The following is a 102,657-nucleotide window of genomic DNA, read 5'->3' as shown; positions in this document are numbered from 1 at the left end:
GTCTGAAAAGACTGGGGTTCTTTTGTTTATAGATACCACGTGTTCGCCCTGCGGGCTCGGTTCGTCGCCTTTCTTTGTTAATGTCCATTTCTATTATTATGGTGCAGTTTTTTTAACGAGATTTTTTTAATTAAATTAGTTTTTTAATAGTTTGAGAATTTTATTGACTTGTTTTCATGCTACTAGGATTGTAATGGTTATGTTACCGTTAAATTTATCTGTAGATTTTCCATAGTTAAGTTTTTTCGAAATCAAAAATGTACTTTTGTAACATTAAAATTTTTATTATGAAAAAAATATTTTTGTTTTGTGTCTTTATTCTTATGTCAAATTTGCAAGCGCAACAAAGACCCAAATTAGTAGTTGGTATCGTTGTGGATCAAATGAAAATGGAATATTTATATCGTTTTTCGGATGATTTTTCATCAAATGGATTTAAAAGATTAATGGATAAGGGGTACACTTTTCATAACATGCATTATAATTTTGTACCCACCTATACTGCCCCTGGTCATGCCAGTATTTTTACTGGAGCTACACCATCTACTCATGGCATTGTAGGGAATGATTGGTTTAATAAAGCGACAGGAAAGGATTTGTATTGCACTGACGATGCCTCTGTGAAAACAGTTGGGGATGGTTTAGAAAATGAGGGGGCTATGTCTCCAAAAAACCTTTTAAGCACTACTATCACTGATGAATTAAGAATGGCAACAAATTTTGAAGGCAAAGTAATCGGGTTGAGTATCAAAGATCGTGGTGCCATTTTACCAGCAGGTCACTTTGCCAATTGGGCTTTTTGGTACAGTAAAACAGGAGCCTTTATTTCAAGTACTTTTTATGGTTTAGCATTACCGGATTGGGTTACAGAATTCAATGAAGAAAAACGATATATGAATTATATCAATAGAGGCTGGGATTTATTTAAGCCGGTTGCTACTTATAATGAAAGTCTTGCAGATGATAATCCATATGAAGGAAAATTGGATAAAACTAAAAGACCTGTTTTTCCTTATGATTTGAAAGAAATTTATAAAGAAAAAGGGGCTGATATTTTACGTTCTACTCCTTTTGGCAATGATATTTTAGCTGACTTGGCGATGAAAGCTATAGAAAATGAATCCCTCGGAAAAGATGATATAACAGATTTTTTGACTGTTAGTTTCTCTTCTACTGATTATGTTGGTCACACTTTTGGGCCTCGTTCTATGGAGTTGCAAGATACTTATTTACGTTTAGATGAGACTATTGCTCAGTTTTTAACCTACTTAGATAAAACGGTTGGAAAAGATAATTATTTGCTTTTTTTGACTGCTGATCATGCAGGCGCCGAAAATCCAAATTATTTAAAAGATAATAAATACAATGTAAAAAATATACCTTCTAAAGATATTGTTGCAGCATTGAAAAAGTTTTCTAACGAAAGTTTCGGTGCTGATTTAGTTTTGGATTATTCTAATTTTAATCTGTTTTTTAATACAGAAATTATTAAGAATAAAGGATTGGATATGAATGTTGTAAAACAAAGTTTTAAGACGTTTTTGATGACACAGGAGCAAGTTAAAAGAGTGTATACTGAGGAAGAAATTTTAGCTTCTTCCGGAGATGATTATTTTTTGAGTTTTATTTCTAAGGGATATGATCCGAGACAAAATGGTGAAATTGTGGTGTTAGATAAGGCGGGTTACATGCAGTATCAAGCTACCGGAACTACGCACGGAACACTTAATAGCTATGATACTCATGTACCGTTGCTTTTTTATGGTTGGAAAGTTCCTAAAGGGGAGTTGCATGCTAAAAAGTATATTACGCAAATTGCTCCTACACTTTCACAAATGCTAAAAATTCCTTTTCCAAATGGTACGGAGTCTGAAGTGTTAGACACACTTTTAGATGACGATAAATAAACCTAAGTCGAGTTTAATAATAAAACGCCCGTCTTTACGATAAAGACGGGCGTTTTTTATTTTACAGGATTTTCAGAGTCTTGTTTATGCTAAAATTTATTTTGTGCATTGCCTTCAAAAGGATTTAGTACAGTTGCGCCAATTGCAAATAAAGAACCATTCTTGAAAAATTTCCGTCTATTCATTGTTTCTTTTTTTTGTAAGAATTCCAAATGTAAAGAAACTACTTCACGCAGTATGTTAAGGATTGATTATTTTTTTGGAATGAAACAGGTTTCAAATTGCTATGGGTTAATAATAAAAAAATCCCATTTGCATGGACAAATGGGATTCCTGTTTTAGACTGTCGCTGCTATGGGTAACGGAATCTGGTTTTTAAGTAAATCTTCAAAACTCTCGCGGGCACGGATTAAATGGCCTTCCCCATTTAGCCATAAAACCTCTGCTGGCTTGTATCTGGAGTTGTAATTTGATGCCATTGAGAAGCAGTAGGCTCCGGCGTTTCTAAAACATAAAATATCCCCTTCTTTGATTTCTGAAATCCTTCTGTTGTTTGCAAAAGTATCCGTTTCACAAATGTATCCTACTACGGAGTAAAAACGTTCTTTTCCTTTGGGGTTAGAGATGTTTTCGATATGATGTTGCGATCCGTACAACATTGGTCTGATAAGGTGATTAAAACCACTGTCTATTCCAGCAAAAACAGTCGAAGTGGTTTGTTTTACTACATTAACTTTAGCTAAAAAGAAGCCAGCCTCGCTAACTAAAAATTTGCCGGGCTCAAATATCAAGGTTAATTCTTTTCCATATTCAGTACAAAACGCATTGAATCTTTTGGATAGTTTTTTGCCTAATTCTTCGATGTCCGTTTCGATATCGTCTTTTTTATATGGCACTTTAAATCCACTTCCAAAGTCTAGGAATTCAAGATTTTTGAAGTTTTTAGCCGCATCAAATAATATTTCGGCAGCATATAAAAAGACTTCGATGTCTAAAATATCAGAACCAGTGTGCATGTGAATGCCTACAATATTCATTTTGGTGTTTTCTACAATACGAACAAGGTGTGGCAATTGATGAATCGAGATTCCAAATTTACTATCGATATGTCCTACAGAAATATTCGTATTTCCACCAGCCATTACGTGTGGATTGATTCGAATGCAAACAGGTACGTTAGGATGTTTAGTCCCAAATTGTTCTAATATTGATAAATTATCAATATTTATTTGAACTCCCATCGCGTTTACTTCTTCAATTTCTTCGAGAGAAACTCCGTTTGGAGTATAAAATATTTTTTCGGGTGCATAACCGGCATGAAGGCCTAATAGTACTTCTTGAATAGAAACGGTATCTAGACCAGCTCCCATATCCTTTAATAATTGGAGTATTGCAACATTTGACAATGCTTTCATGGCATAATTGATGCGTAACGTATCTACTTTAGAAAAAGCTTTAGTTAATCTATTGTATTGAGATTGTATTTTTTCGGCATCATAAACGTATATTGGACTGCCAAATTGTTCTGCTAATTGTAGTAAGTCTTTTGATTGCATGGTTATTAATTTTCAGCAAATTTATTACTCTTTATTTAGTCCTACAAGCTAATAACTGAATTCTAACAAATTATAACAAAAAGTTATAATTTGAACATCTATTGTTGATTTAAAAAAAAATAACCCTTGACAAATTTTTCTGTCAAGGGTTACAAAATGGTAGCAAGAATTATAAGTTGGGTAAATCACCATTTCCTTTGGTAGGTAAATTGGTATACCCCATCAAGTATTTATCAACTTCTCTGGCTGCCTCTCGACCTTCAGATATTGCCCATACAATTAAAGATTGTCCTCTTCGCATGTCACCTGCAGTAAATATATGAGGAACATTCGTTTGATAATTTGTTGCTTTATAATTGCTTCTCATATCAGTTTCTAATCCTAATTGATCACTTAATGTTTTTTCAGGACCCGTAAATCCCAGTGCCAATAAAGCTAAATCACATGGCCAAATTTTTTCTGAACCTTCTTTTTCTATCAATTCAGGTCTTTGTCCCGGTGTCATTTTCCAAGCCACTTCAACGGTTTTTAAACCTACAAGTTGGCCGCTTTCATTAGAAATGAATTCTTTGGTATTGATCAACCAGTTTCTATTACACCCTTCTTCATGTGAAGAGGACGTTTTTAATTGCAATGGCCAAAACGGCCAAGGGGTAGTTTCACTTCTTCCAACGGGTGGTTTAGGTAAAATCTCAAAATTAGTCACTGATTTAGCTCCGTGTCTGTTTGATGTTCCCACACAATCAGAACCAGTATCTCCGCCACCTATAACGATCACATCCTTACCGGTAGCCATTATTTGACCTGGAATTACTTCACCATATAGTGATTTAGTTTGTTGTGTCAAGAAAGTCATTGCCTGCACCACTCCTTGACTTTCTATTCCTTTGGTAGGTAAACTTCTTCTTTCTGTGGCGCCACCGCATAATACGATTGAATCAAAAGCATTCAATTCTTCAACACTATAGTTTACGCCAACATTTATATTCGTTTTAAAAGTGATTCCTTCAGCTTCTAAAACAGTAACACGTCTGTCGATAATTCCTTTTTCTAATTTGAAATTTGGAATTCCGTAACGTAGTAATCCACCAATGGCGTTGTCTCTTTCAAAAACGGTAACGGTGTGTCCTGCACGATTTAACTGTTGTGCTGCTGCTAATCCAGCAGGACCGGAGCCAATAACGGCGACTGTTTTTCCTGTTCTAACTTCTGGAGGTTGTGGTTTGATCCAACCTTCAGCAAAACCTCTTTCGATAATATTTTTTTCAATATTTTCAATTGCTACTGGCTCACTTATAATTCCTAAAACACATGACTTTTCACATGGAGCGGGGCATAAACGACCCGTAAATTCAGGAAAATTATTGGTTGATTGTAATATTTTCAAGGCACTTTCCCATTCTTCCTGATGCACCATATCGTTAAAATCAGGAATTAAATTTCCCAACGGACAGGCGCTGTGACAAAATGGAATCCCACAATCCATACACCTGGATCCTTGTTCTTTAATTTTATCTTTTTCTAACTGAATTGTAAACTCATTGTAATTTGATACACGCTCTTTAACTAGTATAGTGCTTTCATCCGTTCTAGTATATTCTTTAAATCCTCCTATCTTTCCCATAACTATAGTGCTAGTAGTTCTTCAATTTGTTTTTCTTCGGCTAATCTTTCTAATGCTTTTTTGTAATCAGTAGGCATCACTTTGACAAAATGGTTGCGTTGGTTTTCCCAATCTTCAAGGATTCTTTTTGCTAAAGGACTATTGGTGTACATAGAATGATTTTTTATCAAATGTTTTAATTTGGTAAAATCTTCTGCAACCAATGTTTCAAATGCGACCATTTCCATATTGCATAAGGTAGCATCGAATTTTTTATTTGGATCAAAAACATACGCAATACCACCGCTCATTCCAGCTGCAAAATTTCGTCCTGTTTTTCCTAATACGATTACAGTTCCTCCAGTCATGTATTCACAACCATGATCTCCAATTCCTTCCACAACAGCTGTTGCTCCAGAATTTCTCACGCAAAAACGTTCTCCAGCCATTCCGTTGATATAGGCTTCGCCGGTGATTGCTCCATAGAGCGCCACGTTACCAATGATAATATTCTCCTCTGGCTTGAATGTGGCAGCGGGTGGGACTTTGATAATTAGTTTTGCACCAGAAAGTCCTTTTCCTAAATAATCATTACAGTTTCCATGTATTTTAAAGGACAAGCCATTAGTTGCAAAAGCACCAAAACTTTGACCTGCTGAACCTGTGAAATCTACCAATATGGTATCATCTGGTAATCCTTGTGCACCATATATTTTTGAAATTTCATTACTCAATATAGCGCCAACGGAACGATCTGTATTTTTAATATCAAATGTAACTCTCGTTTTCTCTTTCCTGTAAATGGATGGAATAGCGGCTTTTATGATGTCAAAGTCAAGCACGTGTTCTAGTGCGTGATCTTGTGTTGTAGTATTGTGGTTTGGAACCTCTTTTGCTTTTTCAGGTTTGTACAAAATAGCCGATAAATCTAATCCGCTGGCTTTATAATGCTTGATGGCTTTATTGACATTTAATTTTTGAGATTGACCCACCATTTCCTTTAAGGTTCTGTATCCAAGTTGCGCCATGATTTCTCTTAACTCCTCAGCAATAAAATACATAAAGTTAATAATATGTTCCGGTGTTCCTTTGAAATTTTTTCTCAGTTCTGGATCTTGTGTCGCAATACCTACGGGGCAGGTGTTCAAGTGACAGGCTCTCATCATAATACAACCGGATGCGACTAAAGGAGCAGTCGCAAATCCAAATTCTTCAGCTCCAAGTAAAGCTGCAATAGCTACATCACGTCCTGTTTTCAATTGTCCGTCACATTCTAATACGACACGGCTTCTTAAATCATTCAAGATTAAGGTCTGTTGTGCTTCGGCAAGGCCAAGTTCCCATGGAATACCGGTGTGTTGTAGTGAAGTTAATGGTGCAGCTCCAGTTCCTCCATCGTATCCTGAAATCAAAATCACATCGGCTTTTGCTTTGGCAACACCGGCAGCGATCGTTCCAACGCCCACTTCTGAAACTAATTTTACATTAATTCTGGCTTCACGATTGGCATTTTTCAGATCAAAAATTAATTGGGATAAATCTTCAATAGAATAAATATCGTGGTGTGGCGGCGGTGAAATTAATCCAACATAAGGCGTAGAATTTCGTACTTCGGCAATCCAAGGCACTACTTTTTCGCCGGGTAATTGACCACCCTCTCCGGGCTTTGCCCCTTGAGCCATTTTTATTTGAATCTCTTTGGCATTCGTCAAATAGTTGATAGACACTCCAAATCTTCCGGAGGCAACTTGCTTGATAGCACTATTTCTAGAATCTCCATTTAAGTCTTTTTGGAATCGTTTTGGATCTTCTCCACCTTCTCCAGAGTTGCTTTTTCCACCAATTCTATTCATAGCAATTGCTAGATTTTCATGGGCTTCCTGACTGATTGAACCATAGGACATGGCTCCAGTTTTGAATTTTTTTACAATTTCGGTCCAAGGTTCGACTTCATCAATTGAAATAGGATCCAGATTATTGAACTCAAACAAACCTCTAATTGTCATTAGATTTTCACTTTGGTCATTAACCATATCAGAGTATTCCTTATAACTTTCAGGACTATTTAAACGTACCGCTTGTTGTAATTTAGAAATCGTTGTTGGATTAAACATGTGTTTTTCTCCTGATCTTCTCCATCTGTAAATTCCGCCAATTTCCAGAGGCAGTAAATTACTCACTTTCGAATTTGGAAAAGCTTTCTGGTATCTTTTTTTGATTTCTTTTTCGATTTCCATTAGACCAATTCCTTCAATTCTGGAAGGAGTGTAGGGAAAATATTTAGAAGTGAATGTTTTATTTAATCCCAAAATTTCAAATATCTGTGCTGCTCTGTACGAATGTAGCGTAGAGATACCAATTTTATTCATGATTTTCAGGATCCCTTTTGCAATCGCCTTATTGTAATTTTTAATGGCGTAATCTGCTTTAATACCAGTAATGAAACCTTCATTTACCTGGTTGTGAATAATTTCATTCACCATATAAGGATTGATTGCACTGGCACCATAACCAAATAATAAGGCAAAATGATGCGGCTCTCGTGGTTCTGCAGATTCAATGATGATTCCAAACTTAGAACGAGATTTCAGGATGTTCATCGAATGATGAATATAGGAACAAGCCAATAGCATTGGGATTGGAGCCATTTTTTCGCTTACTCCTCTATCCGAAATGATTACAATATTACACCCTTCAGAAACGGCTTTGAAAGTAGCTTGAACTGCTCTTTCTAAAGCGCGTTCTAAACCATTTACTCCTTTTTCGATGTCGTATAAAGTTGTAATTGTTACTGATTTGAAATCAGCATGATCAATATTTTTTACTTTATCTAAATCCTCATTTGAGATTACTGGATTTTGAATTTTTAGTTTCTTACAATGTTTTGGAACAATGTCAAATATGTTATAATCTCCCCCAATAGCCAGGCTAATATCAGTAATGATTTCTTCGCGAATACCATCTAATGGTGGATTGGTAACCTGAGCAAATAACTGTTTGAAATAGTTGTACAAAAGCTGTGGCTGATCTGACAAAACCGCTAAAGGAGTATCATTTCCCATAGAACTTAATGCCTCTGCCCCTTGGATTCCCATAGGATTTATGATGGTCTTTAAGTCTTCTAGTGTATATCCAAAGAGTCTTTGTCTGGTCTCAAAATCAATATTTTCTACAGGAATTTGATTATGAGTATACGGTATTTGAGATAATTGTACTAAATTTTCATCCAGCCATTGCTGATAAGGACGTTTTGTGACAATTGCATTTTTGATCTCGTCATCTTCTATAATCCGGCCTTCATTCATGTCCACGAGAAACATTTTTCCGGGTTCTAAACGACCATGTTGCACTACATCTTCGGGTTTAATATCAAGAACACCAATTTCTGAAGACATAATTACGAAACCACTTTTAGTCAATGTATAACGAGATGGACGCAATCCATTTCTATCTAACAAAGCACCAATAACATTACCATCAGTAAAAGGAATAGAGGCTGGGCCATCCCAAGGTTCCATGATGCAAGCATTGTATTCGTAAAAAGCTTTTTTATCGGCGGACATCGTCTGGTGTTTTTCCCACGCCTCAGGGACAACCATCATCATAGCTTCCGGCAAGGAGCGGCCCGTCATCAATAACAGTTCAATTACCATATCCATTGAAGCAGAATCTGATTTTCCTTCTAAAATGATTGGAAATAATTTTTTGATATCGTCACCAAAAACATCACTCTTCATCAATTCCTCACGAGCACGCATGCGACTAATATTACCACGTAGTGTATTGATCTCACCATTGTGGCACATGTAACGGAACGGTTGCGCTAATTCCCAAGATGGGAATGTGTTGGTAGAAAAACGTTGATGAACCAAAGCTAATCGGGTTACCAAATCGTCATCTAATAAATCCGTATAATACCTACTGATGTCTTCCGGCATCAATAATCCTTTATAGATGATTGTGGTGGTGGAACAACTGGAAAAATAGAACATGTGGCTTTCTGAAATCCTTGAATTTTGGATCGCATGTTCTGCAATTTTTCTCGCTGCAAATAATTTAGCATTAAATTGTTGTTCCGTTAGGTCTAAGCCTTTTTTACCCACAAACACTTGTTTCACGGTTGGTTCTTTCTCACCGGCAATTCGTCCTAAATTAGTGGCATCAACCGGTACGTCTCTCCATCCTAATATTTCTAAATTTTGATCGCGTATCGAAGTTTCGAAAGTCGTTTTACAAAAAACAACTTGGTTTTTACTTTTGGGCATAAAGACCATTCCTACGGCATATTGTTTTGTCTCGGGGATTTCAAAATCACAAACTTTCTTAAAAAAATCATGAGGGATATCAAATAATATTCCCGCTCCATCTCCCGTTCTGCCATCTGAACTCACCGCACCCCGATGTTCTAATTTGATTAGAATATCCAATGCTTTGTGTATAATATCATTTGATTTGATTCCATTTAGATTACAAATGAATCCTGCTCCGCAATTGTCGTGTTCAAATTCGGGCAAATAAAGGCCTTGTTCTTTAACTTTCATGCTTAATATTTTTTATACAAAATTAAAGATTTAGTAACATATAATAGGTGTAAAAGTTAAAAACGGCTTGTTTTTACAGTTATAGTAGAAAAAGGTTAAATAAAACATAATAATAGGATTTTAACGCATTCGATTTGATTTTTCTACAACGAGAAAACCAAATAGAAGCCGATGGATTGATAGTTTTGAAAGAAATATTTTACTGATCATTTTGCTTTTGAATTTATAACAAATTTGGAGTTAATCTTTATATTTTTTTATTTTGAAAGGAGTTGTAGTTTCGTTTGGACTATTGAAATTTAGACACCATTTAAATCAAAAAAAAAATAACAGTTACGTTTAATTTTGCTATTTTTGTGGCACTTTTATTCTGGAATAAATTCAGAATCCAGACAAATTCTATATTATGAACATACACGAATATCAAGGAAAAGAGATTTTAGCTAGTTACGGGGTTCGCATTCAACGCGGAATCGTTGCTAATAGTCCAGTAGAAGCGGTTGCTGCTGCTAAACAATTAACTACCGAAACTGGTACAAGTTGGTATGTTGTAAAAGCCCAAGTTCATGCAGGTGGACGCGGAAAAGGTGGTGGAGTTAAACTAGCAAAAAACTTACAACAAGTAGAAGAAATTGCAGAACAAATCATCGGAATGCAATTAGTTACACCACAAACTTCTGCGGAAGGTAAGAAAGTACATAAAGTTTTAATCGCTGAAGATGTTTATTATCCTGGTGAAAGTGAAACTTCTGAGTTTTATGTTTCTGTTTTATTGAATAGAGCTACAGGTCGTAACATGATTATGTATTCTACTGAAGGTGGAATGGATATTGAAGAAGTTGCGGAGCACACCCCACATTTAATTTTTACCGAAGAAGTGGATCCTTCTGTTGGACTGCAAGGTTTTCAAACCAGAAGAATTGCTTTTAACTTAGGTCTTTCTGGAAATGCTTTCAAAGAAATGGTTAAATTCATCGATTCTTTGTACAATGCGTACATAGGTTCTGATGCGTCGATGTTTGAAATCAATCCGGTTTTGAAAACATCTGACAATAAAATTATGGCTGTAGATGCTAAAGTAAATATCGATGATAATGCTTTATACAGACAAAAGAAATATGCTGATATGCGTGACGTTCGTGAGGAAAACCCAATCGAAGTGGAAGCAAAAGAAGTAGGTTTGAACTATGTAGATCTTGACGGTACAGTAGGATGTATGGTGAACGGAGCTGGTTTAGCGATGGCAACTATGGATTTAATTAAATATGCTGGTTTTGAACCTGCTAATTTCCTTGACGTAGGTGGAACTGCTGATGCAAAACGTGTTGAAACTGCTTTCCGTATTATCTTAAAAGATCCAAATGTAAAAGCTATTTTGATTAATATTTTTGGTGGAATCGTTCGTTGTGACCGTGTGGCGCAAGGAGTTGTTGATGCATACAAAAATATGGGAGATGCCATTAAAGTGCCTATCATTGTTCGTTTACAAGGTACCAATGCAGCTATTGCAAAAGAATTAATTGATAATTCAGGAATGCCAATTTTATCTGCTGTTGAATTTCAAGAAGCTGCAGATCAAGTAAAAGCTGCACTTTCTTAATTAGAAAATTGTTATATATTGAAAAATCCTGTTTGCTGCGGCAAACAGGATTTTTTTTGGATTAATTTTTAATTATTTTGACCGAACAAATCATAATAATAATCGAAAGTGCAAAGTTTTCTGGCTTATAACAATTATCTTTGTTTTTAATGTTTTTTAGTATTATGAAACTCCACATAAAAAATAATTTCACTTCTGAATTGCCGGCTGACCCCATTGAAATCAATACACCAAGACAGGTTCAGCAATCGGCATATTCGTATGTGTTGCCCAAAAAACCATCCAACCCATCACTAATTCATGCTTCTAATGAAGTGGCTCATGCCATTGGCATTTCTGATGAAGACCTACTTTCAGCTGATTTTTTGCACATTTTTTCAGGAAGCACCATTTATCCGGAAACAAATCCTTTTGCCTTGTGTTATGCCGGACATCAATTTGGGAATTGGGCCGGACAATTGGGAGATGGTCGCGCCATCAATCTCACCGAAGTTATTCGTGAAAATAAGATATATACTTTACAACTAAAAGGAGCAGGTCCAACTCCATATTCCAGAACTGCAGATGGTTTTGCGGTATTGCGTTCTTCCATACGGGAACATTTATGCGCTGAAGCCATGCATTATTTAGGTGTTCCCACAACACGTTCGCTATCGCTTATGCTTTCAGGCGATCAGGTATTGCGCGATGTAATGTATAATGGAAATCCTGCCTATGAAAAAGGCGCTATCGTTTGCAGAGTGGCTCCGTCATTTATCCGTTTTGGTAGTTTCGAAATGTTTGCTTCTCGAGAAGATCATGTTAATCTCAAATTACTGGCTGATTTTACGATCAAACATCATTTTCCTCACATTCAAGGGGAAGGTATCGAAAAATATCTCGCCTTTTTTCAGGAAGTAACCCGAACTACACTTAAAATGATTGTACACTGGCAACGCGTTGGTTTCGTTCATGGCGTTATGAATACTGATAATATGTCTATTCACGGGATCACGATTGATTATGGGCCTTACGGTTGGTTGGAAGATTATAATTCCGGCTGGACACCTAATACAACGGACAGTCAACATAAAAGATACCGTTTTGGCAATCAACCTGAAATTGCACTCTGGAATTTGTATCAATTGGCGAATGCGTTGTATCCTTTAATTCATGAGGCCAAACCACTTGAAACTATTTTGGACGCTTTTAGTACGGAATACGAAAAGGAGTATTTGGATATGATGCGAAATAAACTCGGTTTCCAAATTAAAAAAGAATCCGATATTGTTTTGATTCAGAGTTTGACCCAATTGCTGGAACGGGTAGAAACAGATATGACGATTTTCTTTAGAAATCTGAGTGATGTTACTAAAGCTGATCTTGCAATTACCGCTTTCGGTTCAATAAAAGACGCTTTTTACAATGAAAAGGATTTAAATGAAACGGTCTTGAAAGATTGGTACGATTGGTTGGAGAAATACAGCATTCGAATCAATGAAGAAATACTTTTGGATACAGAAAGAAAAAATCAAATGAATGCCGTGAACCCAAAATATGTATTGCGGAATTATATGGCACAATTGTGTATTGATGACGCGGATAAAGGAGATTATTCGTTGCTAAACGAATTATTCGAAATGCTTAAAAAGCCGTATGATGAACAACCAAATTTTCAAAAGTGGTTTGCCAAAAGACCCGATTGGGCCAGAGATAAAGTGGGGTGTTCTATGTTAAGCTGTAGTTCTTAAAAATGGTTTAAAAAATATTAAATTAGGTATGTCCTGTAGTTGCCAAACTACATCTTTTAAATAAAATTAAATATATTGGTATTCACAAAGCACAGTCATTTAATGTTTTTTTTAAAATCTATTTAACACCAATTACCTCTTGACCTCTTATTAAAATATTATTTTTATTTTCTAAATTTTCTTTGGTTTTTCCCAAAATGTTTATAATGTCAAATTTGGTGTCACTTTTTCTTAGATTGTAATGTGCTTCTGTATTGGTGACTTCAACCTCCAAAATATAGTTTCGGTCTACTTTGAAAGTATCAGTATTGTCTTTTATTAATGTTCCGTTTACCATATAAATGACATCATTACTTTTGATTTTTGTGAATTCAGATTTAATTTGGTCTAAACCTATAAAATCATATTTCTTGGGGTTTTTAGAAGCAATATAAAGTTGGCCATGATACAAAACAGCATTTATTGTAGTGTCTTTTTTGATTACATTCACAGATTCAATTTCATTTGGGTCAAAATATTCCATCATATTTACAGGCATTAAAATTGAATCAAAAAACATAGCTGTAAGGGCTATAAAATAAAACATACATAAGTAAGTAATATAAAAAAGGTCGAAAAACTCAATAAAATCAATACTTAACGATAAAAAAGGTCTAAAACACTCCAAAATTAAAAGGTGCATTTATCTACCGTTTACTACCATTGGACTACCATCGCTAGTATCATTTTTAAACGCTTTAAACGCCTTACTACTATTAACCCGGCCAAATATAGCTAAAACCCCCATTTTATTACTAAATGGGGGTTATTTTTTGCCGTTTAAATACTATTTAAACGCTTTAAAAGGATTGTTTAAACACTTTGTAAATGGACTCAATGAATAAATGTAAAAAAATCTAATTATTACTTTGCAGTTACAGTTGGGGTTACAGTTGGGGTTACAAATATTAGTAAATGTTAGTATATATAAGTAATCTTAAAACATAAAAACATTTAAAAAGTAACTAAAAAAGCGTTTAAGTGTGTACTTAATGCCTTAACTTTTTAGTGTACAGAAACAAAAAAAGCCCTATTTACAAGGGCTTACAAGGTTTTAGCCTGTGAAATCAGTTGAAAAAAATAATTAACTCATGGAATTGATCCTTATTGATGCTTTTATTAGTGCTAAGGCTTTTATGTTTTTAAGATGAACATCCTTTGCCTGATGATGGCTATTTTGCGAAACTATTTTTATAAAATCATCGCCTTTATCAGATTTGTGAATCCACTTTACCGTTACAAATTCCTCACCGTCCATATTGATTGATAATAGATACATTTCACCAAAGAAAATATTATCTATAGAGTTGTTGAGCTCTTTGTACATTACGATATCGCCACTCTTTAATAACGGATACATACTGTCGCCTGTGACATAAATTGCACCATCGCATTTTGGAAGATTTGGTATTGAAATAAAATCTACTGGTTTTGTTTTGCCGTTTTTATTCCTGAATAACTCTACCATTCCGGCTGTCGCCTCAATGTCATATAAAGGTACTCTTTGATCCTTTATTGATCTATCAGTTTTCAATTTATAGATCGTGCTAGGCTCGCCTATTTTAGATTTAGCCGGGTCTACGTAATCTGATAATAAATAATCGAAACTTATTTCGAATATCTCTCTAAGTTTTACCACGAATTCGAGTTTTGGCATCGTTTCCTTACGGTAATTACGAATATTAGCCTCACTTGTACCCATAACTTTAGCAAAGGCGGAATTGTTGCCTGCGTAGTGCTCGTTAGCTATGTCGTCAATTTTCTTATTTATAGAACTCATTTATAAAGCATTATAAAATACTTTCGAAAAAACTTTCGAATATATTTTTTTATTTCGAAACTTGTTTCGATATTTGTTCAGAATTTAAAACAAAGCTAACGAAAAAATGGAGCACTTTACAAAAGCACAAAGAAAAAAAATAAATAAGTCAGCTCTAGCGGTTAAACACGACTGTACTGCCACTTATATAACTCTTGTTTTAAAAGGCGAACGTGAGGATAAATCAGATTTAGCAAAAGCTATTCTATTGGACGCAAAAAATATGTTGGAAATTTTTGAACCTAACCAAGAATCATAATGTTTGAATACTATCAAAATAATATCCTTTGTGTACAAGCCTCTTGGATTGTAGAAAGCGGAATAATTAGCGAGCCTAATTATAAGCAACTATGTTCAAGAGGCCACCTCAAAAAAATGACGACAGGCGGTAATGGCCGTAAAGCACTAATACAATTTGACACCATGAGATCAGATATAAAAAATAAAGTAATTGAACTAGCCGGAGATCCTTACGCAAAGGTGACGACTATCACATTTACTGATTATATCCTTGACGATCAAAAAGCGTATGAATTTTTTAGAAACTATACGCTTGACAGCGGCGAGGCACTCCCAGAGAAAAACATTAAAGAGTATTGCTGTAACGCTTCAATCGCAAATGCAATCAATACTATCGTTAATTCAAAATTAGCACAACGAAAAGCATTAGCAGGTTCTAAAGTGAATGTTTGGGAACGCATTGCAGAGGTAGTTTCAGAATTGCCAAAACATACTTATCCGCACTCACTTCCAAGAAACCAAAGAATACTTAGAGACAAGGTTAAACAGTACTTAAACGATGGTTACGGGGTTTTTATACACAAAGCCTTTGGTTCTAAAAATGCGGAGAAAATTAACGATGATGCCAAGTCATTTGTTTTGGCTCGTTGGTGTGACCGTGTAAAACGTGTAGCAAATTATAACCAACTTTTGAAAGAATACAATACCGAAGCGGAAGAGCAAGAATGGAAAATGATTAAGTCAGAGCAATCGCTTATTAACTTCCTAACAGATCCTAAGATTGAGCCATTATGGTACGGGTACCGTTTTGGAGAATTGAAATTCAAAGAAAAGTTTACCATGTCATTCAAAACGGCTTTGCCATCCATGAGAGATTCACTTTGGTATTCAGATGGTACCAAAATAAATCTTTACTATCAGGATGCAAGCGGTAAAATGAAAACTATAAATGTGTACGAGGTTATGGATGCGTACAGCGAAGTATTCTTAGGATATCACATTTCAGAAAAGGAAGATTACGAGGCAGGTTACCAAGCTTTCAAAATGGCAATTCAAGTTTCAGAACACAGGCCTTACCAAATATCACTGGATAACGGTGCCGGTAACAAGAAGCTTCACTCAGGTGGTTTCTTTGATAAAATTAGCCATTTAGCCATTAAAACACAGCCTTATAATGGTAAATCGAAAACGATTGAGAGCGCATTCGGAAGATTCCAAACTCAGTTTCTAGCACAATTACCAAACTATTCTGGGCAAAATATCACATCGAAAAAAGTTTCGAGCCATGCTAACATGGAGTTTGTTCTTGCGAATACTGAAATGTTACCAACGTTTGCCCAACTAAAAGCACAATACGAGCAAAAGCGTACCGAATGGAATCAGGCACCGCACCCAAAAACAGGCTTACCACGTATTGAAATGTATTTTGACAGTGAAAACCCGGACTGCCCAAAAGTAACGCCGTTTCAAATGGTTGACTTCTTTTGGATTGAGAGAAACCTACCAATACAGTGCCACTCTAGCGGGATTAGCTTCAAAGAAAAAACAGTTCAATATGAATATGTAGTCTACCAAGAAAATTCAAGAGCCATAGACCAGGAATGGCATATTGAAAATGTGAGCCAAAAGTTTCACATCAAGTTTGACCCGGACGATATGAGTTTGATCTATCTCTATAAGAAAACGCCACTAGGATTAAAATTTGTGAGAGCTGCCGAAACGAAAGTAGAAATACACAGAGGACAGCAAGAGCAAGAAGATTGGGAGGCTCAATATTACAGAGACCAAATCGAAGCCACTAAGAAAATACGAATTGCAACGGAGGAAAAAGCGGAAGCGAACCTACAAAAACACAACATGACTGCCGAAAGTTACGGATTCAAAAACCCAAAACTAAAAGGTGTCAACTCCAAGAGAGTTAAAAAAGAAAAAACCGACATCGCTCAGTATCAAAAGAAATTAAGCGAAGCGGTTCTCACAGAGGATGATCAAGAGTTTGATTATACTCAATTAATGTAAAAACGGGTTGCAGCCCGAATTCACCAAAATTTTAAAAAACAAAAGTATGACAACTGATTTCAAAAAACAAGTACAAGAAAAACTAGCCCTTTTTATCAATCAAAAGGGAAGCCAAAACAAAGCCGCTAATTCATTAAATGATGTTTCTGCCGCTTTGCTTTCTCAAATTATGAATAACAACTGGGAAAGTATCTCAGATAAAATGTGGAGAACGGTTGCATCACAAATAGGACACAGTTCTAAAGAATGGGTTTTTGTTGAAACAACTGACTTTAAAATCATTTCAAAGTTCTTGACAGATGCACAACAAAACGCCAATGTTTTTGCCATGACCGGTGATGCAGGTTCCGGTAAGTCTAAGAGCTTTGACCTTTACGTGTCTGACAATAAAAACGCCTATTTATTGAGCTGTGCTGAGTACTGGAACCGTAAAGAGTTCCTGGTGCAACTTCTAACTTCAATGGGTGTTGATTATAGCGGTTTTACGGTTGCCGAAATGATGAACGAAATCGTAAAGAAACTGAAATCACAACAAAACCCGCTTATCATTTTGGATGAAGCGGACAAGCTTCCGGACACCGTGCTTTACTTCTTTATCACTTTATATAATAGACTGGAAGACCACTGCGGAATCATTCTTTGTGCAACAGATCACCTTTCAAAAAGAATAAGCAAGGGAATCAAACTCAACCGCAAAGGATACAAAGAAATCAACTCTCGTATCGGTCGAAAGTTCATAGAGCTTAAAGGAGTTAACTACAATGATGTTACCCAAATATGCATTGCAAACGGAGTAGAAAGCACAAAGGATATCAAGGAAATATTCAACGATTCAGAATGTGACCTAAGAAGAGTAAAACGAAAAATTCACGCTGTAAAAAACAGAGTTTAATGGCAGTAAAAAGAGCCGTTTCGGTTGACGAAATAACAAAAAAGAAGTTCAAAGAATTAGACTTACCGCCCGAATTTAAAAAGTTGTTAGGGACACCAGAATGCTCAGGGATTTGGATTATATGGGGTGAGAGCTTTAACGGTAAAACGGGTTTCAGTCTTCAATTAGCAAAAGCCCTAACGCTATCAGGAAAAGTTTTTTACAATACACTGGAAGAGGGCGCACGAAAGTCCATGCAAAATGCCATCGTAGCCCAGAACATGCAGGAAGTGAAAACCAGATTTACAATAGGCAACCGGGAAGGAATAGACGACTTGAAAGAGCGACTGAGGCGCAAGAAATCGCCAGACATTATTTTCATTGATTCATTGCAGTACACCGGACTCAATAAAAAGGAGTACAAACTTCTAAAGGAGGAGTTTCATAATAAGTTGTTCATTTTCATAAGCCATGCAGATGGTAAGAACCCGGAGGGATCACTTGCCAAGTTTGTGAAATATGATGCTGATGTCAAAATCAGAGTTGAAGGTTACCGGGCGATGTGTTTAAGTCGCCTTGGAGGAGATAAGGAACCCTATACCATTTGGGAGCAAGGAGCCGCCCAATTTGATTTAAAAATAAAATAGCCATGAGTACAAAAACAACAACCACCGCTCAAAAATTACAAATGACTGCTGAGGATTACGAAAACATGATTTTTGGATCATACGCAAGATGGTGCGAAAGCGTAACCATTAACGCTAGAGAATTTCAAAAAGTAATAGCAAACTCGGCAGTCAATAAATGGTATTTAATGGAATATGCAAAATGTGAGGAAAAGTTTGCCACCATGACACAGCGCTATGATGATAACATTCCAGTAAAGGATTATCAAACTTTTTATAACGACTGTACGTATGGCATGTTCAACATACGCCCAACAGCACTACTGCAGGAAATCAAAAAAACAAGAGCGGTGAGTTACCTCAAAGTTCACGGTGTAAAAATCCCAAGTCTAACATTCAATCAAAATTAACAATGACCCCACAGCATCGAAAAAATAAAATAGCAGAGCTAGAGCAATGGTTAAGAGACAATCCCAACCACGCCAACCGGATAATAATAGAAACGGATTTGCGCAAGCTAAAAGAACAACAACTAGGTAGAACCTACGAGCGTGACACCTTCGACATTAGAAACCATAATTTCCACAGCAAATGAGTAACGAAGACATATATCAACGATTAGAAGATTTACATAACGTACTCGTGTATTGCTCGGATTTGCAAAAACAAGGTCGCATTCATGTATTCAAAGTTGGGGAGCGCATCTGCATCAATCAAGAGCGTGGCGCACTGCTATCGCAATTAAGCCACGCCAACAACGAAACATTTAGCCACGAAGTCAGGGAGTATAAAATACCGGTTGCAATTGAGGCAAAAATCAAGTTTACCATCGAAAAAATACAGGCCACCGGATGGGCCGGTTTTTCCTCCGATATAATTTTAAAATAAATGGAAATCAATAATATAACATTAAAAGAAGCAATAATTATGAGTACAGCAACAATGGAAGCACCAAATTCAATCGCCAATGCAGGACAATTAGCAGCGTTTTCTGCGAAACAATTAAAAGAAGCTTTGGCAAAATTAGAGGCCAAAAAAGAAGATGACCGCAACGCTTACAAAGAACTTGTGGAGCAAACGGTACCGAAAGCCATTTTTAAACTATGCTTAGCCTCAGAAACATTATCGAATGCCAAAACAGAAGCGTTTCAGTACTTCGAAAATATCCTAAAACTTAAAGCGGAGGTTTACGGAATCAAAGAAAAACAGCAGTCCCACACGTTCTCCTTTGAAGGTGGCGAAGTGCAAATAGGCTACCGAATTACGGACGGTTGGGACGATACGGTAAACGCCGGTATTGCTAAAGTAGAAAAATACATTAGCTCGCTTGCAAAAGATACCGAAACCGCTGCTTTGGTTGATATGGTTTTTAACCTTTTGAAAAAAGACGCTAAAGGAAATCTGAAAGGCAGTCGAGTTTTAGAGCTGCAAAAATTAACTGCCAAATTCAGTGATGAAGAGTTTACCGATGGTGTTGACATCATAAGTAAATCATACAAGCCAGTGCGCTCCGTTTGGTTCGTTGAAGCGGCACTGATTGACGAAAACAAAAACAAAACGCCAATCCCTTTGTCCATGTCGGCGGTTGATTTTTCTAAAGGCTACAAGTTTGAGTTTTACAACGAAGTAATTGCAGAAACCAATGCACCAGAGTAATTCAGTAACGGCACTATTAGCAATCCTGCTAATAGTGCTCAACGGGAAAGCCATCGTTGAATATGTGTTATGGCTTCGATTTAAGATAAGAACCACCTTTAAACAATATGAAAACAGAAATAACCATAACGCCAATAATTGACCACGAAAGCTACGATTTGAACGGCCACGTGATTTATAAAGACAGTCTAGGAAACTGGTCTTGTAAAGCGGATTTGACCGCAAGGCAACATCAAGCTTTTCGGAATTATGAAAAGCTAATCATTAAAAACAAGAGGTTCAAAAAACACACAAAAGCAACTTATAAAGGATAAAAAAATGCAAAAAGAGATCGAAAAACATCAGGAAAAAATAGCCAAAATAGTTGGCGTATTTAAGGGAGGCTCATCTGTAGAAGATGGCAAGATTACAACTGGATTTACACATAATTTCAATTTAAAGCATAAGCAGTTGAGAAAACTAATGAAACTAGGAAAGGTAAATATGAAGCGCTCAGGTGCCGGAATTAGAATTACAATCGTTTCACAAAATTTTTCAGGTTAGTTAATTCGGTTTCCCGAGTGTCTTGGAGAATAAAAGCTAGCTGAAAGGGACAATAGGCTTTTTTAAATATTGATGCAGCCCGCCACCCGTTATGTCAAGGCACCATCAAAAGCAGGTTCGAATCCTGCCTCGGGAGCAAATTTAAAACAACAAAAAAATGAAAAAAGTAATAATTACTATCACAGCCACCATTTTATTATTAGGCTGTAAAAAATCAAACGTTGAGCTCGAAATTGAGCAATATGATTTGAGAAAGGCAAAACTCGGCTATTTAAAAGACTTAATGGACGTGAAGAAAGATTTAGATTATGATGAGCGGACTAGAATGATTGACTCACTCATTACAGAAGAAAAAACAAGAATAGATAATGACAGCAACTAAAGCATACGTGTACGAGGGACAGGGTTCCGCAATAGACGACTACAACGCACCCAAAAAGCAACTGCAAACCATTGTACAAGGTGGCAGAGGCCACGGCAAAAGCAACTGGGGTTTATTCGATAAAAATAACCAACAGCACAAAACAATCCTCTCACTACTCCGTCAAGCGCAATGGGTGGTACCCAATGGCAAATGGGGCGAAGTTCCAGACATCAACAGACTGAGCGATTTTCTTAAGAGTGATAAATCACCGGTTAAAATGCCATTAAAAGATATGAAACCGGAAGAGGTTTCGAAAATAATTGAAGCTTTCAAAGGCATCGTAAAATCAAAATATAAATAATGAAAAAGTTTTTAAACTCAATATTCTACAGCACTCAAAAAAAGTTAAACGGCGGTAAAAGATGCTGCCCAAATGAAACAACATGGAGATAATCAATAACCCTGTCGCATGGTTCTTTTTAGTTATAGTCTTACTAGGAGTTTTTATGTTGGGTAGGCTTTTAGGACAACCAGAACCAAAGAAAAAAAAGTGGACATCAAAGTATCCAAAATGTGACTGCTCCGATGTTAACCAGTGCACAAAATATTGCCATGCTAAATACTGCTTTTCAAAAGACTTTGCAGATGGAAAAGTATAGCATCACGGTCATTTGTCCTCATGACATCGCCGAAATAAAAGTACTAGAAAGTATAGCCACCTGCGAAAAAACAGTACTAATTTGCACTGAATGTGGCGATGAATTAGAAAAACCTAAAACGGACTGCGCATGAAAATAGCTAAAGTAATAACCGAATGTAACGAGTGTGAATTCTGCGTTATCGCAGATAACCGCCGAGAAAGCAAAAGCAGTTTTGCAATATGTATGTTTCCTGATGCTCCTCATTTTTTGATTGCCCAAAGTCAAACAGGGGATATTTCACAACACACACTAACAATACCTGATAACTGTCCGCTTGAGGATTATAAACCTACTGGAAAAGATGTATAAAATAGATCTAAAACTTATACCTACACACATTTTGGCACTGGCAACTGCCTTAGACTATTTAACAAATGTATATGGGAATTCTCGAAGTCAGAGAATAGTGCAAAGTGTTATGAATATAGTAATGACAAGAATTCATAAAAAACGGATTGAAATTCAAAACAGTTCAAATCTGTTTAGTCAAAAGAAAAAACTAAAAGTGTCATTAGAATACTTTGAGGCATCATATTTAGAGATTTATATGGGGATGATACTTGAAAACCCTATCACATTCCAACTGAGTGAATACGATAGAAACGCACTACTTTCTATTGTAAATGAGTTAAACCAAAAATTAGCCTAATGAGTTGGCCAAGAGACTTAAAGAACCGCCCAAATTATATTATTATAGATGATGTAGAAGAGGACAATCAAAAGACACCGGCGCAAATCGAAAAACTTAAAAAAAATCATTTGTTATTTATTGAACTGTATTTTCCACGTTACTCACAAAAATCAATATCAAACTTTCACAACCGACTTAAATCAAAAATTCGTATGAATAAAACAATCTACATCGCCGGGAAAGTAACCGGACTACCCGCAGAACCAACCGCACTCAAATTCAAAGAAGCACAGGACGAACTCGAGTCAAAAGGCTTTGATGTCATAAACCCAATTGAACTCATAGATAACCCAAAAGAAGACTGGGACGTGGCAATGAACAAATGCCTTGAAGCTTTGGAGTTTTGCGACGCTATTTATATGCTGCCGTGCTACACGGACAGCAAAGGCGCAATGATAGAACATAGAAAGGCTACCAAGTTAGGAATACAAATTTACTACGAACTGGAAACAATTATTTAATGGAGCAACTAACCACCTACCGAGCCAAAGGAAAAGAAATAGGATTAATATTCCTGTTTAAATACGATTTAAACGGCAATTTAAAGCTATTTGAAATCTGTGAGGGACAATTGAATGACGGACAAATGAAATGGTTGTTTTCTGCCAATTTTCCTGCCAACGAAAGTATTATTCAAAGCGTCTGGATGAAACAAGAAAAATACACCAAAGTATTTATAATTGAAAAGTCAGTAGCGGATTTATCCTTTGATGCAGGATGGTTACTCTACAACCACAAGCTCGCAAAGCAAGACGCTGAAAAGTCATTTAAAAAGATGAATGAACCCGAGAAAATTAAATTTTTTCTCTCCCTTGCTCCATACGAACGCTATTTGAAATCAAGCGGAATTGCAAAGTGTCACATGGCCACCTATATCAATAAACGATATTACGAGAACGAATACCCTGAAGCGGTACAAACAAAGAATTTTAACCCAATGCTCGCAGATTTAGCAAAACGCAAAACCGATAGAAGAACTTAAAGAAAAAAGCATAAAGAATAAAAAATATTGATAACAATTGTTTTTAAGTTGAAATAATTTATACATTTGTCATGCAAAAATACTCAGTAAGGAGCAATCCTTTACAATTCTTTAATTAACAATAAGCGACAGCCTCGCCACGATGTCCCTGCGGAAACTACGGGAAATCTATCCTTACGGGTATTTTTGCACATCTAAAGCGAGGCTTTCGTGTATCTAATATTTTCGATTATGCAAAAAGAAAATGTAAGACCAGTTCAGTCTATAAATGAGCCAACCGAAGTGATGACTTTCAATTTTAGTGAAAGTAAATCCGAAATTAGAAATGTGTTTGTAAATGGTGAACCTCATTTTATAGGTTCTGATGTTGCTAAAGCATTGGGTTACAAAAGACCATCTGATACAATCAGGCAACAATGTAGGTATGCTGTAAAATATAGTATACCGCATCCACAATCTAAAGAGAAACAATTAGAAGTATTGGTAATTCCCGAAAGTGATGTGTATCGCCTGATAATGAGTTCTACTTTACCCAGTGCACAAAAATTCGAGCGTTGGGTAATGGAGGAAGTTTTGCCAAGCATTCGCAAAAAAGGATTTTACGGAACCACTAAAAAACCAACTGATTTCATTGACGCCCGTGACGTTCCTTACACGCAGGTTCTTTTCAATGAAACTCCCGTACGCACGATTACACTCAAAGAGATTCCTTATTATTCTCTCAACGATTATCACGCTGCCATCAAGTCCAGAACTGGAGCCAATCAAGCCGCCAAGAAATTAAACAAAGTACAGCCTTTGGCCGTTAAAATATGGTTGTTTGGCAACACGCATCCTGCGTGGTTCACTACTTTACAAGGACTTCAACTTATCGCCTCCGGTTCTCGTGTATTCAATTCGTCTAATCAATTAGTATTATCATTATGAGAGCTACTAAATACTTCCGCAATAGTACTGATATGGCCGTTTTTGCTCAAGCATTTTGCAAGGAGCATAAAGACCATTGGATGATAAGAACCACGCTACGTTGTGACCACATCATCAACGAAAACCGCAAAGCAATTGTATTGGTAAATAAAGAAACCGTTGTACAACGACTTATTACTTGTAGAACGTGCAATGTTCACGGCAATAGCCTAGAACTGCACGCAAGAGCCGCACTAAACGAAGTTGAACCACCAAAAGAAAACTAAGATGAGAGCACAAATAGGATTTAAAGTAACTGACAATAAATTGGCGGTTATTACTCCAGAGCAAGAAATGGAGAATAAATTTGGCAAACCTCAAGAGCTTACTTTTGAGGAGGTATTAGAACTGAAAGGATATGAGCAAGGGCTACAATTACTTAAAGATTATTTTTGTAAATACAGTTACCCGTTGCTCAATGGAGAGCAAAGAGATGCGTTCTTTATGGATAAATTACGTAAAACTAGAGAGCGCTTTTTTGAGCCTATATAAACATAATGAAAGAAAACCGCTCATATTGGGCGGTTTTTACTATTTTTAACAATAACTTAAACAATGAAATCATGAAAAAAGTATTAATATTAGTAGCCTTATTAATTGTATCTATCGTACAAGCTCAGGATTACGCCTATATAACTTCTTTGAATAAAATAGCTAACGATAAAGAAGCTATAAAAATAGCGGAAGAAATCGCCTCACTGCAAACTAAAAAAGTGCGATTGTTGAAAGCTCAAGAGTTTGCGGAAGAGCGCCAGTTATTAGTTAGATTCGTACCCGCAGAAATGACAAATGACCAATACGATGCATTAGATCAATATGAGCAAACCGAATTTTTAACCGTAACTTTTCGCATTGATTACGTTGGTGAAAATAAAGATTTAGAAATACAGGGTGTCAAAACCTATAAATTCAAACAGATAAAAGGAACTTACCTGCAAATATTCCCTGTTTGGAAAAAGTATTACCGACCAGAGGTGGAACTAGAGCCAACGCTCACAGATTACAAAAATCAAAAATTTATTGACTTCCCTAAAAAATTGGACTTTTATATTCAAGAAGACATGGATAGATGGATTTTATTAAATCAATCTAGATCATAAAATCAAAAACCCACTTATTAGTGGGTTTTTTTATGCTTATAAGTTTCAATTTTAAACTATAAAACATCGTTTGCTTATAATATGTAAGTTAATTATATTTGTAACATGGCAAGAGATATTGAACTTCAAAATCAAAAGAAACAAGAAATCGTAGCTTATTACAATAAGTTGAGTTCTGTTATGGAGTTTGGTGTGAAAAAATATACAATTGCCTATTGTACTGCTGCAGCTGCGCAAAAATTCTTTTTACGCCCAAAAACGATTGAGACTTATATTTATCGTTAAATTTGAATATCGCCGTATAAATTACTTTGATTCCCTACCGGCGGAACTTCCTCCCTAATTACTTCCATTTCCATTTGCTCAAACTTCAAGTTTTCATATAACACACTTGCAGAATCGTCTGTCATGATTAACTCATACCGTTGAACGTACAAAATACCCGCTCCGCCCGTTTCTACGGGGTTAAAACCAGTACGGCGCATATTGCTGTAGTAATTGCCAAAAGTGGCGTGAAAACATGCGTTTATCTTAGTCAGTAAATCAAGAAAATCAAGGGCCTTTTGTTGCTTCTTGCTTCCTTTTGCTGTATCAGCAAATGTTTCATAAAATAAATACACATCAACTTGCAAACGCAGTTCTTGTATTTTTTCTCCTTGGTCCTCTGCAGATAAAACTCGGTACCCAAAAAATACTGCAGGTGATTTAAACGGATGCTCATCCGCCATAAAGGAAACTTGCTCACTCCATAAATCGCTATGCTTTATTTCCGGTACATTATCGGTAACTCTAGTTTGGTGCTCTAGGTATAAATTTTTTAAATCTTTCATATTTAAATAGGGTTTAACTGGCTTTGAATCGTTGTACAATCATTTTTTTAAACTTGGCATCAATCAGATTATTGAAGTAAACGGACTCACCCATGAATTGTCTTTTTGGGATATTCACAGTAAAACGCGTTTTCTTTGTCAAAGCCATTCCTTTGTATTTAGCCTGTCCGGTTTCTTTGTATTTGTACCAAAAAAACTTTCTCATTTTTGCCGTTACCGGAATGTTGATCGTGCCACCTTCATTGTGAATTTTTGCATATTTAGAATCTGAACTGGCAACCACACGTTTAGTGCTGCTACTTGATATTTTTACAGAATCCCGCAAAGCTCCAGTTTTAGTAAGTATTGCTCGGCCGCTATCGTTATCATTTTTCCGACCTTCCCACGGCACAATTGAACTGTCAAGGAAACCTTGTTTTTCAAAATTACCCATCACAAAGTTGATCATCTCAACTTCTGCAATAGTCTGGGCGTCAATAATTAATTGCTTGCCAATTTGTTGAAAATTTGGGATTTTGTCTAACATGTTGAATATTTATATATCTTTGTACTATAACATGAGGGCGCGGATCAGTAATGATGCAAGCCCTCTCCCTTTTTTACAGCATTGCCTCTAATGCTTTGTACTCTTTTTTTAGTATATTATCTCTCGTTAATTCCACGGCCTTACCATTTCGAATAAAGAAAACACGATCAATGTTTTTGCCTCTTGTAGCACTGAACTTATTACTCAATTGCTTTGTGATATCGGCTAGTTTTACTTTCTTCAGGTTATCTAAATTGAACACTACTGAATAGTGATTTTTACCAATACCCATTTGTGTTTTAGCCGCATCAAAACCATTTGTAATGCCTTTCACGGATTGGATGCTTTTTAAGTCTGAATTCAAACCATTGATTTCATATTCGGGGTTTTTACGGTCTTTTATAAACTCGCTGTGCGCTTTTATTTTGACACTAACACCCAATTCATCTACCAGTGTTTTTGCGTATTTATGATTGACTTCAATATCATAAGGATCTGCCCAGGTGGAAACTTCAAGCTTGGCTTTTTTATTAGTGTGTACTAAATTATAATCCGGTTCTGCGAGCTTCAAGTTCTCAAAGCTTGCCTTGATTTTCTTAGCATCGGCAGCAGGAAATATAAAGTAAGGATGTTCCTCTTCGTTAAATGTCATGTTGCTTTTGCCTACGTGTCCATGAAAGCCGGGCGTAGGTTCACCGGTTGCGGTTCCGGGTGTGGCCGGTTCATTTGTTTGAGTAACATAGCATCGACAACGCCACCCGTTTGGCGGGTACCATTTGTCCCAAAATGCATCATCGATAGGTTTAATTACATCGTGGAGCTGTCTATGCTCTTCACGAACTCGGTTGTCTTTTACCGTTTTGTATTTTAGGTTTGGATATAAAACTTTTTGATCGTTTATTTTTTGCCACTTCTCGGCCATTGCACCAGAACGATTTGCCGTTACAAACTCATTTTCGAGATATTGAACGTTGTACTCCTGGTTCACTTTTAAAGCTTCTTTTTTGAAGTCTGGAAACGATTTATTATTACCTAAAAAGTAATTTATTTTAGCAAGTTCCTGAAAGGTTTTCGCACCCGAAAAGCGATACAAGTTTTGCTTGAGCTGTAACTTGCTTTTGGCATTGGCAGTATAATCAACAAAGTTATCTCCGTAACCGGTTTTCATGGATCCTTTCAGGTCCCCTAAAATGGTAGTCAATAAATCTCCGTTTAGATCTGATGGTTTTAATTTTCCATCATGCAATTGCTTGGCGATAGTCTCAATTAGTTTAGTATAATTAGTAAGTTCTACCGCCTCATAAACACCGTGGTCATGGTCGCATACGTGACCATAAAATGCTACAGTCTCGTTCTGTAAAAAGCTACTGGCTGTAACTTTTGAGACTTTTTTTTTTGAGTTCTTTCAAGCGTTGCTAATTGAGTGTTTGGCTCTTGTTTTAATCCAATAATCGGAATGCCTGTTTTGTCAGTGATAAATTTAGTGTCCACCTCAAAACCTGCAGTAGATAGTTTACCCACCATTTCCACAATTTCTGCAGGTGTCATTTCTTTGGAATCGTCCCAATCGAAAGTGTAGTTTTTTAGCACTCCATAAACCGGGCTAATCAATTGCAAACGCCAAAGCAACTCCGCATTGATTAAATCCTTAATATCGGTTTTGTCGGCATCATGACGGTCATCAGACACATCCTGCATTACTTTCAAACTGCCATACGTTCCTTTGGCATTGGCATCGGTGGTACCATCTTGACCAAGTATTCTTTTGGTCATTTCAGAGTTCATGCGATCAATTAACTTATCGAATATCTCGTAAGAACTGGCACCAGAGGAATTCATTACCTCAATTTTCTCATTGCCTTTCAATACTGCCCAATGGTTACTTACCATATTAGCCATCATGTCTGCCAATTCATTCTCACGGCTTTCGCTATAACTGTCCGTTGTTACCCAACGTGGTGGAATGCCGTATTTCTCCACAAATTCTGCCCATGAAGCTTTGGCAAACTTCTTGGTCAAAGCATCGGGAGCAACATCTTTCAGTATTCCTAAATCCTTGTTTTTACCAATTTGGATATAATACGGTTTCAAAGGATCCTCTTTGTAAGAGTAGCCGGTTTCGTCACCGTTTTCTTTTACAATTAATCCTTTAAGCGGTAATATGTTTTCTTGCTCAATAGCATTTACATTATCAAGTCCCATTGTTTCCGGATTCAAGTCCCAAAGCTCCACAACCGTTGTACCTCTAAACTTAGCCATGATAGCATGGTAAATAAAAGAGTTAAACCACGGTTGCTCAAACAATTTACTAATTTCTGCATCGGATTTCCCTGAGGCATCAACGAGCTTAAACTTAGATTGCTTTATTTTCAAAACACGGCTTTCAATCACTGACGCCAAATGACTGTCTAATAAAATGCTGTCGCAAAGCTCAATGTAGGGCTTGCGATTCGCATTTTCGGCCAGTTGTGCCAAGGTCAAAGCATCCTTCCATTTCTTGATGGTTTGCACGCTTAGCGACTTGCTTTTTGGTAAGATGATATTGGATGGTCTGTTTTCGTAGGTTTTACCCACTTTTGCTCCTTGTGCCATAAATTATAAATAAAGGTCTTCGTTTTTACTATTGCCCCAAAGGACTTGTTTGCGCTCCACGGCTTTCAATGGAAGCTCCGGGCTTTCTATTCCATCCCTAACATCATTGAGCCATTTAATCGCCCAATTGTAGTTGTCTTTAAAATCCGTTGGAATCTTTCGAGCGGCGTTTCTTTTCACTACAAAATAATTAACCAAAGCGGTTAACACCTGTTTAACTATGGGTTTGTCCTCATAATCAGATTCAGAAAATACCACGGCAGTATCAAACCGGCTTCGCAGTTTACTTTTAATAAAAGCAATTTGTTGTAGCTCAATATTGTCCAGTGCGACCAAATCCTCCTGAACACTATCATCAATGTAGTTTTCAAAAAGTTGTGTTTTTAAGTCGTCTTCAGTTAAAAAAGATAGTGCCATTAATATACGTGTTTGCGTTCAACTCTTCCTGCCATTGGTCTACCCGGTGGCTTAGGTGGAATCCATTTTGATAAAAAAGTTATACATTGTTCGTCTGCATCCGGTGCATCATCGTGACCAGTGTAACCGGGTTCTATACCTAACAATAGCGCATTACCAACTATCGTATCGTTATGCGATTTCATTTTTTCATTATACCAAACCCTGTTATTTTGGTAGAAACTATACATGGAAATGATTCGAGCTTCTTTTTTTCCTTTCGGAATATTTACTTGAGTTAATCTTAAATCAATGCTTTTTTCCTCCTCTACTTTTTCAATTTCCTCCTTAACAGCATCATTCCAAAACTGGGACTCAAATCGCCAAAGTATTTTTGTGCCCTCTGGCAGCCATTTTTGATAATCTGCCATAAACTCAACAGCGGGCTTCATTTTTGATTTTTTCACATAACTCGTGATGTAGTAAAACTGTTTTTCTTTTAACCCCCAAATACGAACCGCATTATAATCGGCTTTTGGTTTGCCGGAATAGGCAATATCCCAATGCCCTACAATACATTCAAAGTGATCTATTCTGGGTAAAGCAGTCCATTGTATATCATCATTTGCCCAATATTTCCCCTCTGTATGTGGCTCCTGATTGTACTCCGATTGAGCCGCTAATATGTCATCGTCCTCAATTTCCTTATAGTAGTTCTTATCATACTTTTGATGCCAACGTGGTCTATGTGTAACGGAGTCGTACGCCTTGACATGATGAACCCGCCATTTTGGGTGCCTTTCTTGTAGCTTCTTTTGAATCATTATAGGTGCAAATGCATTATTTGCCTGCATAAATCTTCTTGTTTCACCATCCATAGTAGGAATCAATGAGCGCTCAATCCAAGTTACAAGTGTGTCCTGATTCTTTTCGTTACTGATGGTTTCCTTACTTTCAATATCATCCACACAAATGTAGTTTGGACGCAAAGGACCAACTCTTAAACCCCTACAGTTTTGCCCAATTCCTAAAGCTTGACCAATGAATTTACCATCTTTAGTTTGCCATAATTTTTCATCCCAACCTCCAAACTTTTTTTGCTCTCCAAAATCGGCAATGATTTGAGTATTATTTTCAAATTCAAGCCTTAAATCTTCCAGTAATTGAGTGGCTTTACTTGCGTTGGTTCCAATGATAACCATGTACACCTTTTCATCATTTAGCCAAAGCCAAAACGGCAATAAGGTATTGCACACAACGGACTTAGCCAACCCACGACCCCATTCACAAAAGCCTCGAAAGTTTTTATCTTTCTTAACCCATTTTGCGTATTCTATATGGAAATCGGGAGTTTCAAACGTAGCATAATGCGGAAAGTACCTTTGAACCATAAAAGGAAAATCTTTCTTTGCCCTTTCTATAGCGGCTTTTCTTTCCTCTTTTGATTCGTTTGGATTTCCTTTACCGTCAGATGCACGAATGAGTTTTATCTTCGCGAGTATCCTTTCCTTAGCTATTTTGTCAGCTACTTTCATTAGTCTGCGTCTAGAACTTTGTTTTCGACCGTGTGATTTATTTTGTTTGTATTAAAGTCATAAAAAAGACCCGTTATCACTTTTACGCGATACCGTTTTCCGTACAATTTTTTTTCTTTAATGATTTGCCCTATGTGAAATCCACACCCTTTTTTTAGAAGATGTGCACCAATTTGTAATTGCCATTCTTTGACTGAGGCTCTATTGAGCAATAAGTTTAATATGAGTTTAAACATAATTTAATTAGTATTTAAGGGCTAGTTCGTTTGTATGATTTTCAAAAAATTCTAGTAACACCAAATGATGTTTTGGTTCAATTTTAGCAATCATGTCGCTCATAATTAAATCCATTACATTGATATAAGTGTTGTACGGAATCCGGTGTTCTTTTTCAAAGCCGTCTTTGGTTTTGTTGAGTTTGGCAATAGCATCTACAAGCTTTGTTTTCTGGTCCTGTTTAGCTTCGGGATCGTTTTCCATTTCGACCAACTTCTCAGCATACGCATCAATCAGGTTATTGATATTCAACAAACCATTTTGAGCAGAACCCAGTAACGCATTCCTGCGTTCTTTCCACTTGAATTTCTCAACCCAATCGCCTACGGTTTTTTCACTGACTCCAACTAATTGGGCAATGTCCTTGGCAGTTCTTTTGCCCTTGATGTATAAATCCTCTGCGAGCTTTTGCTCTCTAATTTTTGCCATTGATGCTCTGATTATCTCACAAAATTGCATAATCATTAGGTAATCAACGGCGGTCAATTTCTAATATCGGGAATGCGCTCCTAGTCAACAGGAGTACACTCCTTATGATAGAATTATGATTTTTTTACCCTCTCTTTTTACCCAAATTTTGTCATCTCAATAATTCATTTATCCACATGAAAACAGTAATAATCTAAATGACGAACACATGTAAACATATATGCATTGTAGGTTCTGGTGGAGCCGGTGTAACTGCTGCGGCTTTTGCTGCAATAGCACACGACTATCCTCTTGTTATAACTGCTGAGGCAAAAGAAAACAAAGCCTATTTGAGTATTACAGGCGTAATCTATGAGTGGAATAATTCTGCTGAAGCAATCACCAGGAGAATAGATGAGTTTCTAGCGGAAGGAATTCAAGATGTACACGTTTATTTGAATGGTCCGGGTGGTGATGTTTTTCAAGCTGCCGAAATAGAAAACCAAATCCAAAGGTTTCCGGGTTCTAAAACAGGAACAGCGGGAGCACTTCTAGCATCTGCCTACACTAAAATTGCAATTTCATTAGACAGTTGCGAGCAAGCCGAAAACGGACAATTCATGTACCATAAGCCGTCTGGAAGATTAAGCGGCAATGAGGACGCAATTGCATCCGGTTTAAAGTTGCTTCAAAATATGTCTATTCAGTACAAAGAGGCCTACGCCGCTAAAACGGGAATTACAGCTGAAGTAATTGAAGCCAATTGGAAAACAGGTGATGTTTGGCTTTCCGCCAAAGAAGCCGTAGCGCAAAAGTTTATTACCGGCATTACTAAAAATGCTGCGATTACTAAAGAGACCAAAGCTTTGTTCAAAGCGTGCGGTTCTCCTAATATTCCAAGAATTACAAATCACACAAAACCTTTAAAAATTATGGATCAAAAAATCCTTGCTCTATCCTTAGGGCTTCCAGAGGACGCCTCTGAAGAAACAATCAAAGCAACGATTAAAGCAAATCGTGACGCAGCTGCGGAAGTGGTTGCCTTGAAAGCCGAAAAGGCAAACAAAGAAGGAATTGAAGCTAATGCCAAAATCGAAACTTTGATCAATGGCGCTATTACAGCTAAAAAAGTAAATGCCACGCAAGGCGAAAGCTTGAAAACATGGGCTAAGACTGACTTTTCAGGATGCGAAAGCTACATCAACGGGTTAACGGCTCTTGGTAAAGTATCAGCAGCTATTGTTCCGGGTTCTGATGGAAAAATAAAAGCTTTTGCGGACATGAGTGAAGCCGAACAACAAAGCTTATCAGCGGAAGATCCTGAGGCATTCAAAGCGGCTTATGTAGCCTCATTGGAAAAGTAAAAAAGAAAAAAATATAGACATACAAAATCAAGCTAAAGAGCCATGAGCATTAGCTTGATTTTTTTAAAAGTTAGTAAAACCCAATAATTAGAAACATGAAAAACAAATTTGGAATAATCTTCGGATTAGTATTAATGGTGGTAGCAGTAGCCACAGGCTTTGCAAAAGAGCACCCAAAAGGAGTTGCAATGGCAGCCGTAACCATCGTTGATGGTGATTTATTAAATGAATTGAACGAAAAGTTCATTTTGACAAAGTTCAGAAGTTTAGGCACGTGGTTGTCTGAAGTAACAAGTAAGGACAGCTGGGTTGGTAATAACGCCATCAAAATTCCAAAACGTAAAGGCGATAGCGCACCGATAGTATTGATCAACAATACTGTATATCCAATGGTGTCTAGCGGAAGAGACGATGAGAAAGTTGTTGTTTCCCTTAATAAATATTCTACCGAAAACAGACACGTAACACAAGACGAGCTTTATGCTATTGCGTACGATAAAGAGGGGGATATTAATATGGAGTTGAAAGAAGAGCTTGAAATCAAAGTAACTGAACATGCTTTATATTCTATTTCCCCGGTTTCTAATTCCGCAAGTACTCCGGTTCTTGAAACTACAGGAGCCGCCGATGGAACCCGTAAGAGATTGTCTAAAGCAGATGTAATCAGGTTGAAAGCCGCATTAGATGCAGGTTCTGTGCCAAAAACAGGCCGTATCTGGGTAATGAGCTCCACACATGCTAATGACTTATTATTAGAAGATGCCGCCTTTGAAAAAGGGTACCATAACAGAGTAGATGGAACTATTTCCATTAACTACTATGGTTTCAAAATTTACGAAGAGGTTTATACACCAACATACCATGCCACCACAAAAGCAAAATTGGCTTTTGATAGTGTAACTGCAGGTAGAACATCCTCTATTATTTTCCACAAATCAAGCTGTGTAAAAGCAAAAGGAACGGTTGAACGTTTCGCCAGAGATAAAAAAGCGGATCCAGAAAACAGAAAATCTGTAGTAGGATATGACTTGTACTTTGGATGTTTTGCAATCCAAGACCAAGGTTTAGCGGCAATCATTGATGGTGTAGTAGCATAAACTAATAATCCCCGTTTCGGCGGGGATATTAATACAAAAGTCCAATGAGGAATATAAAGTATATAGCCGTGCATTGCACCGCCACAGCCCAAACGGCAACTGTTGAAAATATTCAAAAATATTGGCGTGAACATCTTGGATGGCAAATGCCCGGCTACCACTTTATAATTAAAGCCAATGGAGAAATAGCTCACTTATTAGATATTGAAAAAGTATCGAATGGTGTAAAAGGGTTCAACTCTGAAACAATTAATATCTCTTATATAGGAGGTGTTGACTCTAAGAGCAATCCAAAAGACACTAGAACGCCTGAGCAAAAAGCAACTCTTTTAAAACTTTTAAGAGAGATGAAAACTAAATTTCCAAAAGCCATAATTCAAGGACATAGAGATTTTCCATATGTCGCTAAAGCCTGTCCGAGTTTTGATGCTAAAAACGAGTACAAAAATCTATAAGATGAAAAAAGCATTAATCTACTTTTCTATTTTTTCAATTCCGCTGTTGTCCATGACTTCCTGTAGTTCTAAAAAAGCAATCATTCAAAAAGAAATAACGAAAGATTCTATAGTGGAAACGGTACATGATACGGTTTTTTCAGTGGAGAAAGATAGCAGCTATTACAAAGCACTTTTAGAGTGCCAAAATGGTAATGTTGTCATTAAGAGAGTAACCGGAACAACCTCCGGACGCAAATTGAAACCTCCAAAAGTAGTTATCCAGGATAACATGTTACAAGTAGATTGTGAAGCGGAAGCCGAAAAACTTTTTGCCTTTTGGAAAAGTACTTTCATTAGGAACTACAAAGGAGTTACTGAGCCAGTTATTACGAATGAATTGACTTGGTCTCAAAAAATACAAATTTATATAGGGCGTACCGCTGTTGTATTGGTAGCTCTTTATCTCTTATTACTATTATTCAAATTCAAACAATTATAAAATGAATCCAGAAATAAAAAAAGCAGCTATTGCGGTATTTGAACAATACCCAACCGCAAAAGAGTTATTTATAACTCCTGATGAGCAAGCCTTCCTTAAGGAAGATAGAGCTCGTATGCACAATAAGGATTATCAAACGGTAAAACGTTCTGATGTTATTGAGGCACCAAAAGAAGGCTCTGCAGTTAAAAAAACCGCAGCTGAATTAATCGAGTTCATTCCAACGGTTGAAACTTTGGAAGAATTAGCCACCTTGGAAACTGGCGAAAAGAGAGCCACTGTTTTAGCAGCTATTGCCACTAGAAAAGAGGAGTTAACATCTAATCAAGACTAACGATGAGTTTTGACGGTGTAATAATAAACAAAGGACAAGGCGGATTAAACCGCACGGAAACGTCAACTGATGCTGTTATGGCATTGGTTTCGTTTGTCAATGATCCATTGACGAATGCGCCAAATGAAGTTATTGAGCTTACGAGCATTTTAGCTGCTGAAGCTTTGGGCTTTGATGCAGCGTATGATGCAAACGAAGCGATTTTACTTCACTATCATATTGCTGAATTTTTCAGGTTGGCACCAAACGGAACTTTGAAATTGATTGTAACTGAAATTGCCACGGCTAAAGCTTTCTTTGAAAGTGCGACCGCCAAAGCTTTGATTAGAGCTAACACGGATATTAAACGAATTGGATTTGTTTACAATGCCGATGGTGTTGCCTTAGATATGGCTGCTGAAATCAATGCGTGCCAATTATTTATAAACGAGTTGTTCCTGGACAAGATCTACTTAAACGGGATTTATCTTGAGGCAAGAAATGTTCCTAAAGATGCAATAAGCAGACGCACCCTTACTGCAGGGAAAGTAAGTTTAGTAATTGCTCAAGATCCTGCCATTGCATCACTTGATGCGGCCTATGCTCATTATGCTGCTGTCGGTTCTATTCTAGGAATGCGTGCCGCCAGAAAAGTAAATGAGAATTTAGGATCTGTTGATATCATCACAAAGCCAAACGAAAGAAAAGGCGAACAAACGTATCCATTAACGGATAGTTTGAGAGGCTTATGGCTTTCGGCAGCGTTGAGTGATGGGACACTGGTTTCTTCATTAACCAATGTGGAGAAAAATACATTGACAGCAAACGGGTATATCTATGCCGGAAGCTTTCAAGGCTTTGCAGGTGTTTACTTAAATGGTGAGCCTACTTGTATTGCAATCTCTTCAGACTATTCAACAGGTGAAAATAACGGGGTTTGGGACAAAGCAGCTCTAGGAATTAGAAACGCTCTTTTACCAAAGGTCCGTGGTTGGTTCCAACGTAACCCTACAACTGGAAAGTTGAAGGATACCGCAATTACTGATTTAGAAAACATTGGTAAAAAACCATTACAGGCTATGCTTGTGGCGGCAGAAATAAGCGGATTTGATTTGGTAATTCCTGCGGGACAAAACCCAAACGATCAAACGCCTTTATTGGTTAAAACGACGGTAACTCTAGGAGCAATCATTCACACTTTCGAGGTTGATTTATCATTAAACTAAAAAGATGGCAAAAGTAGTAACATTAATAAACGCCTTTGGGCGTATGGCTGGGTGGAACTCAGTAACCTTAAACCTTTTCGGAAGAGATGTAGAAGGAATAGCCGAAGTATCGTATGACGATACCATTGATAAAGAACTAATCTATGGAGCCGGTAAAATGCCGATAGGTGTTGGTGAAGGAGATTATAAGGCCAAGTTTGGTTTAAAACTCTACCAAGAAGAGGTTATCGCGATCATGGATTCGCTTCCTCCGGGAGTGCGTTTACAGGATATTATCGGTACGGATGTTATTGTACAGTACACGTATAACACTCGTATTTACAAGGACATTATTCGCAATGTAGAATTTACCAAAGTAGGTAAAGCAGTGAAAAAAGGAGATAAAACAGTGGAGCAAACTGTTGAATGTATTTGTACACACATAGACTGGAACGTATAAAATGGAAAGTAAAACTGCAGAACAAATCGAAACCATTGTAGATCCAATAGGATACTTAAATGATACCGAATTAAACGCTTTGAAAGCGCAAAAAGGTACGAAATACATTCATGAAGTTATCACCGTCGATGACGATGAGGAAACTCACGCTACTTATTTTTTGAAACCAAATCTTGATCAACTGCAAATGTTAGCGGATTACGCTAAGAGAAGCGAAGAAATGGACGGTTTAAAAATACTTTTCAATACGTGTAGAGTTGGCGGTTCTGAAGCTGTACTTACGGATGACGAAATGAAAGCATCAGCTTATAAAGCATTGGCACAACTTTTCAAAAGAAGGGAAGCCGTTGTAAAAAAGCGATAGAGGATGAGAAAATTTCATCCGATGACGAACATGATTTTTACAAAAGAGGTAACGCTCTAATACGAAGTTATTTTAATAGAGAGCCCAAAAAGCTCTCTATTAAAAAATGGGCTCAACTCTACCAAGAGGCAATGTATTTGAAAACATTGGATGCCGAAATACAAACTAACATTTTAGGTAAAATATTTGGCGGTAAACCCGCTACTGAGGAATAATGGCAGATCAACAAACAAATTGGATATTAGAACTTGTCGATAAAATCACGGCTCCTGTAAAGGAGATAACCGGAGGCATTGATAAGCTAGAAGATGCAATTACTCACGTTGATGAAAAATTAGAGAAAGTTGGTAATGATAGTGCCAAAGCATTTGACAAATCCAATACCTCTTTAAAAATGTTAGCCTTTCAGGCAAGCTCGGAAGCGATTACCAATTTAGGACAACCGTTATTGGATGGCGCAAAAGGAGCTTACGCTTATGATGCTTCACTAAAGGAATTATCCGCTATTACTGGTGTTGTTGGGGATGATTTAGATTTAATAGGGAGCAACGCTAGACAAAGTGCAATTGATTTTGGTGGTGATGCTTCTGAAAGTGTAAAGAGCTACACATTACTGCTTTCTAAGTTAGCTCCAGAAATAGCAGAAAACCCAGCTGCTTTAGCCGCAATGGGAAAGAGCGTTTCCTTATTAAGTGAAACAATGCACGGAGATTTAGTGGGCGCAACAAATGCGGCATCTAGCGTGATGAATCAATTTGGTGTTGATTTGAGCGACCCTGCTGAGGCGGCAAAAACAATGGATTCAATGTTGAATCAAATAGCGGCTTCTGCAAAAGTAGGTAATCAGGAAGTTGTTGATGTCGCTCAAGCCATTGACAATGTAGGTGCGGTAGCTAAAAATGCAAACGTTAGCTTTTCAGAAACAAATGCCGCATTGCAAGTTCTTGGGAAATATGGCAAAACGGCTTCTGAAGGTGGTATCGCTTTAAGAAATGTTATGATGACATTAAGTGAAAAGGATTTTTTGCCGCCAGATATACAAAAAAACTTAAAAGCCGCCGGAGTTAGTGTTGATGTTTTGGCTGACAAAAGTTTGACTTTTGAGCAACGCCTAGCCGAATTAAAAAAAATCTCAGGAAATGATGCCCTTTTAGGTAAGATGTTCGGTAAAGAGAATACCGTAGCAATTGTAGGCTTACTAAATGAGATGGAGTTGATGCATAAATATAATGGTGTTATTGTTTCCGACCAAACAGCTCTTGCTGATATGGCCGCTACAATGGGTACCAGTTACCAGGAGTCGAAAGATAGAATTGTTTCTTACTTCGATGACATCAAGTTGAGTATTTACGGAGCAACGGGTGAAATGTTGCCTTTTATGGATATTGGTTTACAGGGCATAATGGGAGTTGTAGACTTGGCTCCTGGACTAATGGCAATGAAAGGATTGTACGACATGCTTAAAGCTTCAACCGTTATTCAAACTATTGCGCAATGGGATTTGAATTTAGCTATGGAGGCTAACCCGATTGGCGCCGTAGTTCTCGCGATTACTGCATTGGTGGCAATAGTTTCTGCAATTGTAATTTATTATGATGAATGGGGAGCGGCTGCCACTTTTATACTTGGTCCATTAGGATGGATTGTGAATTTGGTTATGTCCTTTGTGAAACATTGGGATAGTATAACCGAGGCATTTTCTAAAGGAGGAGTTTTGGCGGGGTTTAAGCGAATTGGAGCCGTAATTTTTGACGCAATACTTTATCCATTGCAACAAATGTTGGGATTGATTGAAAAAATAACCGGCTACAAAATAGCGGGTGGTTTTGATTCAAAATCAATAGGCGAAATGCGGCACAAACTTTCGCTTGACGAAAATGACCCAAAAAAGGCTAAAGAAAAAGAGAAGCCAATTAGTGCCGCAGAGCAAGAACGATTACGACTTTTAAAATTAAAAGAAGAAGGCGGAAAGTTTCCTCCAATTGTGCCAAGCTCTATTGGAGCGGATAAATCAGGAGGCGCAAGTTCAACTGGAGGTAAAATTATTACCATGACGTTGAATGTTTATAATACCTATAAAGTGGCAAAAGAAGATTTATCCAATTTTGAAAGAATAACCGAGCATGTTGTGGGTAGAATTAACGACACAATGAAAGATGCCTTAATAGCTGCAGGATCATGATAGAGTTTAATGTACCACCGTTAGCGGGTTTATTTTTAGATGCTTTTGGCGTTAAGGTAGGCGGTATTTATAGACCGGAGGCCTCAACCGGTAAAGCGGATGATCCTTCGGGTTTGTTTACCGGTATTGAGATTATTGAAGATATAAATGATGCCTATGAAATGAGCGCTCTTGGAACTCCGATATTATGGCCTATACTTTTTTCAAAAAGTGATTTAGCGAAAAAATATAATAATAAAGGAGAGCTAATTGATTTTAACAGTCAGGATTTCCGTTTGCCCATTGCCTCAATTATTTCGTTTAGACGGGACAAAATAATGAGTACCACTAAGATTAACGGGGGGCGTGGATCTGTTAAAGAAATTTACGGTTTTGATGATTGGCAAATTACGATTAACGGTTTTTTAATTCCTGATGCCTCACAGCCACAAGGATTAAAAAACCCTTTACAGCAGGAAAAAGAACTGATTAAATGGGATAATTGCGCCAGTAGAGTTGATGTTTTTGGAGAACTTTTTTCAGTCCGAGGGATTAAAAGCTTAACCATAAAAGGAATCAATTTTGAACCTCTGAGAGGTAAGCCAAACATCAGGGCCTACACCATTAACGCACTAAGTGATGAGCCAATAGAACTAAATATAAAAAGTAGTATATGACACTTGCAATGGTTTCAAAAATAGTATTTGCAGAAACGGATACTCATGGCGAAATCGTCATCAGAAAATGCAACTCGGTAAAAATTGAAACCTCGTGGGAATCGTTAACAGATACTGCTGTTATTGTTTTAGCAAGAAATGTAAAGGACTTTGACAAATTAAACGTCAAATCAATATTTAAAAAAGGGGATCCGGTTGAAATATATTTAGGCTATGACGAAAATCTACTTTTAGAATTCACGGGGTTTATTAGCGAGGTTTCGGCTGATATTCCGATTAAAATTAAGTGTGACGATTATATGTATTTGCTCAAGAAACATCCGGTTAACGTTTCGATGCGCAGCACTAAACTTGAGGACTTGATTAAATTGATTGTTCCTCCTGGTATCGAGTACGATGTGGCCGATATAAATATTGGTACAAAGCGCTTTCCAAATATGACAGCTGCTAAGGTTCTCGAAGATTTACAGAGCAATAATATCTATTCTTATTTTAAAGGAAAGAAGCTAATTGTTGGAAAGATTTATACCGATGATGCACCAGAACCGGTTACGTTTAACTTTTCTCAAAATGTGGTTGATAGTGCGCTGCAGTATAAAAACAAGGAGGATGTAATTATAAAAATTATCGCTACGTCCACCTTACCAAAAGGAAGAAAGTTGATAGCGGAGTTTGGCGATGATTTTGGGCAGGAGCAACATTTATCCTATTACAATATTACGCTTGAGGCGGAACTATTGAAACTGGCTAAAGCCGATTATGATAAGTTTAAAGTAGAGGGCTTTGACGGTAATATTACCGCTTTTGGCGTGCCAAGTGTAAGCCACGGAATGAAAGCCAAAATAATAAGTTACCAGTACCCGGATAGAAAGGGTATGTATTACATAAAAAAAGTTACAAAGGAATTTGACGATAGTCCAAAGTATAGACAAATCATTGATTTAGACAAAAAAGCAGAATGAGCGGTAAAAAGTTGACAGAGTTTAAAAACCTACTCACCGATAAAATGAAATCACATGTTCCTATTCAAACGGAATGGGTGAAAGTTTCGGAGGTAAATTGGGAAGAAAGAACAATGACTGCAATAGGCGAAAATAACGGTCTTGAATATTTTGATGTTTTACTCGGTTTAGGAGCTATGGATGTGAAACCTAAAAAAGGTTCGCTTGCACTGGTTGGAGCTATTCATAATGGTGAAGCTTGTTTTATGATTTCGTGTGAGGAAATGGAGGGTTTCGAGTTAACCGATCAATCAGGGTTTAAAGTGAGTTTAAACGATGGTTTATTACTGATTAATGGTAAAGAGTTCGGAGGTATTGTTAATGCAAAAGAGCTAAAAAAACAGGTAGATAAAAACACATTGATACTGGAGAAAATGCAAACAGCTTTTGCCAATTGGATACCAGTGCCAAATGACGGTGGTGCAAGTTTGAAAGGATTAGTGGCCTCATTTGTTTCACTGCAAAGAGCGGATTTATCAGATATTGAAAACACAACAATTAAGCATGGAAAAGGCTAACGACATATTATTAGATTCTAATAACGATCTGCAGGTTGTTGCCGGTGATTTTGTTATAGGCGAAAGCTTACTTCAAGAGGTTGGTATCATTTTACAAATGAGTCAAGGAGAGCTTAAAAGCGATCCTATTATTGGGGCTAATCTTACCACAATGGTAAGAGGAATTCAAAACAATGAAAAAATAAAACGACACATTGAGACGCAAATGGAACTGGACGACAAAAATTATGATGAGATAAAAGATTTTTTGAAAACAAATATTAGATAGTTATGGATCAATGGATAGTAGTCGTTAGTGCCTTAGTTACAATGGTTGGTGGTACGGGTTATTTCACTTTTATTTTTGCAAAAAGCAAATACAAACAGGAAGTTGAAAAACTGAGATTTGAAGCCCTACAGGCGCAAAAACTTGCTGAAACCACGGATATTGAAAACGGCTCAAAAGTAGTTGATTTATACAAAGAGGCTCTAGATGATTTAGGCATTCGCTATGAAGAGAAATACAAGCACGTTGAAGAGATGTCGAAAAACATTTCGGATCTGTTTGATGCCAAGGAAAAGACCTTACTGCAGGAAATTGAATACCATAAGAAACAAACGGCATTGTACAAAAAAATGTATGATGACAAAGTAAAGGAATTTACAAAATACAAAAAAGAGCACCCATGATTTACGCAATAGAGAATCAATCGGTTTTTGATGTCGCAGTTCAGGAAAGCGGGAGCGTTTTGGCCGCCTTTGATTGGGCTTTGAAAAATGGACTTTCATTGACGGATGATTTGGAACCAGGACAACAATTGATTTCTCCAAATTCGGATTTTTTCAATACTGATGTAGCGGGTTATTTCAAAGGTAAAAAACAGATGATAGCTACCGGATTTAATACTGCGGATGGACAGTCAATAATACCAACACTGGGAATAGGAACAATGCGAATAGGTACAACATTTATAGTAGGATAATGGCAAGAAAAATAGCGGAAATACAAGAGGAAATGTTTGACAGTATCAGTGCCAATGAAAATTTGGCTGGACTAACTTCAACTAGCAAAGTATCTATTTGGCGGCTTTTGATTTTTATTGTTGCTTTTTCTATTTGGGTATTAGAAAACCTTTTCGACACCCATAAAAAAGAAGTTGACGATATAATAGAGGCAAAAATGGCGCATCGAGCATCATGGTATAGGACTAAAGCGAAAGCGTTTCAGTACGGATTTTCTCTGATACCGGACACTGACAAATATGATAATACAGGGTACACGAATGAAGTAATAGAAGCTTCGAAAATAATTAAATATTCGGCAGTAACTTCTTCCGGAGGACAATTATTGATTAAGATAGCGACTGAGTTGGCGGGAGTTTTAGCCCCAATTTTGCCAGAACAAAAAGCGGCTTTTGATGCTTATATACTTGAAATTACTGATGAGGGAGTAAATTATATTGTTGCTAATCTTTTGCCCGATATACTATTATTAAATTATCAAATATACCGTAATCCACTCGTTTTAGATGCTACTGGGATGAGCATTTTAAACGGTAATTATCCTATACAGGATGCTATTAACGAGTATATGAAAGAATTGCCTTTTAATGGAGAATTGGCATTAGCTCACTTGACGGATAAACTCCAAAAAGCGGAAGGTGTCGTTATTCCGCACCTTGTAAATGCCGAGTCTAAGGCGATTGATATTAATACTAATGAGTATTTGGATGCCGAACCGATTAATGTAAAAACAGTCCCTGTGAGCGGTTATTTTATGGTCCCAAATTTTGACAATATAACGTATGTGGTATAAAATAGATTTTGACAAACTGATCCTTTTATTGCTTCCTACTTTTTTGAGAAAGCCGGTATTGTTTGGCTACATCAGAGCGCTGATTGCTCCTATTTCTTCGTTGCATTACAAATGGAGCGTAATGCGAAATGACAACTTAAAAAAGCTGTCATACAATAGCCAAAGGTGTTATTTAAGAGGTGCGCTGAATGATAAGTTTGATCCTGATTTACGCCGAATCACTCTTGAAAGAACATTGCGAATGGAGCAAAGCTATATTTATACGCCTGCTGAAAATATGGACGTGTACTTAGGGGTTATGTGGCTACAACCAGAATTTAATTATGCTAATTCTAATGTTGATTTTTTGGTCAATGTTCCAAGGGATATCATGAACGTCAAGTTAAATGAAATAGTGGCTACAGTAGACTTTTATGTCTTGGCCGGAAAACAATACCAAATCATATCGATATGAATAAATTAGAAGTAAACCAAGTAGGGGGCTTCCCGATGACCACTAGGATTTTAGATGAAATCCAGAAAGCACACGCCATATTTAATGCGCTTGGTGCCATCGTTGGTGATAATACTATTATATCAGGATGTACGGTTGTTGGCTCAACTGTTACTGATGGTGTAGTGTACGTAAATGGTGAAGTTTTTGAATTTCGTGGCGGGATTGCACAAACCAAAGTAAAAATAGTTGAAGCTGTTGAAAATTTGGTTTTTCAAAATAACAACTCAAATCCTGTTATCAAAACTAGATACGTAACTTTTGGAACAGGTGTTGATGCTATAAACTGGGTTGATTTTAAACGTGGATTTGCTACGAAAGATATTGCTGAAGCTTTAGCACTGAAAGGTGATAAAGCGGTTCTTGATGGCCTTTCAGACTTTGTGGCTTTGATGTATGCCAAACTTCTTACTGTTGACATGTACGCTGAAAAAAACGTTCAGCCTGATATGGCTCAAACTGATGATACCAAAGATGATTTTATAAAAAATAAGGGTAATTATTTAGAAGTTTTACGCTCGGGAACCTTAGCTATTGGGAACCCATCCGGCAGTAGCACTTTGACGGTAAATTTTCCGCCTTTGCTTAATACTAATTATCAAATTATACCAACATTGATTTCTTTAGGCGATGCCGGGAGTGACTCCTCGGTAAGTTATATCATTCGTGAAAAAGCTTTAGGCTCATTTAAAGTTTACGTTAGAGAGAGTGGAAATATTACACAAAATGTGGCACTAGACTGGACAATAATTGCAAAAAACCAATAAAAATGGCAGATAAAAACACAATTAAGAATTGGTTTAGAACGAATTTAAAACCTACACAAGAACAATTTTGGGCTACATGGGATTCTTATTTTCATAAGGATGAAAAGATACCTATTACCGCCATTGATGATATTGAAGCTATTTTGGCTGATAAAGCGGATGCGGAAGCGTTGACGAATCATAAGAATGACGCAGTTGCTCATGCTGAATTATTTTTAGGCAAAGAAGACAAAACCGAAAAAGGCGCTATTAATGGTTATGCACCTTTGAATGAGGTTGCTAAAATTGCTAGCCAATATCTGAGCATAGTCAATGATTTGATTACAGGCGGTGCAAATGATTTATTAGCTGCTGAGCAAGGTGTTGTTTTGCAAACGCAAATAGATGAGATTAATGTTCTTTTAGCTTCAAATGATGTTAACTTGGACAATGTTCAGGAACTAGTTGACGCGATTAAAACCGTGCAAACTTCGCTCGAAACTATCTTGGTAAATGACTTCACCACGGGCGGAACCACGAAAGCGGCCACAGCTGAAACGGTGAAAATTTTGAAAGTATTAGTTGATGAAAAGCTTTCGGGTGCAAGCCTTAAAACTATAAACGGCATCAGCTTAATTGGACCTGGAGAAAACATTGTTATACCAGTTCGTTTAAAGGAGGTTGTTGTTCAAAATAAATCTCAACTGTTAGGAAATCTATCCAGTGATGTTCTTTACTTGATTGACGGTTCTTTTTCTCTTACCGCTGGAGAAACTATTGTAGTTCCGGTAGGAGGTTTAAATATAATGGGATACTCATTTGACGCCTCACGTATTGCGTCTTACGGTGTGGCAAATCATACTATTTTTACAAGTCCTGCCGGTGGTTCTGGAAATTTAATCATTCATAATATTGCTTTCAATGCTACCGGTACCGGTGCGAAAGTTTTTGATATTATTGATGTTGATGGCACCCATGCCGTAGAAATGGTTACGGTGAACTTTGAGGGGTGTAAATCTATAGGTAAACTTAAAAACTACCGACAAGGGACTGGTATTACAATTGGTTTTTATGGTTGTGCTGATGGATTAATGCTTTCAGGTACTTGGACTGGTTTTAAACTTACTAACACGAATTGTTTTGGGTTTGGTGCAACTGGAACTTTATTTAAAAAAGATGTTGACACCTATTTTTCTAATAGGTTGTATTTGGAGATAAACGCAGATTTTCAAACGGGTTGCAAGTTAGCAGATTTCGAAGCTTCTAATTTTTCATTAAATGAACTCTTTCAAATTAATGCATCGATTTTAAAGTATAACGGAACTATAAATGATGCCAATGCTACGGCTGTTATTCCTAACATTAAAGCCAATGATGTGAAATGCTTGTGGAGGTCAAACGTTGGTTTGCCCGATACCGCTTTGGAAAAATACGTTGAAAACTCAGCCGTTACCGGAGCGTATGTGATAAACTGGTTAGTAGACACTTATTACTTGACTTTAACGGGTAATACTACTTTTACGGAATCTAATCTTCCTGCATCTGGTAAAAATACAGAGGAGCTTAAAATTTACTTGGCGGGTAATTTCACGCCAACTTTTCCCGCTGCATGGGAGGTTAACAAAGTAGGTACGTTTAAAAAAGGTGAGATGAATCAAATTACACTGAAGTTCATCAAAACAGGAGTGTATTTTATGAAAATAGACAACTCATTGACGGTGTATCCAGCTCCAGATGTTTCAGGGGTTTTTCCTAATTCTATTTTACCTGATGCCACCAGTGCCCTTACTGTTTATGGTTCATTTTTTACTCCTGCAACAATAGTTTCAATTGCTTCCCATATGGTTAATTCTGTAACTTTTATTAATGATGGAGAGCTTCTTTTGAGTGTTACAGCTGCTAATTTAGAAGGTGATTTCGCTTTGACTATTAGTAACGGGACTACTGTTATTTATCAAAATAGAGTTTCTGTTTATTTGGGTGCTGTTTTCGTGCCTAAATTAGTTGACTGGACAGTTATTTATGGCACTCCTAATATAGAAACAGACGGCGCTGTAAAAATAACAGTTTTTGACAGTGAAGCTTTAACGCAATGGAGGACTAAGATAATTCCGAGTAACATTAATTGGTCAATTCGTTTTAATTATAGAATTTCACCTTTAGGAACTTCTAATTGGACGGACAGAAGGAGAAATATAGGATTGAAAAAAGTTTCAAATAATCAAAGTGTATTTGAATTTCAAATGCAATCAGAAGGCGCTTCAAGCAACACCGTAACAGGCAGTCCTGTTATTCACACTTTTGACATTAACAATGTAAGGACAGGGATTGGATTACCGAATAGTTTAGCTTCAACATCTTATTTAAAATGGGAGTCGTATAATATTGACATAAGGTATATATCAGGTGTTTTATATATATACGTTAACGGCTCATTAATGCAAACTTTGAATTATTTAATAGATTCACAAATGTATTTAGACGTTAGTGTTATTCGATTTAATATTGAAAATATAAAATTCATTGAATTAGCATAAAAACACAGTTGATAATGTGTAGTTCTCAGGAGGATGGGAAGTAAAAAATAATCCTCCAGTATTAAAAAAATCTCTGACCACTTTTTTAAACAAACGAGCCAACGGCTACTGGAGGACATTCTAATGTCTTTCGGTTGCTGTTGGCTTTTTTTTTGTTTTTCATTGTGGTCAGAGAAGACAAATGTAACTTAAATTTATAGATATGGCAAAGGAATTTTTATACAAACAGCAGTACGGTGTGATTGTGATTTGTGAAAACGAGGAGGAACAAAAAAAGGTTTTTGAAGAGCTCCAAAAAAAAGGAATGAAACTAAAAGTAGTAACAACGTGAAAATAATAATTGAAAATAGTACGAAAAACTTTGAAAGTTACCGTGCGCAAAGAGTGAAATCCCTTTTTAACGCAGAGGACGGCTCTAGCTTTAAAAAGGAGGTGAATATTGATATTGAGGATATGGATTGGGGTATTGGGCTAATCGTTGGAGCTTCCGGTTCCGGCAAGACCTCAATAGGTAAACAGTTTTTTGGTGAGAATAAAATGCACGACTTATATGCGGGTTGGGATTGCTCCAAGCCTATTGTAGATTGCATACTCCCGGACGGAGATTTCAATACGGCCACCGGAGCTTTGGCGGCCGTTGGTCTTGGTGACGTTCCTAGTTGGCTACGGCCTTTTAATGCACTTTCGAACGGTCAACAGTTTAGAGCGGGGCTTGCAAGATTAGTAACCGAGGCACCGGATGAGGCCGTTGTTGATGAATTTACCAGTGTAGTGGATAGGCAAATTGCCAAGATTGGAGCTTTGGCTTTCGCTAAGAACTGGAAAAGAAATAAGGGTAAGAAAGTAGTTTTGTTATCGTGCCACTATGATATTATTGAATGGTTGCAACCGGACTGGGTATATGATGTAAATACCAAAGTATTAAAAAAAAAATTGAAATCGGGAAACGCCCAGACATCAAGCTTGAAGTTTGGAAGGTCAACGGAACTTACTGGAAGCTGTTTAAAGAGCATTATTATTTAGATCTCGCACACCCACCCGCAGCGGAGTATTTTGTGGGAGTTGTTGACGGTGAACTTGTGGCTCATCTTGCCGTTTGCCCTTTGTTTACTGCTAATGCATACCGAGCCACACGCTTAGTTGTTATGCCGGAGTGGCAAGGAGCCGGAGTAGGAACCGCATTTTTAAATGAGGTGATGCAATACCACCTTGAAGGTAATGGACGATGCCAACGAAAGTATCACACGTTCTTTCATACTTCGCACCCGCAATTGTGCGGTTACCTTAGAAACGCTGATGTTTGGAAACAAACAAACGCCATTCTTTACGGTGCGAATAAGTCAAGGAGTAACGCCAGTATTCTGAAGACTGGCAAAAAAGGAACAATTACCGGCTGTGGCTATGGCGGCCACTTTAGAGCCGTACAAAGTTTTAAATATTTAGGAAAATGAAAAAATTAAGAGTTTTTATAAGTGGTCAGAAGTATTTCGGCCAAGAAGTATTCAGGCTTTGCAATGAGCTGCCATTTGTTGAGATTGTAGGCGTATGCACTCCGCTAGATGATAAGTGTATGACTAAAATGGCGCACACGTTTAATGTTCCTATTGTTGCCGGTGGCACGCTCAGAGAGGACACGTTACCCGATAATGTTGATTTAGGTATAACAGCGCACTCATTTGATTATATTGGCGTAAAGACCCGATTTAAGACTAAGTTTGGTTGGATAGGTTATCATCCAAGTTTGTTGCCTAGACATCGTGGGCGGTCTTCCATAGAGTGGGCGGTTCGTATGCGTGACGCAATAACCGGAGGCACGGTGTTTTGGCTCAACGCAGGCATTGACCGTGGCGATATTGCTTATCAGGACATTTGCTTTATTGATCCAAAGATGTACGGCATGGAGCCAAAAAAGGCGGCAAAACTGCTGTGGGAACATGAACTGCAAGCGATGGGACTAAAACTGTTAGAGCAAGCGCTCACGGATATCAATAGCGGTATTATTGTCAAGAGGCCACAGCGTAAAGAGTTTAGCACGTTTGAACCTAATGCGGACGTTAAGGATGTGTTTAAACCTGATTTGTTGATGCTAGAGCAATACAGCTCCGCAAGTAAAGAGAAAAGCCCCATTTAGGGGCTTTTTAAGTATTGTTTAAATACTGATTAAATATTTTATATTTGTAACGAAACTGCATGATTCATTTTGGATTTATGCATGTTTCATTTTTTCGATTATAGCTGCATCTGGATTTTTAGTGTTTTGTCCAAAAAATAATGTTGTAATAAATAATATAGAAAAGGTTAGGAGCTGTTTCATTTTGATGACGTAAATTCATTAAGATGAACTAAATATACAAAAAATCCTGAATTCTCGTTCAGGATTTTATAATTTAATATAGTAGAGGATATAAATCTTTACTACTTATGATTTTTTATTCTTTCCGAAATTAAATTTCACTTTCTCCACTATTTGGACTTTTGAATTTCCTTTTGGATACTGTTTTTTAGAAGTGTTTTTTGTAGCAGGTCTTGATTTTGAAGGTGCTTCATCACCTCTTGATTTTTCTTCGTCTCTTGGTTTTGCCTTAAACTCGGGTCTATCTTTAGCTCCTTCTTTTGCAGGAATTTGAGCTTTGTGCTTGGCTAAAACATCATTTGGGTTTTTTGGATTTTCTTTGGTTCCACGCAAGTGAATAACCAATGCATTTAGAAAATTACGCAACACCTGATCACCACATTCTATGTAATTTTCATGTTTTTCATCGCGAAAAAATGCACCCAATTCGGATTTAGTGATTCTAAAATCTACCAATTCCAATATTTCAACTATTTGATCGTCACGCAGCATTAAAGCGACGCGAAGTTTTTTAAAGATATCGTTGTTTGTCATCATATTCTAATTTTTTACAAAGGTACGGTTTAAAAGCAATTGCAACACAATTTTAGATTTAGAATTGGTTGCAATTCAAAATCTGAATTAGAGTATCTAAATCTTCTTTCCTATGATTGGCAGTAATTACAATTCTATTTAAATTTTGAGTATCTGTTGAGTATTTAAAATTGGTTACTATGATCTTATTTGCGGTTAAAATTTCAGTAAGTCCAATGATTTTCGGATAAATAAGCGGATACTTGGGGTCAAAATGAATGGTTTTGTTTTTAATTAAATGAGCATCTATATACTGAATGTTTTCTTTTAGTTTTTGATGCTGTTGCAAATAAATTGCTGCTGCATCTGCCATAGTTTGTACAAATGCGGCATTCATTCCGGCACTGGAAATATAAGTATCGTAAGTTTTTATCTGATTAATAAATTCAGAATCACTGGCAATTACGCCACCCGTTAATCCAAAGGCTTTCCCTAAAGAGGCCATCATGATTTTTCTTTTGATGTTAGGAAGATTGATGGTCGAATAAATTCCGCAACCATTTGTTCCCAAAATTCCAAGCGAATGCGATTCGTCAATAACCAAAGTGATTTCTTTATTGGACGGAATCGAATTTAAAATCGAAAGATCGATTGGTCTTATCTGAAAGGATGGAACAGAATCCGTTAGAATCGTAATTTTTTCAGTTGCGGTATCCAGCAAACGAGGATTTAATTCATTTTCAATAAAAACCGGTAAGCTGTTAGGAGCTTTGATGGCGCTGTGTGTGCCTGGAAAATGAAAAAAACAATCGGTTTGCGACTCGAGTATTTCAACAACTATTTTCCCTGCCAGCATACCGGATGAAAGCGTAAGTGCAGCATCTGCTTTGATAAAATGGGCTATAAAGCGTTCTCCGTTTTCGTAGGCAGTCAGTTGAATATTGGCACTTCTAGAACTTCCGTACGCCGTTCCCCATTGCAAAATATTTTTGATAATTAAGTTTTGAAATTCGGAATGTGTAGGCAAACCCAAATAAGCTGTTCCGCCAAAATAAAGATATTCTTCATTTTCTACTTCAATTATTCGATCTGGAAATTGATTGACTTTCATTTAAAACTACATTAAAGTTACACCGGTTCCGTTCAAGTCAGAATAGCTTATTTTGCCGAAATCAATGGTAATACCAGTGGCAATATCCTCGGATAATAATAGTGCGCCATCCATATCTACATAATCCAGTTGCGGTAATAAATGCGCAATTGCGGATATTCCAACTGTTGATTCGGTCATGCAGCCCACCATGGTTTTTAACCCTAATTTATTGGCTTCCTGAATCATTCGTCTTCCGGGAGTTAGTCCTCCACATTTTACTAATTTGACATTTATCCCATGAAAATGATTGTGACATTTGGCTACATCTTCTTCTATAATACAACTTTCGTCGGCTATAATTGGTAAAACAGAATGTTTGAAAACTTCCTTGTGTTCTTCCCAATTGTTTGCCTTCATGGGTTGTTCCAAAAACTCGACACCTAATTTTTTTAGTTCAACGGCATTGTTTATGGTTTCTGCTACACCCCAGCCGCAGTTGGCATCAATTCTAAAAACAGCATCAGTATGTTTCCTAAGTTCAGTAACAATGGCAATATCTTCCTTTGTACCTAATTTTATTTTATAAATTGGCCAAGGTAATTCTTTCATTTTAGCCACCATTTTTTCTATCGATGCAATTCCTATTGTGTAATCTGTCAATGGATTTTTATCGGTAGTGTAATTCCACAATTGGTACAGTTTTTTTTCTTTTTTACGAGCATACAAATCCGTAAAGGCCATATCCAAAGCGCATAAGGCAAACATATTGTTTTTTAAATACGGATGAATCGCTGCCCAAAATTCTTCAGGGGTTTCATTTGTTGTAGTTTCAATTACAGATCGAATTTTTTCCAAGTCCTGCATCATCACCGGAACAGTTGTCTTGTAGTACGGATTAGAAGTTGCCTCGCCAAAACCTGAATAACCATCACTTTGTAATTCCACAATCAAAGAAGGCTGAAAGTCTATCGATTCTCTCGAAATCGTGAATGTATGTTTCAGTTTAAGGTTGTATGCTCTTAAGATTAGTTCCATAAGGAATGTGATTTTAATGTTTGTTGTGTTTACTTGCAGCAGAATAATTTAGTAACCAAGCCATAAAACAGCTTTTACAAAACCATCACGCCATAATTTTTCATTGTGTTGTCCGCCTTTTACAATTTTCTTTTCATTCAAATTAAGGCAGGAACATCTATTGGAATTCAGTAAATATTCCATTTTATTCAAATCGGTCACTATATCTTCACTTTCATTGTCTCCACATAGAAAATAGATTTTAGACTTTATTTTTTTAGACTTTTCAGTCAGATCATAAATATCTTTGGTAAACCAAAAGGAAGGGGAAAATACTCCCGCTTTTCCAAATATCTCTGGGTATTTTAAAACAGCGTAATACGAAGTAAGACCGCCAAGGGAACTTCCCATGATGATAGTGTTTTTCTTGTCGGTTTTGGTTCTGAACGTTTTATCGATGTGCGGTTTTAAGGTTTTCACGATAAATTCTAAATAACGGTCTGCTTTTCCTCCTTCATATTTCTCGTTTTTAAAAGGCGTCAGTTCATCAATGCGTTTTTCATTTCCATGTTCAACTCCTATAACAATAACGGGTGCTTTTAGGCTATCCAGTTTTTCGTCTATATTCCATTCACCTGAATAAGAAGTTGTAGCGTCAAATAAATTTTGAGCATCATGCATGTAAATTACGGATAATTTTCTTTTGGATGTGGCATAATTTTGGGGTAAATACACCCAAATTTTCTTTGTCGATTGAAGCTGTGGAGCCTCGATAGTAAAAGTGGAAACTTGTTTTGATGCCGTACGCTGCTTCGAAGTTCTAACTGAAGGTCTTGGCTCTTGAGCGTTGATTTCTGGTATCAAAAAAAGGATAAACAGCAATAATAGGTATCGTTGAATCATTAGTTCGTTTTGTAATTCAATTTAAAAACAATATTTTAGCTAAAAATAATAATTTGATGGATACATTCGAAGAAAAGAGAAGTTTACTTTTGGAGATGATTGCTTTTTCTACAGTTGATGGTCATTTACACAAGAAAGAATATGATTTTTTGTTTATTGTAGCCAATGAATTGAATATAGAAAAAGGAGGTTTCAATGATTTGTTTCATTTAGAATTGCCACAGTTGCCCATTAAATCCGAATTTCAGCGGATACAGCAATTTTATAGATTGGCTTTACTGATGCATAGCGACGGAATTTTGCACAAGAAAGAAGCTGTTAACATCCAACAAATAGCAATTGAAATGGGACTTAATCCTGCTGCAACAAAACGAATTCTGAAGCTGATGGATGAAGCGCCAAACGCAATTATTAATTCTGAAGTCTTATTGACTGTTTTTCAAGAGCAACATAATTAAGTTAATTGTTGCTGCAATCTCTTGATGTCATCCCGTAATTTTGCCGCCTGCATAAAGTCCAGATCTTTTGCGGCTTTTTCCATCGATTTCCGTTTTTCCCGGATAAGTTTCTCGATTTCCGTTTTTGATAGATATGCAGTTTCCGGTTCGGCTGCGGCATTCAAAGTGAGACCCAATTCATAGTCTGCCAAAGGATTTTTGGTAAATGCACTTTCTATTTTTTTGTTTAATGCCTGTGGTGTCTGATTGTTTTCAGTGTTATAATTGATTTGTTTGGTTCTGCGATAATTTGTTTCATCAATGGTTTTTTGCATGCTGGCGGTTATTTTATCCGCATACATAATTGCTTTACCGTTTAGGTTTCTTGCTGCGCGACCAATTGTTTGCGTAAGTGAGCGGTGGCTTCGTAAAAAACCTTCTTTGTCTGCATCTAAAATGGCCACCAAAGAAACTTCCGGTAAATCCAGACCTTCACGAAGTAAATTGACACCAATTAATACATCAAAAATTCCTTTTCGTAAATCTTGCATGATTTCTATTCGTTCCAAAGTGTCGACTTCAGAATGAATATAGCGACAGCGAATATTGACTTTCGTTAAATATTTTGCGAGTTCTTCTGCCATTCTTTTGGTTAAAGTTGTCACTAAAACGCGTTCGTCAATTTCTGCCCGAACCTGAATTTCTTCGATTAAATCATCAATCTGGTTTAAACTTGGTCGGATTTCGATAATGGGATCCAATAATCCTGTCGGACGAATTACCTGTTCCACAACGACACCTTCCGTTTTTTGCAATTCATAATCAGCAGGTGTTGCTGAAACATAAATTACCTGATTTTGCATGGCTTCAAATTCTTCAAACTTCAAAGGGCGATTGTCCATTGCTGCAGGAAGTCGGAAACCATATTCCACTAAGTTCTCTTTTCGGCTTCTATCCCCGCCATACATAGCACTGACTTGTGAAAGTGTTACGTGACTTTCATCAACAACCATTAAGAAGTCACTTGGAAAATAATCCAGCAGGCAAAAAGGTCTTGTTCCAGGTAAACGACCATCCAGATAACGAGAATAATTTTCAATTCCGGAGCAATAACCCAGTTCCCGAATCATTTCCAAATCAAAATTGGTACGTTCTTCCAGTCGTTTAGCTTCCAGATGTTTTCCAATTTCCTTAAAATAATCGACTTGTTTTACTAAATCCTGTTGGATTTCCCAAATCGCACCTTGTAAAACATCCGGTGAAGTCACGAACATATTGGCCGGATAAATCGTCAGTTTATCAAATTTTTCAAGTACTTGAGAGTTCTTGGTGTCAAAACTTTCGATTTCCTCGATTTCATCACCAAAGAAATGGATTCGGTAGGCTTCGTCAGCATAACTAGGATACACATCAACGGTGTCTCCTTTTATTCTAAAACTTCCAGGATTAAAGTCGGCTTCCGTTCTGGAATATAAACTTTGCACCAGTTGATGTAATAATTTGGTGCGGAAAATAATTTGTCCTTTCTCAATTGGTATCAAGTTTTTCTGAAATTCGACAGGATTTCCAATACCGTACAAACACGAAACGGAGGCCACAACTAAAATGTCTCTTCGTCCAGAAAGCAAGGATGCAGTGGTTGACATTCGCATTTTTTCCAGTTCTTCATTGATGGATAAATCCTTTTCGATGAAAACGCCGGTTACAGGCATAAAAGCTTCGGGTTGGTAATAATCGTAATAGGAAACGAAATATTCCACGGCATTGTTCGGGAAGAATTGCTTGAATTCCGAGTATAATTGTGCCGCCAACGTTTTGTTGTGTGCCAAAACCAAAGTGGGTCTTTGTACTTCCTGAATTACATTGGCTACCGTAAATGTTTTTCCGGATCCGGTAACACCCAATAAAGTTTGGAATTTATCACCATCAATAATCCCCTGAACTAATTTGTCAATCGCTTGTGGTTGGTCGCCTTTGGGCTGGTAATCGGATACTACTTGAAAATTCATTGGTGTTAAGTGGCAAAGTTTTAGAGCTGTAAAGATACAAGTTTGGATTCTTTTTTTTACCAAAGGATGAGCCAAAAAAAAACCATTCGCGTGGGCGAATGGTTTTTAGTGTAAAACAGGGAGTTCTAGAAACTCAAGCTTAATCGAGCGAAAAGAAATCTTCCGTTTTGACCAAATTGAGAGGTGTTTCTTGAATATGCAAATTGATTTGCATTTGACAAGTCAATTGTTGTTGCATTGGCAGCATAAGTTACATTGCCATTTGTGTCAACACCATTTGCTCTTTTTGCAGTTTGTGTACCAAGATTTACATCAGGATAGATATCAAAAATATTGTTAGCCCCAATTACAACTTTTGTAGTTTCCGTAATTTTGAAACCAACAGATAAATCAGTGATTATTTTTGCGCCCCAGATTGGATGCTCAATTTCGACTGCTAGACCATTTATTATTGCTCCTTCAACTCTTCCATCTCCATTTACATCAGCCGTATTTGGATCAGTAACCTGGCCGAAGTAAACATTTCTCAAAAAGAAATCGAATTTTTTATAAGTAAAGGAGTTGGTTAAATTTCCTTTAACTCTTGGAATGGCTTCTTCTAGATAGACTCTGCTCATTTCAGAAAAATAGCGGTTGATTTGACCATTAGCAACTAAAGTAGGTGAACCTTTAATCGCGCCCACTTGTCTTGTTTGAGAAAAAGTAGTAGCTAAATCAGATTTGATTACTATAGCTCCTAAATTTAGCTTATGTGTTATAATGATATCAATTCCTTTAGACTCTGTACTAATAGCATTGGCAAAAAAGGTTGCCGCATTTGCTCCAGCGAGATCAAATTGTAATTGAAGCTCTCTCTGTGGCGTTCCGTCAGCAAACGTTCCCGATGGACGAGAAAATTGATCCGTCAAAGTTACTCTGTCATCTATTCTTACAATATAAGCATCGGCAGTCAAAGTAATGTTTCCTTCTGGAATCTTAGCGGTAAAACCAATACTGGCACTTTTAGATTCTTCTTGTTTCAATTGTGGGATTCCAAGGGCTTGTGCTGCCGGGGAATCATTACTAAATGTGCTTACTTCAAATGGTACACCACCAACAAATTGAGTCGCTGTAGCATTAAAATTGATTTGATGTAAAGAAGGAGCGCGAAAACCTGTGGAAACAGCACCACGCAAATTAATGTTGTCTGTTAGTTTATAACGACTGGCAACTTTAAAATTAGTAGTGTTTCCGAAATCAGAATAGTTTTCAAAACGAACGGCTCCGTTCAATAACCATTTTTCTGTAACATCATATTCAAGATCTCCATAAATAGCGGTACTGTTACGACCTTTGTCAATAGCATTTGTTGGCCTGAAACCCGGAAATACTTGGGAGCCATTCCCTCTAATAGATCCAAAGAAATCAGTTACGATCAGATTAGCGGGGGTTACTCCTGGTAAAGCGACATCACCATTTATATCATATAAATTATATGATTCTGGTTGTCCTGCACTAATACTATAGTTTTCATTTCGGTATTCAGCTCCAAAAGCAACGTTCAAATCACCAAATTTTCGGTTCATGTCGAAATTGGTTGTGTTTTGGCTAAAGGCTAATCCACCAGCGTCAAATTCAGTAGGAGAGTTTTCTCTCATGGAAGAATTGACGGTATTTTCAACGCCATAATCAAATGCATTTCTTCCAAAAGTATTGCTTAAGTCAAAATTCCAATTTTCGAAAATTATACCTCTAAGACCCGCTGCTGCTGAGATATCGTTGATTGTTGAATGTATTTCTGGTAAAAAACCATTTGGATACAAACCGGTATACGATCTAGATTGATTTGGTCTTCTGTAAAAACCGGCGGCTTCACCAGTTCTGTTGCTGTTTCCTCCAAAAGCATACAATTCTAATTTATCAGTTAAAGGATAGGCAGCATTTACAAAGAATTGTGAGCTTTGAAGTGATGATTGACCTACTCGCATATTAAAATCGTTTCGTACTAAGCCTCTAGCACCAAGTTCCTCCGAAGTTACGTCAACTCCTAATAAAGTTCTCATCCCGGATAAATTTCCATTCGATGCGGCAGTTTGAATAGCAGTTTTTGTTGTTGCATCAAAATAACTTACTTGTTGCGCATACGTATTAATTGTGTTCAGCAAACCGTTATAAAAACCAGGGGTAGTGTTTAACGTATTCGCATACAAACTATTAATGTTAATACCTGCTATTCTAGCTCTTTCTTCAACAGCATTGTATCGGTTAAATAAATTTCCTTTAACTTCTTTAGCACGACTTGTTTGACCTCGCAATTGAGCACTTGCCGTAATATTAATGAAACTTTTTTCCTTTCCTAAATTTGTTCCGTAGTTCAAGTCAATTTGAATGTTGTTTCCATCATTTCCACCGGTATGGTCGTTAGCATTTTTAGAAAAATGACTTCCTCCAAAAAGGTTTATTTCTAATTTTTTAGTATCTTTTTTCATGTTGATGTTGATTACACCAGCAATAGCATCTGAGCCATATTGAGCTGAAGCTCCATCTCTTAATACCTCAATTTTTTCGATAGCAAAAGCGGGAATGGAATTCAAGTCGGTACCTACAGCTCCTCTACCAGGGGATCCATTAATATTTACCAAAGAAGAAGTGTGTCTTCTTTTTCCGTTTATTAAAACCAATACTTGGTCTGGTCCTAAACCTCTTAATTGTGCAGGGTCAATGTGATCCGTTCCATCAGCTACAGTGGTTGTATTTGAGGTAAATGATGGTGCAACCATATTTAAAATCTGATTCAAATTCGTTTGAGCACCTTGTGAAGCGATCTCTTTCATAGAAATAACATCAATAGGTACTGCAGATTCCGTTACGGTTCTTGTAGGATTACGGGAGCCCATTATAACTATATTTTGTAATGTTTCGCCACTTCCCGTTAAAGTAATGTTTAGTGTACTTCCTGTGATTTTAACTGATTTTGTTTCTAAACCTACATAGGAGAATTGTAAAATATCTCCAATTTTTGCAGTAATGGTGTATTTACCATCTATATCTGAAGTAGTGCCCTTTGCAATTCCTTTGATCATAATGGTTGTTCCAGGTAAGGTGGCGTTGGAGTCGTCAGTAACAACACCGGAGACTCTAATTTCTTGGGCAGTTATTACTGCTGAAAAAATTAAAGTTAGAATAAAGAAAAGTTTTTTCATTTTTGGTAATTTAATGTTAGAACCGTAAAAATACTACTTAAATGGCGTTAATTAGAATAAAAACAATCAAGATATTTGTTAAATGGCAAATAATTATTATTTACATTTTTTTTTATGAAAAAACTAGTTTGAGTTCTTCTTATTGAACATGTACTATTTTTATTGATAAAGATCTTTCATTTCTAACCAGAATGAGGAGTAATTAGGCTGATTTTTTAAAATTTCCAAGCTTTTTGTTGTGCTTCACTGAGGAAAGTCCAAGCAATAATTCGGCTAGTTTTTTGGCCTTGAGCCATATCGATGGTTTTAATTTCGACCACACTTACTTTGTTTAATGTTTTGTAAAGACTGGAAAGATTCTCTTTTTTAGATACCAAAGTTGTAAACCACAAGCACTGCATCGGATATTTTGCACTTTCGTAAATCATCTGGGTTACAAAACCTAATTCACCGCCTTCACACCACAATTCTGCATTGTGACCACCAAAATTTAAAACAGGTTTAGCGTCACTTCGTTCGGCTGTACCTCGGGTTGTAGTTTTAGCATTTTCTAAATTGTTGATTTTTCGAATCGTGCTTTTCGTGGCTTCATCTTGCGAGGCATGAAAAGGTGGGTTACAAATGGTAAACGTAAATTTGTCTTCGGGAGTGATTATATTTTTAAAAATAAAGCGCGATTCCGTTTGTTGTTGTAAGCTGATAGCGTCAATCAATTTTGGATTTTCTTCAATAATGGCACTGCAATTTTCAATTGCTTTTAAATCGGTATCTGTACCTACAAAACTCCATCCGTAAGCTGAATTACCAATTATAGGATAAATGCAATTCGCACCTACGCCTATATCTAAGCCTTGAACGGTTTCTCCTTCAGGAATGATTCCGTTGTTGCTTGAAGCTAATAAATCTGCTATATAATGGATGTAATCCGCTCTTCCGGGAATGGGCGGACAAAGATAATTTTTAGGAATATCCCAGTTTTGAATGTCGTAATGGGACAACAATAATGCTTTGTTAAGCGACTTTACCGCATCGGGATTACTAAAATCAATTGTTTCTTCCAAAGCGTCTGGATTGTGCTTATTGGCGGAAACAAAAGGCTTTAATTCAGGGGATTTTTGAATTAGTTCCTCAAAATCATATCCAAATCTATCCAGATTTCTGGGATGTAAATTAGTCTTTTCGGTAATCGTTTTCGCTTTCATTTTTTTTATTTCGATGCAAATATAGGCATAACTATTTTGTAAAAGTACAAAGACGACTTTGACTCATTAAACAGATGAAAAAATGAACCACATAGAAACATAGAATTTAATTTAATTTTTGATTTAAATCTGTTCCGAACAGTCAAAATTTAGGTGACATAGAAAAAAAGCCAATGCTTTTTTTTCTATTGTGAACTCTTATCACTGTCAAAATTTATTTTTACAGGAATAAACACTATGTTTCTATGTGGTTTAAACTTCAATTTGTTTTAATGCGTTTGATCTGACTATGACCCATTAAACAGATCGAAAATAAATCATAAAATTAGAATATTGCCGTTTTTTAGAACCATAAAAACGGTTACTTTTATAAAACACACAAATAGTATGACTTTTATACCCGCTACTTTTCATTTCAAAAAGAGATACATAGTTTACAGTTTAATTTTTTTGTATATCGTAATGTGTCAGTCTTGTATGACGATGCGATTTTCGAATAAAGAGACATCAAAATTTTTTGCTCCATCAAAAATAGAATTTCAGGATAAAACAATTGCTTTTGAAGGCTATAAAATACATTATGTAGAAACGGGTAATGCGCAAAATCCGACATTGTTTTTTGTACACGGTTCGCCCGGAAGCTGGAATGCCTTCAAAGAATATCTTAAAGATACTTTATTGCTGAAAAAATACCGAATGATTGCGATTGATCGACCGGGTTTTGGATACAGTGATTTTGGTGATGCTCAAAATTTAAGGGAGCAATCTCAAAGAATATCTGAGTTTATAAAAAAAAATACATGTGATGTAACGATTATTCATGGAACAAAAGATGTTTTGGTGCCGTACAGCAATGTTGCCTTTATGCAAAAAAAGTTTACCAATGCTAAATCAATCGATGCAATAACGATCAAAAAAGCGAATCATTTTATTCCTTGGAGTTACTATGAAATTATAAGAAATGTATTGTTAAAAATGTAATAAAACTAATCCAGGCATTCCATCATTAATAGATCACCTTCATTATGTTCTATTGTTACGATTCCGTCTTTGAGGACGTGGTTGCTGCTGCCGGTTCTGTAACCAATAGTCAAACTATCATCTTTCAGCGGATAAAATAAATTATCAGAATGAATTCCAGTGACGTGACCTACAGGGATTAATGAAATAGGAGTGTTTGCCGTATACCATTTTTCGAATTTTTTAGGCAAAAGGAATACTTTTGAGTGATCGTCCAGAATGACAATTTTCAATAAATTTCTATATCTCGTAATGTTGGTAATATTGGTTATGGTATGATCAGCTCTTCGTCCGGTGGCCCAAACGACGTTTACAGCAGGAATTTTTCTTTCGATTAAATAGTCAAAAGCTTTTTCTAAATCGGTTTTATTCTGATCCGGAGTATGAATAATTTCGATGGGATATTGAGACGTTTTATAAATTTCTGGGTCAAATCCTCGGTCAAAATCTCCTAAAAGCACATCGACTTTGATGTCTAGTTCCATAACGCGAACCATAGCCGAATCTAATACGACCACGAGTGGTGACCATTCCAGTAATTGACCCAATAGTTCCGGGTTACAGGAAGCGCCATTGGCAATGATTAAAGCAGGTTCTTGGTCGTCGCGAACGATATGGTGTGAAGACATTGTGAATTATGAATTATGAATTATGGTGTAAAAGTAAATAAAAGTTCTCGTTTTATCTCTCACGTACTAGCCCGGATGGCAATGAAAACCAAAACAGGTTGTAAACTTTAGTTTTCCGGCAGTAGAAGAGCGACCAAAGGAAGCTCCTTATACGGTCTAGAAAACTGTTTAGAGCCTGTTTTTGGTTGTAATGAACAGCCGGATTAGCTCCTGATTATTCAATCGTGTAACTTCTAACATCAACTTCGCTAAGGGAGAAATAACCCAAAGGATAATTAACCGAATCCGTGGTGTTGATGATGTTTCCTCTTACGGTAGCAGGCGGAGATTGAAACGGTCCGCCACCATTATTTCCTGCAATACTCACTAATACACTCATGTAATTGTAGTATGCTTTTGAAATTCCGAAGTGGATTATTTCAATTTTATCGTCTTTTTTTAACTCGTCATTTTGTGACATACTGAAAAATTCGTTTCCGTTGAAAAACTCATCTTGGTCAACATAAAAATTTGATTTTGCTTGGTTTGAATACACATATTTGTACAGGTAATAATTGGTTTCACCCGCTGGATCTTGGTAGAATGTTTTAATTTCAATGTCAGTCCCTGTAAAACCGCCTTGATTGTTTTGAACAATTTTTGTGATTGGCGTAACGGGTTTTAGTGTATCGGTTGCGGTATACGTATTGCCATTGCTGATAACTGTCAGTGTATAGGTTTCGTTGATTACCGGTATAAAAGTAACGCAAGTATATTCGCCGGTATTTGCAATTTCCGAAAAAGTAAAAACCACATTAGCACTATTTTTTATAGACACTGTTGCTCCGGAAACTTTTGGAATAGTTGTACCGTAAAATCCAGTTGTTGTAGTCAGTTTTATTTTTTGTTGATTTCCCGAAGTTCTTTTTTTCCAATTAATTGCTGCTTCAATTACCAGTTTTGGTGGAGCATTATCTAAATCTACTTCGACAACATCTTCGCAACTTGCCGAAAAAATAGCGATGAGAAGTACCAGATATAGTGTTATTTTTTTCATGATTTTATTTTTTATTTAGTTGCCTTGTTGAATGCTAAGCTTAAAATTTAAAGTTATAGCTCACCGCTGGAACTACACCAAATATCGAAGTTTTTACAGCTTCATTGATTCCTGTATCTGTATTTTGTCTAAAATTAATAGAAGCGGCATTTTTCCGATTGTACAAATTGTAAATGCTAAAAACCCATTCGCCTTTCCATTGGCGGTCTTTGTTGCTTTTAGGAGTCAAAGTAGCGGCAATATCCAGGTGGTGGTAAGCGGGGAGCCGATTTCTATTTCTCAATCCATAACTGGGTAGATTGATGCCTAAGTATTCATATTGTCCAACAGGATATGTTACCGGTTGCCCGGTTTGCAGGGCAAAATTAGCTCCAAAAGACCATTTTTCATTTAGATTGTAGGAACTGGTTATTGCAATATTGTGCAGTTTGTCATATACGGAATTGTACCATTGGCCGTTGTTGATTCCGGTTTCGATTGAGGTTCTTCCCGGAGTTTGTTGCTCGGATTTGGATAATGTATACGATATCCAGCCATTAAATTTTCCTTCGTTTTTTCGGAACATGATTTCTAAACCATAAGATCGTAATTGCCCGTTCAGGATTATTTGTTCAATGGCTTTATTGGCAATCAAATTAGCACCATCAATATAATCCAAGCGGTTTTGCACTTCTTTATAATACGTTTCTACTTCAAGGGAATACATTCCTTCTTGAAAGTTTTTAAAATAACCCAAAGCCACCTGATCTGCAATTTGGGGTTTAATGAAATTATCGCTTGGCGTCCAGACATCAAGTGGAGTTGGCGATGTGGTGTTCGAAATTAATTGTAAATACTGCACCATCCTGTTGTAACTTGCTTTTATGGATTGGTTGTCATTGATTTTGTACGCCAATGAAAAACGAGGTTCCAGATAATTATAGCTTTGGATGACTTTATTTTTGTCGTAAAATTCAGTGTTAATTGGAGTTGCTTTTTCATAAATCTGTAATTCCGAATTGAAGAGAACCGGATTGTCATTTTCATAAATATTCACGGTAGATTGCCCTAAACGGTAAAATATACTGTATCGAAGTCCGTAGGAAAGGGCTATTCTGTCGGATATTTCGTGATCAGCGTTGATGTAAACTGCGGGTTCAAAAGCATATTTTTTATCCAATTGAGCAAAATTTATTCCGGAGTCCGTATCAGATGGCTTGATGGTTCCCGGATTGAATTCGTAATAAATTCCGTTTACTCCGTAATTCAATTTGAATATATCTGAAATATAATTCTTGAAATCGTATTTGATATTGTAATTTTTGATGCCGGAATCCCATTTGAACCCTACAAAATCCAAATCCAAACCGTAATAATAATCGCTGTAAATGAGCGATAAATTAGAAAATAATTTTTCAGAAAACAAGTGATTCCAGCGCAAGTTTAAAGTGGTGTTTCCATAAATATTGGTAAAACTTTTGTTCAGGCTGAAGACATCTCGGCCAAAATAACCCGATAAATACAGACTGTTATTTGTATCTAATTTATAACTCAACTTGGTATTTAGGTCATAAAAATAAGCGGAGTTGTTTTTTTGTTTTTCGGATAGCTTCAGGAATAAATGCGCATAGGAACTTCTGCCACCAATCAGGAAGGAACCTTTGTCTTTTACCAATGGTCCTTCGGCCAAAATGCGACTGGAAATCAATCCGATTCCTCCATTGACATGAAAATTTTTGCTGTTGCCGTCTTTTTGATAAATATCCAACACAGAAGAGGCTCTTCCACCATAACGAGCTGGAATTCCGCCTTTGTACAACTTCAAATCTTTGATGGCATCCGGATTAAAAACAGAGAAAAAACCAAAAACGTGTGAAGAATTGAATATGGTAGCTTCATCGAGCAGAATTAAATTCTGGTCGGCACCGCCACCACGAACATTAAATCCTGAAGCGCCTTCACCAGCATTTGTAACACCGGGCAGTAATAAAATAGATTTTAAAACATCGACTTCGCCCAGCACAACGGGCATTTTCTTGATCGCTGAAATGGAGAGTTTATTGACGCTCATTTCGGGTTTTTTGATGTCTATTTTGGTTTCATTATCCGTAATAACAACTTCTTTCAAGGCGGTTTCATCACTGAATAAATTAAAATTATTTTTTAGGTTTTGACTCAAGTCGATTAGCTCTTCCTTGGTTTGAAATCCCAAATAGCTGATTTGGACGTTATAGATTCCTTTTGGAACTGTGATGGAGTAAAATCCATATTCATTGGTAGTTACTCCGGTTTTGAGTTCAAGGATTACAATGTTGACGCCTATTAAAGTTTCGTTGCTGTTGGCGTCAATAATAGTTCCGCTTAGCGTAAATTTCTCTTGAGCGAAGCATGAAAAGGAGCATAGTAATACCACTAAAAAGGGAATAATTTTCTTTGGAGTCATTGTTTAAATTTTTCTAAATACAAAAATGCAAATTACATTAAATAGAACAGTATTTGACATATAACAACCGTTAAGGTATTGCTAAGGTAAAAAAAAAGACAACTGTTTCCAGTTGTCTTTTTAATATTATGTAGTAAAAAAATTAAGCTAGTTTAGCATCTAAATTTTCTTGTATCGCTGCTAAGAAAGCCTCGGTAGTCAAGTAATCTGCAGCAGTCAACCCTTCTGGTTTTACTAACATCGCTAAGTCTTTAGTCATTTTTCCGCTTTCAACAGTATCAATGCATACTTGTTCTAGAGTATGACAAAAATCAATTAAAGCTTGATTTTCGTCCAGTTTACCTCTGTGTTCCAATCCTCTTGTCCATGCAAAAATAGAGGCGATTGGGTTTGTTGATGTTGCTTTTCCTTGTTGGTGTTGTCTGTAGTGACGTGTAACTGTTCCGTGAGCCGCTTCTGCTTCTAGAGTTTTTCCATCAGGAGTAACTAATACTGAAGTCATTAATCCTAACGAACCAAAACCTTGTGCAACAGTGTCAGATTGAACATCACCGTCATAGTTTTTACACGCCCAAACAAAACCACCACTCCATTTCATTGCAGAGGCAACCATGTCATCGATCAAACGGTGTTCGTAAGCAATTCCTGCTTCAACGAATTGTGCTTTGTAGGTAGATTGATATACTTCTTCAAAAATATCTTTGAAACGTCCGTCATAGGCTTTCAAAATAGTATTTTTTGTAGAAAGATATAAAGGCCATTTTTTTGTCAAAGCCATTTGGAAAGAGGAATGTGCAAAACCGTAAATACTTTCATCCGTATTGTACATTGCCATTGCGACTCCGTCTCCTTTATAATCGTATACTTCCCAAGTTTGAGTTTCTCCTTCTTCAGGAACAAAAGTCATTGTTAGTTTCCCTTTTCCTTTGATAACAGTATCTGTAGCTTTGTATTGGTCTCCAAAAGCATGACGACCAATAACGATAGGCTGTGTCCAACCCGGTACTAAACGAGGTACGTTTTTCATGATAATTGGTTCACGGAAAACGGTTCCGCCTACAATATTACGGATGGTTCCGTTTGGAGATTTCCACATTTTTTTTAAACCAAATTCGGTAACACGGTCTTCATCAGGAGTAATTGTGGCACATTTAATACCAACATTGTATTTTTTTATTGCCTCAGCAGAGTCAATAGTGATTTGGTCATTACTAGCATCTCTGCTTTCCATTCCTAAATCGTAATATTTAATATCTAAATCTAAATAAGGAAGAATTAATTTTTCCTTGATAAAGGACCAAATAATTCGTGTCATTTCGTCACCATCCAATTCAACTACCGGATTAGCTACTTTAATTTTTGTCATAATGTATTGATATATGTAATTCTTATTTTTTAAATTTAGCTACAAATGTAATAAAACGTTATCGTAAAAGAAAATGCGTTTTCATTTGTTTAAAATGAATTGTCAAATTATTACTTTAGGATGGTCAAAATAAGAATATGGAAAATATATTCCTTATTTCTTGTCAAAAAATAAGTGCTTCAAATGCATTCAATTTTAATAAAATTGGTAGAATAGTATTGAATAGCTTGACTTTAAACCAAAAAAAAATCCTGACAACGTCAGGACTTTTATAATAAAGAGATATTTGACTATCTTCTTTTGTCTTTAATTTTAGCTTTTTTACCAGTAAGTTCTCTGAAGTAGAAAATTCTAGCTCTACGAACTGCACCTTTTTTGTTGATTTCCACTTTTTGTAAAGCTGGTAAGTTTACTGGGAAGATACGCTCTACACCAATAGCACCTGACATTTTGCGAATCGTGAACGTTTCTGTATTAGCAGAACCTCTTCTTTGAATAACAACTCCTTTAAAAAACTGAGTTCTTGTTTTTTCACCCTCTCTAATCTCGTAGTAAACAGTGATAGTATCTCCAGCTGCAAAAACTGGGAAATCTTTTCTTGTTACAAATTCGTCTTGAACGAATTTCATTAAATCTGCCATGATATTTTTTAATTATGGTTTGTATTAAGTCAACATTCACGGATCTCGCCAGAGGTTGAGCTAATGTGGGTGCAAAAGTAAATAAAAAAGTTTAAAGTTTAAAGTTTTTCTTGTTTAAAGTTTAGAAGTTCTTGAATACCACCTTTAAACCTTAAACTTCAAACAAATTTTAATCTTCCAACAAATCCGGTCGTCTGTTCTTCGTGTGTTCGTAGGCCATATCCTCGCGCCATTTGTCAATTTTGGCAAAATTCCCGCTGGTCAAAACCTCCGGAACTTTCCATCCGTTGTAATCTGCCGGACGAGTGTATATAGGACCTGATAATAATCCGTCCTGAAAACTATCCGTCAATGCGGAGGTTTCATCACTCAAAACACCAGGAATCAATCGGATCAATGCATCTGATAATACTAATGCTCCTAATTCACCACCACTCAAAACGTAATCACCAATAGAGATTTCCTTGGTAATAAAATGATCGCGTACCCGCTGATCTACTCCTTTATAATGTCCGCAAAGGATAATAATATTTTCATACATTGACATCGTATTGGCCATTTTCTGGTTTAGGGTTTCCCCGTCCGGCGACATGTAAATGATTTCATCGTAGGCTCTCTCGCTTTTCAAATGCGTAATACAGGCGTCGATAGGCTGTACGGTCATCACCATTCCGGCGCCACCGCCATAGGGATAATCATCTACGCTTTTTTGTCTGTTGGTCGTGTAATCCCGCAGATTATGAAAATGAACTTCCACCAGACCTTTGTCAATAGCTCGTTTCATGATCGAAGCCTCAAACGGACTTCGCAATAATTCTGGCAGAACAGTAACAATATCAATGCGCATAATTTTAAATCTTAGTTTGAAAAGGGTAAAGGTACAAAGATGCCAAGGTTTTCAAATAACCATTTAACCAATTCAGCGATTAAACTTTTCTTCAGGAGCTATTTCCAGCTTTACACTGTATCTTTCCTTGCTTAAAGAAAGCAAGAAAAGGATGCCGTTTCAATCTGGGCTAGGTGTTTGTCAAAATAGGATGTTTTAATTAATAATTGTATCAAACAAAGCAGCAGTATTTTTTTATGGTGCTTTCTAAACGCTATCATAAAGGAAATATTTGTTAAACATTGCGTTTAAAGGTTTGAAAATGAATGTTTGAAAATGAACGTTTGAATTCGTGTGTTGTAAGCTCTATTTGAAGGGGATTATTATGCTTTGAATTAGTAAACCCAACGAGTTACTTTTTTGTATCAAACGCTAGCAATTTTAAAACCTGTTATAAAACCAAACTTTATCTTTCAACGTATATAAACTAATATTTAATTATACAGTTTGCGGCGATGGGTAAAAAAATAGATAAATGGATTTATGTTTCTTTAGTTGTATTGTTTTTTACTAAATCATTTTCTCAATATGAATTCAGTAATGGAACTATACCCAAAGAAGTTTCATTGCACAATTACACTACAGTTGCAGATGTTGGTCAAAGAAATCTAGATATTCACTATGTTCTTGCCAACTTTAATTCATTTAATCCTAAAAAACTTCAAACTGAAAATGATGATTTAGGTTTTTCTCAAAATAATTTTTGGTCAAAAACGGAGCTTATAAACGCTAGTGATCGGACTTTGAATTATTATTTAGAAACGGCCAGACCTATAACGGATTTAGTAGAATTGTATTTTATTGATAGCACTTCGGGGAAAATCACCAAAATGGTAAGCGGTGATAATATGCCCTTTTCTGAGCGAAGTTTTGATAATCGTAAAACTATTTTTAAGATTAAAATTTTGCCAAATTCGAGGCAGCAATTATTTTTGCATCTAAAAAGTGATGGTGAAGTTGTCAACATGCCGGTCATGTTGTACTCTTCAGAAAACTTTATAAAGTTGATTTCAAACGAGCAGTTGTTTTTTGGTATATTCTATGGTATTCTGGCCATTGTTTCTATTATTTATTTATTCTTCTATTTTGCCTTACGCCAAAAAGCATTTTTATATTATAGTTTATATGTTGTTTTTATCGGCTTAATGCAGTTCTCTTTAGATGGTTATTTTTATGAGTTAATTACCCCTAAAGGCGGTTGGTTTTCGCTTCGTGCAGTGTTGCTTTTTGCGATGATTGCAGGTTTTTTGCTGGGCAAATACAGTGAAGTTTTTTTGAATATCAAAAAACATAATAAAATAATTTACTTTTTGTTTACTGTTCTTTATTTTTTAGCTTTTGTTTTAATTGTATGTATTTTATTTGTTCCTAAGGCTTTAGCTTTGTGTTATCCATTGGCAAACGTGCTGGGATTGCTGATTCTTATCTTGATTATAAGTTCTGTCGTGTATCTGTATTGTAAAAAAATACATGTAGATGGTTTTTTTACAATGGGTATTTTCTTTTTGGTGCTCGGCTTTGGCATTTTTATTCTCAATAACTTCAGTCAAATTCCCAATTCGTTTCTAACAGATAACAGCTCTAAATTAGGTACTGGTTTGGAAGTTATTTTTCTTTCCCTTTCTATGGCTAATTTGATTCGGAATCTTAAAAATGAAAAAGACAACCTCAATCGTCTTGCTTTGATTCGTTCTGAAGAAATGAATGATTTGAAATCTTATTTTTTATCCAATATTAGTCATGAATTACGTACTCCATTGAATGCTATTATGAATTTGATTGAGTCAATTTCTAATGAAGTTGAAGATGATACGATCAAACATAAATGCAAAATCATAAAGTATTCTTCGTATAGTTTATTGAGTTCGGTCAATGATATTCTTGATTTTTCTAAAATTGAAAAAGGGGAATTAAAACTGGAAAACAATCCATTTGATCCCGTACAGGTTTTAGAGTATTTAAATAATAATGCGATCAATATAGCGAATGAAAAGGGACTTGAGTTTCAATTTTCGAAATCAAAGAATATTCCTGATTTTTTGATTGGAGATGCTAATCGATTGGTTCAGATCGTTAATAATGTATTAAGTAATGCCATTAAATTCACCTTAAAAGGGTGTGTGAAGTTTACTATTGATGCGGAATTATTGCCCGGCAACAGGGCGAGCTTGATATTGACCATTTCAGATTCCGGGGTGGGGATTTCTCCTGATAAAAGGGAACGTATTTTTGATTCTTTTTATCAAAAGAGTAGTGATAATAAGAAAAAATTCAGCGGACTTGGATTAGGACTTTATATCGTGAAAACATTGGTAGATATGCAAAACGGAAGTATTAAAATGGATAGCGTGATTAATGTGGGAACCACCTGTGTCATGACGATTGATTTTGAGGTCTCTGAACAAAAAAAAGGCATAGGAACAACTGCTAAAATGGGAATTGAAAATGATTTAGAAGGGAAATCCATTTTAGTAGTTGAAGACAATCCTATAAACCAGATGGTGATCAAAATGATTACTAAAAAATGGTTGAATACCACAGTTATGTTTGCTAATAATGGTCAGGAAGGGATAATGGCATTGATTAAAAATCAATTTGATATTGTACTGATGGACCTTCAAATGCCAGTGATGGATGGTTATGAAGCTACAATTGCAATAAGAAATGGAGCAGCAGGTATACACAATAGTCATATTCCTATTATTGCTGTAACAGCGGATGTCATGGAGGCCACAAAACAGCGGGTTAAGGAAATAGGAATGAATGATTATTTGTCTAAACCAATCAAAAAAGAAGTGCTATATGAGGCAATCAAAAAATTAGTTAACTAAATCGCAATCGTACATAAACGTGTTTGATTCCTTTTTTATCGGAGTCTCTTTCGTCAATTTCCAGAATATCGGTCAATGATTTCAACATTGGAGTTAATTTAGAAAAGCCATAATTTCTAGGATCAAACTCTGGTTTTTTCTTCACAATAAGATTTCCTACGTCACCGAGAAATGCCCATCCACTGTCATCACCTATGTCTTCAATGGTTGATTCTATTAATTCAATGGTGTGCAAATCAATTTTGTTCAACGTTTTTGGGGCAACTTTTTTAGGATCAGTGGCCGTTGGTTTTTTTGTTTTTTTCTTGATTGCGCCATCCAGAACCTCAATATAGATGAAGCGATCACAGGCAACAATAAATGAATTGGGCGTTTTTTGCTCTCCAATACCAATTACTTTCATACCGGATTCTCTAAGCCTAATTGCTAAACGGGTAAAATCAGAATCACTGGATACAATACAAAAACCATCCACTTTGTCAGAATATAATAGATCCATTGCGTCAATAATCATCGCTGAATCTGAGGAGTTTTTTCCTACAGTATAGCTGTATTGTTGAATAGGCGTAATGGCATGCTCTAATAAAACACTTTTCCATCCACCAGCATTAGGTTTCGTCCAATCAGCATAAATACGTTTGGTGGTTGGTGTGCCAAATTTAGCAATTTCTTCCATCATTCCTTTTACATTGCTGTAGGGAACATTATCAGCATCAATTAGAACCGCTAATTTTAACTCTTTTGTGTCCTGTGCCATAAACTTTAGTATTGAAATATTTATTCAAAGATACAATGTTTATTGATAAAACGATTTTGAATCAAAATCGTTTCAAAGTTTTGTGAGATATACTTTTTGTTGTGTTATTAGCAGGAATGAAGCATTTTTTTTTAGATAATGTAACAGATATCGCATATAGTAGGAAATTGTCAGGAATTATCGTTGTAATAAACTAAAAATAAATTTGTTTTCAAGTCCTTTATAAAATATAAATAATTATTTTTGCAACTTCTTAAAAATTAAAATTATTACTTAATATATTATGGTAAAAGATTTATTCGAAAGGATTCAAAACAATAAAGGACCATTAGGAAAATGGGCTTCACAAGCGGAAGGTTATTTTGTTTTTCCTAAATTAGAAGGTGAGTTAGGTCCAAGAATGCAGTTTGATGGGAAAGATATTTTGAATTGGAGTTTAAATGACTACTTGGGTCTTGCTAATCACCCGGAAGTACGGAAGGCAGATGCTGATGCGGCTGCACAATATGGAGCAGCTTACCCTATGGGAGCCCGAATGATGAGTGGACATACCAAATATCATGAGCAATTAGAAAATGAATTAGCTGCTTTTGTAAGCAAAGAGTCAGCATATTTATTGAATTTTGGCTACCAAGGAATTATGTCTACAATTGATGCATTAGTAACTAAAAATGATGTAATTGTGTATGATGTTGATGCACATGCTTGTATTATTGATGGTGTTCGTTTGCACATGGGAAAACGTTTTACATACCGTCATAACGATCTTGCAAGTATGGAAAAAAACCTGCAACGCGCCACAAAATTAGCTAAAGTAACTGGAGGAGGAATCCTTTTTATAACGGAAGGCGTTTTTGGAATGCGTGGACAGCAAGGAAAATTGAGAGAGATTGTGGACATGAAACAAAAATATAATTTCCGTTTGCTTGTTGATGATGCACATGGATTTGGAACACTTGGAAAAACAGGTGCCGGAGCAGGTGAAGAGCAAGGAGTTCAGGATGATATTGATGTTTATTTTTCCACTTTTGCTAAATCAATGGCTAATATTGGTGCTTTTGTAGCTGCGGATAAAGACATTATCGATTATCTTAAATACAACATGCGTTCTCAAATGTTCGCTAAGTCCTTGCCAATGATTCAAACAATTGGTTCTTTGAAACGATTGGAATTGTTGCGTAATCACCCAGAATTGAAAGACAAACTTTGGGAGAATGTTAATGCATTACAAAACGGATTACGAACCAGAAACTTTAATATTGGAGACACAAACACATGTGTTACTCCTGTTTATTTAGAAGGCAGTGTTCCGGAAGCTATGGTTATGGTGAACGATTTGAGAGAGAATTACGGAATTTTCCTTTCGATTGTAATTTATCCTGTTATTCCAAAAGGAATTATCTTATTGAGAATGATACCTACAACCTCACATGAATTATCAGATATTGAGGAAACACTAGTTGCTTTTGAAGCCATTCGTGAAAAATTAGTAAATGGAACCTATAAAGAGATTGCAAGTAAAACAAAAGTTGATTTAGACGCTTAGTCTTATAAAATAAGTTATTCTAATCCATCCTGCTTTCTTTAGCAGGATGGATTTTTTTTATACTTAAAAAGAAGTGATATCTTTATACAACAAAAAACAAAGGGTATGAAAAAAGGGATTGTATTGGGTGTCATTTTTTTTAGTTTTTTAATTTCATGTCATAAAAGTAAACAGCTGGAAGAAGCCGCAAGTCCAAATGTTTCTATAGAAAAGGATGTTAAAGAGTCTATTCTGGAAGAATGTTACACCGGCGTTATAAAGAATGATACCATTTCTATGATTTTGAAAATAGAAAATGAGCAATATGTTTCAGGAAAATTAAGGTATAATTTCTATGAAAAAGATAAAAATAATGGGACATTAGTAGGAGAAATAAAAGGAGATACGCTTTATGCAGCGTATACCTTCATGTCCGAAGGGCTTATGACTGTACGGCAAGTTGTTTTCTTAAAAAAAGGGAATACTTATGTGGAAGGTTATGGCGATGTGGTTGATAATAAAGGGAAAGTAACGTTTAAAGATAGAAAGCAATTAAAATTTAATGTAAGTGTGGTGTTGTCAAAAGTAAATTGTATCCTTTGATTTATAATTTCCTTTTAAGAATTTAGCATGCAGGCATTTAAAACTAAAAATTCATCAGCAAAACTGATGAATTTTTTTAATTCAATACTTGTCAAATACTACAATTCTAACCGATACGTGCATCTTCGTTTGTGAATTAATGGATTAAAATGTTTCCACAAGTTTAGACTGGGAGCATTATCAGCTAATTCAGGGGTTCTAAAACAATTAACAATCCCTTTTTTTCGGAAAGTTTCATAGTATTCTTTAAAAATAATTGCGGTAACGGCTTTGTTTTGATATTCCGGCAATACGCCTATCAGATAGAAAATGACATCTTTGCTGTATTTTTTTGCCAATAGTAAATGTAGAAATCCAAACGGGAATAATTTCCCTTTGGATTTTTGTACTGCCTTTGCAAAAGAAGGCATCACAATGCTAAAGGCCACGATGTTATGATCTTTGTCTTCTACAAATTTTATAAATTCAGGATTGATAAAGCTGATGTATTTTTTCTTGAAATACTCTTTTTGAGTGTCGGAAATAGCCACAAATGACGATAGGGAAGCGTAGGATTTATTAAATAAATCAAACATTTTATCCACATGAGGCATGACCTCTTTAGTTGTTTTGAAATTAAGCGGACTTAACTGGTATCTTTTTTTGACTAAATCATTTGCTTTTTCAAAAAATTGTAGTTTTACGTTTTCAAAAGGAAATTTACTCTCAATATATTCTTTCTCTTTTACATAGCCCAATTGCTCAAAATGACGTGCATAATATTCATGGTTGTACCAAGTAATCATGGTTCCTATTTGGTCAAAACCTTCGGTCAGAATACCTACTTTGTCTAGATTTGAAAATCCCATCGGGCCTTCAACATGTTCTAAATTGTTTTTCCGTCCTAATTCATATACTTTTTCTAAAAGTGCTTTAGTTACCTCGATGTCATCAATGACGTCAAACCAGCCAAAACGCACTTTCTTTTTTTGCTGATCATTTACCTCACTCCAATTGATAATTGCCGTAATTCTGCCTACTATTTCGGTATTTCTTTTAGCAACATAAAAATAGGCTTCGGCAGTTTCAAAAGCGGGATTTTTTGTTTTATCAAATCCTTCCAGTTCTTCAGCAATTAATGGCGGAACCCAGTTTTTATTGTTTTTGTATAAAGAAAAAGGGAATTTGATAAAATCAGTTAATTCGCTTTTTGTTTTTGCTTCTTGTATGGTGATCATTGCGTAGGATTGATTCAATGTATAGTTACTGTTTTATTGAGGCACAAAACTACGAATATAATTAACTTATACATGAAAAAGTAAAAAAAGGCCATATTATTCCTTTGTGTGAAGGACTCGTATTTTAGGTTTTTATTGGTAAGGAATATGTCACGGATATTTCTATCACTATTGCTGTATTTGAGTTTGTCGATGAAGAGCTGGTTTTTCCTTGCGGATTGGCGTTGTATAAATAGTTAAAATAGTATATTTATAACTCAAAACTAAAACTAAGATTTTATGGAATTATCCTGGACTGAATTCGAAAAAGTAGAGATGCGTATAGGAACAATTCTGGCAGTGAATGATTTTCCCGAAGCGAGAAAACCAGCGTATCAGCTCACAATAGATTTTGGTTCCGAAATTGGAATCCGAAAAACATCCGCACAAATAACGAAACGGTACCGGAAAGAGGATTTGCTAGACCGACAGATTGTTGCCGTAGTCAATTTTCCTAAAAAACAAATTGGAAAATTTAGTAGTGAATGTTTAATTTTAGGAGCAGTTGGTCAGGAAGGGGACGTGATTTTACTGGCGCCGGATTTCAAAATTCAAAACGGATTGCGAATTGGCTAATTTGTGAAAGGAATTCTTGCAATCAACTGTAAATTAATTTTCTATAACAAAAAAGTCCAAAAATCAGATGGTTTTTGGACTTTTTTATTGGTAAGTAAGGAACTAAATATTAAATATCATCAAATTCTATATCGGTAAAAGTTGATGTTTGCGGTATGATTTCATCTTCTGATTTCTCAGAGGCATATTCTTTTTTGAAATCTTTTTGGTGTCTTTCTGATATTACTTCGTCGCCTTTGTGGTTCAAAACATAAGAAGTCATTTCGCCAAGAATTTCTGCAAAAGCAGCAAAATCTTCTTTGTATAAATAGATTTTATGTTTTTTGAAATGGAAAGATCCATCTTCTTCCGTAAATTTCTTGCTCTCAGTAATGGTAATGTAATAATCATCTGCTTTTGTCGCTCTCACATCAAAGAAATACGTTCTTCTTCCAGCTCTTAAAACTTTAGAAAATATCTCTTCTTTTTCTAACATGTCATGTTCTCTCATAATCCTTTCTGTCAATTTATGGTTGTTAACTAGTATCCAAAAATCTATAAAAAATATGTATTATACAACAATTATAGCATTTCTTTTTCTGAAAGTTGTTTCAAATACAAAGCAGCATAATACCCTTCTTGATTTATCAATTGATTATGAGAGCCTTGTTGGATAATTTGTCCTTTTTCGATAATGATAATTCGATCGGCATTTTTAGCTGATGATACGCGGTGACTCACTATAATAGTTGTTTTGTCCTTGCAGATTTCTTGCAAATTGTTTAATATCGCTTCTTCGGTCTCAGTATCCACTGCTGACAAGCAATCGTCCAAAAGTAAAATAGGGGGATTCTTAATAATTGCTCTGGCAATGGAAACTCTTTGTTTTTGACCTCCGGAAAGTGTAATTCCTCTTTCGCCCAGAACCGTTTCGTATTGTTTGTTGAAGCCCATAATGTTGTCATGTACCACAGCACTTTTGGCAGCAGATTTCACTTCCTCTTCTGAAGCATTTTCTTTCCCAAACATAATATTATTCTTGATACTGTCCGAAAACAAAAAGGCATCTTGTGGCACAATACCAATGCTGTTGCGTAAATCAAACAGATTAATGGCGCTTATTTCATTTCCGTCAATATTTATTTTCCCGGCTGTAACATCATACATTCTGGAAATCAACGATAAAATAGTCGATTTTCCGGAACCTGTTTTTCCTAAAATGGCTAAGGTTTCTCCTTTTTTTACTGTGAACGAAATATTTTGTAACGCTTTGATGTTAGTGTCCTCGTAGGTATAACTTACGTTTTCAAAAGAAATAGAACCTTCAATTATGGATTTGTTTTCGTTTTTGTTTTTTATCTCGGGTTCAATTTTTAAAAATTCATTTAACCTTTTTTGAGAGGCTTCGGCCTCCTGAACCATTGACGAAACCCAACCTAGTGAAGCCACGGGCCAGGTCAGCATGTTGACATATAGGATGAATTCAGCGATGGTTCCAATGCTTTTGATCGTTCCATCAATGTACATCAGACCTCCAAAATAGATGACCACTAAGTTACTGATTCCTATAAGGGCAAGCATTAATGGTCCAAATAAAGATTGTACTTTGGCTAAATTCAAGCTTTTGCTTTTGCTCTCATGGGCTAAATTCACCATGTTTTTTTGGTGTTGATCTTCTAATGAATATGCTTTGATCACTCGGATTCCTGAAAATATCTCCTGCGAAAAACTAGAAACTTTAGATAAATATTGTTGAAAAATGGTGCTTCTTACGTTGATTTCGGAACTAAGTTTAAAAATGGCATAGGACAATAGCGGCAAAGGCAGCAAGGTATACAGAGTCAATCTTGGCGATACGTTATACATATACACAATTACAATAGCAAAACGAATTACGGTATTTATAGTATACATCACCGCAGGACCTACATACATTCGGACCTTGGATACATCTTCGCTGATTCGGTTCATCAAATCGCCGGTACGATTTTGTTTGTAAAAATTTTGAGATAAATTCTCATATTGCCGAAACACTTCGTTTTTTAGATCAAATTCGATGTGGCGCGACATCACGATTAGGGTTTGTCTCATCAAAAAAGTAAGAAAACCAGCAATGATTGTTGTGGCAATAATTAGTAAAATATTCGCAACTAATTCCTCGTGAATGACTGATTTGGCTACGGTTTTATCTTTGGCGAAAGCCTCAATTACCTTAAAAGACTTGCTGATCAGCTTGGGTGTAAAAAGCATAAAGATCTGTGCAATAATGGTAAAAACAATCCCCAGTAAAAAACTGTATTTGTATTTGACGAAATATTTATTTAAATAACGTAATTCTTTCATTTTTATGATATTCTATGTTGAAATAGTTTTATTGATGGTGTAAAATTTTTCTTTTAGTAATTTTAATAATAATTTTTCGATTGTGTAAATTGCTGAATAAACAATTTTTATATAAGATGTTACCGCATATTTATTTTTTGTGTAATTTTGGATCGTCTTTTTGACAAATTCATAATTTTATCATTATAAAAATTTCACACTATGAATGCAGCTTTCACTACTGTAAAGGAACTTCAAAAAATGGATCCCGTTTTTGGTCAATTATCATTTGATGATCATGAACAAATTGTATTTTGCAACGACAAAGATACAGGTTTAAAAGCAATTATTGGTATTCATAATTCGGTTATGGGTCCTGCTTTGGGTGGTACGCGGATGTATAATTACGCGAATGAATGGGAAGCCCTAAACGACGTACTGCGACTTTCACGCGGAATGACTTTTAAAGCAGCAATTACAGGATTGAATATTGGTGGCGGTAAAGCGGTGATTATTGGCGATGCCAAAACACAAAAAACCCCGGAGTTGATGCGTAAATTTGGTGAATTCGTACATTCTTTAAGCGGACGATATATTACTGCTGAAGATGTGGGAATGGAAACTAAAGATATGGATACTGTAAGAGATGTAACGCCGTATGTTACTGGAATTTCTGAATCAAGAGGTGGTTCCGGAAACCCATCACCTGTTACGGCTTACGGAGTATATTTAGGCATGAAAGCGGCTGCAAAACAACAATTTGGGTCGGATGTTTTGAGTGGTAAGAAAGTATTGGTACAAGGAATTGGTCACGTTGGCGAAACATTAGTTGATTATTTGACTAAAGAAGGAGCTATTGTCACCATTGCTGATATCAATGAAGAAAAACTGAATGAAGTAGGAGCGAAGTACCATGCAGCAATTTTCAGAGGAGACGATTTGTACAGTGCTGATGTTGATATTTACGCGCCTTGTGCCATGGGAGCAACTTTAAATGACAATACTGTTTATAAAATTAAAGCCAAAGTTATTGCTGGAGCTGCTAATAATCAATTAGCGGATGAGAATGTTCACGGAGCAATTCTGCAAGAAAGAGGCATTTTATATGCGCCTGATTTTTTGATTAATGCCGGAGGAATTATTAATGTGTATGCTGAATTAGCACATTATGACAAAGCGGAGATCATGCGTAAAACAGAAAATATTTACAACACAACCTTAGAAATATTTGACTTTGCCCTTGCAAACAACATGACAACGCATCATGCGGCTTTGACGATTGCTCAAAATCGCATCTATCAAAGAAAAATAGAAAACAATAAAAAGTAGTTTTCAAGGCTCAGTTTTCAGTATTCAGCGAACATTTTTGTACCATTCACTGAATACTGTTGATTGAATGCAATAAAATAACCGATTATATATTTTATTTTAAAAAATGAAATACTTATTTTTGCACCCTAATTAATAAAAGTTCTTACAAGGTGGTAAATAGAAGACACATTCGCGTCAAGGTTATGCAATCCATTTATGCGATGCATCAAAGCGGTTCAGATAATCTGGAAAAAGAAGAAAAATTCCTTTTTTACAGTATCGACAATATTCAAGATTTATATCTTATAATGCTTTCTTCGCTGATTGAAATTTGCAAAACAGAAACTATCTTTTTGCATAAATCCAGTTTGAAACATCTTGCAACTCCTGAGGAACGTAAACCAAACGAAAAATTCATCAAAAATAGAATTTTTCAAATTCTTTCCGAAAATAATTCATTAAGTATCGCGCTGGAAAACCGTAAAATCAATAATTGGACGTTAAACGACGATTATATTTTATTGCTTTTGAATGATATTAAAGCCAGCACATTGTATGCGCAATACATGAGTAATGCGGTGAACACTTTTGAGGAAGACCGACAGTTTATTGTTGATTTATTCATGGATGTAATTGTTCCTAACGAGAAATTGTATGAGTATCTGGAAGATGATAAATTGACTTGGGTGGATGATATTCCGTTAGTAAACACACATATTATCAAGCAATTGAAGGTAATCAAATCTGGTGAAGATGATAATTTCAGAGTGCCAAAGTTATATAAAGACAATGAAGATAAGGATTTCGTGAAAGACTTGTTCCGAAAAACAGTCTTGAATGAAACGGAATTAGCCAAGGAATACGTGGATAAAACGCCCAACTGGGACAGTGATAGGATTGCCGAAATAGATACTATCATTCTAAAAATGGCAATTTGTGAGTTCTTGAAATTCCCGTCTATTCCCGTAAAAGTAACTCTTAACGAATATTTAGAGGTTGCCAAAGAATATTCTACACCAAAAAGTAGTATTTTTATCAACGGAATATTAGATAGTCTCGTAAAAGAGCTTCAAGCCAGCAAAAGAATTATAAAAGCCGGTCGTGGCTTAATGTAATAATTAACAAATAAAAATAAAATTATGGAACAATTAACTCAATTTGCACCGTTTATATTAATGTTTGTGGTGATCTATTTCTTCATGATCAGACCGCAACAAAAAAGAGCGAAAAATGAAAAAGAATTTGAAAGCACACTTAAAGTAGGTGATAAAATCATTACAAAAAGTGGTCTTCACGGAAAAGTTTCTGAACTAGCGGATACAACGGTTGTTGTAGAGACGATGTCAGGAAAATTAAAAATGGAGCGTTCTGCTATTTCTATGGAAATGAGTGCAGTATTGAACAAAAAATAATTTTTGGTTTAAGAAATTAAAAAAGTCCCATCCAGTTTCGGATTGGGACTTTTTTGGATAAAAAATAATCGGATTATTTTTTGCTTTTCTTTGCTTTTTTAGATTTTGCTTTGGCTTTCTTGGCTTTTACTTTTGCTTTTTTTGCTTTATCCTTTTTTGCTTTTTTTGCCTTTTTTGCTTTCGCTTTCGCTTTTTGCTTTGCTTTCTCTTTTGCGTCAGCTTTTTTAGCCTTTTTCTTGTCTTTGTCTTTCATTTTTAACTTCTTTTTAAGATCTTTTGTATCGTCCTTTTTATTTAGAACTTCCACAGTTGTATCGTCTTTGTCTTCTACTGAAATTTCTATGGTTTCTTCTATTGTTTCAGTTATTACTACTTCATTAAGTGGGACTATAGTTTCTTCAGAAGGTTTGATAACTTTGTTTTTGGGTGCCCTTACGGGTTTATCAATTTCAGGTTTTACGGAAGTAGGTACTGTAGGATTTTCTTTTTTTTGTATCATAGTGTGTAGTATTAGTGTCGTTTTTGATTTTATTAAAAACTTAAAAAAAATGACTCAATGTTAATAAATGGTTAAGTAATTGTTAGCAAATATAGTGATTTAATTTATTTTCGAATGTTAAGCTTTTCAATATTCTAAATTGGAAGTTTCAAGTATACCAAAAATAGAGGTAGGAGACAATTGTTGATGAAAGACTAGAAGTAAGATTTTAGAGGCATTTACTCTGAATGATTTGTAGTGAATGTTCTTTTCTTAGTGTTTTTTAAATTAAAAAGTCCCACTCTGAGTTCTTAGAAATGGGACTTAATGTCATCCATATTTGTCATTAAGACTAATATTTTCTGATAGTATTCGTATTCTTTTTTCAATACCGGAACGTTTAATTTCGTCTCGTTTTGCTGTTTCAAGATATGCTAAGAATTCGTATTGTTTGCAAGGATAGAATTTCTGAAATACTGCTGCTAATTCTGTTGTGGCAATAATTAATTTGAGAAATTATAATTAGGCATACCAATTATTATTTTTATCCCAAGAATAGGTATTGATTTTTGAATATTCTAAATTAGGCTTATTTTATAATTGAATCTCCTAATGCTGTTAGCTCAGCAATTTTCACGATTACTTCAACTGCTTTTTGCATGCTTTCAGCAGGAACGTATTCATATTTTCCGTGAAAGTTGTGTCCTCCTGCAAATATATTAGGACATGGCAATCCTTTATAGGACAATTGTGAACCGTCTGTTCCGCCACGAATAGGCTTAATAAGCGGTTTGATTCCTATTTCTTTCATTGCTTTTTCAGCAATATCTACAATGTGTTTTACAGGCAAAACCTTTTCTTTCATGTTGTAATATTGATCTTTAATCTCAGTGATAACTATGTCTTCACCAAATTGTTTTGCAAATTTCTTATTGATTTTTCGAACAATTTTCTCGATTAATTCTTTACGCCTTTCGAACTTTTTCTTGTTATGATCCCGAATAATAAGTTCTAAAACGGTTTCTTCGATGCTTCCTGTTATGTGATGTACGTGAAAGAAACCTTCGTATCCTTTAGTTTCTTCAGGTGTTTCTCCGGAGGGGAGTTCATTGATAAAATCATTGGCAATCAGCATAGAGTTGATCATTTTCCCTTTGGCATAACCAGGATGTACGCTTTTGCCTTTGAAAGTGATTTTGGCACCAGCTGCATTAAAATTTTCATACTCTAATTCGCCTACCTGGCTACCATCCATAGTATACGCCCATTCAGCTCCAAATTTATCTACATCAAAATGGTGGGCACCACGACCAATTTCTTCGTCTGGTGTGAAGCCAATTCGTATTTTTCCGTGTTTGATTTCCGGGTTATTGATCAGAAACTCCATTGCGGTAACAATCTCTGTAATTCCGGCTTTGTCATCAGCTCCTAGTAATGTTGTGCCATCTGTAGTGATTAGTGTTTGTCCTTTATACTGCAGTAAATCTTTGAAATAACTCGGGGATAATACAATGTTTTTATCTGCATTTAATACAATATCTTTTCCATCATAATTGCGCACAATTTGAGGTTTTACATTGGCTCCACAAAAATCCGGAGAAGTGTCAAAATGAGAAATAAACCCTATGATTGGCACTTCATGAGCCACATTACTGGGCAAAGTAGCCATAATATATGATTTGTCATCTATTGTTACGTCTTGCATTCCTATAGCTTTTAATTCGTCAACCAGTTTATGGGCTAAAGTCCATTGTTTTGGGGTGCTTGGAGTAGTTTCTGAGTTTGAATCAGATTCGGTATCAATAATTACATAACTGATAAAACGGTCTATGATATGTTGCATTTTTCTTTGTTTTATGCAAATATAATCATTTTTTAAGGAGCATTTTTAAGTAAATGTTGGTGTGAATTTTGTTTAATTTAATCTTTTGAAATAACAATGTCTGCACTATTATTTTTGTGTCGGTATAGGCAAATAATTAACGATTACATTTTTGCCATTGGTATATCAGCGTTAAAACAATCGCGGAAAAGTTTCCATTTTCCATTTTTTTTGTCCAAAGTCCCAGTGATTTTCCTCTATCAATATAGGTACTATTTTTATATAAAAGTTGGTGATTCCGTCTTTTATTAAACCACTAAAAATAGGAATTAGATTTTTTCGGACTACTATTGCTTTACTGTCGGGCATCATGAATTAAAAGCATTACAATTTGTAATTCCTGCCGAGTCACCATTTTTAAGCGCATTCATAAACACGATATTTTGTGTTGCTATTTCTTTTTTGGCTGTAGCCAAATAAAATGCAGAGTCACCTGCTTTTTTGGGAGAATCACAGCTTATCGTCAGAAAAGGTAAAATAGAGGTGTTAAGAACCAATAATTTTCTAAAATTGAATAGTTTTTTCATGGATTTTTTTATGATTAATACTCATATAAAAATTGATTGTTTATTTTTATTGATCAGTACCTCTAATACGCGTTGTACTCCCGGATATTTTTAGTAATCAAAATGATTTATATAAATTATTTTCTAAATATTTATTTATCGGTTAGATAATTCTATTTTTGTACTCCATAACAACGCACCCATGTACAAATTACTTTTACGTCCCATACTTTTTTGGTTTGATCCTGAAAAAGTGCACTATTTTACTTTTTCATTAATTCACTTTTTGTCTAAAATCCCAGGGTTTTCTTCTCTTTTTAAATTGCTTTATGAAGTCAATGATCCCCGATTAGAAACAGAAGTTTTTGGACTAAAATTTAAAAATCCCGTAGGACTTGCGGCTGGATTTGATAAAGACGCCAAGTTGTATAAAGAATTGTCCAGCTTTGGTTTTGGTTTTATCGAAATAGGAACACTTACCCCAAAAGGGCAGGAAGGAAACCCTAAAAAACGCTTGTTTCGTTTGAAAGAAGACAGCGCCATTATTAACCGAATGGGTTTCAACAACAGTGGAGTTCAAGAAGCGGTGGAACGATTAAAAAAAAATAAAGGTATTTTGATAGGTGGAAACATTGGAAAAAATAAGTTGACACCAAACGAAGAAGCGACTTCAGATTATGAAATATGTTTTGACGCTTTGTATGATTATGTGGACTATTTTGTAGTGAATGTGAGTTCGCCAAACACGCCAAATCTCCGTGCTTTGCAAGACAAAGAGCCATTGACGCAACTGTTGCAAACGTTGCAGAATAAGAATTTGGCAAAGCCAAAGCAAAAGCCAATTCTGCTGAAAATTGCTCCTGATTTGACAGATGAGCAGTTACTTGACATTATTGCTATTATAAAGGAAACTAAAATCGCGGGCGTTATTGCTACTAATACTACAATTTCCCGTGAAGGATTGCAATCCGAAAATAAAGCCGAATTAGGGGGTTTGTCAGGAAAACCATTATCAAAACGGTCTACTGAAGTAATCCGTTTTTTAGCTGAGAAAAGCAATAAAGCCTTCCCGATTATTGGAGTAGGGGGAATTCATTCAGCCGAAGATGCAATAGAAAAATTAGACGCCGGTGCAAGTTTAATTCAGTTGTATACCGGTTTTATTTATGAAGGACCAGCTTTAGTGAAAGCCATAAATATGAAAATTTTAGAAAAATTCTAATATCCCATATTGTACTAAAAGCCCTGTCAATAAAGCAATTCCAAAACTTAATAAGGTTCCGATAAGAACATATTCAGTAAGTTTTCGGTCCTTGGCTTCTTTTAAATCTCCAAAACGGAAGATAGATTTTGCAGCCAATAGAAAACCGATGGCTTCAAAATGGGCACTAATTACAAAGTAAAAAACAAATAAGCGTTCTAATATTCCAATATAATTTCCAGCATTGGATAGAGAATCATCGTTTTTTTTGTTTTCTGGAGTCCAAATCGAAATGATATTTTTTATCAGTATCGATGTAGGTTGTGTCAGTAAAAGTATTCCGGTTGCAAAGATCCAAAATTGATTGTCATATGATGCAAAATCGATACGGTCGTTATTGTAAAATAGTGTAATTGCTATGAGCACGATAAGATGTAAAAGTTGGTCAATTAGGAACCAATTGCGTTTTGTTTTGTCTTTTTGAACGTGTAATTTCATAAAATCAATTCCTCCATGTGTTACCGCTAGTACAGTCGCAAACCAAACAAAATTAGCCTTACCAATTAAAATCCAAGCCAGAAAAAAGTGAATAAACGTGTGGATATAAAGATAAATACTTTTATGTTTCCTGTTTTCTTTATCTAAAACCCAAGATGTGGGTTGCAACAAAAAATCACCAAGTAAATGGGCCAATAGTAGTTTTACAAAAATAATCATACACGGAGGTTTTTAATTTTTTTCCGAAAATGATTATCCAATTCCAATACCAAATCAAATTGTGCTCGTTTTCGTCTCCGACTTACAGCGGCTTGATTGATACCTAATTTTGTGCCTATTTCTTCTTGAGAAAGCATTTTGTTTGCCATAGAAACCACAATAAATTCAGCCGATTGCGCCAGCCAATTGTCCATAAAGGTCAATCCTAAACGCAGCATTAAATTTATTTCAGTATCTAAATCGCTAGTGCCGGAATTAATGACTAAGGTCGTTTTTAGTTTTTTTAAAGTTTCAAAAAGTTCCCCGGATCGAACGAATGCAGTTCCGTTACTTTCGGAAATTGTTGCTCCAGAATAGGTTTTATCACCAAAACCAATACTCATTCTCGCATCGAGTTTCAGCGTTTTTAGATACGCTTTAATTTGCAAAGCTGTGAGTAGTGCTTCTTCAGGATTTGTAATTTCTATTTGAAATTCGTCACCCCGATAAATTTCCCATTCACTCGGATTTTTACCTCTGGTATTCAATAGCTCTTTCAAGCCGTCAATCCATATTGCAGAAGGTAGTTGTCTCGAATTAATAATGTCTCCTGTGATTATACTTATCATATTTCAACTGTAATTAAAAAATCAAATTCAATTTCAAAAGATTAGAATCAAATTATTACCAAATTACGTAATAATATTTGTTATTACCAAATTACGTAATATTTTAATTTATTACCAAAATAGGTAATAATGTCAAATTTAGAAATTTTAAAAATCATAATTTAATAATCTTAATTGTTTTTCTATCTTTGGCTTTCTATGGAACCAATAAAAATTATAGAATGTCCACGGGATGCCATGCAAGGCATCAAGCCCTTTATTCCTACGTCAAGAAAAGTGACTTATATTCAGTCTTTGTTGCGTGTGGGTTTTGATACTATAGATTTTGGAAGCTTTGTTTCACCAAAAGCAATTCCGCAAATGCAGGATACAGCAGAAGTTCTGGCACAACTTGATTTATCTCAAACCAAAAGCAAATTATTGGCTATTATTGCCAATACACAAGGAGCAACTCTTGCGGCTGTTCATCCTGAAATACGCTATTTGGGCTTCCCATTTTCGATTTCTGAGAATTTCCAAATGCGGAATACCCACAAAACCATAGCTGAATCGTTAATTACCTTACAAGAAATTCTTGAAATTGCAGCTAAAAGCAACAAAGAAGTCGTGGCGTATTTATCAATGGGTTTTGGAAATCCTTATGGTGATCCATGGAACGTTGAAATTGTTGGCGAATGGACTCAAAAATTGGCCAGTATGGGAGTCAAAATCCTGTCGCTTTCGGACACAGTAGGAAGTTCTGCCCCTGATGTAATCTCGTATTTGTTTTCAAATTTAATTCCACAATATCCAGAAATAGAATTTGGTGCACACCTCCATACCACACCTGATAAATGGTTTGAGAAAATTGATGCCGCTTATAAAGCAGGATGCCGTCGTTTTGATGGTGCCATTCAGGGTTTTGGTGGTTGTCCGATGGCTACTGATGATCTGACTGGGAACATGCCCACGGAGAAATTATTATCATATTTTACTGCCCAAAAAGAATATACGAATATGAGTCCAATGAGTTTTGAAAGCACTTATAATGAGGCTTCTAAGTTGTTTGGAGAGTTTCACTAGAAATAAAAGAAAGGAAACCGTGTGGAACTCTTTTATTTTGGCAATAATAAGTTTATCATTGATGCGTTAAGTATACGAATCAAATTTTTTCTTTAACGTATCATACCATGAGACTACTGGCTTTCAATAGAGTTATAGGAATACTAATATTGTTGTTGTTCTCTTTTTCATGCGCGAGTGATTTAGATTATGATCAGGTGAACACTTTAAAGTTAGAGCCTGTTTTTGTATCTAATTTAGCATATTTTGATATTCCGGCAAAAGATTTTGTCACCAATGGAGTAGAGCAAATCGTGATCTTTGATGCACCCGTATTGGATGTGTTTAATGATGATTTTTTTAGACAGCGATTAAAAAAAGTGGAACTTTCATTTGAAATGGAAAACACCATTAGTAGAGCATATTCAGTGGATCTAGTGTTTTTGGACAAAAATTACCAACGCCTTCACGCTATAAATTTTACTGTTCCGGCTTATACCGGTTCGGAAAACAAAATGACTAAGACAGAAACTTTTGAAAATGCCCAGCTTGATTTATTAAAAAGAACTACCAGAATTGCTTTTACACTGACAATGTCGCCTGGTGCACTATTGAACGAGGATAGTGCTGGGAGTTTGAAACTGCGTTCAGGTGCAACCGCTTATTTAGTGTTGGAATGAGAAAAGTAATCTTAATTTTTATTTTATTTCTAGTTGTAGATTGCTTTTCGCAAAACAAACAAATTTTATATAATTTCACTTCAGTTCCTCAGTCTTTGATGACTAATCCGGGAGCAGATTTCAAATATAATTGGTATTTTGGAGTTCCTTTATTGTCTGGAATTTCTGCAAATGTAGGCTCAAGCGGATTTTCGGCGTATGATTTATTTGCGGATAACGGAGTCGATTTTAATGTAAAATTACGCAATGCAGTATTCTCATCTTCTAGAAAAGACAGAGTAGCGATCAATGAACAAATAGAACTTTTTAACGGAGGTTTTAAAATCAAAGGAGAACAAAATGATTCTTATATTTCGTTTGGGATGTATCAGGAATTTGATATGTTGAGTTATGTTCCTAAAGACATTGCCATTTTAGCTTTAGACGGAAATGAAGGTTATCTGGGTAAAGTTTTTAATTTAGGAGATCTGAATGTCAAAGCAGAATTGCTAACGGTATTTCATGTTGGATTTCATAAAAACATCAATGAAAAGTTTATTTTAGGAGTACGAGGTAAAATTTATTCGAGTATTTACAATGCTAATTCTACCAAGAACTCAGGCTACATTTACACTATTCCTTCCACTACAGGAGCCTATGAACAGATAATTTATTCACAATTACAACTCAATACGTCTGGAATTGCTCAATATAATGATGAGAATTACGAACCTAATGTGGCGAAAGACATTACTAAAAGAGCTTTTTTAGGAGGTAATTTAGGACTGGGATTTGATGCTGGTTTTACCTATTATCCAAAGAAAAACATACAGCTTACGGCCAGTGTTATTGATGTGGGTTTTATTAAACACAGCAAAGAAGTAGAGAGTTTAACATACAAAGGAACCTATAAGTATGAAGGTGTGATTCCGAATTTCAGCTCCGGTAATTCACCAGGAAACGGATACAAGGAATTCAATGATGCCATTCCTTTGGACACCTTATATGCGGATTATACAACTTGGCGACCAGCAAAATTTAATACTTCGGTTCAGTATTCGTTTGACGAAGAAAGACCAGAAGATTGCAATTGTCTTAATTATGATCCGGAAACTATTTATAAAAGTGCAGTTGGCGCCCAATTATTTGTTATGTCTACACCACGAACTCCACTAGTCGCTTTTACCACCTATTACAGGCGAAAACTCTTCAAGGCATTGCAAATGAAAGCCACGTACACCATAGATTCGTATTCGTACAAGAATATAGGATTGGGATTGTCCAGTCATTTTGGACCAGTAAATTTCTATATTCTTGCTGATAATCTTTTGGAATACCGCGATGTTACCAAGGCAAATAGTCTTTCTTTTCAACTGGGGTTAAATGTTATTTTCAAAAACAGTAAAAGATAAAGTACTATCTAACAATACTTCGTTAGTTTTTAAGCTGCTATTTTTCCATGATTCAAGAGTTCCCGAATGATTGCCCTATTTTTATGCCTAGTTGAGTTTTGTTGCCAACAACTATTTCCTCGCTTGAAATTTCAATGATTTAGCCGTTGCAGATGACTTTGCTTTTGGATCGGGATAATTTTTTAAGGCTTCAATTACTGTTCTGCTTTTGGATTCCGGATACAGTGAAATAGCGGAAACCAATACAATTGCTACACTCATCAAAATTCAGTTTCCATAATCACTAATAATGAAATAAGCACTAGTTGCGGAGAGTAATAGTAAGAACATTAGTTCCTTTACCATTTCGAATAGGGATTTCAAGAACTGATTTTTATCCTGATTGACTATTGCATTCGAGCCAAATTTTGTTCTCGAAAGAAAAACGGCTTCATTAGAAAGTCCTTTTAATTGGTGTGGGTTTCTGTCATAGCAAAATAAATTAAACCGATTTTCTGGATTGGAAACCAAGGTGTATTTTAGAACCAAAGAATTGACTTTGAACGGCAATTTAATTATTTATTGGAAAATGATAGCGATTTTTTGCTTAAAATTATCTATATTTGCACGCAATTAAACTCCAACTACAATTGCAATGATCGCACACAACTCTAAGATTATCGGTGAAGGATTAACTTACGATGATGTTCTATTAGTTCCCAACTACTCAAATGTGCTTCCTCGCGAAGTGAGTATTCAATCCAAATTTTCAAGAAATATAACGTTAAATGTTCCTATTGTATCCGCTGCTATGGATACCGTAACCGAAAGCGCGATGGCAATTGCGATGGCTCAAGAAGGCGGAATAGGCGTTTTGCATAAAAATATGACCATCGAACAGCAAGCTGCGAAAGTTAGAAAAGTAAAACGAGCCGAATCCGGTATGATTATCGATCCCGTTACTTTGCCATTAACTTCAACAGTAGCAGATGCCAAAAATGCCATGAAAGAATTTGGTATTGGAGGTATTCCAATTGTAGATGAAAATCAAATATTAAAAGGAATCGTTACCAATAGAGATTTACGTTTTGAAAAAAATAGTTCAAGACCTATTGTTGAGGTTATGACCAGTGAAAACTTAGTAACTGTTGCCGAAGGTACCTCTCTGGAACAAGCAGAAGTAGTTTTGCAAGGTCATAAAATTGAAAAACTTCCAGTAGTAAATGCTGATTATAAATTAGTGGGTCTGATTACCTTTAGAGACATCACTAAATTGACTCAAAAACCAAATGCAAACAAAGACAAATACGGACGTTTACGTGTAGCTGCAGCGTTAGGTGTAACTGCCGATGCTGTTGAAAGGGCTACTGCTTTGGTTAATGCCGGAGTAGATGCAGTTATTATCGATACTGCTCATGGACATACGAAAGGAGTTGTCGATGTACTAAAATTAGTTAAAGCGAAATTCCCTAACTTAGACGTTATTGTTGGTAATATTGCCACTGCTGAAGCAGCTAAATATCTAGTTGAGAATGGTGCAGATGGAGTAAAAGTAGGGATTGGTCCAGGGTCTATTTGTACGACTCGTATTGTAGCAGGCGTTGGTTTTCCTCAGTTTTCAGCTGTTCTTGAAGTAGCTGCGGCGATCAAAGGTTCTGGAGTTCCAGTTATTGCTGATGGTGGAATTCGTTACACTGGAGATATTCCAAAAGCTATTGCTGCAGGAGCTGATTGTGTAATGTTAGGATCATTATTAGCAGGTACCATGGAATCTCCAGGAGAAACTATTATTTTCGAAGGCAGAAAATTTAAGTCGTACCGTGGAATGGGTTCTGTTGAAGCAATGCAAGAAGGTTCTAAAGACCGTTATTTTCAAGATGTAGAAGATGATGTAAAAAAGCTGGTTCCGGAAGGAATTGTAGGAAGGGTTCCCTACAAAGGGGAATTGAACGAAAGCATGCAACAATTTATTGGTGGTCTTCGTGCCGGAATGGGGTATTGTGGCTCTAAAGACATTCCAACTTTACAGGAAACCGGTCGTTTTGTTCGCATAACAGCTAGCGGAATCAATGAAAGTCACCCTCATAATGTAACCATTACAAAAGAAGCTCCTAATTATTCAAGATAATTTTTAGTTTTTTTAAACAATAAAAAAGGCATAATTAATTCCGCTTAAGGTCTTAATTATGTCTTTTTTCAGTTTTCGGAAAATCGTTATTCTGTAGTATCTGCTAAGTTGTTTTTCAAATGCTCGCTGTCCCAACTGTGATTGGTGGCTGCAACTTGGGAATAAATATCACTTTTCAACAATTGTTCCTGTAATTCAATTTCTTCTTTTACGGTGATCAGATAGGCCATTTTATCATGACGTTTTTCCGCCAATTTTCGGGTGGTAATTTCATCATATTTTATAAATTGCTGCCCTTGTCTGGTAGCGGTATATTTTCTGTGACCTAATTCTACTAAGGCATCTACCCCCATATTGACCGCACTGTATAACGTTTCCCGATAAATGTGTTCTACTTTATGGTCAATTAATTCATAGGCATCAATTCGGTTTCGGGCACGAGTTAAGATCTTTAAATTTGGGAAGTGTTTTTTTAAGGTTTCAATTACTTGCAAATTTACCGTAGGATTATCAATGGCAGCAATAAAAAGTTTGGCAGTATCACAACCTGCAGCTTTCAATAATTCTAAACGAGTGGCATCTCCATAATATACTTTGAATCCCATTTTTCGTAATACATCTATTCGATCAGAATCATAATCTAGGATCGTTGATTTTACGTTATTGGCTCTTAATAGGCGTCCAACTGTACTCCCAAAATGACCAAAACCAGCTATGATTACAGGATTGTCTTCATCAATATAATCACTGTCTTTTTTTGTTTCCTTTTCTTGAAATTTTGAATTAGGATAAATTAAGCGTTCATTTATTAACAGCAAAAAAGGTGTTGCTATCATACTCATAGCAATAACAGCCATGATTTGATTGGCCAAAATGTTAGGAATGATGTTCAGCTGCATAGAGAAGCTCATGATTACAAAACCAAATTCTCCTGCCTGACTTAACCCAAAAGCAAATAATAGGTTTTGGTCTATTTTCTTTTTATGAAAGCGGCTGATTATAAATAAAACGAAAAACTTAACCAAAGTAAGAATAGCTCCAAAAACAAATATGAAAAGGGGATTGTCAAGAATCAGTTTAAAGTTTATCGATGCGCCTACTCCAAGAAAAAAAAGACCAAGCAGTAATCCTTTAAACGGAGCAATATCCCCTTCCAGCTCATGACGAAATTCAGAGTTGGCCAGTACGACTCCAGCCATAAATGCTCCTAGAGCGGGACTTAACCCAACCAGCTGCATCAAATAAGAAACGCCTACAACCAATAACAATGCCGATGCGGTGAACAATTCCTGCAACCGAGTTTTGGCGATAATATGCAATAACGGAACAAATAAAAAGCGGCCTGCAAAATATATTGTTGATATACATCCGATGACTATTAAAGTTTGCAACCAGCTGGAGAAACCTGTAATTAGGGATTGTTGAATTTCATTTGTAGTTTCTAGATTTACGGTAGATAAAAGCGGCAAAAATGCTAAAATCGGAATTACGGCGATGTCCTGAAAAAGAAGAACAGCAAATGACGAACGTCCCACGGAAGTATTTGATAATCCTTTTTCTTTTAAAGTTTGCAATACAATGGCCGTAGAGGATAATGCGAGCGCTAAGGAAACGGCCAGTGTGGTTTCCCATTTCCAATCCATAAAATAAAGACATCCAAAAAATAAAAGAAGCGTTGTTCCAACTAATTGTGCGGAACCCATTCCAATAATAAATTTCCTCATTTTCCAAAACTTACTGGGTTCCAGTTCTAAACCAATTAAAAACAACATCATCACAACGCCAAATTCAGCAAAATGCATAATATCCTGGCCTTCCTGACCAATAAATCCCATTACATAAGGGCCTATTATTATGCCGGCAAATAAATAGCCTAAAATAGAACTTAATCCTAATTTTTTAGCAATAGGAACACAAATAACGGCAGCTGATAAATAAATAATAGCCTGAAGTAAAAAATTGGTATCCATGTTATTGTTGTATTGTGGCAAACCATTCGTTCAAATAATGGTACTGCAAAAGTACTTCCGTATCTAAATTATTGTTGTTTATGTAATCTAGAAAATGGCCATACATTAAACCGTTTTGTTTATAATCATCTTTGGACATATTGTGTGTGCCATGCACAACAAAAGGGGGTAAGTAAATCATGTTGCATACTTTTGCGGTTTGGTTAAACGGCTCGAGCAATTCGGGAATACTGTACCGTTCACTGCCGGTTTTGCAATAATTTTCTTTGTCTCCGCCGGTAGTAATTACTTGAAAAATAATTTTATCTTGCAAGGCTTTTCCTTTTTTTCCGTATGCCCAGTTGTGTTCCAGTACCATATCAATCCATTGTTTCATCAATGGCGGACAACTATACCAGTACATGGGATGATGCCAAATGATGATGTCATGCTGACTTAACAAAACCTGTTCGTGTTTTACATCAATATCAAAATCAGGATACTCTTCGTATAAATCATGGAAAGTTATGTTTTCTGATTCTGGAATATTTTCCACCAAGGCTTTATTTGCGTGCGATTTCTCGTAAAGTGGATGGGAAAATAGGATTAATATTTTGTTTTTTGACATAAAATTGATAAGGTGATTAGCTTATTGAATTATATTTTTTTTTCGCATTTAAAATTTAATAATGATATTAATTGCTACAGTACTACTAAAAATAAAACAAGAAATCCTGGCAAAAAAATCGATAGATTTATTGAGAACGTCTCTTAATAAAGATAATAATTTATTTTAGACGATGGTAAAATACATCTCAAATAAAAGAGGACCCTGTTGAATTATAATTTTATCAAACTTGGAGTACAACAAAAGACCTTGTTTTACTTTTCAAAAAAGGCAGTGAGTAATTTTTCGTTTCCTACAATCCAAAGAATATCATTTTTCTCTAAGATAATATCCGAATTCGGGTTAAGAATCCGTTTTTCATTTCTTTCAATCCCGACGATCAGACCATTCGTTTTTTCTCTTAGCTGTGATTTCCGAATGCTTTTTCCGATAAATTCTTCATTTTCTAGTTCTACTTGTTTTAATATTATAGCGGTTTCTTGTACTAATTCAGGAACTTCAATTTCATTCTGATCCAGATAAGATTTAAATATTTGAACTTGGTCATCGGTTCCAATGACGCAAATTTCATCACCGGGAAATACACGTTCATTGCCATCAGGAATATTTATAGTAATGCCTCCACGTTTTATAAAAGCAATATTAATACCCATGTTTTCTCGGATTTCAAGTTCATTCAATGCTTTACCTGCCAGATTTGATTCTTTGGTAATTTCGAAAAATGCCATATGCCCGTCCCAAGGAGTTAAATCACTTCGTTTCTTCTGTGCTTGAGAAATTTCTCTATCATTGAAATTTCGAAAAAAGTGAAGTTCAATTTTATTGTACAAAGTGTTTAATTTTTTTGGGAACAATAAATAAACAGATATTGCAGCGATCAAAGCGACGAAGGCTATCCAAGGCGACAAAAAATTATCTAATAAGAAGCCAATAAAAAAGATTCCTAAACTAATTCGGATTAGAATCAATACCATTATTGGACCACGATGTTTGCCTGCTTTTTGTAAAGCTTCAATCTGCTCTACCGCCACTTTTCTGAAGGATAACGCCCATAAAAAAGGAGCTATTATTATGGATGTTACCAAGGCTGCTGCTGCGTTTCCAAATTTAGAACTTTCTGTCATTGGAATAATATAACGGTCAGATAAAATAATTATGGCAATAATAATTACAGAATGAACCACAATTTGTGACAACTTTGCTTTCAAAACAATCTGCCAATTACTGGTCGTTTTTACAGATTGTGAATTCACACTATATCGATCTATAGCATTTATCAATTTTTTAGGCAGTATTTTTATTAAGCGTTCATAAACTGGCAACGCTATTTTGATCATAAATGGGGTAGTGAAAGTCGTTACTGCTGAAACTGCAACAATAATTGGATACACAAAATCACTTGTCACTTTTAATGTCATTCCCAAGGTGGCAATGATAAAAGAAAACTCGCCAATTTGTGCTAAACTCATCCCTGACTGGACTGATTGCTTTAGGGGCTGACCGGCAATTAGCGCTCCAAACATCGTACTTATCGATTTTCCAAAAATTGTAATTAACGTGATTACTACAACAGGGACTGCATATTCTACTAAAGTATTTGGGTTGATTAACATTCCTACCGATACAAAGAAAACAGCTCCAAATAAATCTTTTACGGGTTTAATTAAATGCTCAATTCTTTCTGAATGAATGGTTTCAGCAATGATAGAGCCCATTATAAAGGCACCTAGTGCTGGGGAAAAACCTGCTTTTGTAGCTAAGATAACCATCATTAAACAGAGTGCGATTGATATTATCAATAGGGTTTCCTCATTGAATAAATTTTTTGCTTTTTTAAGAAGGGTGGGTATGAAAAAGATACCACCTACAAACCATAATATTAAGAAGAAAAAGAGTTTTAAAACAGATTCGAATAACTCCATTCCTGAAAATTGTTTACTGACAGCTATTGTTGAAAGTAAGACCATCAGCAAAATGGCTACAATATCCTCTATTATCAAGGTTCCAAAAACAATTCCAGCAAATTTTTTCCCCTTTACATTCAGCTCATCAAAAGCACGAAGAATAATTGTTGTTGAAGACATCGATAAAATAGCGCCTAAAAAAATACTATCCATCAAGGACCATCCCATCCATTGTCCGACGAGATACCCTAAAACGATCATAGTGGTTATTTGAAACAGCGCCGTAATAGCGGCTGTACCTCCAACTTTCATCAGTTTTTTAAAACTAAATTCCAGGCCTAAACTAAATAAAAGGAAAATAACACCAATCTCAGCCCAGACTTCGATACTGTTTATTTCTTGTACTGATGGAAAAAAAATAAAATTTGGCCCCGCTAAAAAACCAGCGATTAAATATCCTAAGACTAAAGGTTGTCTTATTTTTTTGAATAAAAGTACCGCAACTGCAGCGGTCATTAATATTAATCCTAAATCACTGATCAGAGGATGTAAATGTTGTGTTATTTGTGATGTTGCTTCTATGGGATTCATTGATGGATGTACTGATTTGTATTAAATGTTTTTTGGTATTGTTGTAATATATAATTTTATTATTATTTATCAAAAAAAACGTTAAAGGATAACTTTTTTTTATGATAATTTTAGTCTTAAAAGAAAATTCTGCTCCCATAAAACGTTAAAATTTTATAGAAGCAGAATTTAATAAGAAGACGGGTTATTTTTTTTTAGCTGATTCCCAAAAAATTACTAGGAGTTATTTGCATTAATTCAGCTTTAATGGCATCCGAAACTTCAAGTGTTGCTATAAAACCGTGAATCGCTTTTTTATCAATAGCTTCATTGGTTCTGGTCAATCCTTTTAATGCTTCATACGGATTAGGATATCCTTCACGACGCAAAATTGTTTGAATTGCCTCGGCAACTACAGCCCAGTTTTTTTCTAAATCTTCGTGGAATTTTGGCTCGTTCAATAACAATTTGTTCAAGCCTTTCAAAGTAGCTTCAAAAGCGATTAACGTATGTCCTATTGGTACACCAATATTTCTCAAAACGGTACTGTCCGTTAAATCACGTTGCAATCTAGACAAAGGTAATTTAGCTGATAAATGTTCGAAAATCGCATTGGCCATTCCTAAATTTCCTTCTGAATTTTCAAAATCAATAGGATTAACTTTATGTGGCATAGCAGAAGAACCTATTTCTCCCGCTTTGATTTTTTGCTTAAAATATTCCATCGAAACATACGTCCAAATGTCTCGGTCCAAATCAATGATGATCGTATTTATTCTTTTCAACGCATCAAAAAATGCAGCAAAATGATCGTAATGTTCAATTTGAGTAGTAGGGAAGGAGTGGTGTAGCCCAAGGTTTTCCTCTACAAATTTCCCTCCAAATTTTCTCCAGTCAATTTGAGGATACGCCACATGATGCGCATTGTAATTTCCAGTTGCACCACCAAATTTAGCTGCAAAAGGAATATTAAACAACAAACGCATTTGTTCTTCCAGACGTTCTACAAAAACACCAATTTCTTTACCCAAACGAGTAGGTGAAGCCGGTTGTCCGTGGGTACGGGCAAGCATTGGAATATCGTGCCATTCGACACTTAAATCTTTTAATTTTGATGTCAAAGTGATTAAGGAAGGCATGTATACTTTCTCGAAAGCTTCTTTTGTCGAAAGCGGAATCGCCGTGTTATTAATATCTTGAGATGTTAATCCAAAGTGAATAAACTCTTTATATTGGGATAAGCCTAGTTTTTCAAAAGCATCTTTGATGAAATATTCTACCGCTTTTACGTCGTGGTTGGTTACTTTCTCTGTCTCTTTGATCCAAAGGGCATCTTCAGTAGAGAAATTTTTATAAATATTACGTAAACTGTCGAATACATCTGGGTTTACGGTTGCAAGTTGAGGCAAAGGTACTTCGCACAAAGCAATGAAATATTCAATTTCAACCAATACACGGTATTTGATTAAGGCTTCTTCAGAGAAAAATGGAGCCAGCGAAATAGTCTTGTTTCTATATCTTCCATCAATAGGAGAAATAGCATTCAATTCGTTTAAAGTAGTCATTGTTTTGTTGTTTGTTCGAAAGGCGCAAATATAACCCTTTCGTGACAAAATAGAAAACGAATGGTTTTTAAATAAAGCCGATTAGCTTCTTTTTTAGTGTTTTCATTCCTTCTGATGCCACTTCAGGAATCACATCTAATGGATTTCGGAGATTTGGAATTTTTATGGGTTTTGGATCAATATAAAAAATAGGTGTTTCGCGGGATGTAAAATCGATTAATCCGGCTGCAGGATACACTTGCAAAGATGTCCCAATCACCGCAAAATAATCTGCACCTTCACTAATTCTAATGGCTTGATCAAGTGCTGGAACTTCCTCGCCAAACCAAACAATATGTGGACGCAATTGATTTTTATTTTCATCGCAATCGCCAAAATTCAAATCGTCCTGCCAATCCAGAATGTAATTTGGGTTTTTGGTACTTCTTACTTTCAACAATTCGCCGTGCAAATGCAACACATTCGTGCTTCCGGCGCGTTCGTGTAAATCATCTACATTTTGTGTGATGATGAAAACATCAAATTCATTTTCTAATTCAGCCAGAATTTGGTGGCCTAAATTAGGGTGCACTTCCTTGAGTTGTTTTCGTCTTTGATTATAAAAATCCAGCACCAAAGCCGGGTTTTTATGCCAACCTTCTGGAGTGGCCACATCCAGCACATTATGCCCTTCCCAAAGTCCGTCGCTATCCCGAAAGGTTTTGATGCCACTTTCGGCACTAATCCCCGCTCCTGTCAAAACCACTAATTTCTTTTTCATTTTATATCAATTTGGGCGTGACCACAAGGGTCGGGCTTTCAGCTTTATCTTTTTGGCTAAAAAGCCCAAAAAGGATACCGCCTCTATCCCTCACGCAAATTCCGCAATCATTTATAATTCAGCTTTTATGGAACAATCCCAAAAGCAGCAATCAGAATCTATTTTTGAAGGTATAAAGCTAGTCTTTTTTACTATTTTTGCATAAATAAATATTCTAATGATTGACATCGATTACCTTAATTTTCTTGAAAATATCCTGACTGATAATCGCAAAGAAAAATTTTTGAAAGTATTGGAAAACAGAACCAAGCATTTTACGATTGCTGTAGAAGATATTTTTCAAATGCACAATACCAGTGCAGTGATGCGAAGCTGCGAGATTTTTGGAATTCAGGAGTTGAACGTTATCGAGCAACGCTACGGAAAAAGTATCGACAAGGAAATTGCCATGGGCGCCCAAAAATGGGTCGATATCAATACCTTCGACAGCATTACAAACTGTGTGGACGCGTTAAAAAGTAAAGGATATCAAATAATCGCTACCACGCCACATGAGAATGATTGTTTGATGGAAGATTTTGACATTTCGAAACCCAGTGCCTTATTTTTTGGAACAGAAAGAGATGGACTATCTGAGGAAATTTTGAAGCGCGCCGATGGTTTTCTAAAAATTCCCATGGTGGGTTTTACTGAGAGTTTGAACATTTCAGTCTCAGCTGCAATCATCATTCAAAACTTGACGAATCGATTGCGCAATTCAAATATTGATTGGCATTTATCCGAAAATGAAATTTTAGAAAAGCGATTGGCTTGGGCCAAAAATTCAATAAAAGACATTAAGCGAATTGAAGAACGGTATTTTGAGGAGCATTAAAACGTTGTTTCACTTTCTAGTTGTATGTCTTTTATATTGTTCGGATTCATTTTATAGCGATAGACGCCGTTATTTCCAATGACAAATAAAGCGAATCAAGGGTTAAAATATTAAGTTTATAAAGGCAGCTGCAATCTTGCCAAGCAGCTGCACTAATAATCCTTTTGCGGATCTAACTTTGCATGCTCTTTGAATATTTGTGTTTTTAATCAACTAATTAAAAAGAGATTCTATAGACTGTCTGATTCTAGACCTTCGCTAGCGCGAGCGTCTCGCTCGTGCCCACAATCTAAATCAATTCAAATCAATTTCTAAAATCGTTTGGTCGTTATTTCCATAATTCCTAGCACTACTATATTTCCAATAGATCCCCGCTAGCGCGTGCGTCCCGCTCGTGCCCACAATCTAAATCAATTCAAATCAATTTCTAAAATCGTTTGATCGTTATTTCCATAATTTCTAGCACTACTATATTTCCAATCTATCGGATCGGTTACAAAACCAGATTCTACAGGGTTTTGATGAATATAGGTAAGCTTTTGTTCAAAAACTTTTAACGACCAAATCTCAATGGGATGATTATCCTGTCGCCAAAATTGTCTATGCTTTACATTGCTATTCTTTTTTCCTGCTCGTTCCATAATCCAAAGCATCCATTCTCTTCGACTTTCTTGAGCGTTTTCTTCAATTGTTTTGAGCAATTTTTTTGATGTAAAACCTTTGAAGTCAAGCATCAATCCTGATGGGTCTCCATTTTCGGAACGAAATATTAAATGCACATGACTAGGCATAATACAATAGCCGTAAATCTCCATTCCCTTTTTCTTTCGACAAAAGTCCAATGACTCAATAATATTACAAAAATATGCGTCTCTAGTAAATACATCAATCCAATTTACAGTTGCGAAGCTCACAAAATAAGCTCCCGTTTTCTCTCCAAATTTATATTTTGTGCTCATTTAGTTTATATTGTGTTTACTTTGTGGGCACGAGCGAGACGCTCGCGCTAGCGGGGGAATTATGCAAATTATTTGAACGATTTTTTGTACAAATTATCTAACATAGAGAAAGGAGGTATTAGGCAGTTTGACGTCCCAGCGCTTTGCGAGGTTGCGGACTAAATAAGCCTTAACTTTTAGGTTATTACTGAACTTTATTGATATGCCAAAACTTTGAATTAATCACTTACCCCGCAATCTTGCAAAACGCTTGTTATACCACGTTATACAAAAAAGTGAACTCCATAATTTATGAAATTCACTCTTTATTATAAGTTAAAATTCAGATTTAATCATTCAAAGTACATTTTGTGCAAGAACCAGCATCACAATATTTTGCACCCATAAATGATTTTTTTACACAACCAGAACCACTACTACAACTGCAAGTAACAGCTGCATCATCAATTTCAGAAATACCTAATTCTGTTGAAAAAGAATTTGATTTTACTGGAACCATTATTTCATTACCAAATAAATTAACTTTTGAAAATGAATAACCCGCAGGTGGATTTTTGTTTTCAGTAATAAAACTTGGTATATTTTTATCATAAATTACAGAATAAAATTCCAAAAGTGCTTTTTTAACTTCTGTTTTATTTAAAAAATGCTCTGAAATACTTTTAGAAATAATTTTGTTTTTCGATGAAGTTAAAAGACTTTTTGATTCAGATACAAAACTAACCCCCGCTAGCGCGAGCGTCCCGCTCGTGCCCACAATCTAAATCAATTCAAATCAATTTCTAAAATCGTTTGATCGTTATTTCCATAATTTCTAGCACTACTATATTTCCAATCTATCGGATCGGTTACAAAACCAGATTCTACAGGGTTTTGATGAATATAGGTAAGCTTTTGTTCAAAAACTTTTAACGACCAAATCTCAATGGGATGATTATCCTGTTGCCAAAATTGTCTATGCTTTACATTGCTATTCTTTTTTCCTGCTCGTTCCATAATCCAAAGCATCCATTCTCTTCGACTTTCTTGAGCGTTTTCTTCAATTGTTTTGAGCAATTTTTTTGATGTAAAACCTTTGAAGTCACGCATCAATCCTGATGGGTCTCCATTTTCGGAACGAAATATTAAATGCACATGACTAGGCATAATACAATAGCCGTAAATCTCCATTCCCTTTTTCTTTCGACAAAAGTCCAATGACTCAATAATATTACAAAAATATGCGTCTCTAGTAAATACATCAATCCAATTTACAGTTGCGAAGCTCACAAAATAAGCTCCCGTTTTCTCTCCAAATTTATATTTTGTGCTCTTTTAGTTTATATTGTTTCTGCTTTGTGGGCACGAGCGAGACGCTCGCGCTAGCGGGGTTGCTAAAACGTTCGCAAGTATATTTTAAATCTTTTTCAAATCTGTCGCAGATTATTGAGTAGATTTTTATTGATTTTAGGGCTTTAGGCTGATTAATCATATATTTAAACGTGCGTTAGATACACTTTAAATATACTGATTATCAGCTTATTAATATAATTTTAAACAGATATTTCTTTCTTTTTAAACCCTTGATTCGCATTAATATTGTGTTTACTTTGTGGGCACGAGCGAGACGCTCGCGCTAGCGGGGTTGCTAAAACGCTCGCAAGTATATTTTAAATCTTTTTCAAATCTGTCGCAGATTATTGAGTAGATTTTTATTAATTTTAGGGCTTTAGGCTGATTAATCATATATTTAAACGTGCGTTAGATACACTTTAAATATACTGATTATCAGCTTA

At 35.9% G+C, this 102,657-nt stretch carries 108 protein-coding genes and 1 pseudogene; 63 read left to right on the top strand and 46 right to left on the bottom strand.

Annotated elements, in window-relative coordinates; translation table 11 throughout:
* Positions 1 to 287: 287 nt before the first annotated feature.
* A complete protein-coding gene (gene pafA, locus EKL97_RS10695; protein WP_126460157.1) occupies positions 288 to 1,907 on the top strand; it encodes an alkaline phosphatase PafA in 1,620 nt (539 codons plus the stop codon).
* A 338-nt stretch (positions 1,908 to 2,245) separates the two neighbouring features.
* Here the strand turns inward: pafA and lysA are convergent, their stop codons facing one another.
* From lysA to gltB, 3 genes are all read right to left on the bottom strand, one after another.
* Positions 2,246 to 3,463 (bottom strand): diaminopimelate decarboxylase, encoded by a 1,218-nt coding sequence (gene lysA / locus EKL97_RS10690; protein ID WP_126460160.1) that lies wholly within the window; start codon positions 3,461 to 3,463, stop codon positions 2,246 to 2,248.
* 169 nt (positions 3,464 to 3,632) lie between these two features.
* Positions 3,633 to 5,087 (bottom strand): glutamate synthase subunit beta, encoded by a 1,455-nt coding sequence (locus EKL97_RS10685; RefSeq protein WP_126460164.1) that lies wholly within the window; start codon positions 5,085 to 5,087, stop codon positions 3,633 to 3,635.
* A 2-nt stretch (positions 5,088 to 5,089) separates the two neighbouring features.
* Positions 5,090 to 9,607, bottom strand: coding sequence for a glutamate synthase large subunit (gltB, locus tag EKL97_RS10680; protein ID WP_126568844.1), 4,518 nt, complete (start codon positions 9,605 to 9,607; stop codon positions 5,090 to 5,092).
* A 406-nt stretch (positions 9,608 to 10,013) separates the two neighbouring features.
* Between gltB and sucC the strand changes: the two genes are divergently transcribed.
* Both sucC and EKL97_RS10670 read left to right on the top strand, forming a co-directional pair.
* Positions 10,014 to 11,207, top strand: a complete 1,194-nt coding sequence (sucC, locus tag EKL97_RS10675) for an ADP-forming succinate--CoA ligase subunit beta (protein ID WP_126568843.1) — start codon at positions 10,014 to 10,016, stop codon at positions 11,205 to 11,207.
* A 161-nt stretch (positions 11,208 to 11,368) separates the two neighbouring features.
* Complete coding sequence (locus tag EKL97_RS10670) at positions 11,369 to 12,937, top strand: protein adenylyltransferase SelO (protein WP_199742838.1); 1,569 nt, start codon at positions 11,369 to 11,371, stop codon at positions 12,935 to 12,937.
* A 118-nt stretch (positions 12,938 to 13,055) separates the two neighbouring features.
* On the opposite strand, the gene EKL97_RS10665 is transcribed toward EKL97_RS10670, so the two are convergent.
* Positions 13,056 to 13,523: a hypothetical protein gene (locus tag EKL97_RS10665; RefSeq protein ID WP_158614929.1), complete on the bottom strand. Its 468-nt coding sequence runs from the start codon at positions 13,521 to 13,523 to the stop codon at positions 13,056 to 13,058.
* 537 nt (positions 13,524 to 14,060) lie between these two features.
* Complete coding sequence (locus EKL97_RS10660) at positions 14,061 to 14,756, bottom strand: helix-turn-helix transcriptional regulator (protein WP_126568840.1); 696 nt, start codon at positions 14,754 to 14,756, stop codon at positions 14,061 to 14,063.
* Positions 14,757 to 14,862: 106 nt separating this feature from the next.
* On the opposite strand from EKL97_RS10660, the gene EKL97_RS10655 reads away from it, so the two are divergent.
* The 22 genes from EKL97_RS10655 (at position 14,863) to EKL97_RS10555 (ending at position 25,839) form a co-directional block, all read left to right on the top strand.
* Positions 14,863 to 15,054 (top strand): hypothetical protein, encoded by a 192-nt coding sequence (locus tag EKL97_RS10655; RefSeq protein ID WP_126568839.1) that lies wholly within the window; start codon positions 14,863 to 14,865, stop codon positions 15,052 to 15,054.
* Entirely contained in the window at positions 15,054 to 17,054 is a 2,001-nt protein-coding gene (locus tag EKL97_RS10650) for a kinase (protein WP_126568838.1), read from the top strand. The genes EKL97_RS10655 and EKL97_RS10650 overlap by 1 nt, the downstream gene beginning before the upstream one ends.
* Positions 17,055 to 17,100: 46 nt before the next feature.
* On the top strand, positions 17,101 to 17,946 hold the full coding sequence (locus EKL97_RS10645; RefSeq protein ID WP_126568837.1) for an ATP-binding protein: 846 nt from the start codon (positions 17,101 to 17,103) through the stop codon (positions 17,944 to 17,946).
* The gene (locus EKL97_RS10640) at positions 17,946 to 18,572 is read left to right on the top strand and encodes a hypothetical protein (protein ID WP_126568836.1); all 627 of its coding nucleotides are present in this window, start codon (positions 17,946 to 17,948) and stop codon (positions 18,570 to 18,572) included. Before EKL97_RS10645 ends, EKL97_RS10640 begins: the two co-directional genes overlap by 1 nt.
* A gap of 2 nt (positions 18,573 to 18,574) precedes the next feature.
* Positions 18,575 to 18,961 (top strand): hypothetical protein, encoded by a 387-nt coding sequence (locus tag EKL97_RS10635; protein ID WP_126568835.1) that lies wholly within the window; start codon positions 18,575 to 18,577, stop codon positions 18,959 to 18,961.
* Positions 18,962 to 18,963: 2 nt separating this feature from the next.
* Entirely contained in the window at positions 18,964 to 19,146 is a 183-nt protein-coding gene (locus tag EKL97_RS10630; protein ID WP_126568834.1) for a hypothetical protein, read from the top strand.
* A complete protein-coding gene (locus EKL97_RS10625) occupies positions 19,143 to 19,439 on the top strand; it encodes a hypothetical protein (RefSeq protein ID WP_126568833.1) in 297 nt (98 codons plus the stop codon). Before EKL97_RS10630 ends, EKL97_RS10625 begins: the two co-directional genes overlap by 4 nt.
* The gene (locus tag EKL97_RS10620) at positions 19,440 to 20,207 is read left to right on the top strand and encodes a DUF3164 family protein (RefSeq protein ID WP_233588574.1); all 768 of its coding nucleotides are present in this window, start codon (positions 19,440 to 19,442) and stop codon (positions 20,205 to 20,207) included.
* Positions 20,208 to 20,314: 107 nt separating this feature from the next.
* Entirely contained in the window at positions 20,315 to 20,521 is a 207-nt protein-coding gene (locus EKL97_RS10615; RefSeq protein WP_126568832.1) for a hypothetical protein, read from the top strand.
* Between the two features lie 4 nt (positions 20,522 to 20,525).
* Entirely contained in the window at positions 20,526 to 20,750 is a 225-nt protein-coding gene (locus EKL97_RS10610; RefSeq protein ID WP_126568831.1) for a hypothetical protein, read from the top strand.
* A gap of 157 nt (positions 20,751 to 20,907) precedes the next feature.
* A complete protein-coding gene (locus tag EKL97_RS10605; protein WP_126568830.1) occupies positions 20,908 to 21,132 on the top strand; it encodes a hypothetical protein in 225 nt (74 codons plus the stop codon).
* Positions 21,119 to 21,475 carry a hypothetical protein gene (locus EKL97_RS10600; RefSeq protein WP_126568829.1) on the top strand — a complete coding sequence of 119 codons (357 nt, stop codon included), beginning with the start codon at positions 21,119 to 21,121 and terminating at the stop codon, positions 21,473 to 21,475. The genes EKL97_RS10605 and EKL97_RS10600 overlap by 14 nt, the downstream gene beginning before the upstream one ends.
* 284 nt (positions 21,476 to 21,759) lie before the next feature.
* The gene (locus tag EKL97_RS15585; protein WP_158614928.1) at positions 21,760 to 21,906 is read left to right on the top strand and encodes a hypothetical protein; all 147 of its coding nucleotides are present in this window, start codon (positions 21,760 to 21,762) and stop codon (positions 21,904 to 21,906) included.
* Positions 21,903 to 22,124 (top strand): hypothetical protein, encoded by a 222-nt coding sequence (locus tag EKL97_RS10595; protein ID WP_126568828.1) that lies wholly within the window; start codon positions 21,903 to 21,905, stop codon positions 22,122 to 22,124. Before EKL97_RS15585 ends, EKL97_RS10595 begins: the two co-directional genes overlap by 4 nt.
* Positions 22,125 to 22,233: 109 nt before the next feature.
* On the top strand, positions 22,234 to 22,464 hold the full coding sequence (locus tag EKL97_RS10590; RefSeq protein ID WP_126568827.1) for a hypothetical protein: 231 nt from the start codon (positions 22,234 to 22,236) through the stop codon (positions 22,462 to 22,464).
* Positions 22,464 to 22,967 carry a DUF4406 domain-containing protein gene (locus EKL97_RS10585; protein WP_126568826.1) on the top strand — a complete coding sequence of 168 codons (504 nt, stop codon included), beginning with the start codon at positions 22,464 to 22,466 and terminating at the stop codon, positions 22,965 to 22,967. The genes EKL97_RS10590 and EKL97_RS10585 overlap by 1 nt, the downstream gene beginning before the upstream one ends.
* On the top strand, positions 22,967 to 23,488 hold the full coding sequence (locus tag EKL97_RS10580) for a hypothetical protein (RefSeq protein ID WP_126568825.1): 522 nt from the start codon (positions 22,967 to 22,969) through the stop codon (positions 23,486 to 23,488). Before EKL97_RS10585 ends, EKL97_RS10580 begins: the two co-directional genes overlap by 1 nt.
* Before the next feature lie 231 nt (positions 23,489 to 23,719).
* Positions 23,720 to 24,415, top strand: a complete 696-nt coding sequence (locus EKL97_RS10575) for a Bro-N domain-containing protein (RefSeq protein ID WP_199742836.1) — start codon at positions 23,720 to 23,722, stop codon at positions 24,413 to 24,415.
* Positions 24,412 to 24,681 carry a hypothetical protein gene (locus tag EKL97_RS10570; RefSeq protein ID WP_126568824.1) on the top strand — a complete coding sequence of 90 codons (270 nt, stop codon included), beginning with the start codon at positions 24,412 to 24,414 and terminating at the stop codon, positions 24,679 to 24,681. Before EKL97_RS10575 ends, EKL97_RS10570 begins: the two co-directional genes overlap by 4 nt.
* Before the next feature lies 1 nt (position 24,682).
* Complete coding sequence (locus EKL97_RS10565; protein ID WP_126568823.1) at positions 24,683 to 24,946, top strand: hypothetical protein; 264 nt, start codon at positions 24,683 to 24,685, stop codon at positions 24,944 to 24,946.
* Between the two features lie 71 nt (positions 24,947 to 25,017).
* Positions 25,018 to 25,554 (top strand): hypothetical protein, encoded by a 537-nt coding sequence (locus EKL97_RS10560; RefSeq protein WP_126568822.1) that lies wholly within the window; start codon positions 25,018 to 25,020, stop codon positions 25,552 to 25,554.
* 105 nt (positions 25,555 to 25,659) lie between these two features.
* Positions 25,660 to 25,839, top strand: coding sequence for a hypothetical protein (locus tag EKL97_RS10555; protein ID WP_126568821.1), 180 nt, complete (start codon positions 25,660 to 25,662; stop codon positions 25,837 to 25,839).
* Here the strand turns inward: EKL97_RS10555 and EKL97_RS10550 are convergent.
* The 8 genes from EKL97_RS10550 to EKL97_RS10515 all read right to left on the bottom strand — a co-directional run bounded on the left by EKL97_RS10550 (position 25,836) and on the right by EKL97_RS10515 (position 32,138).
* Positions 25,836 to 26,384, bottom strand: coding sequence for a hypothetical protein (locus tag EKL97_RS10550; protein WP_126568820.1), 549 nt, complete (start codon positions 26,382 to 26,384; stop codon positions 25,836 to 25,838). The two genes, EKL97_RS10555 and EKL97_RS10550, sit on opposite strands and share 4 nt — an antisense overlap.
* A gap of 13 nt (positions 26,385 to 26,397) precedes the next feature.
* Positions 26,398 to 26,910, bottom strand: a complete 513-nt coding sequence (locus EKL97_RS10545; protein ID WP_126568819.1) for a phage virion morphogenesis protein — start codon at positions 26,908 to 26,910, stop codon at positions 26,398 to 26,400.
* 73 nt (positions 26,911 to 26,983) lie between these two features.
* Positions 26,984 to 28,111, bottom strand: coding sequence for a phage minor head protein (locus EKL97_RS10540; protein ID WP_126568818.1), 1,128 nt, complete (start codon positions 28,109 to 28,111; stop codon positions 26,984 to 26,986).
* Between the two features lie 140 nt (positions 28,112 to 28,251).
* Entirely contained in the window at positions 28,252 to 29,502 is a 1,251-nt protein-coding gene (locus EKL97_RS10535; protein WP_126568817.1) for a DUF935 family protein, read from the bottom strand.
* A gap of 3 nt (positions 29,503 to 29,505) precedes the next feature.
* Entirely contained in the window at positions 29,506 to 29,919 is a 414-nt protein-coding gene (locus EKL97_RS10530) for a DUF1320 family protein (protein WP_126568816.1), read from the bottom strand.
* The gene (locus tag EKL97_RS10525; protein WP_126568815.1) at positions 29,919 to 31,433 is read right to left on the bottom strand and encodes a hypothetical protein; all 1,515 of its coding nucleotides are present in this window, start codon (positions 31,431 to 31,433) and stop codon (positions 29,919 to 29,921) included. The genes EKL97_RS10530 and EKL97_RS10525 overlap by 1 nt, the downstream gene beginning before the upstream one ends.
* Entirely contained in the window at positions 31,433 to 31,669 is a 237-nt protein-coding gene (locus tag EKL97_RS10520) for a hypothetical protein (protein WP_126568814.1), read from the bottom strand. Before EKL97_RS10520 ends, EKL97_RS10525 begins: the two co-directional genes overlap by 1 nt.
* Positions 31,670 to 31,676: 7 nt before the next feature.
* Positions 31,677 to 32,138 (bottom strand): terminase gpP N-terminus-related DNA-binding protein, encoded by a 462-nt coding sequence (locus tag EKL97_RS10515; protein WP_158614927.1) that lies wholly within the window; start codon positions 32,136 to 32,138, stop codon positions 31,677 to 31,679.
* A 197-nt stretch (positions 32,139 to 32,335) separates the two neighbouring features.
* Between EKL97_RS10515 and EKL97_RS10510 the strand changes: the two genes are divergently transcribed.
* The 23 genes from EKL97_RS10510 to EKL97_RS10410 all read left to right on the top strand — a co-directional run bounded on the left by EKL97_RS10510 (position 32,336) and on the right by EKL97_RS10410 (position 49,915).
* The gene (locus tag EKL97_RS10510) at positions 32,336 to 33,481 is read left to right on the top strand and encodes an ATP-dependent Clp protease proteolytic subunit (RefSeq protein ID WP_126568812.1); all 1,146 of its coding nucleotides are present in this window, start codon (positions 32,336 to 32,338) and stop codon (positions 33,479 to 33,481) included.
* Positions 33,482 to 33,576: 95 nt separating this feature from the next.
* Positions 33,577 to 34,578, top strand: coding sequence for a phage capsid protein (locus tag EKL97_RS10505; RefSeq protein ID WP_126568811.1), 1,002 nt, complete (start codon positions 33,577 to 33,579; stop codon positions 34,576 to 34,578).
* A 44-nt stretch (positions 34,579 to 34,622) separates the two neighbouring features.
* On the top strand, positions 34,623 to 35,033 hold the full coding sequence (locus tag EKL97_RS10500; protein ID WP_126568810.1) for an N-acetylmuramoyl-L-alanine amidase: 411 nt from the start codon (positions 34,623 to 34,625) through the stop codon (positions 35,031 to 35,033).
* A 1-nt stretch (position 35,034) separates the two neighbouring features.
* On the top strand, positions 35,035 to 35,514 hold the full coding sequence (locus tag EKL97_RS10495) for a hypothetical protein (protein WP_126568809.1): 480 nt from the start codon (positions 35,035 to 35,037) through the stop codon (positions 35,512 to 35,514).
* Position 35,515: 1 nt separating this feature from the next.
* On the top strand, positions 35,516 to 35,848 hold the full coding sequence (locus EKL97_RS10490) for a hypothetical protein (protein WP_126568808.1): 333 nt from the start codon (positions 35,516 to 35,518) through the stop codon (positions 35,846 to 35,848).
* A gap of 2 nt (positions 35,849 to 35,850) precedes the next feature.
* Complete coding sequence (locus EKL97_RS10485) at positions 35,851 to 37,053, top strand: DUF2586 family protein (protein WP_126568807.1); 1,203 nt, start codon at positions 35,851 to 35,853, stop codon at positions 37,051 to 37,053.
* A 4-nt stretch (positions 37,054 to 37,057) separates the two neighbouring features.
* Entirely contained in the window at positions 37,058 to 37,492 is a 435-nt protein-coding gene (locus EKL97_RS10480; RefSeq protein ID WP_126568806.1) for a hypothetical protein, read from the top strand.
* 1 nt (position 37,493) lies between these two features.
* Positions 37,494 to 37,856 (top strand): hypothetical protein, encoded by a 363-nt coding sequence (locus EKL97_RS10475; RefSeq protein WP_126568805.1) that lies wholly within the window; start codon positions 37,494 to 37,496, stop codon positions 37,854 to 37,856.
* Positions 37,857 to 38,070: 214 nt separating this feature from the next.
* The gene (locus EKL97_RS10470; RefSeq protein WP_126568804.1) at positions 38,071 to 40,038 is read left to right on the top strand and encodes a phage tail tape measure protein; all 1,968 of its coding nucleotides are present in this window, start codon (positions 38,071 to 38,073) and stop codon (positions 40,036 to 40,038) included.
* The gene (locus EKL97_RS10465; protein ID WP_126568803.1) at positions 40,035 to 40,694 is read left to right on the top strand and encodes a DUF6046 domain-containing protein; all 660 of its coding nucleotides are present in this window, start codon (positions 40,035 to 40,037) and stop codon (positions 40,692 to 40,694) included. Before EKL97_RS10470 ends, EKL97_RS10465 begins: the two co-directional genes overlap by 4 nt.
* Positions 40,691 to 41,656, top strand: a complete 966-nt coding sequence (locus EKL97_RS10460; RefSeq protein ID WP_126568802.1) for a hypothetical protein — start codon at positions 40,691 to 40,693, stop codon at positions 41,654 to 41,656. The genes EKL97_RS10465 and EKL97_RS10460 overlap by 4 nt, the downstream gene beginning before the upstream one ends.
* Positions 41,653 to 42,213, top strand: coding sequence for a hypothetical protein (locus tag EKL97_RS10455; RefSeq protein WP_126568801.1), 561 nt, complete (start codon positions 41,653 to 41,655; stop codon positions 42,211 to 42,213). The genes EKL97_RS10460 and EKL97_RS10455 overlap by 4 nt, the downstream gene beginning before the upstream one ends.
* The gene (locus EKL97_RS10450; protein WP_126568800.1) at positions 42,200 to 42,481 is read left to right on the top strand and encodes a hypothetical protein; all 282 of its coding nucleotides are present in this window, start codon (positions 42,200 to 42,202) and stop codon (positions 42,479 to 42,481) included. Before EKL97_RS10455 ends, EKL97_RS10450 begins: the two co-directional genes overlap by 14 nt.
* A 2-nt stretch (positions 42,482 to 42,483) precedes the next feature.
* On the top strand, positions 42,484 to 42,882 hold the full coding sequence (locus tag EKL97_RS10445; protein WP_126568799.1) for a hypothetical protein: 399 nt from the start codon (positions 42,484 to 42,486) through the stop codon (positions 42,880 to 42,882).
* On the top strand, positions 42,879 to 43,175 hold the full coding sequence (locus EKL97_RS10440) for a hypothetical protein (protein ID WP_126568798.1): 297 nt from the start codon (positions 42,879 to 42,881) through the stop codon (positions 43,173 to 43,175). The genes EKL97_RS10445 and EKL97_RS10440 overlap by 4 nt, the downstream gene beginning before the upstream one ends.
* Positions 43,175 to 44,008 (top strand): nucleotidyltransferase, encoded by an 834-nt coding sequence (locus EKL97_RS10435; protein WP_126568797.1) that lies wholly within the window; start codon positions 43,175 to 43,177, stop codon positions 44,006 to 44,008. The genes EKL97_RS10440 and EKL97_RS10435 overlap by 1 nt, the downstream gene beginning before the upstream one ends.
* Positions 43,998 to 44,462, top strand: coding sequence for a hypothetical protein (locus tag EKL97_RS10430; RefSeq protein ID WP_126568796.1), 465 nt, complete (start codon positions 43,998 to 44,000; stop codon positions 44,460 to 44,462). Before EKL97_RS10435 ends, EKL97_RS10430 begins: the two co-directional genes overlap by 11 nt.
* Positions 44,459 to 45,268 carry a hypothetical protein gene (locus tag EKL97_RS10425; RefSeq protein WP_126568795.1) on the top strand — a complete coding sequence of 270 codons (810 nt, stop codon included), beginning with the start codon at positions 44,459 to 44,461 and terminating at the stop codon, positions 45,266 to 45,268. Before EKL97_RS10430 ends, EKL97_RS10425 begins: the two co-directional genes overlap by 4 nt.
* A 2-nt stretch (positions 45,269 to 45,270) precedes the next feature.
* A complete protein-coding gene (locus tag EKL97_RS10420) occupies positions 45,271 to 47,784 on the top strand; it encodes a hypothetical protein (RefSeq protein ID WP_126568794.1) in 2,514 nt (837 codons plus the stop codon).
* A gap of 202 nt (positions 47,785 to 47,986) precedes the next feature.
* Positions 47,987 to 48,115 (top strand): hypothetical protein, encoded by a 129-nt coding sequence (locus tag EKL97_RS15995; protein WP_255416341.1) that lies wholly within the window; start codon positions 47,987 to 47,989, stop codon positions 48,113 to 48,115.
* Entirely contained in the window at positions 48,112 to 48,807 is a 696-nt protein-coding gene (locus EKL97_RS15705; protein ID WP_199742834.1) for a hypothetical protein, read from the top strand. The genes EKL97_RS15995 and EKL97_RS15705 overlap by 4 nt, the downstream gene beginning before the upstream one ends.
* Before the next feature lie 32 nt (positions 48,808 to 48,839).
* Complete coding sequence (locus EKL97_RS15700; RefSeq protein ID WP_199742832.1) at positions 48,840 to 49,235, top strand: GNAT family N-acetyltransferase; 396 nt, start codon at positions 48,840 to 48,842, stop codon at positions 49,233 to 49,235.
* Positions 49,232 to 49,915 (top strand): formyltransferase family protein, encoded by a 684-nt coding sequence (locus EKL97_RS10410; protein ID WP_126568793.1) that lies wholly within the window; start codon positions 49,232 to 49,234, stop codon positions 49,913 to 49,915. The genes EKL97_RS15700 and EKL97_RS10410 overlap by 4 nt, the downstream gene beginning before the upstream one ends.
* 288 nt (positions 49,916 to 50,203) lie before the next feature.
* Here EKL97_RS10410 and EKL97_RS10405 read toward each other — a convergent pair whose 3' ends face one another.
* From EKL97_RS10405 to EKL97_RS10390, 4 genes are read right to left on the bottom strand one after another with little or no spacing between them, the layout of a single operon-like run.
* Positions 50,204 to 50,671 (bottom strand): DUF1456 family protein, encoded by a 468-nt coding sequence (locus tag EKL97_RS10405; RefSeq protein WP_126454659.1) that lies wholly within the window; start codon positions 50,669 to 50,671, stop codon positions 50,204 to 50,206.
* A gap of 58 nt (positions 50,672 to 50,729) precedes the next feature.
* Positions 50,730 to 51,761 carry an aminotransferase class I/II-fold pyridoxal phosphate-dependent enzyme gene (locus EKL97_RS10400; protein ID WP_126568792.1) on the bottom strand — a complete coding sequence of 344 codons (1,032 nt, stop codon included), beginning with the start codon at positions 51,759 to 51,761 and terminating at the stop codon, positions 50,730 to 50,732.
* Between the two features lie 6 nt (positions 51,762 to 51,767).
* A complete protein-coding gene (locus EKL97_RS10395; protein ID WP_126568791.1) occupies positions 51,768 to 52,778 on the bottom strand; it encodes a dipeptide epimerase in 1,011 nt (336 codons plus the stop codon).
* 48 nt (positions 52,779 to 52,826) lie between these two features.
* Positions 52,827 to 53,660 (bottom strand): alpha/beta hydrolase, encoded by an 834-nt coding sequence (locus tag EKL97_RS10390; protein ID WP_126568790.1) that lies wholly within the window; start codon positions 53,658 to 53,660, stop codon positions 52,827 to 52,829.
* Positions 53,661 to 53,716: 56 nt separating this feature from the next.
* Between EKL97_RS10390 and EKL97_RS10385 the strand changes: the two genes are divergently transcribed.
* Positions 53,717 to 54,118 (top strand): excinuclease ABC subunit B, encoded by a 402-nt coding sequence (locus tag EKL97_RS10385; RefSeq protein WP_126454617.1) that lies wholly within the window; start codon positions 53,717 to 53,719, stop codon positions 54,116 to 54,118.
* Here the strand turns inward: EKL97_RS10385 and uvrB are convergent.
* The 3 genes from uvrB to rlmF all read right to left on the bottom strand — a co-directional run bounded on the left by uvrB (position 54,115) and on the right by rlmF (position 60,490).
* A complete protein-coding gene (uvrB, locus tag EKL97_RS10380; RefSeq protein ID WP_126568789.1) occupies positions 54,115 to 56,106 on the bottom strand; it encodes an excinuclease ABC subunit UvrB in 1,992 nt (663 codons plus the stop codon). The two genes, EKL97_RS10385 and uvrB, sit on opposite strands and share 4 nt — an antisense overlap.
* A gap of 125 nt (positions 56,107 to 56,231) precedes the next feature.
* Positions 56,232 to 59,288 carry a TonB-dependent receptor domain-containing protein gene (locus EKL97_RS10375; RefSeq protein WP_126568788.1) on the bottom strand — a complete coding sequence of 1,019 codons (3,057 nt, stop codon included), beginning with the start codon at positions 59,286 to 59,288 and terminating at the stop codon, positions 56,232 to 56,234.
* Between the two features lie 215 nt (positions 59,289 to 59,503).
* A complete protein-coding gene (rlmF, locus tag EKL97_RS10370) occupies positions 59,504 to 60,490 on the bottom strand; it encodes a 23S rRNA (adenine(1618)-N(6))-methyltransferase RlmF (protein WP_126460196.1) in 987 nt (328 codons plus the stop codon).
* A gap of 387 nt (positions 60,491 to 60,877) precedes the next feature.
* Between rlmF and EKL97_RS10365 the strand changes: the two genes are divergently transcribed.
* Positions 60,878 to 61,471, top strand: coding sequence for an alpha/beta fold hydrolase (locus tag EKL97_RS10365; RefSeq protein ID WP_126568787.1), 594 nt, complete (start codon positions 60,878 to 60,880; stop codon positions 61,469 to 61,471).
* Between the two features lie 5 nt (positions 61,472 to 61,476).
* On the opposite strand, the gene EKL97_RS10360 is transcribed toward EKL97_RS10365, so the two are convergent.
* From EKL97_RS10360 to trmD, 6 genes are all read right to left on the bottom strand, one after another.
* On the bottom strand, positions 61,477 to 62,139 hold the full coding sequence (locus tag EKL97_RS10360) for a thiamine diphosphokinase (RefSeq protein WP_126460203.1): 663 nt from the start codon (positions 62,137 to 62,139) through the stop codon (positions 61,477 to 61,479).
* Between the two features lie 214 nt (positions 62,140 to 62,353).
* Positions 62,354 to 63,175 (bottom strand): DUF4249 domain-containing protein, encoded by an 822-nt coding sequence (locus tag EKL97_RS10355; protein WP_126568786.1) that lies wholly within the window; start codon positions 63,173 to 63,175, stop codon positions 62,354 to 62,356.
* A 40-nt stretch (positions 63,176 to 63,215) separates the two neighbouring features.
* On the bottom strand, positions 63,216 to 65,597 hold the full coding sequence (locus EKL97_RS10350) for a TonB-dependent receptor (RefSeq protein WP_126561950.1): 2,382 nt from the start codon (positions 65,595 to 65,597) through the stop codon (positions 63,216 to 63,218).
* Positions 65,598 to 65,739: 142 nt separating this feature from the next.
* Positions 65,740 to 66,963 (bottom strand): isocitrate dehydrogenase (NADP(+)), encoded by a 1,224-nt coding sequence (locus EKL97_RS10345; protein ID WP_126460212.1) that lies wholly within the window; start codon positions 66,961 to 66,963, stop codon positions 65,740 to 65,742.
* Between the two features lie 290 nt (positions 66,964 to 67,253).
* A complete protein-coding gene (gene rplS, locus EKL97_RS10340) occupies positions 67,254 to 67,604 on the bottom strand; it encodes a 50S ribosomal protein L19 (RefSeq protein ID WP_126454599.1) in 351 nt (116 codons plus the stop codon).
* Between the two features lie 169 nt (positions 67,605 to 67,773).
* Entirely contained in the window at positions 67,774 to 68,451 is a 678-nt protein-coding gene (trmD, locus tag EKL97_RS10335) for a tRNA (guanosine(37)-N1)-methyltransferase TrmD (RefSeq protein WP_126460215.1), read from the bottom strand.
* Between the two features lie 494 nt (positions 68,452 to 68,945).
* Between trmD and EKL97_RS10330 the strand changes: the two genes are divergently transcribed.
* Entirely contained in the window at positions 68,946 to 71,321 is a 2,376-nt protein-coding gene (locus tag EKL97_RS10330; RefSeq protein ID WP_126568785.1) for a hybrid sensor histidine kinase/response regulator, read from the top strand.
* Here the strand turns inward: EKL97_RS10330 and EKL97_RS10325 are convergent.
* Positions 71,314 to 72,078, bottom strand: a complete 765-nt coding sequence (locus tag EKL97_RS10325) for an NYN domain-containing protein (RefSeq protein WP_126454595.1) — start codon at positions 72,076 to 72,078, stop codon at positions 71,314 to 71,316. The genes EKL97_RS10330 and EKL97_RS10325 overlap by 8 nt on opposite strands.
* 283 nt (positions 72,079 to 72,361) lie before the next feature.
* Between EKL97_RS10325 and EKL97_RS10320 the strand changes: the two genes are divergently transcribed.
* Together EKL97_RS10320 and EKL97_RS10315 are read left to right on the top strand one after the other, a co-directional pair.
* Complete coding sequence (locus EKL97_RS10320; protein ID WP_126460222.1) at positions 72,362 to 73,624, top strand: aminotransferase class I/II-fold pyridoxal phosphate-dependent enzyme; 1,263 nt, start codon at positions 72,362 to 72,364, stop codon at positions 73,622 to 73,624.
* A 105-nt stretch (positions 73,625 to 73,729) separates the two neighbouring features.
* Entirely contained in the window at positions 73,730 to 74,206 is a 477-nt protein-coding gene (locus EKL97_RS10315; RefSeq protein WP_126564473.1) for a hypothetical protein, read from the top strand.
* 98 nt (positions 74,207 to 74,304) lie between these two features.
* Here EKL97_RS10315 and EKL97_RS10310 read toward each other — a convergent pair whose 3' ends face one another.
* The gene (locus EKL97_RS10310) at positions 74,305 to 75,423 is read right to left on the bottom strand and encodes a GTP cyclohydrolase (protein ID WP_126460228.1); all 1,119 of its coding nucleotides are present in this window, start codon (positions 75,421 to 75,423) and stop codon (positions 74,305 to 74,307) included.
* 279 nt (positions 75,424 to 75,702) lie between these two features.
* Between EKL97_RS10310 and EKL97_RS10305 the strand changes: the two genes are divergently transcribed.
* The gene (locus tag EKL97_RS10305) at positions 75,703 to 76,038 is read left to right on the top strand and encodes a tRNA-binding protein (protein WP_126460231.1); all 336 of its coding nucleotides are present in this window, start codon (positions 75,703 to 75,705) and stop codon (positions 76,036 to 76,038) included.
* Between the two features lie 109 nt (positions 76,039 to 76,147).
* Here the strand turns inward: EKL97_RS10305 and EKL97_RS10300 are convergent, their stop codons facing one another.
* Complete coding sequence (locus EKL97_RS10300) at positions 76,148 to 76,528, bottom strand: PUR family DNA/RNA-binding protein (RefSeq protein WP_126460233.1); 381 nt, start codon at positions 76,526 to 76,528, stop codon at positions 76,148 to 76,150.
* Between the two features lie 71 nt (positions 76,529 to 76,599).
* Complete coding sequence (locus EKL97_RS10295) at positions 76,600 to 78,360, bottom strand: ABC transporter ATP-binding protein (protein WP_126454588.1); 1,761 nt, start codon at positions 78,358 to 78,360, stop codon at positions 76,600 to 76,602.
* A gap of 201 nt (positions 78,361 to 78,561) precedes the next feature.
* On the opposite strand from EKL97_RS10295, the gene EKL97_RS10290 reads away from it, so the two are divergent.
* From EKL97_RS10290 to yajC, 3 genes are all read left to right on the top strand, one after another.
* Complete coding sequence (locus EKL97_RS10290; protein ID WP_126460240.1) at positions 78,562 to 79,668, top strand: Glu/Leu/Phe/Val family dehydrogenase; 1,107 nt, start codon at positions 78,562 to 78,564, stop codon at positions 79,666 to 79,668.
* Positions 79,669 to 79,853: 185 nt separating this feature from the next.
* On the top strand, positions 79,854 to 80,765 hold the full coding sequence (gene nusB / locus EKL97_RS10285; protein ID WP_126460862.1) for a transcription antitermination factor NusB: 912 nt from the start codon (positions 79,854 to 79,856) through the stop codon (positions 80,763 to 80,765).
* A gap of 24 nt (positions 80,766 to 80,789) precedes the next feature.
* Positions 80,790 to 81,062, top strand: coding sequence for a preprotein translocase subunit YajC (gene yajC, locus EKL97_RS10280; protein WP_126454584.1), 273 nt, complete (start codon positions 80,790 to 80,792; stop codon positions 81,060 to 81,062).
* Positions 81,063 to 81,135: 73 nt separating this feature from the next.
* Here yajC and EKL97_RS10275 read toward each other — a convergent pair whose 3' ends face one another.
* From EKL97_RS10275 to EKL97_RS10260, 4 genes are all read right to left on the bottom strand, one after another.
* Entirely contained in the window at positions 81,136 to 81,561 is a 426-nt protein-coding gene (locus EKL97_RS10275) for a hypothetical protein (protein ID WP_126568784.1), read from the bottom strand.
* 309 nt (positions 81,562 to 81,870) lie between these two features.
* Positions 81,871 to 82,041, bottom strand: a complete 171-nt coding sequence (locus EKL97_RS16095) for a hypothetical protein (protein ID WP_370453909.1) — start codon at positions 82,039 to 82,041, stop codon at positions 81,871 to 81,873.
* An 88-nt stretch (positions 82,042 to 82,129) separates the two neighbouring features.
* On the bottom strand, positions 82,130 to 83,383 hold the full coding sequence (gene pepT / locus EKL97_RS10265; RefSeq protein WP_126568783.1) for a peptidase T: 1,254 nt from the start codon (positions 83,381 to 83,383) through the stop codon (positions 82,130 to 82,132).
* Between the two features lie 347 nt (positions 83,384 to 83,730).
* Positions 83,731 to 83,949 carry a hypothetical protein gene (locus EKL97_RS10260; protein WP_126568782.1) on the bottom strand — a complete coding sequence of 73 codons (219 nt, stop codon included), beginning with the start codon at positions 83,947 to 83,949 and terminating at the stop codon, positions 83,731 to 83,733.
* Positions 83,950 to 84,130: 181 nt separating this feature from the next.
* Here EKL97_RS10260 and EKL97_RS10255 point away from each other — a divergent pair, with 181 nt between their 5' ends.
* Complete coding sequence (locus EKL97_RS10255) at positions 84,131 to 85,150, top strand: quinone-dependent dihydroorotate dehydrogenase (RefSeq protein ID WP_126568781.1); 1,020 nt, start codon at positions 84,131 to 84,133, stop codon at positions 85,148 to 85,150.
* Here the strand turns inward: EKL97_RS10255 and EKL97_RS10250 are convergent.
* The gene (locus tag EKL97_RS10250; RefSeq protein WP_126564477.1) at positions 85,136 to 85,846 is read right to left on the bottom strand and encodes a DUF3307 domain-containing protein; all 711 of its coding nucleotides are present in this window, start codon (positions 85,844 to 85,846) and stop codon (positions 85,136 to 85,138) included. The two genes, EKL97_RS10255 and EKL97_RS10250, sit on opposite strands and share 15 nt — an antisense overlap.
* Positions 85,843 to 86,454: a hypothetical protein gene (locus EKL97_RS10245; RefSeq protein ID WP_126568780.1), complete on the bottom strand. Its 612-nt coding sequence runs from the start codon at positions 86,452 to 86,454 to the stop codon at positions 85,843 to 85,845. The genes EKL97_RS10250 and EKL97_RS10245 overlap by 4 nt, the downstream gene beginning before the upstream one ends.
* A 198-nt stretch (positions 86,455 to 86,652) precedes the next feature.
* On the opposite strand from EKL97_RS10245, the gene EKL97_RS10240 reads away from it, so the two are divergent.
* From EKL97_RS10240 to EKL97_RS10230, 3 genes are all read left to right on the top strand, one after another.
* The gene (locus EKL97_RS10240) at positions 86,653 to 87,516 is read left to right on the top strand and encodes a hydroxymethylglutaryl-CoA lyase (RefSeq protein ID WP_126561942.1); all 864 of its coding nucleotides are present in this window, start codon (positions 86,653 to 86,655) and stop codon (positions 87,514 to 87,516) included.
* A gap of 107 nt (positions 87,517 to 87,623) precedes the next feature.
* Positions 87,624 to 88,175, top strand: coding sequence for a hypothetical protein (locus EKL97_RS10235; RefSeq protein WP_126561941.1), 552 nt, complete (start codon positions 87,624 to 87,626; stop codon positions 88,173 to 88,175).
* Positions 88,172 to 89,566, top strand: a complete 1,395-nt coding sequence (locus EKL97_RS10230) for a DUF5723 family protein (protein WP_126568779.1) — start codon at positions 88,172 to 88,174, stop codon at positions 89,564 to 89,566. The genes EKL97_RS10235 and EKL97_RS10230 overlap by 4 nt, the downstream gene beginning before the upstream one ends.
* A 111-nt stretch (positions 89,567 to 89,677) precedes the next feature.
* Here the strand turns inward: EKL97_RS10230 and EKL97_RS15580 are convergent, their stop codons facing one another.
* Together EKL97_RS15580 and EKL97_RS10225 are read right to left on the bottom strand one after the other, a co-directional pair.
* The gene (locus EKL97_RS15580; RefSeq protein WP_158614926.1) at positions 89,678 to 89,827 is read right to left on the bottom strand and encodes a hypothetical protein; all 150 of its coding nucleotides are present in this window, start codon (positions 89,825 to 89,827) and stop codon (positions 89,678 to 89,680) included.
* 6 nt (positions 89,828 to 89,833) lie between these two features.
* Positions 89,834 to 90,115 (bottom strand): cation-transporting P-type ATPase, encoded by a 282-nt coding sequence (locus tag EKL97_RS10225; RefSeq protein WP_158614925.1) that lies wholly within the window; start codon positions 90,113 to 90,115, stop codon positions 89,834 to 89,836.
* An 85-nt stretch (positions 90,116 to 90,200) separates the two neighbouring features.
* Between EKL97_RS10225 and guaB the strand changes: the two genes are divergently transcribed.
* A complete protein-coding gene (guaB, locus tag EKL97_RS10220) occupies positions 90,201 to 91,673 on the top strand; it encodes an IMP dehydrogenase (RefSeq protein WP_126454571.1) in 1,473 nt (490 codons plus the stop codon).
* An 86-nt stretch (positions 91,674 to 91,759) separates the two neighbouring features.
* Here the strand turns inward: guaB and EKL97_RS10215 are convergent, their stop codons facing one another.
* The 5 genes from EKL97_RS10215 to EKL97_RS10195 all read right to left on the bottom strand — a co-directional run bounded on the left by EKL97_RS10215 (position 91,760) and on the right by EKL97_RS10195 (position 99,049).
* Entirely contained in the window at positions 91,760 to 93,643 is a 1,884-nt protein-coding gene (locus EKL97_RS10215; RefSeq protein WP_126460265.1) for a monovalent cation:proton antiporter-2 (CPA2) family protein, read from the bottom strand.
* A gap of 1 nt (position 93,644) precedes the next feature.
* Positions 93,645 to 94,250 (bottom strand): NAD(P)H-dependent oxidoreductase, encoded by a 606-nt coding sequence (locus tag EKL97_RS10210; protein WP_126456328.1) that lies wholly within the window; start codon positions 94,248 to 94,250, stop codon positions 93,645 to 93,647.
* A 254-nt stretch (positions 94,251 to 94,504) separates the two neighbouring features.
* A complete protein-coding gene (locus EKL97_RS10205; RefSeq protein WP_126568778.1) occupies positions 94,505 to 96,745 on the bottom strand; it encodes a cation:proton antiporter in 2,241 nt (746 codons plus the stop codon).
* Positions 96,746 to 96,939: 194 nt separating this feature from the next.
* Positions 96,940 to 98,289 carry an adenylosuccinate lyase gene (gene purB / locus EKL97_RS10200; protein WP_126460271.1) on the bottom strand — a complete coding sequence of 450 codons (1,350 nt, stop codon included), beginning with the start codon at positions 98,287 to 98,289 and terminating at the stop codon, positions 96,940 to 96,942.
* A 67-nt stretch (positions 98,290 to 98,356) separates the two neighbouring features.
* A complete protein-coding gene (locus tag EKL97_RS10195) occupies positions 98,357 to 99,049 on the bottom strand; it encodes an SIR2 family NAD-dependent protein deacylase (protein WP_126460274.1) in 693 nt (230 codons plus the stop codon).
* A 217-nt stretch (positions 99,050 to 99,266) separates the two neighbouring features.
* Between EKL97_RS10195 and EKL97_RS10190 the strand changes: the two genes are divergently transcribed.
* Positions 99,267 to 99,923 carry a TrmH family RNA methyltransferase gene (locus EKL97_RS10190; protein WP_126568777.1) on the top strand — a complete coding sequence of 219 codons (657 nt, stop codon included), beginning with the start codon at positions 99,267 to 99,269 and terminating at the stop codon, positions 99,921 to 99,923.
* 410 nt (positions 99,924 to 100,333) lie between these two features.
* Here the strand turns inward: EKL97_RS10190 and EKL97_RS10180 are convergent, their stop codons facing one another.
* The 3 genes and pseudogenes from EKL97_RS10180 to EKL97_RS10170 form a co-directional block, all read right to left on the bottom strand.
* Entirely contained in the window at positions 100,334 to 100,882 is a 549-nt protein-coding gene (locus tag EKL97_RS10180) for an REP-associated tyrosine transposase (RefSeq protein WP_126561936.1), read from the bottom strand.
* Between the two features lie 328 nt (positions 100,883 to 101,210).
* Positions 101,211 to 101,495 (bottom strand): hypothetical protein, encoded by a 285-nt coding sequence (locus EKL97_RS10175; RefSeq protein ID WP_126568776.1) that lies wholly within the window; start codon positions 101,493 to 101,495, stop codon positions 101,211 to 101,213.
* A 152-nt stretch (positions 101,496 to 101,647) separates the two neighbouring features.
* Positions 101,648 to 102,193, bottom strand: a pseudogene (locus EKL97_RS10170) (REP-associated tyrosine transposase); the annotation flags it as partial.
* Positions 102,194 to 102,657: the final 464 nt, after the last annotated feature.

The organism is Flavobacterium sp. LS1P28 (assembly GCF_003970335.1).
In the GTDB taxonomy this organism is placed as follows: domain Bacteria; phylum Bacteroidota; class Bacteroidia; order Flavobacteriales; family Flavobacteriaceae; genus Flavobacterium.
The sequence above is the reverse complement of the archived record's forward strand: the minus strand, read 5'-3'. Positions and strand labels throughout refer to the sequence as shown.

Excerpts from the sequence above, each read along its gene's own strand:
- EKL97_RS10485 (WP_126568807.1), top strand. The coding sequence starts at position 35,851 with ATGAGTTTTGACGGTGTAATAATAAACAAAGGACAAGGCGGATTAAAC.
- EKL97_RS10555 (WP_126568821.1), top strand. The coding sequence starts at position 25,660 with ATGGCAAGAGATATTGAACTTCAAAATCAAAAGAAACAAGAAATCGTA.
- EKL97_RS10580 (WP_126568825.1), top strand. The coding sequence starts at position 22,967 with ATGGAGCAACTAACCACCTACCGAGCCAAAGGAAAAGAAATAGGATTA.
- EKL97_RS10440 (WP_126568798.1), top strand. The coding sequence starts at position 42,879 with ATGATTTACGCAATAGAGAATCAATCGGTTTTTGATGTCGCAGTTCAG.
- EKL97_RS10345 (WP_126460212.1), bottom strand. The coding sequence starts at position 66,963 with ATGACAAAAATTAAAGTAGCTAATCCGGTAGTTGAATTGGATGGTGAC.
- EKL97_RS10275 (WP_126568784.1), bottom strand. The coding sequence starts at position 81,561 with ATGATACAAAAAAAAGAAAATCCTACAGTACCTACTTCCGTAAAACCT.
- EKL97_RS10430 (WP_126568796.1), top strand. The coding sequence starts at position 43,998 with ATGTGGTATAAAATAGATTTTGACAAACTGATCCTTTTATTGCTTCCT.
- EKL97_RS10320 (WP_126460222.1), top strand. The coding sequence starts at position 72,362 with ATGGTAAAAGATTTATTCGAAAGGATTCAAAACAATAAAGGACCATTA.
- EKL97_RS10300 (WP_126460233.1), bottom strand. The coding sequence starts at position 76,528 with ATGAGAGAACATGACATGTTAGAAAAAGAAGAGATATTTTCTAAAGTT.
- EKL97_RS10355 (WP_126568786.1), bottom strand. The coding sequence starts at position 63,175 with ATGAAAAAAATAACACTATATCTGGTACTTCTCATCGCTATTTTTTCG.
- lysA (WP_126460160.1), bottom strand. The coding sequence starts at position 3,463 with ATGCAATCAAAAGACTTACTACAATTAGCAGAACAATTTGGCAGTCCA.
- EKL97_RS10495 (WP_126568809.1), top strand. The coding sequence starts at position 35,035 with ATGAAAAAAGCATTAATCTACTTTTCTATTTTTTCAATTCCGCTGTTG.
- pepT (WP_126568783.1), bottom strand. The coding sequence starts at position 83,383 with ATGCAACATATCATAGACCGTTTTATCAGTTATGTAATTATTGATACC.
- EKL97_RS10640 (WP_126568836.1), top strand. The coding sequence starts at position 17,946 with ATGGCAGTAAAAAGAGCCGTTTCGGTTGACGAAATAACAAAAAAGAAG.
- EKL97_RS10460 (WP_126568802.1), top strand. The coding sequence starts at position 40,691 with ATGACACTTGCAATGGTTTCAAAAATAGTATTTGCAGAAACGGATACT.
- EKL97_RS10650 (WP_126568838.1), top strand. The coding sequence starts at position 15,054 with ATGTTTGAATACTATCAAAATAATATCCTTTGTGTACAAGCCTCTTGG.
- EKL97_RS10315 (WP_126564473.1), top strand. The coding sequence starts at position 73,730 with ATGAAAAAAGGGATTGTATTGGGTGTCATTTTTTTTAGTTTTTTAATT.
- EKL97_RS10190 (WP_126568777.1), top strand. The coding sequence starts at position 99,267 with ATGATTGACATCGATTACCTTAATTTTCTTGAAAATATCCTGACTGAT.
- EKL97_RS10450 (WP_126568800.1), top strand. The coding sequence starts at position 42,200 with ATGGAAAAGGCTAACGACATATTATTAGATTCTAATAACGATCTGCAG.
- EKL97_RS10390 (WP_126568790.1), bottom strand. The coding sequence starts at position 53,660 with ATGATTCAACGATACCTATTATTGCTGTTTATCCTTTTTTTGATACCA.
- EKL97_RS10425 (WP_126568795.1), top strand. The coding sequence starts at position 44,459 with ATGAATAAATTAGAAGTAAACCAAGTAGGGGGCTTCCCGATGACCACT.
- rlmF (WP_126460196.1), bottom strand. The coding sequence starts at position 60,490 with ATGAAAGCGAAAACGATTACCGAAAAGACTAATTTACATCCCAGAAAT.
- EKL97_RS10305 (WP_126460231.1), top strand. The coding sequence starts at position 75,703 with ATGGAATTATCCTGGACTGAATTCGAAAAAGTAGAGATGCGTATAGGA.
- EKL97_RS10560 (WP_126568822.1), top strand. The coding sequence starts at position 25,018 with ATGAAAAAAGTATTAATATTAGTAGCCTTATTAATTGTATCTATCGTA.
- EKL97_RS10565 (WP_126568823.1), top strand. The coding sequence starts at position 24,683 with ATGAGAGCACAAATAGGATTTAAAGTAACTGACAATAAATTGGCGGTT.
- EKL97_RS10230 (WP_126568779.1), top strand. The coding sequence starts at position 88,172 with ATGAGAAAAGTAATCTTAATTTTTATTTTATTTCTAGTTGTAGATTGC.
- EKL97_RS10350 (WP_126561950.1), bottom strand. The coding sequence starts at position 65,597 with ATGACTCCAAAGAAAATTATTCCCTTTTTAGTGGTATTACTATGCTCC.
- EKL97_RS10595 (WP_126568828.1), top strand. The coding sequence starts at position 21,903 with ATGAAAATAGCTAAAGTAATAACCGAATGTAACGAGTGTGAATTCTGC.
- EKL97_RS10180 (WP_126561936.1), bottom strand. The coding sequence starts at position 100,882 with ATGAGCACAAAATATAAATTTGGAGAGAAAACGGGAGCTTATTTTGTG.
- EKL97_RS10590 (WP_126568827.1), top strand. The coding sequence starts at position 22,234 with ATGAATATAGTAATGACAAGAATTCATAAAAAACGGATTGAAATTCAA.
- EKL97_RS10395 (WP_126568791.1), bottom strand. The coding sequence starts at position 52,778 with ATGGAACTAATCTTAAGAGCATACAACCTTAAACTGAAACATACATTC.
- EKL97_RS10410 (WP_126568793.1), top strand. The coding sequence starts at position 49,232 with ATGAAAAAATTAAGAGTTTTTATAAGTGGTCAGAAGTATTTCGGCCAA.
- EKL97_RS10605 (WP_126568830.1), top strand. The coding sequence starts at position 20,908 with ATGAAAAAAGTAATAATTACTATCACAGCCACCATTTTATTATTAGGC.
- EKL97_RS10420 (WP_126568794.1), top strand. The coding sequence starts at position 45,271 with ATGGCAGATAAAAACACAATTAAGAATTGGTTTAGAACGAATTTAAAA.
- EKL97_RS10585 (WP_126568826.1), top strand. The coding sequence starts at position 22,464 with ATGAGTTGGCCAAGAGACTTAAAGAACCGCCCAAATTATATTATTATA.
- gltB (WP_126568844.1), bottom strand. The coding sequence starts at position 9,607 with ATGAAAGTTAAAGAACAAGGCCTTTATTTGCCCGAATTTGAACACGAC.
- EKL97_RS10505 (WP_126568811.1), top strand. The coding sequence starts at position 33,577 with ATGAAAAACAAATTTGGAATAATCTTCGGATTAGTATTAATGGTGGTA.
- EKL97_RS10465 (WP_126568803.1), top strand. The coding sequence starts at position 40,035 with ATGATAGAGTTTAATGTACCACCGTTAGCGGGTTTATTTTTAGATGCT.
- rplS (WP_126454599.1), bottom strand. The coding sequence starts at position 67,604 with ATGGCAGATTTAATGAAATTCGTTCAAGACGAATTTGTAACAAGAAAA.
- EKL97_RS10610 (WP_126568831.1), top strand. The coding sequence starts at position 20,526 with ATGCAAAAAGAGATCGAAAAACATCAGGAAAAAATAGCCAAAATAGTT.
- EKL97_RS10245 (WP_126568780.1), bottom strand. The coding sequence starts at position 86,454 with ATGATAAGTATAATCACAGGAGACATTATTAATTCGAGACAACTACCT.
- EKL97_RS10240 (WP_126561942.1), top strand. The coding sequence starts at position 86,653 with ATGGAACCAATAAAAATTATAGAATGTCCACGGGATGCCATGCAAGGC.
- EKL97_RS10195 (WP_126460274.1), bottom strand. The coding sequence starts at position 99,049 with ATGAAAAAGAAATTAGTGGTTTTGACAGGAGCGGGGATTAGTGCCGAA.
- EKL97_RS10625 (WP_126568833.1), top strand. The coding sequence starts at position 19,143 with ATGAGTAACGAAGACATATATCAACGATTAGAAGATTTACATAACGTA.
- EKL97_RS10570 (WP_126568824.1), top strand. The coding sequence starts at position 24,412 with ATGAGAGCTACTAAATACTTCCGCAATAGTACTGATATGGCCGTTTTT.
- uvrB (WP_126568789.1), bottom strand. The coding sequence starts at position 56,106 with ATGAATTTTCAAGTAGTATCCGATTACCAGCCCAAAGGCGACCAACCA.
- EKL97_RS10575 (WP_199742836.1), top strand. The coding sequence starts at position 23,720 with ATGCAAAAAGAAAATGTAAGACCAGTTCAGTCTATAAATGAGCCAACC.
- EKL97_RS10615 (WP_126568832.1), top strand. The coding sequence starts at position 20,315 with ATGAAAACAGAAATAACCATAACGCCAATAATTGACCACGAAAGCTAC.
- EKL97_RS15585 (WP_158614928.1), top strand. The coding sequence starts at position 21,760 with ATGGAAAAGTATAGCATCACGGTCATTTGTCCTCATGACATCGCCGAA.
- EKL97_RS10620 (WP_233588574.1), top strand. The coding sequence starts at position 19,440 with ATGGAAATCAATAATATAACATTAAAAGAAGCAATAATTATGAGTACA.
- yajC (WP_126454584.1), top strand. The coding sequence starts at position 80,790 with ATGGAACAATTAACTCAATTTGCACCGTTTATATTAATGTTTGTGGTG.
- EKL97_RS10515 (WP_158614927.1), bottom strand. The coding sequence starts at position 32,138 with ATGGCAAAAATTAGAGAGCAAAAGCTCGCAGAGGATTTATACATCAAG.
- EKL97_RS10480 (WP_126568806.1), top strand. The coding sequence starts at position 37,058 with ATGGCAAAAGTAGTAACATTAATAAACGCCTTTGGGCGTATGGCTGGG.
- EKL97_RS10525 (WP_126568815.1), bottom strand. The coding sequence starts at position 31,433 with ATGAAAGTAGCTGACAAAATAGCTAAGGAAAGGATACTCGCGAAGATA.
- EKL97_RS10645 (WP_126568837.1), top strand. The coding sequence starts at position 17,101 with ATGACAACTGATTTCAAAAAACAAGTACAAGAAAAACTAGCCCTTTTT.
- EKL97_RS10295 (WP_126454588.1), bottom strand. The coding sequence starts at position 78,360 with ATGAAAGAATTACGTTATTTAAATAAATATTTCGTCAAATACAAATAC.
- EKL97_RS10445 (WP_126568799.1), top strand. The coding sequence starts at position 42,484 with ATGGATCAATGGATAGTAGTCGTTAGTGCCTTAGTTACAATGGTTGGT.
- EKL97_RS10655 (WP_126568839.1), top strand. The coding sequence starts at position 14,863 with ATGGAGCACTTTACAAAAGCACAAAGAAAAAAAATAAATAAGTCAGCT.
- EKL97_RS10500 (WP_126568810.1), top strand. The coding sequence starts at position 34,623 with ATGAGGAATATAAAGTATATAGCCGTGCATTGCACCGCCACAGCCCAA.
- EKL97_RS10665 (WP_158614929.1), bottom strand. The coding sequence starts at position 13,523 with ATGTTTTATTTTATAGCCCTTACAGCTATGTTTTTTGATTCAATTTTA.
- EKL97_RS10400 (WP_126568792.1), bottom strand. The coding sequence starts at position 51,761 with ATGAAAGTCAATCAATTTCCAGATCGAATAATTGAAGTAGAAAATGAA.
- EKL97_RS10250 (WP_126564477.1), bottom strand. The coding sequence starts at position 85,846 with ATGATTATTTTTGTAAAACTACTATTGGCCCATTTACTTGGTGATTTT.
- EKL97_RS10520 (WP_126568814.1), bottom strand. The coding sequence starts at position 31,669 with ATGTTTAAACTCATATTAAACTTATTGCTCAATAGAGCCTCAGTCAAA.
- trmD (WP_126460215.1), bottom strand. The coding sequence starts at position 68,451 with ATGCGCATTGATATTGTTACTGTTCTGCCAGAATTATTGCGAAGTCCG.
- EKL97_RS10510 (WP_126568812.1), top strand. The coding sequence starts at position 32,336 with ATGACGAACACATGTAAACATATATGCATTGTAGGTTCTGGTGGAGCC.
- EKL97_RS15580 (WP_158614926.1), bottom strand. The coding sequence starts at position 89,827 with ATGAGTGTAGCAATTGTATTGGTTTCCGCTATTTCACTGTATCCGGAA.
- EKL97_RS10660 (WP_126568840.1), bottom strand. The coding sequence starts at position 14,756 with ATGAGTTCTATAAATAAGAAAATTGACGACATAGCTAACGAGCACTAC.
- EKL97_RS15995 (WP_255416341.1), top strand. The coding sequence starts at position 47,987 with ATGGCAAAGGAATTTTTATACAAACAGCAGTACGGTGTGATTGTGATT.
- EKL97_RS10435 (WP_126568797.1), top strand. The coding sequence starts at position 43,175 with ATGGCAAGAAAAATAGCGGAAATACAAGAGGAAATGTTTGACAGTATC.
- EKL97_RS10455 (WP_126568801.1), top strand. The coding sequence starts at position 41,653 with ATGAGCGGTAAAAAGTTGACAGAGTTTAAAAACCTACTCACCGATAAA.
- EKL97_RS10475 (WP_126568805.1), top strand. The coding sequence starts at position 37,494 with ATGGAAAGTAAAACTGCAGAACAAATCGAAACCATTGTAGATCCAATA.
- EKL97_RS10685 (WP_126460164.1), bottom strand. The coding sequence starts at position 5,087 with ATGGGAAAGATAGGAGGATTTAAAGAATATACTAGAACGGATGAAAGC.
- EKL97_RS10205 (WP_126568778.1), bottom strand. The coding sequence starts at position 96,745 with ATGAATCCCATAGAAGCAACATCACAAATAACACAACATTTACATCCT.
- EKL97_RS10490 (WP_126568808.1), top strand. The coding sequence starts at position 35,516 with ATGAATCCAGAAATAAAAAAAGCAGCTATTGCGGTATTTGAACAATAC.
- EKL97_RS10405 (WP_126454659.1), bottom strand. The coding sequence starts at position 50,671 with ATGACAAACAACGATATCTTTAAAAAACTTCGCGTCGCTTTAATGCTG.
- EKL97_RS10215 (WP_126460265.1), bottom strand. The coding sequence starts at position 93,643 with ATGGATACCAATTTTTTACTTCAGGCTATTATTTATTTATCAGCTGCC.
- pafA (WP_126460157.1), top strand. The coding sequence starts at position 288 with ATGAAAAAAATATTTTTGTTTTGTGTCTTTATTCTTATGTCAAATTTG.
- EKL97_RS10600 (WP_126568829.1), top strand. The coding sequence starts at position 21,119 with ATGACAGCAACTAAAGCATACGTGTACGAGGGACAGGGTTCCGCAATA.
- EKL97_RS10375 (WP_126568788.1), bottom strand. The coding sequence starts at position 59,288 with ATGAAAAAACTTTTCTTTATTCTAACTTTAATTTTTTCAGCAGTAATA.
- nusB (WP_126460862.1), top strand. The coding sequence starts at position 79,854 with ATGCAATCCATTTATGCGATGCATCAAAGCGGTTCAGATAATCTGGAA.
- EKL97_RS10635 (WP_126568835.1), top strand. The coding sequence starts at position 18,575 with ATGAGTACAAAAACAACAACCACCGCTCAAAAATTACAAATGACTGCT.
- EKL97_RS10470 (WP_126568804.1), top strand. The coding sequence starts at position 38,071 with ATGGCAGATCAACAAACAAATTGGATATTAGAACTTGTCGATAAAATC.
- EKL97_RS10290 (WP_126460240.1), top strand. The coding sequence starts at position 78,562 with ATGAATGCAGCTTTCACTACTGTAAAGGAACTTCAAAAAATGGATCCC.
- EKL97_RS10255 (WP_126568781.1), top strand. The coding sequence starts at position 84,131 with ATGTACAAATTACTTTTACGTCCCATACTTTTTTGGTTTGATCCTGAA.
- EKL97_RS10550 (WP_126568820.1), bottom strand. The coding sequence starts at position 26,384 with ATGAAAGATTTAAAAAATTTATACCTAGAGCACCAAACTAGAGTTACC.
- EKL97_RS10545 (WP_126568819.1), bottom strand. The coding sequence starts at position 26,910 with ATGTTAGACAAAATCCCAAATTTTCAACAAATTGGCAAGCAATTAATT.
- EKL97_RS10530 (WP_126568816.1), bottom strand. The coding sequence starts at position 29,919 with ATGGCACTATCTTTTTTAACTGAAGACGACTTAAAAACACAACTTTTT.
- EKL97_RS10310 (WP_126460228.1), bottom strand. The coding sequence starts at position 75,423 with ATGATCACCATACAAGAAGCAAAAACAAAAAGCGAATTAACTGATTTT.
- EKL97_RS10325 (WP_126454595.1), bottom strand. The coding sequence starts at position 72,078 with ATGGCACAGGACACAAAAGAGTTAAAATTAGCGGTTCTAATTGATGCT.
- EKL97_RS10535 (WP_126568817.1), bottom strand. The coding sequence starts at position 29,502 with ATGGCACAAGGAGCAAAAGTGGGTAAAACCTACGAAAACAGACCATCC.
- EKL97_RS10385 (WP_126454617.1), top strand. The coding sequence starts at position 53,717 with ATGGATACATTCGAAGAAAAGAGAAGTTTACTTTTGGAGATGATTGCT.
- EKL97_RS10630 (WP_126568834.1), top strand. The coding sequence starts at position 18,964 with ATGACCCCACAGCATCGAAAAAATAAAATAGCAGAGCTAGAGCAATGG.
- EKL97_RS10360 (WP_126460203.1), bottom strand. The coding sequence starts at position 62,139 with ATGTCTTCACACCATATCGTTCGCGACGACCAAGAACCTGCTTTAATC.
- sucC (WP_126568843.1), top strand. The coding sequence starts at position 10,014 with ATGAACATACACGAATATCAAGGAAAAGAGATTTTAGCTAGTTACGGG.
- purB (WP_126460271.1), bottom strand. The coding sequence starts at position 98,289 with ATGACTACTTTAAACGAATTGAATGCTATTTCTCCTATTGATGGAAGA.
- EKL97_RS10365 (WP_126568787.1), top strand. The coding sequence starts at position 60,878 with ATGACTTTTATACCCGCTACTTTTCATTTCAAAAAGAGATACATAGTT.
- guaB (WP_126454571.1), top strand. The coding sequence starts at position 90,201 with ATGATCGCACACAACTCTAAGATTATCGGTGAAGGATTAACTTACGAT.
- EKL97_RS10260 (WP_126568782.1), bottom strand. The coding sequence starts at position 83,949 with ATGAAAAAACTATTCAATTTTAGAAAATTATTGGTTCTTAACACCTCT.
- EKL97_RS10210 (WP_126456328.1), bottom strand. The coding sequence starts at position 94,250 with ATGTCAAAAAACAAAATATTAATCCTATTTTCCCATCCACTTTACGAG.
- EKL97_RS10235 (WP_126561941.1), top strand. The coding sequence starts at position 87,624 with ATGAGACTACTGGCTTTCAATAGAGTTATAGGAATACTAATATTGTTG.
- EKL97_RS10330 (WP_126568785.1), top strand. The coding sequence starts at position 68,946 with ATGGGTAAAAAAATAGATAAATGGATTTATGTTTCTTTAGTTGTATTG.